110 protein-coding genes, 2 tRNA genes, 1 pseudogene and 1 riboswitch (1 of these 114 only partly in view) are annotated in these 112379 nt (G+C 67.9%); of the genes and pseudogenes, 54 read left to right on the top strand and 59 right to left on the bottom strand.

What is annotated here, in order from left to right:
* The 3 genes from EV653_RS02960 to EV653_RS02950 form a co-directional block, all read left to right on the top strand.
* Positions 1-850, top strand: the 3' portion of a protein-coding gene (locus EV653_RS02960) for a flavin-containing monooxygenase (protein ID WP_134097692.1). It extends 236 nt beyond the left edge of the window; the window shows 850 of its 1086 coding nt (coding positions 237-1086); its start codon lies off the left edge, out of view; its stop codon occupies positions 848-850.
* A 35-nt stretch (positions 851-885) separates the two neighbouring features.
* On the top strand, positions 886-2520 hold the full coding sequence (locus EV653_RS02955) for a LuxR family transcriptional regulator (RefSeq protein ID WP_134097690.1): 1635 nt from the start codon (positions 886-888) through the stop codon (positions 2518-2520).
* Between the two features lie 74 nt (positions 2521-2594).
* Complete coding sequence (locus EV653_RS02950; RefSeq protein WP_238159523.1) at positions 2595-3128, top strand: hypothetical protein; 534 nt, start codon at positions 2595-2597, stop codon at positions 3126-3128.
* Here the strand turns inward: EV653_RS02950 and EV653_RS02945 are convergent.
* Entirely contained in the window at positions 3094-4101 is a 1008-nt protein-coding gene (locus EV653_RS02945) for a pirin family protein (RefSeq protein WP_134097688.1), read from the bottom strand. The genes EV653_RS02950 and EV653_RS02945 overlap by 35 nt on opposite strands.
* Entirely contained in the window at positions 4101-5141 is a 1041-nt protein-coding gene (locus tag EV653_RS02940) for a PHP domain-containing protein (protein ID WP_134097686.1), read from the bottom strand. The genes EV653_RS02945 and EV653_RS02940 overlap by 1 nt, the downstream gene beginning before the upstream one ends.
* Positions 5142-5325: 184 nt before the next feature.
* Here EV653_RS02940 and EV653_RS02935 point away from each other — a divergent pair, with 184 nt between their 5' ends.
* From EV653_RS02935 to EV653_RS02910, 6 genes are all read left to right on the top strand, one after another.
* A complete protein-coding gene (locus EV653_RS02935; RefSeq protein ID WP_134103824.1) occupies positions 5326-6516 on the top strand; it encodes a PucR family transcriptional regulator in 1191 nt (396 codons plus the stop codon).
* Positions 6517-6594: 78 nt separating this feature from the next.
* The gene (locus EV653_RS02930) at positions 6595-7788 is read left to right on the top strand and encodes an acyltransferase domain-containing protein (protein WP_134097684.1); all 1194 of its coding nucleotides are present in this window, start codon (positions 6595-6597) and stop codon (positions 7786-7788) included.
* Positions 7785-8774 (top strand): beta-ketoacyl-ACP synthase III, encoded by a 990-nt coding sequence (locus tag EV653_RS02925; RefSeq protein ID WP_134097682.1) that lies wholly within the window; start codon positions 7785-7787, stop codon positions 8772-8774. Before EV653_RS02930 ends, EV653_RS02925 begins: the two co-directional genes overlap by 4 nt.
* 96 nt (positions 8775-8870) lie before the next feature.
* Positions 8871-9119, top strand: a complete 249-nt coding sequence (locus EV653_RS02920; protein ID WP_130446978.1) for an acyl carrier protein — start codon at positions 8871-8873, stop codon at positions 9117-9119.
* Positions 9120-9251: 132 nt separating this feature from the next.
* Positions 9252-10487, top strand: a complete 1236-nt coding sequence (fabF, locus tag EV653_RS02915; protein ID WP_134097680.1) for a beta-ketoacyl-ACP synthase II — start codon at positions 9252-9254, stop codon at positions 10485-10487.
* Between the two features lie 15 nt (positions 10488-10502).
* Positions 10503-11936, top strand: a complete 1434-nt coding sequence (locus tag EV653_RS02910) for a carboxyl transferase domain-containing protein (RefSeq protein ID WP_134097678.1) — start codon at positions 10503-10505, stop codon at positions 11934-11936.
* 261 nt (positions 11937-12197) lie between these two features.
* Here the strand turns inward: EV653_RS02910 and EV653_RS02905 are convergent, their stop codons facing one another.
* The 4 genes from EV653_RS02905 to EV653_RS02890 form a co-directional block, all read right to left on the bottom strand.
* Positions 12198-12695, bottom strand: coding sequence for a DUF3145 domain-containing protein (locus EV653_RS02905; RefSeq protein ID WP_130446981.1), 498 nt, complete (start codon positions 12693-12695; stop codon positions 12198-12200).
* A 234-nt stretch (positions 12696-12929) separates the two neighbouring features.
* The gene (locus tag EV653_RS02900) at positions 12930-13883 is read right to left on the bottom strand and encodes a VWA domain-containing protein (protein ID WP_134097676.1); all 954 of its coding nucleotides are present in this window, start codon (positions 13881-13883) and stop codon (positions 12930-12932) included.
* Positions 13883-14845, bottom strand: a complete 963-nt coding sequence (locus tag EV653_RS02895; RefSeq protein ID WP_130447314.1) for a DUF58 domain-containing protein — start codon at positions 14843-14845, stop codon at positions 13883-13885. The genes EV653_RS02900 and EV653_RS02895 overlap by 1 nt, the downstream gene beginning before the upstream one ends.
* Before the next feature lie 29 nt (positions 14846-14874).
* The gene (locus tag EV653_RS02890; protein WP_134097674.1) at positions 14875-15909 is read right to left on the bottom strand and encodes an AAA family ATPase; all 1035 of its coding nucleotides are present in this window, start codon (positions 15907-15909) and stop codon (positions 14875-14877) included.
* Positions 15910-16129: 220 nt separating this feature from the next.
* Between EV653_RS02890 and EV653_RS02885 the strand changes: the two genes are divergently transcribed.
* Positions 16130-16981: a hypothetical protein gene (locus EV653_RS02885; protein ID WP_134097672.1), complete on the top strand. Its 852-nt coding sequence runs from the start codon at positions 16130-16132 to the stop codon at positions 16979-16981.
* Here EV653_RS02885 and EV653_RS02880 read toward each other — a convergent pair.
* From EV653_RS02880 to EV653_RS02850, 7 genes are all read right to left on the bottom strand, one after another.
* Positions 16978-17226 carry a CBU_0592 family membrane protein gene (locus EV653_RS02880; protein WP_134097670.1) on the bottom strand — a complete coding sequence of 83 codons (249 nt, stop codon included), beginning with the start codon at positions 17224-17226 and terminating at the stop codon, positions 16978-16980. The genes EV653_RS02885 and EV653_RS02880 overlap by 4 nt on opposite strands.
* 24 nt (positions 17227-17250) lie before the next feature.
* A riboswitch (guanidine-III (ykkC-III) riboswitch) is annotated at positions 17251-17318 on the bottom strand.
* Positions 17319-17321: 3 nt separating this feature from the next.
* On the bottom strand, positions 17322-18122 hold the full coding sequence (locus tag EV653_RS02875) for an aldo/keto reductase (RefSeq protein WP_134097668.1): 801 nt from the start codon (positions 18120-18122) through the stop codon (positions 17322-17324).
* Between the two features lie 71 nt (positions 18123-18193).
* Positions 18194-20650: a LamG-like jellyroll fold domain-containing protein gene (locus EV653_RS02870; protein ID WP_134097666.1), complete on the bottom strand. Its 2457-nt coding sequence runs from the start codon at positions 20648-20650 to the stop codon at positions 18194-18196.
* 79 nt (positions 20651-20729) lie between these two features.
* Positions 20730-22364, bottom strand: coding sequence for a CocE/NonD family hydrolase (locus EV653_RS02865; protein WP_134097664.1), 1635 nt, complete (start codon positions 22362-22364; stop codon positions 20730-20732).
* Positions 22365-22422: 58 nt separating this feature from the next.
* Entirely contained in the window at positions 22423-23352 is a 930-nt protein-coding gene (locus EV653_RS02860; RefSeq protein ID WP_134097662.1) for an oxidoreductase, read from the bottom strand.
* Between the two features lie 37 nt (positions 23353-23389).
* On the bottom strand, positions 23390-24859 hold the full coding sequence (locus EV653_RS02855; protein WP_134097660.1) for a M4 family metallopeptidase: 1470 nt from the start codon (positions 24857-24859) through the stop codon (positions 23390-23392).
* Positions 24860-24991: 132 nt separating this feature from the next.
* Positions 24992-25447 carry an Lrp/AsnC family transcriptional regulator gene (locus tag EV653_RS02850; RefSeq protein WP_202871465.1) on the bottom strand — a complete coding sequence of 152 codons (456 nt, stop codon included), beginning with the start codon at positions 25445-25447 and terminating at the stop codon, positions 24992-24994.
* 82 nt (positions 25448-25529) lie between these two features.
* Between EV653_RS02850 and EV653_RS02845 the strand changes: the two genes are divergently transcribed.
* A complete protein-coding gene (locus tag EV653_RS02845; protein ID WP_134097658.1) occupies positions 25530-26093 on the top strand; it encodes an RBBP9/YdeN family alpha/beta hydrolase in 564 nt (187 codons plus the stop codon).
* 48 nt (positions 26094-26141) lie between these two features.
* Positions 26142-27236: a winged helix DNA-binding domain-containing protein gene (locus EV653_RS02840; RefSeq protein ID WP_134097657.1), complete on the top strand. Its 1095-nt coding sequence runs from the start codon at positions 26142-26144 to the stop codon at positions 27234-27236.
* 29 nt (positions 27237-27265) lie between these two features.
* Here EV653_RS02840 and EV653_RS02835 read toward each other — a convergent pair whose 3' ends face one another.
* From EV653_RS02835 to EV653_RS02800, 8 genes are all read right to left on the bottom strand, one after another.
* Positions 27266-28132 carry a M48 family metalloprotease gene (locus EV653_RS02835; protein WP_166679272.1) on the bottom strand — a complete coding sequence of 289 codons (867 nt, stop codon included), beginning with the start codon at positions 28130-28132 and terminating at the stop codon, positions 27266-27268.
* A 218-nt stretch (positions 28133-28350) separates the two neighbouring features.
* Positions 28351-29496, bottom strand: coding sequence for a hypothetical protein (locus tag EV653_RS02830; protein WP_134097653.1), 1146 nt, complete (start codon positions 29494-29496; stop codon positions 28351-28353).
* 15 nt (positions 29497-29511) lie between these two features.
* The gene (locus tag EV653_RS02825; protein ID WP_134097651.1) at positions 29512-30435 is read right to left on the bottom strand and encodes a hypothetical protein; all 924 of its coding nucleotides are present in this window, start codon (positions 30433-30435) and stop codon (positions 29512-29514) included.
* Positions 30436-30441: 6 nt separating this feature from the next.
* Positions 30442-32466 (bottom strand): hypothetical protein, encoded by a 2025-nt coding sequence (locus EV653_RS02820; RefSeq protein ID WP_134097649.1) that lies wholly within the window; start codon positions 32464-32466, stop codon positions 30442-30444.
* Complete coding sequence (locus EV653_RS02815; protein ID WP_134097647.1) at positions 32463-35765, bottom strand: ATP-binding protein; 3303 nt, start codon at positions 35763-35765, stop codon at positions 32463-32465. The genes EV653_RS02820 and EV653_RS02815 overlap by 4 nt, the downstream gene beginning before the upstream one ends.
* Positions 35762-36325 (bottom strand): hypothetical protein, encoded by a 564-nt coding sequence (locus EV653_RS02810; RefSeq protein ID WP_134097645.1) that lies wholly within the window; start codon positions 36323-36325, stop codon positions 35762-35764. Before EV653_RS02810 ends, EV653_RS02815 begins: the two co-directional genes overlap by 4 nt.
* The gene (locus EV653_RS02805) at positions 36325-36612 is read right to left on the bottom strand and encodes a hypothetical protein (RefSeq protein WP_130446998.1); all 288 of its coding nucleotides are present in this window, start codon (positions 36610-36612) and stop codon (positions 36325-36327) included. The genes EV653_RS02810 and EV653_RS02805 overlap by 1 nt, the downstream gene beginning before the upstream one ends.
* 49 nt (positions 36613-36661) lie before the next feature.
* Positions 36662-37624 (bottom strand): conjugal transfer protein, encoded by a 963-nt coding sequence (locus EV653_RS02800; protein WP_166679271.1) that lies wholly within the window; start codon positions 37622-37624, stop codon positions 36662-36664.
* A 766-nt stretch (positions 37625-38390) separates the two neighbouring features.
* Between EV653_RS02800 and EV653_RS02795 the strand changes: the two genes are divergently transcribed.
* Positions 38391-39266 carry an aldo/keto reductase gene (locus EV653_RS02795; RefSeq protein WP_134097641.1) on the top strand — a complete coding sequence of 292 codons (876 nt, stop codon included), beginning with the start codon at positions 38391-38393 and terminating at the stop codon, positions 39264-39266.
* Positions 39267-39417: 151 nt separating this feature from the next.
* Positions 39418-39807 carry a thioredoxin gene (trxA, locus tag EV653_RS02790; protein ID WP_134097639.1) on the top strand — a complete coding sequence of 130 codons (390 nt, stop codon included), beginning with the start codon at positions 39418-39420 and terminating at the stop codon, positions 39805-39807.
* 18 nt (positions 39808-39825) lie between these two features.
* On the opposite strand, the gene EV653_RS02785 is transcribed toward trxA, so the two are convergent.
* The 4 genes from EV653_RS02785 to EV653_RS02770 form a co-directional block, all read right to left on the bottom strand.
* Positions 39826-40563, bottom strand: coding sequence for a hypothetical protein (locus EV653_RS02785; RefSeq protein WP_134097637.1), 738 nt, complete (start codon positions 40561-40563; stop codon positions 39826-39828).
* Positions 40564-40767: 204 nt separating this feature from the next.
* Positions 40768-41202 (bottom strand): GNAT family N-acetyltransferase, encoded by a 435-nt coding sequence (locus EV653_RS02780; protein ID WP_134097635.1) that lies wholly within the window; start codon positions 41200-41202, stop codon positions 40768-40770.
* Positions 41203-41604 carry a VOC family protein gene (locus EV653_RS02775; protein WP_134097633.1) on the bottom strand — a complete coding sequence of 134 codons (402 nt, stop codon included), beginning with the start codon at positions 41602-41604 and terminating at the stop codon, positions 41203-41205.
* A gap of 223 nt (positions 41605-41827) precedes the next feature.
* Positions 41828-43099, bottom strand: a complete 1272-nt coding sequence (locus EV653_RS02770; protein WP_134097631.1) for an NAD(P)/FAD-dependent oxidoreductase — start codon at positions 43097-43099, stop codon at positions 41828-41830.
* A 90-nt stretch (positions 43100-43189) separates the two neighbouring features.
* Here EV653_RS02770 and EV653_RS02765 point away from each other — a divergent pair, with 90 nt between their 5' ends.
* Entirely contained in the window at positions 43190-44728 is a 1539-nt protein-coding gene (locus tag EV653_RS02765) for a PucR family transcriptional regulator (RefSeq protein ID WP_134097629.1), read from the top strand.
* 249 nt (positions 44729-44977) lie between these two features.
* Here the strand turns inward: EV653_RS02765 and EV653_RS02760 are convergent, their stop codons facing one another.
* From EV653_RS02760 to EV653_RS02750, 3 genes are read right to left on the bottom strand one after another with little or no spacing between them, the layout of a single operon-like run.
* The gene (locus tag EV653_RS02760) at positions 44978-45994 is read right to left on the bottom strand and encodes an NAD(P)/FAD-dependent oxidoreductase (protein ID WP_134097627.1); all 1017 of its coding nucleotides are present in this window, start codon (positions 45992-45994) and stop codon (positions 44978-44980) included.
* Positions 45991-46518, bottom strand: a complete 528-nt coding sequence (locus tag EV653_RS02755) for an isoprenylcysteine carboxyl methyltransferase family protein (RefSeq protein WP_202871464.1) — start codon at positions 46516-46518, stop codon at positions 45991-45993. Before EV653_RS02755 ends, EV653_RS02760 begins: the two co-directional genes overlap by 4 nt.
* Positions 46518-47564, bottom strand: coding sequence for a type III polyketide synthase (locus EV653_RS02750; protein WP_134097625.1), 1047 nt, complete (start codon positions 47562-47564; stop codon positions 46518-46520). The genes EV653_RS02755 and EV653_RS02750 overlap by 1 nt, the downstream gene beginning before the upstream one ends.
* Positions 47565-47582: 18 nt before the next feature.
* On the opposite strand from EV653_RS02750, the gene EV653_RS02745 reads away from it, so the two are divergent.
* Complete coding sequence (locus EV653_RS02745) at positions 47583-48386, top strand: UbiA family prenyltransferase (RefSeq protein ID WP_238159522.1); 804 nt, start codon at positions 47583-47585, stop codon at positions 48384-48386.
* On the opposite strand, the gene EV653_RS02740 is transcribed toward EV653_RS02745, so the two are convergent.
* Entirely contained in the window at positions 48352-49275 is a 924-nt protein-coding gene (locus EV653_RS02740; protein ID WP_134097623.1) for a LysR substrate-binding domain-containing protein, read from the bottom strand. The genes EV653_RS02745 and EV653_RS02740 overlap by 35 nt on opposite strands.
* A 125-nt stretch (positions 49276-49400) precedes the next feature.
* Here EV653_RS02740 and EV653_RS02735 point away from each other — a divergent pair, with 125 nt between their 5' ends.
* On the top strand, positions 49401-50930 hold the full coding sequence (locus EV653_RS02735) for an MFS transporter (RefSeq protein WP_134097622.1): 1530 nt from the start codon (positions 49401-49403) through the stop codon (positions 50928-50930).
* A 126-nt stretch (positions 50931-51056) separates the two neighbouring features.
* On the opposite strand, the gene EV653_RS02730 is transcribed toward EV653_RS02735, so the two are convergent.
* Positions 51057-52550 (bottom strand): lysyl oxidase family protein, encoded by a 1494-nt coding sequence (locus EV653_RS02730; protein ID WP_238159521.1) that lies wholly within the window; start codon positions 52548-52550, stop codon positions 51057-51059.
* 206 nt (positions 52551-52756) lie between these two features.
* On the opposite strand from EV653_RS02730, the gene EV653_RS02725 reads away from it, so the two are divergent.
* Together EV653_RS02725 and EV653_RS02720 are read left to right on the top strand one after the other, a co-directional pair.
* The gene (locus EV653_RS02725) at positions 52757-54802 is read left to right on the top strand and encodes a fibronectin type III domain-containing protein (RefSeq protein WP_134097620.1); all 2046 of its coding nucleotides are present in this window, start codon (positions 52757-52759) and stop codon (positions 54800-54802) included.
* A 70-nt stretch (positions 54803-54872) separates the two neighbouring features.
* Positions 54873-55634, top strand: coding sequence for a DUF427 domain-containing protein (locus tag EV653_RS02720; protein WP_134097619.1), 762 nt, complete (start codon positions 54873-54875; stop codon positions 55632-55634).
* Here the strand turns inward: EV653_RS02720 and EV653_RS02715 are convergent, their stop codons facing one another.
* On the bottom strand, positions 55635-56402 hold the full coding sequence (locus EV653_RS02715; RefSeq protein WP_134097617.1) for an SDR family NAD(P)-dependent oxidoreductase: 768 nt from the start codon (positions 56400-56402) through the stop codon (positions 55635-55637).
* 8 nt (positions 56403-56410) lie between these two features.
* On the bottom strand, positions 56411-56791 hold the full coding sequence (locus EV653_RS02710; RefSeq protein WP_134097615.1) for a winged helix-turn-helix transcriptional regulator: 381 nt from the start codon (positions 56789-56791) through the stop codon (positions 56411-56413).
* 94 nt (positions 56792-56885) lie between these two features.
* On the opposite strand from EV653_RS02710, the gene EV653_RS02705 reads away from it, so the two are divergent.
* Positions 56886-58217, top strand: coding sequence for a nuclear transport factor 2 family protein (locus EV653_RS02705; protein ID WP_134097613.1), 1332 nt, complete (start codon positions 56886-56888; stop codon positions 58215-58217).
* Between the two features lie 123 nt (positions 58218-58340).
* Positions 58341-60326 (top strand): SulP family inorganic anion transporter, encoded by a 1986-nt coding sequence (locus EV653_RS02700; RefSeq protein ID WP_202871463.1) that lies wholly within the window; start codon positions 58341-58343, stop codon positions 60324-60326.
* On the opposite strand, the gene EV653_RS02695 is transcribed toward EV653_RS02700, so the two are convergent.
* The gene (locus EV653_RS02695) at positions 60307-61137 is read right to left on the bottom strand and encodes a phosphatase PAP2 family protein (RefSeq protein WP_238159520.1); all 831 of its coding nucleotides are present in this window, start codon (positions 61135-61137) and stop codon (positions 60307-60309) included. The genes EV653_RS02700 and EV653_RS02695 overlap by 20 nt on opposite strands.
* Positions 61138-61304: 167 nt before the next feature.
* Here EV653_RS02695 and EV653_RS02690 point away from each other — a divergent pair, with 167 nt between their 5' ends.
* Positions 61305-62510: an MFS transporter gene (locus tag EV653_RS02690; RefSeq protein ID WP_134097611.1), complete on the top strand. Its 1206-nt coding sequence runs from the start codon at positions 61305-61307 to the stop codon at positions 62508-62510.
* Here EV653_RS02690 and EV653_RS02685 read toward each other — a convergent pair.
* From EV653_RS02685 to EV653_RS02675, 3 genes are read right to left on the bottom strand one after another with little or no spacing between them, the layout of a single operon-like run.
* Positions 62491-62904: an aconitase X swivel domain-containing protein gene (locus EV653_RS02685; protein WP_238159519.1), complete on the bottom strand. Its 414-nt coding sequence runs from the start codon at positions 62902-62904 to the stop codon at positions 62491-62493. The two genes, EV653_RS02690 and EV653_RS02685, sit on opposite strands and share 20 nt — an antisense overlap.
* Positions 62901-64115 carry an aconitase X gene (locus EV653_RS02680; protein WP_134097607.1) on the bottom strand — a complete coding sequence of 405 codons (1215 nt, stop codon included), beginning with the start codon at positions 64113-64115 and terminating at the stop codon, positions 62901-62903. The genes EV653_RS02685 and EV653_RS02680 overlap by 4 nt, the downstream gene beginning before the upstream one ends.
* A gap of 3 nt (positions 64116-64118) precedes the next feature.
* A complete protein-coding gene (locus EV653_RS02675) occupies positions 64119-66104 on the bottom strand; it encodes a S41 family peptidase (RefSeq protein WP_238159518.1) in 1986 nt (661 codons plus the stop codon).
* 147 nt (positions 66105-66251) lie between these two features.
* Here EV653_RS02675 and EV653_RS02670 point away from each other — a divergent pair, with 147 nt between their 5' ends.
* Positions 66252-67427, top strand: a complete 1176-nt coding sequence (locus tag EV653_RS02670; RefSeq protein ID WP_134097603.1) for a hypothetical protein — start codon at positions 66252-66254, stop codon at positions 67425-67427.
* Between the two features lie 31 nt (positions 67428-67458).
* Positions 67459-68163 carry a M50 family metallopeptidase gene (locus EV653_RS02665; RefSeq protein WP_134097601.1) on the top strand — a complete coding sequence of 235 codons (705 nt, stop codon included), beginning with the start codon at positions 67459-67461 and terminating at the stop codon, positions 68161-68163.
* Here the strand turns inward: EV653_RS02665 and EV653_RS02660 are convergent.
* Entirely contained in the window at positions 68160-68885 is a 726-nt protein-coding gene (locus EV653_RS02660; RefSeq protein WP_134097599.1) for a DUF5995 family protein, read from the bottom strand. The genes EV653_RS02665 and EV653_RS02660 overlap by 4 nt on opposite strands.
* Before the next feature lie 24 nt (positions 68886-68909).
* Here EV653_RS02660 and EV653_RS02655 point away from each other — a divergent pair, with 24 nt between their 5' ends.
* On the top strand, positions 68910-69497 hold the full coding sequence (locus EV653_RS02655) for a hypothetical protein (protein WP_134097597.1): 588 nt from the start codon (positions 68910-68912) through the stop codon (positions 69495-69497).
* Here the strand turns inward: EV653_RS02655 and EV653_RS02650 are convergent.
* Complete coding sequence (locus EV653_RS02650) at positions 69494-71011, bottom strand: phospholipase C (protein ID WP_134097595.1); 1518 nt, start codon at positions 71009-71011, stop codon at positions 69494-69496. The two genes, EV653_RS02655 and EV653_RS02650, sit on opposite strands and share 4 nt — an antisense overlap.
* Positions 71012-71177: 166 nt before the next feature.
* The gene (locus tag EV653_RS02645; RefSeq protein WP_134097593.1) at positions 71178-72209 is read right to left on the bottom strand and encodes an aldo/keto reductase; all 1032 of its coding nucleotides are present in this window, start codon (positions 72207-72209) and stop codon (positions 71178-71180) included.
* A gap of 50 nt (positions 72210-72259) precedes the next feature.
* On the opposite strand from EV653_RS02645, the gene EV653_RS02640 reads away from it, so the two are divergent.
* Entirely contained in the window at positions 72260-72760 is a 501-nt protein-coding gene (locus EV653_RS02640; RefSeq protein WP_134097591.1) for a mycothiol transferase, read from the top strand.
* Here EV653_RS02640 and EV653_RS02635 read toward each other — a convergent pair.
* The 3 genes from EV653_RS02635 to EV653_RS02625 are packed head-to-tail and all read right to left on the bottom strand — an operon-like array spanning position 72753 to position 75546.
* Entirely contained in the window at positions 72753-73868 is a 1116-nt protein-coding gene (locus EV653_RS02635; RefSeq protein ID WP_134097589.1) for a hypothetical protein, read from the bottom strand. The two genes, EV653_RS02640 and EV653_RS02635, sit on opposite strands and share 8 nt — an antisense overlap.
* A complete protein-coding gene (locus tag EV653_RS02630; RefSeq protein WP_134097587.1) occupies positions 73868-74737 on the bottom strand; it encodes an exodeoxyribonuclease III in 870 nt (289 codons plus the stop codon). The genes EV653_RS02635 and EV653_RS02630 overlap by 1 nt, the downstream gene beginning before the upstream one ends.
* A gap of 32 nt (positions 74738-74769) precedes the next feature.
* Positions 74770-75546 (bottom strand): uracil-DNA glycosylase family protein, encoded by a 777-nt coding sequence (locus EV653_RS02625; RefSeq protein ID WP_166679270.1) that lies wholly within the window; start codon positions 75544-75546, stop codon positions 74770-74772.
* 80 nt (positions 75547-75626) lie between these two features.
* On the opposite strand from EV653_RS02625, the gene EV653_RS02620 reads away from it, so the two are divergent.
* From EV653_RS02620 to EV653_RS02595, 6 genes are all read left to right on the top strand, one after another.
* Positions 75627-77165, top strand: a complete 1539-nt coding sequence (locus EV653_RS02620; RefSeq protein ID WP_134097583.1) for an amidohydrolase family protein — start codon at positions 75627-75629, stop codon at positions 77163-77165.
* Positions 77166-77272: 107 nt separating this feature from the next.
* Positions 77273-78157, top strand: a complete 885-nt coding sequence (locus tag EV653_RS02615) for a sigma-70 family RNA polymerase sigma factor (protein WP_134097581.1) — start codon at positions 77273-77275, stop codon at positions 78155-78157.
* Positions 78158-78199: 42 nt separating this feature from the next.
* Positions 78200-78739 carry a hypothetical protein gene (locus EV653_RS02610; protein ID WP_134097579.1) on the top strand — a complete coding sequence of 180 codons (540 nt, stop codon included), beginning with the start codon at positions 78200-78202 and terminating at the stop codon, positions 78737-78739.
* A 93-nt stretch (positions 78740-78832) separates the two neighbouring features.
* Positions 78833-78905: transfer RNA gene (locus tag EV653_RS02605), tRNA-Asn, on the top strand.
* A gap of 73 nt (positions 78906-78978) precedes the next feature.
* Entirely contained in the window at positions 78979-79578 is a 600-nt protein-coding gene (locus tag EV653_RS02600) for a DUF4232 domain-containing protein (RefSeq protein WP_134097577.1), read from the top strand.
* 94 nt (positions 79579-79672) lie between these two features.
* Positions 79673-80335, top strand: coding sequence for a hypothetical protein (locus EV653_RS02595; protein ID WP_134097575.1), 663 nt, complete (start codon positions 79673-79675; stop codon positions 80333-80335).
* 53 nt (positions 80336-80388) lie between these two features.
* On the opposite strand, the gene EV653_RS40935 is transcribed toward EV653_RS02595, so the two are convergent.
* Complete coding sequence (locus EV653_RS40935; protein WP_166679239.1) at positions 80389-80562, bottom strand: hypothetical protein; 174 nt, start codon at positions 80560-80562, stop codon at positions 80389-80391.
* An 82-nt stretch (positions 80563-80644) separates the two neighbouring features.
* Between EV653_RS40935 and EV653_RS02590 the strand changes: the two genes are divergently transcribed.
* Both EV653_RS02590 and EV653_RS42645 read left to right on the top strand, forming a co-directional pair.
* A tRNA-Ile gene (locus tag EV653_RS02590) sits at positions 80645-80718 on the top strand.
* A gap of 112 nt (positions 80719-80830) precedes the next feature.
* Complete coding sequence (locus EV653_RS42645) at positions 80831-81361, top strand: winged helix-turn-helix domain-containing protein (RefSeq protein WP_202871627.1); 531 nt, start codon at positions 80831-80833, stop codon at positions 81359-81361.
* Between the two features lie 241 nt (positions 81362-81602).
* Here EV653_RS42645 and EV653_RS02575 read toward each other — a convergent pair whose 3' ends face one another.
* Positions 81603-81953: a hypothetical protein gene (locus EV653_RS02575; RefSeq protein WP_134097573.1), complete on the bottom strand. Its 351-nt coding sequence runs from the start codon at positions 81951-81953 to the stop codon at positions 81603-81605.
* 558 nt (positions 81954-82511) lie between these two features.
* On the opposite strand from EV653_RS02575, the gene EV653_RS40930 reads away from it, so the two are divergent.
* Positions 82512-82664: a hypothetical protein gene (locus EV653_RS40930; protein ID WP_166679269.1), complete on the top strand. Its 153-nt coding sequence runs from the start codon at positions 82512-82514 to the stop codon at positions 82662-82664.
* A gap of 157 nt (positions 82665-82821) precedes the next feature.
* On the opposite strand, the gene EV653_RS02570 is transcribed toward EV653_RS40930, so the two are convergent.
* Both EV653_RS02570 and EV653_RS02565 read right to left on the bottom strand, forming a co-directional pair.
* Positions 82822-83223 carry a DUF1003 domain-containing protein gene (locus EV653_RS02570; protein ID WP_134097571.1) on the bottom strand — a complete coding sequence of 134 codons (402 nt, stop codon included), beginning with the start codon at positions 83221-83223 and terminating at the stop codon, positions 82822-82824.
* A 186-nt stretch (positions 83224-83409) separates the two neighbouring features.
* The gene (locus EV653_RS02565) at positions 83410-83841 is read right to left on the bottom strand and encodes a hypothetical protein (RefSeq protein WP_134097569.1); all 432 of its coding nucleotides are present in this window, start codon (positions 83839-83841) and stop codon (positions 83410-83412) included.
* Between EV653_RS02565 and EV653_RS42640 the strand changes: the two genes are divergently transcribed.
* Entirely contained in the window at positions 83826-84155 is a 330-nt protein-coding gene (locus EV653_RS42640; RefSeq protein ID WP_370357109.1) for a three-helix bundle dimerization domain-containing protein, read from the top strand. The genes EV653_RS02565 and EV653_RS42640 overlap by 16 nt on opposite strands.
* Before the next feature lie 320 nt (positions 84156-84475).
* Here the strand turns inward: EV653_RS42640 and EV653_RS02560 are convergent, their stop codons facing one another.
* Positions 84476-85465 (bottom strand): RNA polymerase subunit sigma-70, encoded by a 990-nt coding sequence (locus EV653_RS02560; RefSeq protein WP_134097567.1) that lies wholly within the window; start codon positions 85463-85465, stop codon positions 84476-84478.
* Between the two features lie 122 nt (positions 85466-85587).
* Between EV653_RS02560 and EV653_RS02555 the strand changes: the two genes are divergently transcribed.
* Genes EV653_RS02555 through EV653_RS02545 form a run of 3 tightly spaced genes read left to right on the top strand, consistent with a single transcriptional unit; the run spans position 85588 to position 88039 of the window.
* On the top strand, positions 85588-86160 hold the full coding sequence (locus EV653_RS02555; RefSeq protein ID WP_134097565.1) for a dihydrofolate reductase family protein: 573 nt from the start codon (positions 85588-85590) through the stop codon (positions 86158-86160).
* Positions 86157-87560, top strand: coding sequence for an MFS transporter (locus tag EV653_RS02550; protein ID WP_134097563.1), 1404 nt, complete (start codon positions 86157-86159; stop codon positions 87558-87560). Before EV653_RS02555 ends, EV653_RS02550 begins: the two co-directional genes overlap by 4 nt.
* On the top strand, positions 87560-88039 hold the full coding sequence (locus EV653_RS02545) for an SRPBCC domain-containing protein (RefSeq protein ID WP_134097561.1): 480 nt from the start codon (positions 87560-87562) through the stop codon (positions 88037-88039). Before EV653_RS02550 ends, EV653_RS02545 begins: the two co-directional genes overlap by 1 nt.
* A gap of 163 nt (positions 88040-88202) precedes the next feature.
* Here the strand turns inward: EV653_RS02545 and EV653_RS02540 are convergent, their stop codons facing one another.
* Together EV653_RS02540 and EV653_RS02535 are read right to left on the bottom strand one after the other, a co-directional pair.
* Entirely contained in the window at positions 88203-88877 is a 675-nt protein-coding gene (locus EV653_RS02540; RefSeq protein WP_134097559.1) for a response regulator transcription factor, read from the bottom strand.
* Entirely contained in the window at positions 88874-90037 is a 1164-nt protein-coding gene (locus EV653_RS02535) for a sensor histidine kinase (RefSeq protein WP_134097557.1), read from the bottom strand. The genes EV653_RS02540 and EV653_RS02535 overlap by 4 nt, the downstream gene beginning before the upstream one ends.
* 150 nt (positions 90038-90187) lie before the next feature.
* Between EV653_RS02535 and EV653_RS02530 the strand changes: the two genes are divergently transcribed.
* The 3 genes from EV653_RS02530 to EV653_RS02520 all read left to right on the top strand — a co-directional run bounded on the left by EV653_RS02530 (position 90188) and on the right by EV653_RS02520 (position 92919).
* Positions 90188-91087, top strand: a complete 900-nt coding sequence (locus EV653_RS02530; protein WP_134097555.1) for an ABC transporter ATP-binding protein — start codon at positions 90188-90190, stop codon at positions 91085-91087.
* Entirely contained in the window at positions 91084-91890 is an 807-nt protein-coding gene (locus EV653_RS02525; protein WP_134097553.1) for an ABC transporter permease subunit, read from the top strand. The genes EV653_RS02530 and EV653_RS02525 overlap by 4 nt, the downstream gene beginning before the upstream one ends.
* Before the next feature lie 393 nt (positions 91891-92283).
* Positions 92284-92919 (top strand): hypothetical protein, encoded by a 636-nt coding sequence (locus tag EV653_RS02520; protein WP_134097551.1) that lies wholly within the window; start codon positions 92284-92286, stop codon positions 92917-92919.
* A gap of 50 nt (positions 92920-92969) precedes the next feature.
* On the opposite strand, the gene EV653_RS02515 is transcribed toward EV653_RS02520, so the two are convergent.
* The 4 genes from EV653_RS02515 to EV653_RS02500 form a co-directional block, all read right to left on the bottom strand.
* Positions 92970-94790, bottom strand: coding sequence for a serine/threonine-protein kinase (locus EV653_RS02515; protein WP_134097549.1), 1821 nt, complete (start codon positions 94788-94790; stop codon positions 92970-92972).
* A gap of 282 nt (positions 94791-95072) precedes the next feature.
* Entirely contained in the window at positions 95073-95621 is a 549-nt protein-coding gene (locus tag EV653_RS02510; protein WP_134097547.1) for a hypothetical protein, read from the bottom strand.
* Positions 95622-95915: 294 nt separating this feature from the next.
* Positions 95916-96485 (bottom strand): DUF5994 family protein, encoded by a 570-nt coding sequence (locus tag EV653_RS02505; protein ID WP_134097545.1) that lies wholly within the window; start codon positions 96483-96485, stop codon positions 95916-95918.
* A 10-nt stretch (positions 96486-96495) separates the two neighbouring features.
* Positions 96496-96843, bottom strand: coding sequence for a lipopolysaccharide assembly protein LapA domain-containing protein (locus tag EV653_RS02500; RefSeq protein ID WP_134097543.1), 348 nt, complete (start codon positions 96841-96843; stop codon positions 96496-96498).
* Between EV653_RS02500 and EV653_RS42635 the strand changes: the two are divergent.
* The 3 genes and pseudogenes from EV653_RS42635 to EV653_RS02490 all read left to right on the top strand — a co-directional run.
* Positions 96829-97044, top strand: a pseudogene (locus EV653_RS42635) (hypothetical protein); the annotation flags it as partial. The gene EV653_RS02500 and the pseudogene EV653_RS42635 sit on opposite strands and share 15 nt — an antisense overlap.
* A gap of 296 nt (positions 97045-97340) precedes the next feature.
* Positions 97341-97475: a hypothetical protein gene (locus EV653_RS42450; RefSeq protein WP_255510608.1), complete on the top strand. Its 135-nt coding sequence runs from the start codon at positions 97341-97343 to the stop codon at positions 97473-97475.
* A gap of 71 nt (positions 97476-97546) precedes the next feature.
* Positions 97547-97819: a hypothetical protein gene (locus tag EV653_RS02490; protein WP_134097541.1), complete on the top strand. Its 273-nt coding sequence runs from the start codon at positions 97547-97549 to the stop codon at positions 97817-97819.
* A 398-nt stretch (positions 97820-98217) separates the two neighbouring features.
* Here the strand turns inward: EV653_RS02490 and EV653_RS02480 are convergent, their stop codons facing one another.
* Positions 98218-99936 (bottom strand): S8 family serine peptidase, encoded by a 1719-nt coding sequence (locus tag EV653_RS02480; RefSeq protein ID WP_134097539.1) that lies wholly within the window; start codon positions 99934-99936, stop codon positions 98218-98220.
* 279 nt (positions 99937-100215) lie between these two features.
* Positions 100216-100656, bottom strand: a complete 441-nt coding sequence (locus tag EV653_RS02475) for a MarR family winged helix-turn-helix transcriptional regulator (RefSeq protein ID WP_134097537.1) — start codon at positions 100654-100656, stop codon at positions 100216-100218.
* Positions 100657-100758: 102 nt separating this feature from the next.
* Between EV653_RS02475 and EV653_RS02470 the strand changes: the two genes are divergently transcribed.
* The 6 genes from EV653_RS02470 to EV653_RS02445 all read left to right on the top strand — a co-directional run bounded on the left by EV653_RS02470 (position 100759) and on the right by EV653_RS02445 (position 104020).
* A complete protein-coding gene (locus EV653_RS02470; protein WP_134097534.1) occupies positions 100759-101202 on the top strand; it encodes an OsmC family peroxiredoxin in 444 nt (147 codons plus the stop codon).
* Positions 101203-101341: 139 nt separating this feature from the next.
* Entirely contained in the window at positions 101342-101962 is a 621-nt protein-coding gene (locus EV653_RS02465) for a GNAT family N-acetyltransferase (RefSeq protein WP_134097532.1), read from the top strand.
* Between the two features lie 4 nt (positions 101963-101966).
* Positions 101967-102464 (top strand): hypothetical protein, encoded by a 498-nt coding sequence (locus EV653_RS02460; protein WP_134097530.1) that lies wholly within the window; start codon positions 101967-101969, stop codon positions 102462-102464.
* Positions 102465-102535: 71 nt separating this feature from the next.
* Positions 102536-103018, top strand: a complete 483-nt coding sequence (locus EV653_RS02455; RefSeq protein ID WP_238159516.1) for a mycothiol transferase — start codon at positions 102536-102538, stop codon at positions 103016-103018.
* Between the two features lie 22 nt (positions 103019-103040).
* Positions 103041-103262 carry a hypothetical protein gene (locus tag EV653_RS02450; protein ID WP_238159515.1) on the top strand — a complete coding sequence of 74 codons (222 nt, stop codon included), beginning with the start codon at positions 103041-103043 and terminating at the stop codon, positions 103260-103262.
* Positions 103263-103279: 17 nt separating this feature from the next.
* Entirely contained in the window at positions 103280-104020 is a 741-nt protein-coding gene (locus EV653_RS02445; protein WP_134097525.1) for a phosphotransferase, read from the top strand.
* 1 nt (position 104021) lies between these two features.
* Here the strand turns inward: EV653_RS02445 and EV653_RS02440 are convergent, their stop codons facing one another.
* On the bottom strand, positions 104022-104228 hold the full coding sequence (locus EV653_RS02440) for an FAD-dependent monooxygenase (protein WP_202871461.1): 207 nt from the start codon (positions 104226-104228) through the stop codon (positions 104022-104024).
* Between the two features lie 44 nt (positions 104229-104272).
* Between EV653_RS02440 and EV653_RS02435 the strand changes: the two genes are divergently transcribed.
* Positions 104273-104488: a hypothetical protein gene (locus EV653_RS02435; protein WP_134097523.1), complete on the top strand. Its 216-nt coding sequence runs from the start codon at positions 104273-104275 to the stop codon at positions 104486-104488.
* Here EV653_RS02435 and dnaG read toward each other — a convergent pair.
* A complete protein-coding gene (dnaG, locus tag EV653_RS02430) occupies positions 104485-106422 on the bottom strand; it encodes a DNA primase (protein WP_134097520.1) in 1938 nt (645 codons plus the stop codon). The two genes, EV653_RS02435 and dnaG, sit on opposite strands and share 4 nt — an antisense overlap.
* 52 nt (positions 106423-106474) lie before the next feature.
* Positions 106475-107572: an alpha/beta hydrolase gene (locus tag EV653_RS02425; RefSeq protein ID WP_166679266.1), complete on the bottom strand. Its 1098-nt coding sequence runs from the start codon at positions 107570-107572 to the stop codon at positions 106475-106477.
* Between the two features lie 214 nt (positions 107573-107786).
* Between EV653_RS02425 and EV653_RS02420 the strand changes: the two genes are divergently transcribed.
* Positions 107787-108641 (top strand): TolB family protein, encoded by an 855-nt coding sequence (locus EV653_RS02420; RefSeq protein ID WP_134097516.1) that lies wholly within the window; start codon positions 107787-107789, stop codon positions 108639-108641.
* Here the strand turns inward: EV653_RS02420 and EV653_RS02415 are convergent.
* A complete protein-coding gene (locus EV653_RS02415) occupies positions 108638-109894 on the bottom strand; it encodes an NAD(P)/FAD-dependent oxidoreductase (protein ID WP_134097513.1) in 1257 nt (418 codons plus the stop codon). The two genes, EV653_RS02420 and EV653_RS02415, sit on opposite strands and share 4 nt — an antisense overlap.
* Positions 109895-109991: 97 nt before the next feature.
* On the opposite strand from EV653_RS02415, the gene EV653_RS02410 reads away from it, so the two are divergent.
* The gene (locus EV653_RS02410) at positions 109992-111860 is read left to right on the top strand and encodes a sialidase family protein (protein ID WP_202871460.1); all 1869 of its coding nucleotides are present in this window, start codon (positions 109992-109994) and stop codon (positions 111858-111860) included.
* The last annotated feature ends 519 nt before the right edge of the window (positions 111861-112379 follow it).

Genomic DNA, 112379 nt, shown 5'->3' with positions numbered 1-112379 from the left:
CGCGTCGTACGCCGAGCGCTTCGACCTCCCGATCCGGCAGAACACGCGCGTCGACAAGCTCGAACGACTCGACGACCAGTGGATCGTCACCGTCGGGCGCGAGCAGCTCACCGCGGACAACGTCGTCGTCGCCACCGGCACCTTCGGCCGTACGCCGTACCTACCGGACTTCGCGGTCGACCTGGATCCGGCGATCCGGCAGCTGCATTCGTCGGAGTACCAGCGTCCGGAGCAACTCAAGGACGGACCGGTGCTGGTCGTCGGCGGGTCGCACTCCGGCACCGACATCGCGTACGAGGTCGCCCAGACGCACGACACGATCCTGTGCGGCCGCGATCCCGGACAGGTGCCGTTCACGCCGGGCCGGCCGAACCAGGTCTTCTTCTGGCCGCTCATCCTGTTCGCCTGGCGGCATGTGCTCACCCGCCGGACGCCGATGGGCAGGAAAGAGATGGACCACATCCGGCACCACGGCGGCCCGATGATCCGGGTCAAGCGCGCAGATCTGCTCGAGCGCGGGGTCGAGCGGTTGCCGGCCCGGGTCACGGGGACCCAGGACGGTCTGCCGATGCTCGCCGACGGGCGGGTGCTGGACGTCGCGAACGTCGTCTGGGCGACCGGCTTCCGGCAGGTGTTCGACTGGATCAAGATGCCGCTGGTCGGCGCGGACGGCTGGCCGCGCGAGTACCGCGGGGTCGCCGAGAACGCACCCGGTCTGTTCTTCTGCGGGCTGTCGTTCCAGTACGCCTTCAGTTCGATGGTGCTGCCGGGGGTCGGCCGGGACGCGGCGTACGTCGCCCGCCGGATCGCGGCGCGGGTCCGCACCGAGCGGAGTCTTGCCGCCGCGTGAGTCGGCAGGGCATGCTCGCCAGTGGGGGACATCTGATGGGGATTGTCGACGATCTGCAGCGAGCCCGGATCGCGTTCGAGCGACGCGACTGGGCCGCTGCGTATGACCGGCTGACCGCGGCCGACGGTGATCCCGGGACGGTCGGCCTCGGCGCGGACGATCTGATGACCCTGGCGATGGCCACGTTCCTGCTCGGCGACATCGACGCGTGCATCCGGGCGCTGCAGCGCGGCTACCGGCTGCGGATCGACAACGGCGAGGTGCTGGGCGCGGTGCGGTTCGCGTTCTGGCTGGCCCGCGTGCACAACGGCCGCGGCGAGGGCGCGGTCGGCAGCGGGTGGGCCGCACGAGCCGAACGGCTGCTCGCCGACTACCCCGCGGACGTGGTCGAGCGCGGGTACCTGTTGATCCACGACTTCTTCCGCTGTGTGGATCGCGGCGACTTCGCCGCCGCAATTTCGACGGGTGACGAGATCGTCAGCGTGGCGCGGCGGCACGGCGATCCGGATCTGCTCGCGCAGGGTCTGGTGTGCAAGGGCCGGCTGATGATGTACGCCGGGCACGTGCCGGAAGGACTTGCCACCTTGGACGAAGCGATGGTCGGCGTCGCGGCGGGCGAGCTGTCACCGGTCTTCGCGGGCACGGTCTACTGCGCGATGATCGAGGCGTGTCAGGAGGTCCTCGACTTCGCACGGGCGTCGGCGTGGACGACAGCACTCACCCGCTGGTGTGACACGCAGCCGGACCTGGTGCCGTTCACCGGGCAGTGCGCGGTCCATCGAGGGCAGATCCTGCGGCTGCATGCTGCGTACCCGGAGGCGTTGGCGGAGTTCGAGGACGCCTGCCAGCGGTACGCGGCGTTGGGGTACGACATGGCGGCGGGGCTGGCGATGAGCGAGCGCGGCGACGTACTGCGGATTCTCGGTGAGTACGTGGCGGCGGAGTCGGCGTACGACCAGGCCGCCAGCTACGGATACGAGGCGCAGCCGGGGCGTGCGCTGCTGATGATGGCGCGCGGACGGGTCTCCGGCGCGGTCGCCGCCGTACGGCGTCTGCTTGCGGAGACAGGTGATCCGGTGCACCGGTCGCGGCTGCTGGCGGCAGCGGTCGAGGTGCTGATCGCGGGCGATGAGCCGGCTGAGGCCGAGCAGGCGGCTGGTCAGTTGTCGACGATCGCCGAGGAGTTCGGGTGCGCGGGGTTGCGGGCGTCGGCGGCGTACTGCTCGGCTCTCGTGGCATTGGCCGCGGAGGATGCTGATCGGGCGTTGCCGCAGGCGCGAGCTGCTGTGCAGCTGTGGGGTGAGCTGCGGGCGCCGTACGAGGTGGCGCGGGCGAAGGTGCTCGTCGGGCGGGCGGTCCGGTTGCTCGGAGACGACGACTCGGCGACTGCCGAACTGACCGCGGCGTGCCGGACGTTCGCCGAGCTCGGGGCTGTGGGGGCGCGTCAGGAGGCCGAGAAACTGATCGGTCGCAGTACAAGCGGACTGACGGGACGGGAGCTGGACGTCCTGCGACTGGTTGCGGTGGGCAACAGTAACGCCGAGATCGCGGGACTGCTGGTGCTGAGCGACAAGACGGTTGCGCGGCATCTCACCAACATCTTCGCGAAGCTCGACGTACCGTCCCGGACGGCGGCTGCGGCGTACGCGCGCGACCACGACCTGCTGTGAAAGGTCCTCCCGAGGGAGCACGTTCCCTCGGGCGGGTGAGGTGCCGGTGGGGTGGTTGGACCGATGCTCGACGGGTGAGCACAACTGAGCGTCCCGTCCCCCGCTGGGCGTACCGCCTGGCGCATCTCATCCCGTTCATGGTCCTGCCGTCCGGCCTGTGGCGGCTCGGCCTCGTCTTCGGCTCGTCGATGGGCATGCTGGACGCCGACGGCAACGCCACCCGACTCGCAGGCGCCGGCGGCAAGGTGTACGTCGTCAGCCTGACCATCTTCTCCGAGCTGGTCGCGTTGACAGCCCTGGGCATGGTCAGCCGCTGGGGCGAGGTCGCCCCACGCTGGATCCCGCTCATCGGCGGCCGCCGCGTCCATCCGTACGCCGCGATCATCCCAGCCACTCTGGGCGGCCTGTCCCTGATCGCCCTCTGGACCTACGCCTTCCGCGACGCCTACACCGACCACTTCATCCCGTTCGCCAACGCGGGCTGGAAGGTTCTGATGCTCGCTTGCTACGCCCCGCTGAACCTCTGGGGTCCGGCCCTCCTCGTCCTGACCTGGGCCTACTACCGCCGCCGGGTCAGCGCGCCCGCGGTCGTGGTTTCAACGCGATAGCCGGCAGCGGTGGGGCGGGGAGGGGATCGCCGTCGTAGCCGGGGACCAGGTGGAAGCGGTCGTTGCCGCCGGCCCCGATGGCTTGCTGCCAGGACTCGCGAGCCGCGACGATCTCCTCGTGGGAGCGGCCGATGAAGTTCCACCACATGACGAGTTGTTCTTCGAAGGGTTCGCCGCCCAGCAGGAGGAAGCGGACACCGTTGTCGGAGGCAACTAGATCGATCGATGTGCGGTTGGCGCCCAGGTAGACCATCTCGCCGAAGCCGGGGTGTAGGTCGCCGACGGACAGCGAGCCGTCGACGACCAGTACGGCGTACTCGTTGGTCGTCGTCAACGGCAACTCGAGGGTCCGGCCGGGTTCGATGGTGATGTCGGCGCCTACGAGTGGGGTGTAGGCGGGTGCGGGCGAGGTGACGCCGGCAACCGTGCCGATCATGACGGTGGCCCGGGCGCCGTCGAGTTCGAGCTCGGGCAGATCGGCGTACGCGTTGAAGGCAGGCGGGGTCGTCGTACGCACCGAGTCGGGAAGGGCGACCCACAGTTGCGCTCCGTGCAGCATCGGCGGAGCGGTCGGCGTCGAGATCTCGGAGTGGGCGATCCCGTTGCCGGCGGTCATGATGTTGAGCTCGCCTGGCCGTACGAACGCATGCGATCCGACGCTGTCGCGGTGCTCGATCTCGCCTTCGAACAGCCAGCTCACCGTCTGCAGGCTCGTGTGCGGATGCGGCGGGACCTGCATGCCGCGCTCCCCCGGGACGTCGTACGAATCGACGCGCTGGGTCAGATCGTCCGGCCCGTAGTGGTCCACGAAGCACCACGCGCCGACCATGCGACGGTTCTTGTTGGGCAGCAGGCGCCGTACCGTGGTCGATCGTCCGAGCACGACCTCGCGCCCTTCGAGCAGCTCCAGGGCGGGTCCTTCGCAGTCCCCGGTGCCGATGACTTCGGCCGGATCCTTCTCGAGATCACTCATCATGCGGTCCATTCCAGGAGTTGCTGCTGGTCCCAGGTATTGATGACGCGGTCGGGGGTGACGCCGCAGTCCTCGGCGCGTTCGCAGCCGTAGACCTGCCAGTCGAGCTGGCCGGGCGCGTGCGCGTCGGTGTCGATCGAGAACATGCAGTCCATCTCGACAGCCATCGAGAGCAGGCGTTTGGGCGGGTCGAGTCGTTCGGGACGGGAATTGATCTCCACCGCCGTACCGAACTGGCGGCAGGCCTCGAAGACGACCTCGGGGTCGAACTCCGACTCGGGACGGGTGCCGCGGCCGCCGGTGATCAACCGGCCGGTGCAGTGGCCGAGGATGTCGACATGCGGGTTCGCGATCGCGCGGACCATCCGCTCGGTCATCGGCTCGGACGCCATCCGGAGCTTCGAATGCACGCTCGCGACCACCACATCCAGCCGCGCCAGGATCTCGGTGTCGCAGTCGAGCGTGCCGTCCTCGTTGATGTCGACCTCGATCCCGTTCAGGATCTGGAAGCCGTCGAGCTCGTCGGCCAGCTTCTTGTTGAGCTCGGCAACGACCTCGAGCTGCTGGAGCCGGCGTTCGCGGGACAGTCCGTTCGCGACGGTCAGCCGGGGCGAGTGGTCGGTCAGCGCCATGTACGAGTGACCGAGGCGATGCGCCGTCCGCGCCATCTCCTCGATCGGGCTGCCGCCGTCGGACCACTCGGAGTGCAGATGCAGGTCGGCCTTCAGGTCCGCCCGCAGCTGCTTGCCCGCGGTGGTCAGCTCCCCCGCCGCCTCCTCCAGCTTGACCAGGTACGACGGGGTCGCGCCGTCCATCGCCTCGACGATGACGGCCTCGGTCTTCGGGCCGATGCCGGCGAGCTCGGTCAGCGTCCCGGCCCGGCGGCGGGCCCGCACCTCGGCGGCCGGCAGCGCGGCGATCGTGTCGGCGGCCCGCCGGTACGCCTTCACCCGGTGCGTCGGCTGCCGGTCCCGCTCGAGGTAATACCCGATGGCGCGCAGTGCCGCGATCGCGTCCTCCACGCCCGCTTTGTCCGTCATACCCCCATCATTGCAGTGGATATCCACCCGGCTGGTGGGTTCTCCACCGGTATGCGGGTGGAGAACCCACAACTGCGATGGACATCCACTCGCCCGCGGGCGGGCCGGAGGCGGGTAGGCCGGACGAGAGTGGGTCGGGTGGGCGTGGGTCGGGTGGGGTGGGGGTTATGGTCGGGGCGTGGTGATGACGCGGCATCTAGCTAGGGCGGAGCGGTTGCAGGGCGCGACCGGGGCGCTCGCCACCGCGGCGATGGCGGCGATGGAGGAGAAGCTGCCCTGGTTCGGGGAGCTCTCGGCACAGGACCGGTCCTGGATCGGACTGGTCGCACAGTCCGGGATCTCGGCGTTCGTCGAGTGGTTCCGCGATCCCGAGGCGCACTCCTCGATGCCGACCCGGATCTTCGGGTCCGCGCCGCGCGAGTTCACCCGGGTCATCTCGCTGCACCAGACCGTCGACCTGGTCCGGACGACGATCGAGACCATCGAGACCACTATCGGCACGCTGCTCCCGCCCGACGACGTGCCGATCGTCCACGAGGCCATCCAGCGCTACGCCCGTGAGGTCGCCTTCGCGGCCGCCACGGTCTACGCGCAGGCCGCCGAGATGCGCGGCGCCTGGGACGCCCGCCTCGAAGCCCTCCTCGTCGACTCGGTCATCCGCGGCGAGGCCGACGAGTCGGTCCGGTCGCGCGCATCGGCCCTCGGCTGGACAGGAGCCGCCGGTACAACGGGGTCCGCGGAAGTCGCCGTGGTGGTCGGTCGGGCCGGCGACACCGAAACCACCTCGAACGTGGCCGACATGGTCCGCCAGGCCGCCCGTGAGGCCGGTGCCGACGCGCTGTGCGCGATCCAGGGCGACCGCCTGGTCGTGGTACTAGGCGGTACGAGCAAACCTGTGGAGATCGTACAAAAACTCGCCCAATGGTTTGGACCCGGCCCGATTGTCGTCGGCCCGGTCGTGAAGGACCTGATGTCCGCCGTCACCTCGGCTCGCGCCGCTGTTGCCGGCCTCCGCGCCGCAGCCGCCTGGCCCGCTGCGCCCCGGCCGGTGCAGGCCGACGAACTCCTCCCCGAGCGGTCACTCTCCGGAGACGGCCACGCCCGCCGTCAGCTCGCCAATGAGGTCTACGGCCCGCTCACCGTCGGCGATGGGGTGCTGCTCGACACGGTTTCGGCGTACCTGGACTCCGGCGGATCGATCGAGGCGACGGCCCGGGCGATGTTCATCCACGCCAATACCGTCCGGTACCGGCTCAAGCGTGTGGCCGACATCACGGCGTACAACCCGCTCGATCCCCGCGACGCTTTCACATTGCGTGTCGCACTGACCTTGGGTCGCCTGCTCAATCCGGAGCCGGGAACCACCGTTTTGTAGGATCCCTACAAACCGGCCTGGAAGAATTCGTGCTCGCGCTGGGGCACCCGACGGGCCCTGGTGAGGGAGAGTTGGCACGTGCTCGTCATCGTCGCACCCGGTCAGGGTGCCCAGACCCCAGGATTCCTCGAGCCGTGGCTGGCCGATCCCGTCTTCGAGAGCCGGCTGAACTGGCTCTCCGCGGTGGCCGGTCTCGACCTGGCCCACTACGGCACGGAGGCCGACGCCGACACGATCCGCGACACCGCGATCGCGCAGCCACTGCTGGTCGCGTCCGGCATGCTGGCCGCGCTGGCGGTGTTCCCGCACCCGGCCGACGCCTTCACCAAGGTCGGCGCGGTCGCCGGTCACAGCGTCGGTGAGCTCGCCGCCGCGGCCGGCACGGGTGTGCTGACCGCCGAGCAGGCGATGGTCCTGGTCCGCGAGCGCGGCAAGGCGATGGCCGCGGCGGCCGCGCAGACCGCGACCTCGATGACCGCGGTCCTGGGCGGTGACCGCGAGGAGGTCCTGGCCAAGCTCGCCGAGCACGGCCTGACCGCCGCGAACGACAACGGCCCGGGCCAGATCGTTGCCGCCGGCACCGTTGAGGAGCTGGCCGCGCTGGCCGCTGACCCGCCGGCCAAGACCCGGCTGATCCCGCTGTCGGTCGCCGGCGCGTTCCACACCAAGCACATGGAGCCGGCGGTGCAGACGCTGGCGAAGTACGCCACCGCGATCAGCACCCACGACCCGCGGACCCGCCTGATCTCGAACCGTGACGGCCACGTCGTCCACGACGGCCGGGATGTCCTGCAGCGGCTCGTCAACCAGGTGAACGCGCCGGTCCGCTGGGACCTGTGCATGCAGACCATGTCCGACCTCGACGTGACCGGCATCCTCGAGCTGCCGCCGGCGGGCACGCTGACCGGCATCGCCCGGCGTGCGTTGAAGGGTGTCGAGACGTTCGCGCTCAAGACCCCGGACCAGCTCGACGACGCCCGCGCATTCGTCGAGAAGCACGGCAGCCCGTCCGAGATCGACGCCTCCCCGACCTGGCGCCTGCTGGTTGCTCCGATCAAGGGCACGTTCACCCGCTCCGAGCAGACCCGCCGCGAGACCGGCGACAAGGTCGACGCCGGCGAGGTGGTCGCGACGGTCAAGAGCCTGCGTGACGAGGTCGAGGTGACCGCTCCGCACGGCGGCATCGTGGTCGAGTGGCTGGCCGAGGAAGGCGACCCGGTCGCTCCGGGCCAGCCGCTGGTCCGGCTGCACCCGGCCGGGAGCCCCGCATGATCACGGCGTCGACAGGTTCGACGTACGCCGGAGTCCTCGGCATCGGGTCCTACCGGCCGCGGCGCGTCGTGCCGAACTCCGAGATCCTCGAGCAGATCGACTCCAGCGACGAGTGGATCCAGACCCGCTCCGGGATCAAGGAGCGGCGCTGGGCGAGCGACGACGAGACCGTGCTGATGATGTCGGTGAACGCGGCCAAGGACGCGCTGGCCGACGCCGGCATCGACCCGGCCGAGATCGGCTGCGTGATCGTCTCGACGGTCACCCACCTGTACCAGACCCCGGCGATCGCGACCCAGATCGCGGTCGCGGTGGGCGCCCCGACCGCGGCGGCGTTCGACATCTCCGCCGCCTGCGCGGGCTTCTGCTACGGCATCGCGATGGCCAATGACCTGGTCCGCGGCGGCAGCGCGAAGTACGTGCTCGCGATCGGTGTCGAGCGGCTCAGCGACATCACCGACCGGACCGACCGCAGTACGGCGTTCATCTTCGCCGACGGCGCCGGTGCCGCGATCGTTGGACCGACCGACGAACCGGGGATCGGCCCGGTGGTGTGGGGTTCGGACGGCACGCAGCACAAGGTCATCAGCCAGAAGGAGTCCTGGCAGGAGGTGCACGGCAACCACAACTGGCCGCACCTCACGATGGACGGCAACCCGGTGTTCCGCTGGGCGTCGTTCGAGATGGCGAAGACCGCGCAGCAGGCGCTCGACGTGGCCGGCGTGAAGGCCGAGCAACTCGACCTCTTCGTCCCGCACCAGGCGAACATGCGGATCACCGACGCGATGCGTCGGGCGCTGAAGCTGCCCGAGCACGTCAAGGTCGCGCGCGACATCGAGCGCCAGGGCAACACCTCGGCGGCGTCGATCCCGCTCGCGATCACCGCGATGCGCGAGGCCGGCGAAGCCCGCAGCGGCGACCTCGCCCTGATCATCGGCTTCGGCGCGGGCCTCGTGTACGCCGCCCAGGTCATCCGACTGCCGTAGTTCATAGTTGTCCGGGGCGGCTCAGGTGGCCGCACCCGGTTGTAGCAGCCAGCGAAGCTGGGCAGCCAGAAGAAATCCGAAAGGGAACCAGAGAACATGGCCAGCACCGAAGAGATCCGTTCCAACCTCGCCGAGATCGTGAACGAGATCGCCGGCATCCCGGTGGAGGACGTCCAGCTGGACAAGTCCTTCACCGACGACCTCGACGTCGACTCGCTCTCCATGGTGGAGGTCGTGGTGGCCGCCGAGGAGAAGTTCGACGTGAAGATCCCCGACGACGAGGTCAAGAACCTGAAGACCGTCGGCGACGCGGTCGCGTTCATCGAGCGCGCCCAGAACGGCTGACATACGCCGTCACCCGTGCTGGCCCGGAGTGCTCATCGGGCTGTGGCCCGTGCCGCGGCTCGATGAGCACAACGCAGTGCACACACCCCTCGCTCCCAACCGCAGATCTGTCTTGTGAAGGATGAGGTAACCATGTCGAAGACCCGAGTCGTCATCACTGGGCTCGGAGCCACGACCCCGCTCGGGGGTGACGTGTCCAGCACCTGGGAAGGGCTGCTGGCCGGACGCTCCGGCGCGCGGCGGCTGACCGACGAGTGGGTGCAGAACCTGGCGGTGCAGATCGCCGCACCGGCCGCGGTCGACCCGACCGAGGTGATCGAGCGGGTCAAGGCCCGTCGCCTGGACCGGACGGCGCAGCTCGCCGTCGTCGCCGCCCGTGAGGCCTGGGCCGACTCCGGCCTGGAGGACTCCGGGATGGACAAGGAGCGGCTCGGTGTCGCGGTCGCGTCCGGTATCGGCGGCCTGCACACCACGCTCTCGAACTACGACGCCCTCCAGCAGAACCCGCGCCGCGTGTCACCGCTGGCGATCCCGATGCTGATGCCGAACTCGTCCGCGGCGTACGTGAGCCTGGAGTTCGGCGCCAAGGCCGGCGTGCACACCCCGGTCTCGGCCTGCGCCTCCGGCAACGAGGCGATCTGGCTGGGGCTGGACCAGATCCGGCTCGGCCGCGCGGACGTGGTCATCGCCGGTGGCGCCGAAGGCGCGATCATGGCGCTGCCGCTGGCCGCGTTCGGGATGATGCAGGCGCTGAGCAAGCGCAACGACGAGCCGGAGCGCGCCTCGCGTCCATGGGACGTGGACCGCGACGGCTTCCTGCTCGGCGAGGGCGCAGGCGTCCTGATCCTGGAGTCGTACGAGCACGCGAAGGCGCGCGGCGCGAAGATGTACGCCGAGCTCGCCGGCGCCGGCATCTCCGCCGACGGCCACGACATCGCGCAACCCGACCCGACCGGTTCCGGTGCGCGGCGGGCGATGGAGCGGGCGTTGTCCGAGGGCGACCTGACCCCGGCGGACATCTTCCACATCAACGCCCACGCCACATCGACGCCCCAGGGTGACATCGCCGAGTCGATCGCGATCCGGCAGGCGCTCGGCAAGGAGGCCGACCACGCGGTCGCCACCGCGCCGAAGTCGATGACCGGTCACCTGCTCGGCGGCGCCGGTGCGGTGGAGTCCGTCGCGACCGTTCTCGCGGTCCACAACCGGGTCTCGCCGCCGACCATCAACGTGGACAAGCTCGACGACCAGATCGACCTTGACGTCGCAACCGAGCAGCGCAAGCTGCCGGACGGGGACATCGCGGCGCTGAACAACTCGTTCGGCTTCGGCGGCCACAACGCCGCCATCGCCTTCAAATCCCTGTAACTCTTCGGAGGTCCGATGACCATCGCTCCGGCAAAACCCGCCAAACTGCCCCGTGAGCTGGACCCGCGCAACCCGCTTGCCCGGCTGACGAACCTGCTCGATCCGGGCAGTCTCGAGCTGATCACCCCCGACAACCTGTCGGGGATGATCGCGGCCCGCGGGCGGATTGCCGGGGCGAAGGTCGTCGCCTTCTGCTCCGACGCCACCGTGATGGGCGGCGCGATGGGTGACGAGGGCTGCGACGTCGTGGTCAAGGCGTACGAGGTGGCCCGCGAGGAGCAGGTGCCGATCATCGGCCTGTGGCACTCCGGCGGCGCGCGGCTGGCCGAGGGCGTGCTGAGCCTGCACGCGGTCGGCAAGATCTTCTACGCGATGACGCAGGCATCCGGGAAGATTCCGCAGATCTCGGTCGTGCTCGGCCCGGCAGCCGGCGGTGCGGCGTACGGTCCGGCGTTGACCGACATCGTCATCCTCGGTCCCGAGGGCCGGATCTTCGTGACCGGGCCGGACGTGGTCCGCTCGGTCACCGGCGAGGACGTCGACATGCTGCGGCTTGGCGGGCCCGAGCCGCACGGCCGGCGCTCGGGGGTCGTCCACATCACGACCGACTCCGAGGCGGACGCTCTGGAGCAGGCCCGCCGGCTGACCGATCTGCTCGCGAACCAGGGCTCGATGTCCACCGACATCCCGGATACGGACCTGTCCGGGTTCCTGCCGGAGTCGGCCAAGCGTGCGTACGACGTCCATCCGTTGGTCGGAGGGGTGCTCGACGAGTCTGCTGACCATCCTGTCGTCGAGCTCCACCAGCGCTGGGCGCCGAACATCGTCACCACGCTCGGCCGGCTCGGCGGGCGGACGGTCGGCGTGATCGCCAACAACCCGCTCCGCCTCGGTGGTTGCCTGGACGCGCTGTCGGCGGAGAAGGCGTCGCGGTTCGTGCGGATGTGCGACGCGTTCGGCGTACCCCTGGTCGTGCTGGTCGACGTACCGGGTTATCTGCCGGGTGTCGGGCAGGAGTGGGACGGCGTCGTACGACGGGGTGCGAAGCTGCTGCACGCCTTCGCCGAGGCCGTCGTACCGCGGGTGACGCTGGTGACGCGGAAGACGTACGGCGGGGCGTATATCGCGATGAATGCGCGATCGCTGGGGGCAACGCGCGTGTTCGCGTGGCCCCGGGCCGAGGTCGCCGTGATGGGCGCGGTCGCCGCCGTCCGCGTGTTGCACCGCCGCAAGCTGTCCGAGGTCGACCCGGAGCTCCGGCCGCAGGTCGAGGCCGAACTGGCCGCCGAACACGAAAAGATTGCCGGCGGCATCGACCGGGCCCGCGAGATCGGCGTCGTCGACGAGGTCGTCGAACCCACCCGCACCCGCACCGCCCTCGCATCAGCCATCGCGAAGGCCGAAGCCGACGGCCCCATCCGCGGCAACCACGGCAACATCCCGCTCTGAATCGGCTGACCGCCTTAGAACGGCTGACCGCCTCCAACGGCTGACCGCCTTGAACGGCTGGAAGGGCACGGATCCGGAGATCCGTGCCCTTCACGTGGTGCGGCCGCTGTTGTTCACAACCACCGGGGGTGTCCCGACACCCGGTGGCCCAGCGGCCACGGCCCCTCCCACCCTTGTAGAACGTCTGATGCTCAGTCTCATCGAAAAGTTCGCGAAAAGCGCCGCCGTCGACGGCTTTCTTCTGAAGTTCTCAGGAACCGCTTAGACCACCTGGTGCAGCCAGCGCACGGGGGCGCCGTCACCGGCGTAGCGGAAGGGTTCGAGTTCGTCGTCCCAGGGGCGACCGAGCAAACGCTCGACCTCCTCGGTCAGGTCGGCCTCGCCGCTGGCTGCCTTCAGCATGGCCGCCTTCAGCCGCTCCTCCGGCACCATGATGTCGCCGTGGACGCCGGTGGTCGCGTGAAAGACCCCGAGCTCGGGCGTGAACGAGTACCGCTCGCCCTCGACGCCGTTGCTCGGCTCCTCGGTGACCTCGAACCGCAGCTTCTGCCAGCCGCGCAGGGCGGATGCCAGCTTGGCCGCGGTGCCGGCCTCGGCCTGCCAGGACAGCTCGGCCCGGTACGTGCCCTGGGCCGCCGGCTGCGGTGTCCAATCCAGTTTCACGGGCACGCCAAGGATGCCGCCCGCGGCCCACTCGACATGAGGGCACAACGCTGACGGCACCGTGTGGACGTACAGAACGCCACGAGTCGTCGCCACCGGGACCTCCTGTGCTCGAGGGGCGCCTTCCCCAGCGTTCTCGACCACTTGCCTGTCAGTCCTGGCGTTACCTGTCCCTCAAAGGCATCACGAGATACCCCGCGGAACTCTGGTCCATCTTGCACCACCACCCCCTCGAACACCAGTAACCTCGCCGTGTCAACTACATCACCATCGTGTCGCGATTCAGCTCGACGCTCAGCGACCAGCCGGGTAGGCGCGAGGAGCGGGGATCTAGGGGAAGCGCGTTGCGAGCGCGATGCAGGCGCCTGCCGCGGCCAACGTGAAGAGCATGGCGATGCCGGCGTACCGGGCGGTGATTTCCTTGTCGACCTCGTCGTACCCGACCGAGGAACCGATGTCCTTGTAGACGTCCTTGAGCTCGCCCGCGGACTCCGCGGTGTACGCCTCGCCGCCGGTGGTCTCGGCGATGCTGCGGAGCTCGGTGCGGTCCGGTGGTACGCGCTGCCGGATGCCGTCCATCTCGATGAAGCCGGAGTCGGTGCCGAAGCAGATCGTGTACACCGGGGTGTTCTTCGCCTTCGCCGCCTGCGCGCCTTCCTGCGCCGTCCGGCCGACCGTTCGCTTGCCGTCCGACAGCATCACGATGCGGGCCGGGGCCGGGTCGTTCGGGTGCGCGGGATCCGGCGGGACCTGCGTGAGGGCCTGCAGCGACGTGAAGATGCCTTCACCGGTCGCGGTCGACTCGGCCAGCTCGAGCCCGTCGATCGAGCGGTCGATGGTCGCCCGGTCCGTGGTCGGCGGCACGATGATGGACGCCGTACCGGCGAAGTTGACCAGTGCCACGTTGAACTTCGTCGGCAGGTTGTTGACGAACTCCTTCGCCGACTCCTTCGCGGCCTCCAGCCGGTTCGGCTCGATGTCGGTCGCCATCATCGACAGCGAGACGTCGATCGCGACCACGATCGTGGCCCGCTCGCGCGGCACCTTGACCTTGTCCTTCGGCTGCGCGAACGCCAGGATGCAGGTCATCGCGGCCAGCAGCGCCAGCCCGACGGCGAGGTGCCGCCGCCACTGCGGCCGCCGCGGCGCGACCCGGTCCAGCAGCGCGATGTTGGTGAAGCGCAATGCGTACTGCGAGCGCCGGTGCTGAAGAAAGATGTACCCCGCGACGATCAGCGGGATCAGGAGCAGGAACCACAATCTGGCCGGAGACAGGAACTCCATCAGCGAGCCACTCCCTTCGGCGGTTGGTGCAGGCGGGGCGCCACTCGCCGGTACGCGAGCACGAACCGCACGGTGTCGGCAACCCAGTCGCGGTCGGTCCGCAGGACAAGATGCCCCGCACCTACCCTACGCAGGGCGGCCCTGGTTCGTTCCCGTTGCGCGAGAGCCGCGACCGCGAACGCCTCCCGGACCTTGCGCCGCCGGGTGTCGATCTCGCGCACTTCGCCGGTCTCCGGGTCACCGATCGTGACGACGCCGATGTTCGGCAGCTCGAGCTCGCGCGGGTCGACGATCTCGACCGCGAGCACCTGGTGCTGAGCGGTCAGCTTGCGCATCGCCCGTTCCCACGAGGGCTCGATCTGGCTCGCGACCTCACCGTCCTGCGGGGTGAGGAAGTCGGAGACGATCACGCGCAGTCCGCGTTTGCGCTGCGTCCGAGCCATCGACTCGAGCGCGGCGGCCAGATCGCTGCGGTGTGCCTCTTCGTCGCCGCTGAACTGCTCGGCGAGCAGCGCGCGCAGCAGACCGTAGAGCGCGAGGCGCCCGGATCGCGCCGGCCAACGTCGCAGTGCCGAGTCGCGCAGCATCAGCCCGCCGAACCGGTCACCGAGCCGGTGGGTCAGGAACCCGACGGTCGCGACAGCTGCCACCGCGAGCTCCCGCTTCTCGAGCGTCGACGTGCCGAAGTCCATCGAGCCGGACAGGTCGACCAGCGCCCACGTCTCCAGCTCGCGGTCCGCGATCAGGTCGCGGACGTGCGGGATCGTGGTCCGTGCGGTGACGGCCCAGTCCATCCGTCGTACGTCGTCGCCGACCTGATACTCACGCGCTTCGGCCAGCTCGGTGCCCGGACCCGGGAGGAGCCCCAGGTGTTCCCCGTGCAGGTAGCCCTCGAGCCGCCGTACGACGGTCAGCTCCAGCCGCCGCAACGCACGCTCGGGAGCGAGCTGCGAGATCGTCATCGCAGCCCGCGGGTCTCGTCGGTTGGGCACTACACGAACTCCGGGCGGCCGGTGCCGTCGGCGCCGTCGCGCCAGACCGGCTGCGGCGGCGGGACGGTGGCCAGGATCCGCTCGATCACGGCCCGCGGGTCGATGTTGTCGGCGACGGCGTCGAAGGTCAGGCCGAGACGATGGCCCATGACGTCGAGCGCGACGGTCTGGATGTCGCTCGGCAGCAGGTAGTCCCGGCCGTGGATCAACGAAAGCGCGCGCCCGGCCGCGATCAGGCCGAGCGTCGCGCGCGGGCTGACGCCCAGCTCGATGATCGGCTCCAGGTCGGGCAGATGGAAGTCGGTCGGCGTACGGGTCGCCATCACCAGACGTACGGCGTACTCCGCGACGAGGTTGTGGACGAACACCTGCTCGGCGGACCGCTGCAGCTCGAGGATCGTCTCCGGCTTGAGCACCTGACGCGGCTCCGGCGGGTCGACGCTCATCCGGCGGAGGATCTCGAACTCCTCGTGCCCGCGCGGGTGCGGCACGTCGATCTTGACCAGGAAGCGGTCGCGCTGCGCCTCCGGCAGCGGATAGACGCCCTCGGACTCGATCGGGTTCTGGGTGGCGATGACGATGAACGGCTTCGGCATCGGGAAGGTCTGGCCGCCGATCGACACCTGCCGCTCGGCCATCAGCTCGAGCATCGCCGACTGCACCTTGGCCGGCGCGCGGTTGACCTCGTCGGCCAGCACGAAGTTCACGAACGTCGGGCCGAGCTCGATGTCGAACGTCTCCCGGGTCTGCCGGTAGATCCGGGTGCCGACGATGTCGGACGGGACCAGGTCCGGGGTGAACTGGATCCGGGCGAACGTGCCGCCGACCACGCTGGCGAAGGTGCGAACCGCAAGCGTCTTGGCGACACCGGGGACGCCCTCGAGCAGACAGTGACCCTTCGCGAGCAGCGACACCATCAGTGTCTCGACCATGTGCTCCTGGCCGACGATCACCCGCTTGACCTCACCGAGGGCCTCGCCGATCAGCCTGGACTGCTGGGCCACCGCACCCGTGGGCACCGTCGTCTCGGTCATGCCTGTCCTTCCGGGGCCCGCGTCGACGGACCTTGTCATTCCCCACTTCGCAACACCGGTCATTCCATCAGATCGCCGGGGCCAGCGGACGCAGGGCCCACCGGGTCCTTCCCCATCCTGCCCCGCCGAGCCAAATCGCGCGCGCCGACTGTCACCGCGCCGCTGCCCGAGCGGCGGCCGTGGCGACAGCGCTACCAGGGATGTGGTGGGATTGGGGGTGATGACTGCGACCGAATCCCAGACCGAGGCGCAGCCGGCGGACCCGCCGGAGCAGCGCCCTGCGCTGGAGATTCCGGAGGCTCTGCCGTTGCAGCCGGAGGACCCGCCGCGGGTCGGCGAGTTCTGGCTCCGCGGCCGGCTCGGCGCGAACGCGGCCGGCTACCTCTACACCGCCAGCGACGAGGCCGGCCGGAACGTCGTCGTCGCGATGATGACCGAGGGCTCCGCCGACGACGCGGCCGCCCGCGACCGGTTCGTGTACGCCGTCGACGATCTGCCCGAGGAAGCCGTCCTGGGCCACAACGACGCCGATGACGACGACCTCGCGCTCTGGGTCGCGGTCGGGCCGATCCGGGAGGACGACGGGTCCAGCGCGGCGTCCGACGAGCGGTTGATCGCGGAGCGTCGCGGCGAGGAGATCCTGTCCGCAGTACTCATGGATCGCGTCCCGCAGATCGGCAAGTTGCGCGGGCCGGAGTTCCGTCACTACTGGGAGAGCCGGCGGCGTCCTGGTCTGTTCCGGATCTGGCCGCTGCCGTGGCCGAACGCTCTGCGCCCGGCATCGCGGTGGGCGCTCGCATTCGCGTTGCTGACGATGGCGCTGATCATGGTGCTGGCCGTCTTCCTGGCGTGGCTGCTGTTCCGCCACGCGCAGCCGCTCGAGCCCGAACCCGTCATCCCCACGCCGGCGAATACGGCCACCGTCACCGTCACGCCGACGACGCCGCCGCCGGGCACCGGCACGGGCTCACCGTCCATCTCGATCAGCCCGAGCCCGGTCCCGACCGGTATCCCCACCACACTCCCGACGGGCCCGTCCCCCACTGGGACGAACCCGGGTGACAAGTTCTAATCGGTTTGCCGTCGCCGCTTGAGGGTCAGCAGCCCGATCAGGCTGATGACGGCCCAACTGCCCTCCAGCAGCAGGAAGCCCCAGGACAGCTGGAGCGCGGCGATGCCGGCGAGGACTCCTGAGCCGAGCAGGTTCAGGAGCTGGTACGTGATGGTGCGCTGGCGCAACCGGCCCGCCTGCGCGGCGGCGAACGCGAGCAGAACGGTGACCGCGCCAACGATCTCGAGAACGTCGAGTACATGCATGAGGACGACCCCCTCCGTGAGGGTGAGGCGTCGTCTTGACAGACCGGGTACGGCGCCGCTCGTCCGGGGAGCCCGCTTGCGTCGAACTCCTGTTGTCAGGATAGCAAGCGCAGCAACTCCGGATCCCGCCAGAGCTTGTCCGGCACGGGCTGGCGGACCAGCGCCGCGTCGGCGCGGATCTCGGCCGGTGACGACGCGGCGATCAGCACAGACGTGACCGCGGAATGCCTGCTGGGAAAGGCGAGTGCGGCCTGCGGCAGGGAAACGCCGTACCGCTCGCAGACGGCTGCGATGCGTCGTGCCTCGACGGTGTCTGCGTGGAGGACCTGTGGGGTGAGTACGCCGGAGACGATGACGGAGACTCCGTGCGTCAGGCAACGATCCAGCAGCGGTCCGGCGGTGCGGTCGAGCAACGAATAGTGCGCCGTCAGCAGCACACAGTCGAGCTCGACGTCGCGCACCAGACGGTCGAGCTCCTGCCAGTCGTCCGACACTGCTCCTACTGCCTTGATGGTCCCTTCGCGCCGCAGCCGGTCGAGCGTCGGGTACGCCGACTCGTCGTGGGCGAAGGCGACATCGACCGCGAGTCCCAGCTGCGCGCTGCTCTGGTCGATCGAGGTCTTCGGGTCGGCTCCGATCACCTTCGTCGACACCAGGAACTCACCCCGCGGGCGCTTCTGCAGCGCCGTGCCGAGTCGTCGTTCCGAGTCGCCGTACGCCGGGGACGTGTCGAAGAACCTGATACCGGCCTGGTAGGCCGCGTCGACGGTGGCAACCGCGGTCGCGTCGGCGTCCGGGCCCGGCGGCTCGCCGAGATGCGAACCGCCGAGCCCGAACCGCGGAGGCCGGAACCGGATCGTCGAATGGGGTGCGAGCAGCTGGCTGGGTGCGGCCATCGCACTCACCTCCCCTGATCGGTACCTACAAGGATCGGGGTTGCGCTCTGACTTCGCATCCCGAACCCTTTCTAGCGGCCTGATTCGTAGAGAGTGCGCACCTCCGCATCGGTGAGGGCCCGGTCGTACAGGTGGACCTGATCGATCGTGCCGTCCAGGAAGTCCACTTGGTTGCCACCGAACTTCGCCCGGCCGATGACCGTGTTGCCGGTCGAGCTGGCGTCCAGGGCGCACGCGCTCTTGGTGGCGACGAGCTCGCCGTCCACGTAGAGCTTGAGCTCGCCCTTCACGACATCGCGTACGCCGGTGACGTGGTACCACTGCCCCGGGTTGGGCTTCGTCGGCGACAACGCCCGGATGCCGGGGAAGCTCATCGCGAAACGCTGGTCCTGGCCGGAGTACTGCAGGAAGAACGCGCTGTCGCGATCGCCGTCCTGGCTGACGAACGTCTGGAACGCGCCGTCCGCCTTGTTCAGCCTCACCCAGGCGCTCGCGGTGTAGTTCTTGCCGGTGTCGAGCAGAGCCGCGCCGGTGTCGACGTACTGACCCGATCCGTTGAGCGCGACCGCCTCGCCGTTCTTGCCCGGGGCAAAGGTCGCGCCGCCCTGGAGAGTTCCATCATTGTTGCCCACAGCATCTTCCGCGGTGCCGTCGAGCGGATAGAAGTGGATGCCGTCGGCACCCGGTGTACCGGGTCCCGGGTCTGGTATGCCAGTGCCCGACCCGTCCGCGTCGGCGATGATCTGCTGGTTGATCATCCGCACCTGGTCGAAGTCCATCTTCGGGACTCGCCGGTCGTAGGTGTAGAACCCGTTCAGCTCACCTTCGACATCGGTGATCTGGGTGTAGACCGATCCGCTGATCCCGCATTGCTCGGCCGATCTCAGCACGTCGGCCTGGTTCTCGACGTACCGCCGGGTGAGGGTCGCCGAGTCGGGCTCCATCTCGTACGCCGATCCGTCGCCGAACCACATGTGATCCGGCACCTTCAGGCCGAACCCGCCATGCTCGCCGTCAACCGCCGCTCGGGTGTCCGACGGCGCCGTCGTGGCCGGGCCGAGGTACGCGTGGTTGTCGATCAGGTCGCCGCGACCGGAGTCGCCGTGGGAGTTGCAGCAGTTCACGCCGCTGTGGGCGTTGACGAGGCGGGACGGGTCCTGCGCCTTGACGTCGTCCGCGATCCGGCCGGTCGCCGCCCGGTCCCACTCACCCCAGCCCTCGTTGAAGGGGACCCAGACGGTGATCGAGGTGAAGCTCTTGTGCTCGTCGACCATCTCGTGCAGCTCGGACTCGAACTGCGCCCGCCATGGGTCCGGCATGGCGTCGGTCTTCGTTGCCGGCATGTCCTGCCAGACCATCAGGCCGAGCTTGTCGGCCCAGTAGTACCAGCGATCCGGCTCGACCTTGATGTGCTTGCGCACGGTGTTGAACCCGAGCCGCTTGTGCTGCTCGAGATCGAACCGGAGCGCCGCGTCGGTCGGTGCGGTGTTGAGTCCGTCCGGCCAGAATCCCTGATCGAGGGTCGCCAGGTTGAACAGGATCTTCCCGTTGAGCGCAATCCGAAGCTTGCCGTCGGCACCTTTCTGCAGGCCGACCGAGCGCATCCCGGCGTACGAACCGACCTGGTCCACCATTTTGCCGCGATCGAGCAGGCGGACCTTGAGGTCGTACAGGAACGGGTGGTCCGGGGACCAGGTTTTGGGATTCCGGATCGGTAGCCGGAGTTCGGTGTCGGCCTTGCCGCGCACCTGCCCGACGGCGGTGCGGCCGTCGTACGCCGTGACCTCGACGTCGAGGCCCGTGGGACCGGAGGTCTGGGCGGTGACCTTGAGGGTCTGGCCGGGCAGGTCGGGCGTGAGTTGGAGACGGTCGATCGACGCAACGTTCACCGGCTCCATCCAGACGGTCCGCCAGATGCCGGAGCTGCCCTGGTAGAAGATGCCGTGGTCGCCGACCTCGCGCTGCTTGCCGATCGGCTGGTACGTCTCGTCGGTCAGGTCCTCGGCCCAGACGATCAGCTCCTGCGGGCCCTTGGTGCGCAGGGCATTGGTCACATCGACGTCGAAGCCGTCGTACCCGCCGCGATGCGTTGCGACCTGGCGGCCGTTGACCCAGACCTTGGCGTCGTAGTCGACCGCGCCGAAGTGCAGCAGGAGCCGCTTGCCCTTCCAGTTGTCCGGCACGGTGAACGTACGCCGGTACCACATCCGGTCCTCGTGCTTCTGGAGACCGGACAGCGCGGATTCGATCGGGTACGGGACGAGCACCTGCTCCTTGAGCGTGCGGCCGATCGGCGGCTGCTCACCGACCGCGGCCGGCGCCCATTCCCACAGGCCGTTGAGGTTGCGCCAGTCGGGTCGGGTCAGTTGCGGGCGCGGGTACTCCGGGAGCGCGTTCGTCGGCGAGACGTCGGCGGTCCAGGGGGTCGTGAGTGGTGGGGTGCCGACGTGCCATGCCGGTTGCGCCTGGGCTGTCGGGACGAGCGTCGTCGACAGCAGCACGAGGGCGGCTGCGAGCGGCTTGAACATGGGGTCTCTCCTTCCGGGGCGGGGAAAGGCGATCCCATGACAACGCTCTCACCACAAAACCGCAAGAGCTCGCGCATGATCAAACACTGACGCAGACTGGGCTGGGCGGCGCTCTCGCCGCCAGCGGAACGCTGATCCACGACGGATCAGCTGCAGGTGAACTGAACGTGACCGTCGACCCGATCACGCTCCGGCCGAGGTACCGCGGATCCACGGTGTCGACAACGAGCACGAGGTGGTGCCCGGCCGGCACCTCCCAACTCGTCGCCTCCAGTTGCACATCGAGTGGCACCGCCTTCCCCGGCGTAGCCCCGCGCAACGTGTACGGCTTGTGCGAGATCAACGATCCGACCCCCAGCGCGTCAACGTCGTACAGATAGGCGAAGAGCGACGTACTGGCCGCCGAGGGCTCTACGGTGACATGCAGCTTCGGCGTACCGTTCACGACCGTCGCGCTGCCAAACGTCGGGCCCGACCAAACCCCGGCAAACGACCTGTCGACCAATGGCGTCACAACACCGGTCGGAATTGCCAGCAGGCCTTGCAGAGCACCGGATACGAGCGCCACTCCGCTATCCGCGACCGTTGGTATACCAGCGCCGATCGACCGATTCCATCCAGTCGACGCACCACCCTGCAGCGCTCCTGCCTTGGTCAGGTACGACGTACGCGCCTGCCCGACCGCCGCCCAACTGGCATAACCGCGCCACGTCCCACGCTGCGACTTCAGCTGCACCGGCGCCTCGGCGTCCGCGCCGTTGTCCGCACCCGTCAGGTAATGCCGCAACCAGCCGACGAGCTCATCCCACGTCTCGTTCGGTAGACCGACCGCGCCCGTCACCTCAGGCGTCGCGTGATCGCCATGTGCGAGCAGCAGCCGCTTCGGCCCGGTCAGGCTCGTGAAGAAGTCCGTGTACTGCGAAGGCGGGAAGATCGAGTCCTCGAACGCGTTCGCCAGGAACACGGCCGGTTTCTTCGCGTTGATCTGGTCTACCACCGTCGCCGCGGACCGCGCCGGCGAGAGCTGACTGGCCTGGGCGATCGCGCCATCGAAGTCACCGGTGACGAACTTGGTCTGTAGCGAAGCCATCTCCGGACCCGGCCGCCCCGTGATGTTGCCCAGGGCAAGCAGACCGGCAACGGACTGGAGCGCGACCGTGTCGTTCGGGTCCAGCGACCGAATCAGATCGGCCCACCCGCTGAGCGCGCCGACCGCCTTGATCCGTGAGTCCTTCGCGGCGGCGAGCAGCGACGTACCCGCGCCGTACGAGATCCCGACCGCGGCGACCCGGCTGGTGTCCGCCGGCGTGTGCCTGCCGGCCCAGTCGATCACCTTGCTGACGTCGGCGACCGTCGGCGGGCCGGCGATGTCGACGCCGCCGCCGGAATCCCAGAAGCCTCGGCTCGAGTACGAGATGACCTGGAACCCGGCCGTGGCCAGCTTCGTACCCTGGCCGACGTACTCCGCGTTCGGCACACCCCAACTCGACGGCATCACCACGAGCGGGAACGGACCGTCCCCCTGCCCGGTCGGCGTGAGTACGACCGCGCCGATCTCGATCCCACCGGCGCCGGGGATGCGCTGGTACGCCGTGCTGAAGCCCGGGGCGGCGGTCTGGCTGGCGTCAGCACGCGGACCGATCGTGATCAGCGTCAGGGCGGCTGTCAGCGCGGCGGCAAGGGCGACTGCAAGCGCGGTGGCGATTCTGCGCACCAGGACCTCCGGCGGTTGGGAATTACCGGAGGGTAACCAGAAAGTTGCCGCTGTGTCACTACCTCGGCACGGTGAGTGCCGGATCGACCCCTGTCGCCTCCACAGACCAGTCCCACAGCTCCTTCGCCAGCCCCGCGTCCTGTGCGGTCCGGGTCGGCAGCACGACCTTCGGAGTACCGCGGTACTCGAAGAAGCCCGGTCCGACGAACGATCCGGGGCGCAGGTCCGGGTACGTCGCGGCGTACAGACTCGGCCAAGCACCGGCCGCGGCGGACTGCGCGACGAGGCGGGTCGTAGCGGCCGCGAGGCGCGCCTGACGGAGATTGCCCGCGAGTTCCGGCCCAGCAGCCTGCAGGTGGGTGGCGGCGTACCCGGGATGCGCACCGACGCTCAGCAGATCGGCGCCGGCAGCACGCGCCCGGCGATCGAGCTCGAGCATGAAGAGCAGGTTCGCGAGCTTCGACTTCCCGTACAACTCCCACTTCCGGTAGCTGCCCGCCGGCGGGCGAAGATCGGCCTTGCTGATACCGCGAACGGTCTTGTGCATGAACGAGCTGACGGTCACCACGCGGCTGCCGTTGACCAGCAACGGCATCAGCCGACCGGTCAGCGCGAAGTGACCGAGATGGTTGGTGCCGATCTGGAGCTCGAACCCGTCGACGGTCTCCCGGTACGGCGGCGCCATCACACCGGCGTTGTTGATCAGCAGATCCAGCCGGTCGTACGACGTGATGACCTCGTCAGCCGCCTTCTCGACACTCGCAAGATCAGCGAGGTCCAATTCGAGCACGGTCGGCGCTCTTCCGGCCTTCTGCGTCAACGTCTCCGCAGCCTGCGCCGCCTTGTCCGGATTGCGCGCCGCGACCAGCACGTCCGCACCATGTCTGAGCAGTTCCAGCGCGGTCTCGTACCCGAGTCCGCTCGTAGCGCCCGTGACAAGCGCCAGTTTTCCAGTCAGGTCAGGAATGTCCGCCGTACTCCAGGTCATGCGCCCACAGTAGTGGTGGGCGCACGACCTGCAGCCGCTACTTCAGGATCTTGCGGGCCTTGAAGGCGTCGGTCACCGTTTGCGCGGCGGCCTTGCCGTACAGCAGCCGGGCAGCCTGGACGGTGTCCTGGGCCGCGGCGGCGAACGAGGTGTCGGGGTCGTAGAAGAACGTCGCCTCGAGGATCAGCTTGTCGGCCTTGGTCAGGCCGAGTCCCTGCTGAATGTCCCAGAGCGCGTTCGACCAGATCTCGCCGTCGTCGTGCACCTCACCGTCGATGTCGTCGGTGGTCTTGCCGGTGTCGGTACGACGCAGGCAGTGCGGCTCGTCGGACGTGTACGACGTGGCGTCCCAGTCCATCACGCACGGCAGGTTGAAGCCCTTGCTGACCGGGACCGAGTTCGTCACGGCCCAGTAGTCGCCGAAGCCCTCGCCGATCGCTCCGGCTTCCTCGGTCTCACCGAAGCCCGGTACGACGTCGTCCTGGATCGCGTGACCGTACTCGTGCCAGATCACCTCGGCGTCCTCGGCATCGTCGACGCCGCCTTCACCGGTGGTGATCATGTCGGTCGACGGGTCGTACCACGAGTTGTCGTCGGGCACCGTGTCGACCGAGAAGTCCTGCGACTCGTTGTTCACGTCGGTGAACCCGAGCTTCTGGATGTACTCCTGCGTCTGGTTGATCTGGTAGTAGACCATCACCTGCTCGAACTTGTTGTTCGCGCGCTGGTAGACGAAGGAGTTGTTCTTGCTCTGCGCGATCCCGCCCTTGGCTTCCCTGATGTTGACGTAGGGGCCGTTGAGCTTCCCGGAGCCGTCCAGGTTGCGCAGGATCACGTTCTTCTGCGCCAGGAACAGAGCGTCCTGGTTCTTGTCGTTCATGTCGGTCAGCTTCTCGTTCTGCGTGCTGACCACAGGGTTCGGGTCGAAGACCGAGCCGCGGCCGTCGACGTTGTCGCTGATCACCTTCGACGCGACCACACTGCCGGTCTTCGCGTCGACGAGGGACTGGCTGACGCCCTCGGTCGAGCGGCTGGTGACATTCCAGACCAAGCGCGCATCGGGGCCGCCGACCACCGCGAGCTGTGCGGCGCCGCTGGTCGCTTCGGGCTGCTTGACGAAGCTCTTGTTCGGCCCCGCGGCTCGCGACCGGTTCGCCTGGGCTGTGACCGTTGCGTTCGCGGACTGCGTCGCGGAAGCGGGTGCGACCTTCGCGCTGACGTCGAGGTTCGCCGGTACGGCGTCGCGTCCGTCGGCGATCTCGACCGAGCCGTCCTTCGCCACGTGCTTGGCGTAGTACCCGTTGACGACAGGCAGCCCCTTGAAGGTCTGCTGGTACCAGTAGTGCTTGCCGAGCAACGACGTCTTCGTCTTGATCAGCTTGAGCCCGTTCGGATTGGCTGCCGTCGCCTGCGGCGCGGCCCCCGCGGCGCTGGTGAACGACAACCCGAGCGCGACGGTCGCCAGTCCTGCGGTGGCGGCCACAAGCGCCTTACGGCTTTTCGACATACGCTTCCCTCCCACGTTCCTGTTGCGTAACGCAACCACTACGGTCCGTCGAACCCTAGTTCGGCGTACCGCTCGCTGGGAAGCGGAACTTCGCGTGATTCTGCGGATTTCACGGCGGCAAGGGAAATCCTGTCATCCGAGAGCGAGCGGCTTCGGCGGGTACTCCCGCAGTACCAGCGAGGTGCTCACCGGTCCCAGCCGGCCGATCGCGTCGACCACCTGCTCGAGCCGGCCGGCGTCGGGCGCGTGAACGTCGAGCAGGAAACAGTCCTCGCCGGTCAGCCGGTACGTCGCGACGACCTCCCGCAAGGTCGCGAACAACTCGAGCGACTCGGGGATCCGGGCGTGCGTGGTCCGGACCCGTACGACGGCGTGGATGTTGAGCCCGACCTTCGCCGGGTCGACGACCGCGCGGTACCCGGTGATCACGCCGGAGCGTTCCAGGCGCTGGATCCGCGCCGATACCGCGGGCTGCGACAGGTTCACCTTGCGCCCGATGTCGGCCCCGCTCAGCCTGCCGTCGATTTGCAGGATCGCCAGGATCTCCCGGTCGATCGCGTCCAATGAACCAATCGTTGCCTCACTCATCGACCTTCGTTTCATCAGTTCACGGCGCCGGACGGCGATGACTCCTCCATGATGGCAGGCGTCCACGTGTAGAGGAGAGTCCATGACCTTCGTCATCATCCCCGGCCTCGACGGCTCCGACGTACACCACTGGCAGTCACGGTGGGAGAGCGAGTGGCTCGCTCCCGCCGTACGGATCCAGCCGTCGTCGTGGTCGGCACCCGACCTCACCGACTGGTCCGCCGCGATCACGCGGGCGGTTGAGAGTTCGGCTGACGACATCGTCTTCATCACCCACAGCCTCGGCTGCCATGCCATCGCCCATTGGCTGACCCAGTCCCCACCCCCGCCCCGCATCCGAGGCGCCTTCCTGGTCGCCCCTCCCGACCCCCAAGGCCCCACGTTCCCCGCAGATCTCCTACCAACCTTCACCTCGCTCCCCACCCGGCCCCTCCCCGTGCCCGCCCTCCTCATAACCAGCACCAACGACCCCTACTGCACCCCCACCGCCGCCATCCGCCTGGCCCAGTCCTGGTCCACCCCTCACATTCCCCTCCCCGACCAAGGCCATCTGAACACCGCCAGCAACCTCGACATGTGGCCCACCGGCCGCGACCTCCTCACCGCTTTCGCAGCCGGCATGGGTTTCGAAGCGGACAAGTTCTGACCGCTACCTCTCCTAGCGTGGTAGCAACACCCAGGAGAGGATCACGTCATGACGAGGCTGAGCCTGCAGGCACTGAACCGTGCCACGCTCGACCGCCAATGGTTGCTCGAACGCCACGACGCCACCGCCCTCGAAGCGATCGAGCACCTGGCCGGCATGCAGGCCCAGGCCCCGCTCGCGCCGTACGTCGGCCTATGGACCCGGCTGAAGGACTTCCAGCCGGCTGAGCTCGTCAAACTCCTGGAGGACCGCCAGGCAGTCCGCGGTTCGTTGATGCGGGCAACCATCCACCTGGTCTCGAGCCGCGACTTCCTCGCGTTCCGCCCCCTCGTCCAGCCCCGGCTGGACCGCGAGATCTACCAGAACATCACCTACGGCCGGCACCGCCTCGAGGGCCTCGACATGGACGCCGTACTCCAGGCCGGCATCGACCGCCTGACCCAGAGCCCCGCCACCGCCGTCCAACTCCGCGAGCACCTCGGCAAACTCTGGCCCGACCGCGAACCCGCCGCCCTGGCCCACGCCGTCCGCTGCCTGCTCCCCACTATCCAGATCCCACCCCGAGGTATCTGGAACAAAGGTGGCAACCCCACCATGACCAGCGCCGACCTCTGGCTCAACTCCCCCATCAGCGCCAAGCCCTCGCTAGAAAACCTCGTCCTCCGCTACCTGGCCGCCTACGGCCCCGCGACGGTAGCCGACGCCCAGACCTGGTCCGGCTTAACCCACCTGACCGAAATCTTCGACGGCCTGGACCTCCGCACCTACACATCCCCCGACTCCAACCGCCCCCTCTACGACCTCCCCAACCTCCCCCTCCCACCCGAAGACACCGAACCCCCCACCCGCTTCCTCCCCGAATACGACAACCTCCTCCTCTCCCACACCAACCGCACCCGCTTCACCCCCACCCCGAGTTCCGTCCCCCCACAAACCCTGTTAACGAGGGGCACAATCCTCCACAACGGCTACACCACAGCCCTCTGGACCAAATCCAACTCCAAAACCCAAACCACCCTACTAATAACCCCCACCACCAAACTCCCCCACAAAGCCTGGCAATCAATCGAATCAGAGGCCCACAACCTCCTAACCTTCACAAACCCCAACACCACCCACGAAATCAGGCGAATCGAGGAGTAGAGCAGGCGTTCAGCGTGGGGTCTCGGGTGTTATGGGCGCTGCTGTAGTTGCTCGAGTGCACGCACTCTCTCAGGGAGCGAAGGCGCACTCGCCATGAAGTGCGAACGGCGGCTGGCGTCACGCCCGAGAGCGTGCTGATGTTGGAACTGCCAGCCATACAGAACCTGAATCAGCGTGGCCCCGTAGCCCATGGTTGCGGCTCGGCGATCAGCCTGAAGGACCTCGCGCCGGCTGAGCCAAGCAAGGATCGGCGGCGCTACGAGTGGGGTCAAGAAGAGCAGCGGGAGCGTCAGGCTGTCATCGAACGTCAGCACCGCCAGTAGCACTCCTAGATACCCGAGCAGCACGAATCCGATGACAACGCATCCGACGGCAGGCACGGCGCGCATCAAGCGCCCCAGCGCACGAACACCGATCAAGGCACAGCGCGCAGGTATCGAGTACCAGAAGCTCAACAGGCTGAGCCAGTCACGGCCACCCAGATGGTGGCCGAGCTCATGAGCCAGCGTGGTCTCTAGGTGTGACGGCGGCAGCGTGTACAAAGCCCATCGGGTGGTGGCAATGATGTGCCCGGGCGTCGGAGTCGCGTTTGGATCGTCCGACTCCTGGATCCAGATCGCATATCGGTTCTCCGGTATACCGGCCCGGTCGGCCAACTGACGCCAGATGGGGCGCAACCGCTGCTCTTCGATCAGTGTCGGCTGTCGCAGACGGAAGAGATACCGCGCGAGCGCGTCCTCTACTGGTCGGATGAAGACAACTGCGCCCGATGCAAACCAAACGAGAACAAGCAACCAGCCCCAGCCGAACCCGATGATTCCGACGATCCACGAAACAACAGCAAAGCTCCAGAAGAACCAGGGCACGGCTGACAACAAGAGCGACGCAGTCGACACCTCGACTCGTCGCGCTTGATGCGCGCCGCCGGAACCCGACGGTCCGGCCGGGAGCTCCGCCCAAGATTGTGGTGGCGGTGCGGCACTCCCAAAACCGGCCGGCGGCTGCTGCTGCCTGGCATCGTGACCCCAAACGCTGTTCGGATCGTTGGGATCGCCAGAGCCTGCCATCCGGGGGTTCTCCTCATCGGGGTCGGGCGGGTTGGGTGCGTCCATTATTAGTACAGGGATACGTGGACGTGGTCGAAGTGGCCGCCGGTGGCGTCGGTTGGGTTGTAGACGCCGCCGCCGTTGTAGGGGATCCAGGTGCCTCGGCGGGCTGACCAGATCTTGCCGTACCAGATGACGTAGTGGACGCCGGTCTGGCCGGCGGTGGTCACGGCCCAGTTCGCGATCTGGTCGCCGCGGGCGCGAGCGGGCGCGGACTTTCTGGCGTCCGTGCCGACCATCACGTCACATGCCAGGCCGCGAGGATGATCGCTGGTCGGGTTCCATGCGTGCGCGTCCCAGCAGCTCATGCTCAGGTTGCCGAGATTCTTGCGCGCCGCCGCCACCCAGGCCGCCGTACGCGGCGTCACCAACCCGCCGGTACCAGTCGGGTCTGTGACGGTCGCCTTCTGCTCCGGCCAGACGCCGTTGACCGGTTTGCCTGCAGTCAATCCGCCCGACTGACCGCAGTTGTCGTCGCCTTGCATTCCATCGACGACTGACCCGCCGGCCGGCGCGCCGGTGCGGCCGGCGTACGGATTCCCAGCTCTGGTCAGATCGATGCCGGCTGCGGAGGCGATCTCGCGGGCCTCCTGCTCGCGTACGGCGTACCTGTCGGGGAACGCGGATACCTGGACTGCCTGAGCAGCATCACCGAGCGCCATCGAGGGCCAGCCGTTGATGTCCACGAGGCCGGGCGGATCCGGCGCCTGGGACCCGCCGAAGAAGGCGTTGGCGGCGTACCGCGGGTTCAAAATCTGACGCCGCGAGCCCCAGCCTGCCGCTGGCCGTTGCTGAAACAGACCGACCGAGTCAGCGTCACCATAGGTGAGGTTCTGGAGATCCGACTCCACCAATGCCGTCATCAAAGCGATCAGCGTCGCTTTGCCAGGTAGGCCTCGCCGCACCGCAACGCTGTCGATCAACTTGGCAAAAGCGATCTGCGTGCCTCGAAGGGACCCGCTGGGCTTCGGGTCGCCGGGCTGGCCGGGAATCCCAGCGGGGCAAGCAGCCTGGTTCGTCGTACCGCCACCGAAGGGAGCAAGCATCAGCAGGCTTGCGACTCCAATGACGGCAAGCGCGGCAGCGCCTTTGGCAAACCATCCTCGCGTCGCGACCGACAGGAGGCCACGACCGAGATCACGCTCGTCGAACATCGCAGTCCCCCGCCGTCACGGTCCAGTACCGCCCGACACGTCGCTGATGACCCACTGACCGTTCTGGTTCGCCAGCGTGATGAGGAGAGGTAGGTCGAACCGCTGGGCGTGTTTGCCGGTGACGTTGATGGTGACCTTGACGAAACGGGTGATGCGGCTGGGAGTGTCGACCGGAGCCTGCGCATTTGCCGGCGGAGCAGTCACCGGAGCTGCGAGGACCGTCGATTTACCGCCATCGCTCTTCAGCGCTTCGTACGTCGGATCGCCCGCAGCGGTGAAGCTCGACGCGACCTCTTCGGTCATGTACTTCGCGCATTTCGCGACGAGTTCGGAGTACGACTCGGTTGCCGGATCACGGGTATAGAAGGCTCGCGCCCAGGCGCCGACGACATCGGTTGCCAGCGCTGTCACCTCGGCTGCGGGTCGTTGAGTCTGGGGCGGCGGGGTTGTGAGGTCAGAGCTCGTGGGAGCGACGGGTTGGTTCGACTGGGTCGAAGGCGCCGTCGGGAGTACGACCGAGCGCCCGGGTGTCAGCAAGCTGATCGGGGATCCGTCGTCCTTGCTCTTGCCGCCGAGCAGGCGCGGCAATCCACCGCCCACACCGAGGATGATCACGGCCAGGACAACGACGAGGACCACGATCGCTGCGGGGCTGGTCGGCTCAGCCTGGCGTTGATTGCGCAGCCAGGCCATGCGCTGCGCATGATCGTCACGGCGCCAGTTCTTCTTCGCGCGACGTCGGTCGCGACCGTGGAGTTCGTCCAACTCTTCCGGGTAGTCGTAGTCGTTGCTGATCAGCGAACGCCAGCCCTCGGGGGCATCCGGACGCGGCCGACCGTCCCGTGGGTCCGTTTCGGAGCTGCTCGGGTCAGGTGCGCGATGCCGCGACTGACCCGCGCCCTCGCGGCGGTCGTGCGGCGATCGTGGTTTCCGGGCCATCCGGCATCACCTACGCGTCGGCACGTGCACCGTCACGCCATCCTTGGTGACAGCCGAGTACTCCCGGAACGTCCGCGGCTGCGACGTCGACGCCTTCCGTCGTACTCGTTGTCCCTTCGGCGGACCTTCGCGCAGGCTCGCGGAGTGCGTGTGGGCACGTGGCTCGTAGCGGACATCATTGGAAGGCACCGGAATAGGCCGCCGCGAATGACGAGCCTTCTGCGCGTCACCAGCTCGACGTGCTCCACCCGACGAGGAGTTGGACGGGGCTCCGACTCCCGCACTGGTGACGGTGATCGTCGGACGCCTGTCGGCGTCCTTCGATTGCGAACGCGCCCGAGCGAGGTTGAGACCCGAGCTTGTGCGCGTCGGGTTGGCCGCGGACGCGAGCCGACCAGCTGCGCCGGTAGCCGCACCCGCAGCCGCCACGTTCTGACCGCCGGGACCAGCCCCGCTCGGACTCGCTGCAGGACCATCCATCCGGCGTCCGCTCGCACCCGAGGTGAGCTCGTGCGCCGAACTGCCGCCCGAACCCCGCGCCAGAGAACCAACCACAGGAGCCTGTCGATACACGCGCACAGACGAGACTCGCTGCGCTCCACCATCTCCTGCTCGGAGAAGGTCGCGTCTCCGGTCCGTCATCGCAGGCGCAGCATTGCGACTTGTCATCGAGCCAACAATTCGTTTGAAGGCGCCCATCGCACCCCGTCGCGCAAGGCCGCCCAGCAGAATGCTTCCTGAACCTGGACGCATCATCGAGGTGAGGTTGTCCAGCAACCGACGCAATCTGAAACCTGCAATCAGAACTGCGATGGCCAGACCCGACACAGGAAGCCATCCCAGCACGCCGGTAAGGCTGAAGACTGCCGTCACCAGAGTAAGAGCGGTGCCGAACACCAACATTGCGAGGAAAGACTGGATAACGAGGCCCACCAAGGCTTCGAACCAGTTGAGCCCCCACTGTCGTGGCCTGCCCGGAATAATCCACAGGCAAGCGAAGAAGACCCCGACGACCAGCAGCAGCAGGCAACCAACAAACGCCATCAGCGCCGTGAAGGCCAAGGAAATGTTGAGGAAGGCAAACAAGGTCGCCGCGATGGCCGCGAGCATTACAACTGCGATTCGCCCGAACGCATTGTCGCCCTTGACCCATTTCACGGTCGGCGCATCATCGCCGCCTTCAGCGGGCGCGATAACGGAGTCAATGTACTTCGACCTCGCGTCTGCGTCCGTGCCGGCGTCCAGCATTCCCTTGCCGTACCGCCCGCACGCTTCCAGGGAGCCAAACTCGGCGATACACCAAGGCGTCACTGCGAACCCACGCCAACTGGCGTCCGCCGACTTCCTCAACAACGTATCCCTGGAGGTACCTGTGAACCCAGGTTCAGGCCAGGGCAACGGACTCTGCATGGTCGGGCCCATGGCGTCAGCAGAGGTCGACATGATGGCGTCGGCTCCCAGTTGACGTGCGCCGTCAACACCGCGCAGCCAGGTTCCTGGCGCCAGCGCAAAGCTGACGCTGAGCACGCCTGCGACGAACACCCAGACCAACTGGCCCATCGCGCTACCACTCGTCTTCCGCTGCGTGTACGCAGCCACCGCTCCGAACGCCAGTGCTGACGGCAGCAGCCAGCCGACCAACTGAGTGCTTGATGCTCCAATGGTGGTAGATGTCGCTTCTGTCAGCGGCTTGACATCGGTGAATGAGAACAACCACCAACCGACCGAGATCGCACCCCGCGTAATAGCGACGATGTACATCATCACCATGTGCGCGTACCCGTTGAAAACTGCCTCAATGGGGTCCCGAATGCTCTTCTCGAAGTCGAGCCCATAGACCATCGGTCCGTACTGTTCGAACAACGTCCGCGTGTCGCCATGCGTCAGGTCGGGAGTTGGCAGGAGGTCGCCAAAGCCGGTCGGTGTCGTAGGCGTCGGCTTCGGGTCGGCAGCCAGGGCGAACTGAGCTGTGATGACGAAAGAGATGGAGAGGACGGTGGCCGCGGTTCGGAGGCGGCGGGGCCACGTCATGCGACGTGCTCCTTGTTGCCGGTGGGGCGGTCTGGGTCGTCGGGGTGGGCGGGGTACATGGCTTCGTTGTAGGCGGCCTCGTCGGCTTCTTGGTCGTAGACCTCGTCGGGGCCGATCGGGGAGTCGTGGCGGAGGGTGCGGCGGTCGTAGCGCTGGGGGTGCTGGCCGTTGGGCTGGGTGTGGCTGTTCTCGGGATCTTGGCCCTGCCCGTTGGGGGTTGGTGGGTGGCCGTTTTGCTGGGCTACCGGGACCTGCGCGGATTCCTCTGCCTGCGAGGGGGTCGTGGGTGTGGAGGCGGGGGTTCCCGGCTGCGCTTGTGGTGACGGCGCTGATTGGGCAGGTGTGCCCGGCTGCGGCGGCTGGGCGGTTGGTTGCTGAGCTGGGGGCGCAGCCGGCTGAGTGGCCTGCTGCGGGGCCATGGTTTGGGCGCCGCCGTTCAGGGTCGCAGGTACGCCGTTCTGAGGCGTGCCAGGGGTGCCGCCGTAGGACCCGTTGCCGTTCGGCGCGGCCTGACTGCTGCCGTACGACGCATTCCCGTTAGGTGCAGCAGGAGCGCTGCTGTACGCATTGCCGTTGGGCGCAGCAGGAGCGCCGCTGTACGCATCGCCAGTCGGCGTGGCCGGACCACCGCCGTACGATCCATCGCCGTTAGGCGGTACCGGAGCGCCGCCGTACGGCCCATTGCCGTTAGGTGCGGCCGGAGGGCCGGCGTAGGTGGGTGTCTGGGTGTGGGCTTCGGATTGGGCGGCGGCGGTGGCGGCTGGTTCGTAGAGGTCTTCGTCGTCGGCGAACGGGTCTTCGGGGGGTGCGGTGGGAAGGGCGGGTTGGGCGGGGGTGTTGGCGTGTTCGGATTCGGGAGTGGTGCGGAGGAGGGCTGCTACGCGTTGGCTGGGGATGTCGATCTGGACGGTGGCTACCTCGTCCCAGCGGTCGCGCATGATGCAGTGGCCGTGGCGGATGGACTTGCCGTTGGCGGCGGTGTTGATGCCGCGGACCAGGGTTTGGTACGGCGCGGTCTGCGGACGGCCCAGCAGTTCCAGCAGTGAATCGACCTGCTCGCGGGAACGCAGGCTGAACGCGAACAGGGTCGTGATCTGCTCGACCAGACCAGGAAGCTTCAAGATGCTGGCCGGGTCCTGCGTGTCCAGGACCAGTGAGGCACCCAGCGCGCGGCCGACACGGGCGATGTAGTCCAGGAAGGACGCGCCGTCCGGGGTCTTCGTCAGCAGGTGGACCTCGGGAACGATGACGACCTTGGAGCGGCCGCGGAACTCGCGGCGGCCCGTCGTACGGACCATCCAGGCGAGGCAGCCACGGAGGCAGGCCATGCCGACACGTTCGATCGGGGACCAGGACTCGGGCGCCGACTCGGGCGACGGCAGCGTGAGGCCCGGCATCTGAACGACCCAGAGACCCGGGTTCGTGGTCAGCGACGAGAGGCCGGATGGCGGGCCGGCGACGACCGAGCCGAGGCCGGTCTCGACCAGGTCGCGCAACGCGAAGCCGACCGTACGCACGGTCTCCGAGTCGGAAGCGCACAGCCGCTGGATGACGCCCCACGACGACGGATCCGGCGACTGGATCTCGGCGCGGGTCGCTGCCATAACCGGAGCCTCGGCCGCACCACGCAGATGCGGCGGCAGGAGAAGCATGAGCTGCGACGGCGCCTGCAGCAGCGCATCGTCAACAGGCAGCACGCGCAGCAGGTCCGCGGCACCGGAGAACTGCGCGGTGATCTCAATGACAGCGGTCGGTACGCCGTACTCGGCGGCGACGGCGGATACACCCGCGGCATCGCCCTTCAGGTCCAGCAACGGCACCCAAGCGCCGGCGAAGGCGGAGTCCAGACCGCCCAGCATCGCTGCAGTCGTCTTGCCTCGACCAGACCGGCCCAGGAAGAGCGTCGTCGTCGCGTCACCAAGAGCTGAACCAGCAGCCGCGTCGAACCGAACCAGACCAGGCGTCGAGCCTGTCAGATAGCCAATGGCCGGACCGGTCGCGTCACCGATCGACGCACCGCCCCAAAACCAGGACCCGAAGAACGCGGTCGACTCCCGCACATGTCCCAGATCCGGCACCCGCAACTGGTCGCCTGGCAACGACTCCAGCCACAGGTCGCGCTGCTCGTCAGCACCGGCGGCCACAGTGATGCCACGGTCCGCATAGTGCGCGATAACCGCGTCTACATAGGCTTCCAAGTCCTCACGCGTGTCCGCGCTGACCAGCAACCGCGGGTGGTCCTCGACCAGCGTCAGACCACTCCGGTTGATGTCGCGCTTGACCTCACGCATGACACGCTCGGTCTCCACGATCTCGTCGGCGGTCTCCTCCGCCGTACCCTTCGCGGCCGAGCGGCGCTGCTCCTTCGCGCTCTTCCGGGTCTCGTCGACCAGGTGGCGCGCGGTCTTCTTCGTCAGCACCCGAAAGCGGACAGATGCCTCGACAGTGACGTCGATTTCCTCGCCGTCGTCGTCGATCGCCTTGATCTCCGACAGTGTCCGCAGCCACTCCCCCGCGCCCGGTGTCTCGAGCTCCTCAGGGAAGTCAGTCATCGCCAGAACAGTCGTGTACGCCGCGATCTGGCCACGTGTGTCGTAGATCCGCAGATGATCGGTGTACGGCACCACGCGCCCCGACGTCAGCCGAGCCAGCGAAGCACCCGTGATCAGACCACGCCGCGGCGCCGCGACCGCACCTCGATGCATCTCCCGGCTGATCAGCCAGGAGATCACTTCCGCGGGCGCGGTGTGTGCCCGCCAGACCGTCGAACCGAGCTGACGAGCGAGCTTGCGCACCCGCTCGTCCAGGTGCGCGAGCTCACGCGCACTGACGCGCCATGACGTCGTACCGAGAGCGTCGCTGATCGAACCTCGCACCTGCGCGGTTGCCCGCGGGTCGCGGTCACTGAGATGTACGCCGAGGGCGACGTACCGCTCGGGCATCCGCATCTCGTCGATCCGGTCCGCCCGGGTCTGTGCCCATGCCTCGTGATCGCCCAGCCGGTAATGGCCGGCCATCGAGTCGATGTAGTCCTGACCGGTCGATCGGCCCCACACCACCTTCAGGTGACTGAGCCTGTCGCCGAGGATCGTCGCCGCGGCGCTGACGGCCGCATCCAGAGCCGCGTCCTGCTCGGACTCGGTGGCCAGGTCCGTGTTCGCCACCGAAATCAGGAACCACGCCTCGGCACTTCGCTCGGTCACGAGCAGGCCGTCGGCGATGGCAACAAGACGAGGTGGCGGCAGGCCGCGCTCGCGGCCGACCCCCACCAGGTTCAGGAGCTTGTCAGCGATCTTCATTCGCGGCCCTTCCCTGACGACGTCCTGCGACTCACCCGTTGTACGTGATCCGAACCCAGCAGGCGGGCCCGCTGGCTCACGACGATGTCCGAACCCGCGCGGACCATCGGATCGAGCTCCACCACAACCTCGCGTTCCCACTCCGGCGTCACTCTGGCCTTCGCGAGGTCGGCAACCTTCCGGGTCGCGACGCGCTCACGCCAGGGCAGGTACTCCGTCTTGTCGGCGGCCCGCGCGCCGAGACCGATGATCGGGCGATGCGCACGTAACGCGTACCGCACGGCCAGCGCCCACTCGGTCACCCGGCGGCGGCGTTCGTGGAACTTGCCGGGCCGCCAGCCGAACGCGGTGATCACGAACGGCGGAACGACGTACAGGCTGACCGTGGGCTTCTTCGGCACCCCGATGAACGGGAACAGCAACGCGATCCAGAGCACGATGATCACCGCACCGAAGATGATCATCCGCCGGCGCGCGCCTTCTCCGAGGTCGATACCGAGCAGGTCGTACTGCCGGGTCTCGATCTCGAAGTGGTGAGTGAGGGTACGGCCGACGCGCATCAATTACCTCCGGACAGCAATCCCCAGAAGCCCTTGAGCACGTTGATCGTCTGGTTGTTGGCGTAGATGAGCCCGCCGACCAGTACCCCGGCCGCGATGTGGCCGAACAGCTCGCCCCACTCGCGCTTGAAGTAGTGGCCGATGGCACGCAACACGAGGATCGCGATGAAGATGTTCCCCGCGATGACCAGGACCCAGTCCTTGAAGTCCGCGCCCGTAGGGACGTTGGGGTCGGCCATGGGCACGGCAAGCTGAACCACGCTCGCAGCCAGTTCGTGCGTCATCATTGCGGTGTCTCCCTTGTTGCCTCGGTCATCCGATGGCCAGTCGCTGGATTCATCCGACGGCAGCCACTTGCCATCGTTGTGCTCCGTCGGTGGCGACAGTACGCCTCAACGTGAGCGTGTACGTCTGGTCCAGGGTGGTGTCCCCCGCCCCGTCCCAGGTGACGGCCGCGGTCGCCCGCCGCTCGTCGTCGTTGCCCGTGTAGACCTGCCAATCCTTGAGCTCCCCGAACCTGACCGCACCGTTCAGGCTGCGGATGGTCGAGCCGGGCGCGGTCACCGCCGAGACCTTGTTGTCGGACTCGGCATACGCGCCGAAGAACGCCTCGGCGTCCTTCTGGGTCGCCGCGGTCAGGTCGTCGTCCGGGACGCCTGCCTCCGGCATGTTGTCGGGCAGCGCAGCCCGGACGTCGGGGACGAAGGTCGGCGGCCCGCTGACGATGACTCGGGCCGCGGTCCGCACGACCGGCACCGAGATGCGCTCCCAGAGGACCGGTCCGGCCTTCCAGCCCCGGCCCTGCCGAGCGAAGGTATGCACGCGGACCCGGACATCCACGACGGCGGTCAGGCCGTTGGAGTCGGCGGTGACTTCTCCCGGGTACGCCACGTCAGCCGTTTGTTTGCCGCGACCGTTCCACCCCGCGCGACTGTCCAGTCCGGCCGCGAGGTCGAGACCGATCTGGGCCGGACGAGCGTCCGGGTTGTCCTCGTCCCAGGTCAGGTACGAAACGGCGTACCGCGTCGCGACTGCGCGCGCGTCGTCGGCCGGGAAGCTGCTCTGCCCGCTGACGACGGTCTGCGGTGCCCGGTTCGGGCTGATCCAGGAGCGGATGCCACTGATCGCGGCGAGCAGCAGCACGACGACCACGAGGCCGCGGAAGAATCGCCGTGCCCAGGTGGAGAACGATGACTCGGGCTCGGTCGACCACGGCGTCTGTCCAGGCTCCAGCACCTCGCGGGCCGGACCCGGCGCAGCATGCGCACCGTGAGTGCCGTGCGGGGAGCGCTGTTTCAAACGTTCGGGGGTGCGGTGCGCAGGGTCCTGATGCGGCACGTCCGCAGGACCCGAAGGACGCGGTGCCGGCCGACGAGGTGGCGCCATCACGCCACCGGGCGGAGGCGGTCCCTGGGGCTGCGGAGCCGAATACTGCGCCGCTACGCCCTGCGCCTGGCGAGGGGTCGGTGACACCGGGCCACTGGGGTGGTCCCACCACTCCGGCGCGGTGCTCTGCGGGCGTCCCTTGCCCGGCTTCTTGGTCCGGCGCTGGTCCGACCAATGCTCACCTTTTGGCGGCAGATTCAATGCAGTTCGCCACCAACTCATCCCTACCCGCCCCTCAGACAGCAGTTACGCGGACAGTAGCCGGGAGGATACGGCAAGCAACCGTCCTCCGGGAGACCTGAGCCCAGGATCCGGATGGTCCATCGCTCCCCGCAGCCATACTGTTACCCCGGTCGCGGGCAGTGTCATCCCTACCGTCACATTTACCGGCCAAGAGTGACACCTTCGGCACCGTCGTCATAGCTCCTCTCTCATGACCGTCGGGTCGACTGGGCAGCGCACACCCTGCCACAGGCCGTGGACAGGTTTCGAATATCCGTGCGAACAACTACATGGTAAAGAATGCACCAACTGATCACAGATAGTAACCGATCCGGCGATTCGCCTGTGGAAAACTCTCCCGTGGCGAGGGGGTCAAAATCGCCTGTGGACAACCGCGTGCCGGAGACGCATCCGGGCATAGGGTCGGAGTGACCCTGCTACCCCCTGGAGGACCAGGATGGAAACTCGCCGACTAGGCAGACTCGGACACCAGAGTTCGGTACTGATCTACGGCGCCGCGTCGCTCGGCGGAGTCGACCAGGACCGGGCCGATGCCTCGATCCAGGAAGCACTGGATGCCGGCATCAACCACTTCGACGTGGCCGCCGACTACGGCGACGCCGAGCTCCGGCTCGGGCCGCGGATGCCGGAGATCCGCGACCGCATCTTCCTCGCCACCAAGACCGGCCGCCGGACGGCCGAGGAGGCGTGGAGCGAGATCAACCGGTCTTTGGAGCGGCTGCAGACCGACCACGTGGATCTGATTCAGATGCACGCGGTCTGCGACCTCGAGAACCTCGATCTCGTCACCGGCAAGGGCGGATCGCTGGAAGCGGCGATCCGGGCCAAGGACGAAGGCATGGTCCGGGCGATCGGCATCACCGGGCATACCGAGCAGGCGCCGTCGGTGCACACCGAGGGTCTGCGCCGGTTCGATTTCGACAGCGTGCTCACCCCGTTGAACTACAAGCTCTCGACCGATCCGCAGTACGCCGCTGATTACGCCGCCCTGGTCGAGGCCGTGAAGGCGTCGGACGCGGCGCTGATGACGATCAAGATGATCGCCCGCCGCAACTGGCAGGACGGCGAGCAGAAGGCCTACGACACGTGGTACCGGCCGTTCGACGAGCAGCGTTACATCACCGCCGCGACCGCGTGGCTGCTCAACGGTCATCCGGAGATCACCGGCCTCGCTACTGCGGGTGAAACCCGGCTGCTGCAACAAATGATTGTTGCAGAGCGCGAGCGCGCCGACCTGACACCCGAGGCGGCCGCCTCGATTCTCGGCGAGGTGCAGGACTACGCGTCACCCTTCGTAGACTCCCCCATCTGAGGACGTGGCCCACGTCACATACGAGACTCCGCATTCCGGTCACTGTCGTACGGCGTACGGCAGTGACCGGCGTGCCCGGACCGGGGCAGGGAACAAGTCGGGGGCCGATCGGTGTTGAGAAAGCTGTACTCATCTACTTTCGGAGGTCGTAGTGGCAACGGTCGAGCTGACCCAGGACAACTTCAACGAGGTGGTCGGTGGCGACGGTCTCGTGCTGGTGGATTTCTGGGCCGAGTGGTGTGGCCCGTGCAAGATGTTCGGACCGGTCTATGAGAAGTCGTCCGAGCAGCACGCGGACATCACGTTCGGCAAGGTCGACACCGAGGCTCAGGGCGAGCTGGCGCAGGCCTTCCAGATCTCGTCGATCCCCACGCTGATGGCGGTCCGTGACGGCGTCGTCCTGTATTCGCAGGCCGGTGCGCTGCCGGCGGCGAGCCTGGAGGACCTGATCGGTCAGCTGCGCGCGGTGGACATGGACGAGGTCAAGGCGCAGATCGCGGCCCACGAGGCCGAGCACGGCAGCGAGCCGCACACGCACTGATCTGCCGCATCACATAATTCAACCGATCCGGGAGCTCCCAGCGAGCTCCCGGATTTGTTGTGCCACGGCCTTCCGGTCCGGGCCCGCTCCGATCTGACGGTCGGTCTCGATCGCGGTCAGCAGTCGGGTGCGTTCCTCAGGTCCGAGGCGGCCCCAGCCGTTCCGGACGATCTTCAAGGCGTGGTACTGCTCATTGCCGGTGAGCGATCTGCTGATCGCCTCGTGCAGTACTTCGCTGTCGAGGAGCGACAGGTCGCCCTCGGTCAGGCCGAGCGCGAGGACGCGGACGATCGGTGAGCCGGTGAAGAACAGGTCCCTGACCTCGTCCTTGTCGAACTTCTCCACAGCGGAAGCATTCGCGACGCGCTGGACAATCCGGTCGAGGATCTCGCCGCGGACAGCCTTCAGTTCGGGCCCGCGCAGCTCGGTGTAGATCGTCGCGTAGGCGTCGAGCTGTTTCTCCATGCCCAGCGCCCGCAGGGTGTCGGCGCTCCGTCGCGCGGTCGCTGCGATCTGCCGGACGAGGTGTACTTCGAACTCGCCGAGCTTCATCCGCCTGATCCGGTCGACGATCGACGGCATGATCACCAGCAGCAGCCCCGCGGCGAGGACGGTGATGAGCGGTCCTTGGCCGACGCCGGTGAACAGTCCGACGAGCCCGGCGACGAGCAACGCGCCGCCGATCACCAGGCAGAGGATCCGCGACGACACGTCCACCACTGGCCTGGCCTTCACCGTCCATGCCGGCGGGTCCACCGGGCGTCCGCGCGGCGCGACACGGGCGGGCGGAACCGGCGAGCCGGATGGCGCAGAGCGGCTCGGCGCCTCGCCGCGGCTGGACGGCGCGGGGTTGGGCGGTCCGGTGTGGCTGGGCGGTCTGGATGGGTTCACGTCCGACATCGGGCAGCGCCTCCGTACGTCGTTGGCGAGTCCTGGTGATCGTGCCTGTGTCGTCAGCTATCAGCAAGAGGTCAGGCGGGCATCGGTGGTACGACGCATGAGCGTGGAGCTGCCTACCTGGTCCGTGAATCCCCACCGTCGATAGAACGGGATGAGCTCGGGCTGGCAGACGAGTTCAAGGCTGCGCATCGCGGCGAGCTGGGGGTGGTTGACCACGGCATCCAGCAGTGCGGCGCCGAGACCGGAACCGCGGCGGGATTCGTCGACGATCACGTCCAGCACCAGGGCGATGTGCGTGTAGTCGGTGAGCACGCGCGCAAAGCCGACCAGGCGGTCCGCGAGGGTTAGCGCGGTGACGAGGTCGGAATGCTTGACGAGGCGTGCGACCTCGGCAGGAGTGCGGTCCGACATCCACCATGCCGTACGCATCAGGACTGTCAGCGCGGGGATGCGGGACGGCGGCACTTCGGCCTGGATCGTCAGATCAGCGGCCATCTAGAAGTCGCGTGAGCTGAGGACGCAGAACTCGTTGCCTTCGGGGTCGGCGAGGACGGTCCAGCCAGGGCCCTCGGGTTGGCCGACGTCCACCCGGCGCGCGCCGAGTGTCTCCAGGCGGGCGATCTCGGCGTCGCGGTCCTGGCTCGTGTGCGGCGCGAAATCCAGATGCAGCCGGTTCTTCACCGTCTTGCCCTCGGGCACCGGGACGAACACCATGCCGGGGCCGATCCGCTCCCACGGCATGCCGTGGACCGTCTCCGGCTCGACCCAGCCGGGGACGTTCACGCATTCGTCGTCGGTTTCGATGATCGTCTTCCAGCCGAACGCCTCGGCCCACCAGGCCGCCTGCTTCCGGACGTCGTGGCAGTCGATCACGACCGTGTACCACCTGAGCACCATGGCCGGAACCCTCGCACACCCCACCGACAGAAAACAGAAAAGAGCGGGCCCTGGGCAGGAGAATGACGCCAGGGCCCGCTCTCGGGGCTGACCGGAGCGGCGACGTGGTGGCCGAGGTCGTGCGGGCAGATGAGGTGCTGCCCGAGGAGGGTCACCGAACGAGCTGCTCGAGGAGACGGTCAGCGGGATGGCGGGACCACGTCCTTGGAGTCCCGCCGGTTCGTCAGCGGAGCGGGTTGAACGGCCGCAGTTCCTCCGGCGCACGGCCGGTGGTGATGGTCTCGGCCAGCAACTGGCCGGTGATCGGGCCGAGGGTGATACCCCACATGCCGTGCCCGCCGGCTGCGAAGACCCGCGGCGAGGCGGTGGCACCGATCAGCGGCAGGCCATCCGGAGTGCACGGCCGCGGACCGACCCACTCGAACGTCCGGGCGTCCAGATCCGCGTCCCGCAGCAGCGGCCGGGCGGCCTCGACGATCGCGTCGATCCGGCGCGGGTCGAGCTTCGCCTCGGGCTTGCGGAACTCCATCATCCCGGCGACGCGCAGCAGGTCGCCCAGCGGCGTACAGGCGATCCGCTGCGCCGGGAAGTACACCGGGCCGGCCGGCACATGCGCCATCGGCACGCTGAAGCTGTACCCACGGCCCGCCTGCACCACAGTGCGAACGCCGAACTGTCGCGCCAGGTCACCCAGCCACGCACCGGTCGCCATCACGACCGCGTCGAACGGGTCGGTCTCGCCGTCGCCCGTGATCAGCCGGACGCCGCGGATCTCGTCGACGATGTCCTTCACGACCACGCCGTTGATGATCTGCCCACCGCGGGCGATCACCGAGTCCGCGAGCAGCTGCACGTACTTGCCGGGGTTGATGAACCGCTGTCCGTGCAGGCGGATCGCGGCACCGATCTCGTCGGACAGCGAGGGCTCGATCGCGCGGGCGTCGTCACCGCTGATCGCCTCGAACTCGATGCCCTGGCCGGCGGCGTGGATGTGCTCGATCTCCTCGAGCAGCACGCTGCGCTCCTCGACGGTGCGGTACGCGGCCAGGAACGACTTGGCCTCGTACGTCTGGGCCTCGACGCCGGCCTTGGCCAGGAAGTCGAAGGCGTCCAGCGCCTGCCTGTTGATCGGGACCAGCGACTCCATCGCGGTCTTCCAGCGTCCGGCGGTGCTGTTGCGAGCGAAGCGGGTGAGGAACTTGAGGAGCCGCGGGCTCGCGGTCGGTGGGACATACACCGGTGAGGAGGGGCTCAGCACCGCACGGACGCCGTACTTGAGGACCGCCGGTTCCGGCAGCGGGGTGGCCAGGCCGGGCGTCAGCCAGCCTGCGTTGCCCCAGGACGCGCCCGCGGCGACACCTTCACGGTCGAGCACGGTCACCTCGACACCGGCCTCCTGGAGGAACCAGGCGGTGGCCAGGCCGACCATGCCCGCGCCGACGACGGCGACGCGGTCAGGAACGATGTGCGGTACTGCGGAACCAGCTGTGGTCATGTATCGATGGTGCGGCCACGGCGAGCGGCTGTCATGGTGCGATCACACCATTGAGGAGACAAATGACTGTGCTGAGAGCACAATAACCTGGTGATCACCGCGCCTGACCTGATTTCCGCCGTCGGACCCGCCCTCTTCGAGATGGTCGTGACCGGCAAGCGCGACGGCGAGGTCCGCGACGTGTTCCTGGCTGATCCGCAGGAGGCCGCGACGGGCCAGCCGGGCGATCTGGTGCTCGGACTCGGTCTGCGGGATGCAGAGGACGCTGTGGAGCTCGTAGAGCGCTGCGCGGCCAGCAACGCCTCCGGGGTCGTTCTGCGTACGCCGCTCGCGCACGAGCCGGCTGTGGTCGCCGCAGCGGAGAAGACGACGCTCACCCTCGTCGCACTGCAGCCGAGCGTCACCTGGGCGCACGTGGTCTGGCTGATGCGCGGCGTCATCGACCGCGCCGCCGCGCCGGACTCCCCTGCCGCTGGAGACGCTGGAGTACACCAGGAGCTCTTCGCACTGGCGGATGCGGCCGCGGCGATCGTCGACGCGCCAGTGACGATCGAGGACAACCAGTCGCGGGTCCTGGCTTACTCCTCCGGTCAAGACTTCACTGACCCGACCCGTGTGTCGACGATCGTCGGTCGTCGGGTGCCGGCCGAGGTGATTGCGCACTTCCGAGCCCGCGGCATCTTCCGGCGGCTGGCGCGGTCCAGCGAGCCGTTCCTGGTGCCGGACGGGCCGAATGGCATCCGCCCGCGTCTCGTCGTACCGGTCCGGGCTGGTGGTGAGTGGCTGGGGTCTATCTGGGCCGTTGTCGACGGTCCGGTGAGTGATGCGGTCACTGCGGAGCTCAGCAACGCTGCATCCGTGCTCGCGCTGCATCTGTTGCGACTGCGCGCTCAGGCCGACGTAGCGCGGCGGAGTGCGATCGATCGGCTGCGGACGATCCTGCGGCAGTTCTCGCCGGACAGTCCGGTCGACGTACGACTCCCGCGGCAGCCATGGCGGGTGGTGGCGCTCGGCTCGCCGGAGGGGTACGACGTACCGCAGCAACTGGACCTGTGGGAGTCAACCGGGCGCCGGCACGGGTGGAGTGAGCCACAGCTGGCTGACCTGGACGGGACGGTGCTGGCAGTCGTCACGGACACGGACGGGCCAGGGTCGTGGAACTGGTTGCAGAAGCTCGTGCAGGAGCAGGCACCGGGCACGTATGCGGCTGCTGGCGGTCCGGCGCGCGGTCCGGCCGATCTGCCCAGCTCACGGGCCGAGGCCGTCGAGTTGCTCGGTCTGGTACGGCGGGGTGTCGCGCCGGGGCCGGCGTTGCGGGTCGAAGAGGCGTGGCACGTGCTGACCGTTCATCGAGCGGTCACGTCGCTTGATACCACCAAGTTGGATGGTCCGCTCGCGACGTTGCTGCGGCACGACATCGAGCACGACACGGGATACGTGGAAACGTTGCAGGCCTGGCTCGACTACCCGGGGCAGCCGCAGCGGGCGGCGCGGGAGTTGCATCTGCACACGAACACCTTGCGGCACCGGATGAAGCGGATCGGGGAGATTGCGGAGCTTGATCTCTCGGATCCGCAGCAGCGACTGGCGTTGCAGCTGCAGATCGCCGCCGTACGCACCGAACACTGAGCTGACACTGAGCCGAGCGCTGAGCCGCGCACTGAGATGTACGCCACAGCCCCATGTAACAAGGCTTCACATTCCGGCAACTGTTGGGCAACATCCGGCTGACAGAGTCTTCCTTGTCAGCCGGTCCGGCCTTTCACCAGGAGGCCGGAACGGCTCGGGTCCGAGCTTTTCACCAGGAAGCTCGGGCCGTACGCAGGCCCGGCGATTGTCTGAGCGATCGCCGGGCCTGCGGTATTTTCCGGCCGTTGCCTAGGACAACCGGTTGACGATGGTGCGGTAGACGCCGGGCAGCGCGGCGGCGGCCGGGACGATACGCGGGGCGAGGACCGGGCGGTTGCGGGCCCAGAGCAACGATGCGGTGAGCAGCCGGCACTCCCAGGAGACGCGACGCCAGGCGGCCTCGTAGTCCTGCGGGCGATCGGCGCGGATGCAGTCGACCAGCTCCGCGGACGTGCGGAGGGCGACGGCGATACCTTCACCGGTCAGCGCGTCGACGTACCCGGCGGCGTCGCCTACCAGGAGCACTCGGCCGGCGGTGCGCGCACGCACACGCTGGCGGAGCGGGCCGGCTCCCATCACTGCACTCGCCGGCGTCGCACCACAAAGGCGATGCTTGAGCGCGGGAAAGGCGTCGAGGTGTGAGTCGAAGGTGCCGCGCGCGGAGGTGAGGATCGCGACGCCGACCAGGTCGTCGGCAACCGGAGTCACATAGGCCTCACCGAGACGAGACCAATAGACCTCGACAAGATCCGTCCAGGGTGAGACGCGGAAGTGCTGTCTCAGCCCACGACGGACGTCATCAGAGTTCCCACCAGAAAGATTCAGTTGGCGGCGGATGGGTGAGTGAAGGCCGTCGGCGGCGGCGAGATAGCGGGCGGTGTGGTTGGCGGCGGTTACGGAGGCGGGCGTTTGGGTTATTGGGCCGACGCGGTCCCGGATGACCGGGACGTTGAGGTCGGCCAGGCGTTTCAGCAACGCTGCCTGGAGCGTCGTGCGGCGTACGCCGAGGCCTGGGCCGGCGGTGAAGCGGGCGTCCACCTGGTGCGTGGCGTCGACGTAGCGGATTCCGTGGAACGGGCGACCAGAAAGTTCCACGCCCAGGCGGGTCAGGTAGTCGACAGCACTGTGGGCGATGCCTTCGCCGCACGCCTTGTCGATAGGGCCGGACCGCGGCTCGACGACAACTACCGACAGCCCTGCCAGCGCGGCCCGGATGGCGGTGGCCGCGCCGGCCGGTCCGGCGCCGGCGACGAGGAGATCGATCATCGAGTGAGCACGGTGGACAGCGCGGCTTCTTCGGTCCGGATCCGGATCGCCAGCAACGGAGCATTGAGCAGGGTGAACACGGTCGCCGTGATCCAGGCCGAATGCACCAGCGGCAGCGCGATCCCCTCGCCGATCACCGCGACGTAGTTCGGATGCCGCAAGAACCGGTAAGGCCCACGAGTGACCCGCGACAGACCTGGTACGACGATCACGCGGGTGTTCCACTGGTAGCCGAGCACCGAGATGCACCACCAGCGCAGTCCTTGCATGAGCACCACGATCAACAGCGCGGCCCACCCGACCTTCGGATCGAACGGCCGGCCCGACACGATCGCCTCGGCCACGCACCCGGCCAGCAGCCCGGTGTGCAGCGCGACCATGAACGGGTAATGCGCCTTCCCGAACTCCACGCCGTGGTGGGCGAAACTCCACTTCGCGTTCCGTAGCGACACCACCAGCTCGGCGACCCGCTCGAACCCGACGAGGACCACGAGAGCGACGTACCACCACAGGGATTGCGTCATCACCACTCCAGGAGGACGAGCTCGGAACAGAAACCCGGGCCCATCGCGAGGAGCAGACCCATACCTGAAGGATCCAGCTTGAGCGTGTCACCGAGCACGTGCAGCACCGAGGACGACGACAAGTTGCCGACCGCATCCAGCGACGTCCAGGTCAGATCCAGCGCTCCCGGTCGCAGTTCCAACGTCTCGGACACCGCCTCCAGCACCTTCGGCCCACCCGGATGACTCACCCACGTGCCGATGTCCGGCACGGTCAGTCCGTGATCGTCGAGGAAGCTCCGGACGTCGCCGCCCAGGTACTGCCTCACCACCTCCGGCACATCCGCCCCGAGCACGATCCGGAACCCGCCCGACCCGATGTCCCAGCCCATGACCCGCTCCGAGTCCGGGTAGAGCCGCGACCGCGTAGCCACCACCGAAGGCCCGGACGCGAGCGGATGCTCCGACCCCGTCAGCACGACCGCAGCCGCACCGTCCCCGAACAACGCCCCACCCACGAGGTTCGGCAGCGACGCGTCGTCCCGCTGCAACGTCAACGAGCACAACTCCACCGACAGCAGTACGGCGACATGCGTCGGCCAGGCCTTCAGGTAGTCGTGCAGCCTCGCGATCCCCGCCGCTCCCCCGACGCACCCGAGCCCGAACAACGGCAGCCGCTTCACGTCCTCCCGCAGCCCGAGCCGCATCGCCACCCGCGCATCGATCGATGGCGCCGCCACCCCGGTCACCGTCGTGAACATCAGCACGTCGACGTCGTCCAGCGCCAGGCCCGCGTCCTTCACCGCGCCGGCAACGGCCTCCGCACCGAGATCCACAGCCGCCGCGATCCATTCGTCGTTCGCCTCACCGAAGTCTTTCAATGCGGCGTACCGCTCCAGCGGCAGCGCGAGATGCCGATGCGACACCCCCGCATTCGCATGCAACCGCCGGAGCAGCGCCGAGCTCCGGCCGTCCGGCAGACAGATCGAGGCGAACGCCTCCGTCAGCTCGGACTGCGGATAGCGGTACGGCGGGAGCGCGGGCCGCACCGCTGCGATCCGCGTCATCGTGGCATCGTTACGTCGGTGAAGACCGTCAAAGGTCTGGCTCTTGCCTGCCACCCCGGGCCAACCATCGCCGTGACCGCTCTGGTCACGGCTGTCGCATGGTCGGCCGGGCGAAGCCCGGCCGGGTGTCTCCTCGTCGCAGCAACGATCCTCACCGGCCACCTCTCGATCGGCTGGAGCAATGACGCGATTGATGCCGCCCGCGACACCATTGTGAACCGCCGGGACAAGCCCGTGGTGCGTGGACTGGTGAGTCGCCGCACGCTCGCGATCGGTGCCGGCGTCATGCTGGTGATCACCGTCCCCGTCTCCCTGGCCAACGGACTCGCGGCCGGACTGGTTCATCTGCTGTTCGTCGCGTGCGCCTGGGCGTACAACCTCGGCCTCAAGTCGACCGTGATCTCCTGGCTCCCCTACGCCGTCGCGTTCGGCGCTTTGCCCTCGTTTGTGACGCTCGGGACCGCACAGGTCTGGGCGCCGTGGTGGGCCACCGCGGCGGGCGCCCTCTTGGGGATCGGTGCCCATCTGGCAAACGTCGTACCCGACCTGGCCGACGACCTCGCGACCGGCGTACGGGGCTGGCCGCAGCGGCTCGGGTCCTATGCCCGCCTGCTCGCGCCGCTCCCGCTCGCACTCGCGACCGGGCTTTTGGTGATAGCGCCCGCCGGGGCGATCGGCGTCGTCGGCTGGATCGCGCTCGCCGTCGTCGCGGCGCTGCTCGTCACGATCGTGCTCTGGCGCAACGCACCGTTCCTGGTCACGATCGCCATCGCCGCGGTCAGCATCATCACGCTGGTGTTGCGCGGTGACGCACTGATCTAGCCGGCGCCTGCGGATCGAGCACGGCGTCCGGCTTCAGCGGCGCGTTGCTGCCGAGGATCGCGGCCGTCAGCGCCTCGGCCGGCTCCTTCGCGGCGCGCGGGTTCGTGATCAGCACGAGGTCGATCGGCGGCAGTTCCGGCAGGCCCGCGCTCGGCGGCGGCTCGACCAGGTCCGCGGGCATCAGCGACCGCGCGAAGATCGCGATGCCGAGCCCGGCCCGGACAGCCGCGAGTACGCCGTTGACGCCGCGCACGATGCACGTGATCCGGCAGGTACGGCCGGCCTGTTCGAGCGACTGCACACCGAGCGAGCGGCTCAGCGACGGCGCCTGGTACGCGACCAGCGGCACCGGACCGTCCGGCGCGATCCGGGTCCCCGAGATACCGGCCCAGACGAGCGGATCCCGTCGTACCAGCCGGCCGTTCGGTTCGTAGCCGCCGCCGGCACCGTGCTTCACGTAGGCGAGGTCGAGGTGGCCGGACTCGACCCGGCGGAGCAGGTTCGGGCTCTGGGCAACGGTCAGCTCGAGGTCGATCCGCGGGTACAGCTGGCGGAAGTCGCGAAGGATCTTCGGCAGCGGGGTGAGCGCGAGGTCGTCGGTCACACCGAAGCGCAGCCGGCCGCGCAACTCCGAGCCGGTGAAGTACCCGGCGGCCTCTTCGTGCGCAGCCAGGATGGTCCGGGCAAAACCGGCCATCGCCTCGCCGTCCGCGGTGAGGGTGACCGTGCGGGTGTCACGCACGAAGAGCGGTCGCCCGACGGCCACCTCGAGTTTGCGGACATGTTGGCTCACCGTCGGTTGCCGGATACCCAGCCGCTCAGCCGCCTGCGTGAAGCTCAGCGACTGTGCCACCGCGAGGAACGTCCGCAGCTGGTCCGGGTCGTACATCGATTCACCCCTTCATTACGTGACGCTATAAGACTAATAGGAGTAATTCGCTGGGGGAATCCAGTACCGAACCGTGAGGATGGACGTGTCCTCCCCTGACCAGTCGACACGCGTAGGGATCGCTCTTGACCACCCGGGCCACTTCCGGTTCTGTCCCGTCCACCGATTTCCACCTCCACCGCACCACCGACCGAAACGAGTTCCGGGATTCGCAGCGCCGCCCGGGCTTCAAGGACACCTTCAGCGCGCTGCGGGTCCGCAACTTCCGTCTCCTGGTCAGCGGACTGCTGGTCGTCTCGACCGGCGGCTGGATCCAGCGCATCGCGCAGGACTGGCTGGTTCTCACGCTCACTGGCAGCGCGACCGCGGTCGGCATCACGACCGCGCTGCAGTTCACCCCCACCCTCCTGCTCGGCCTGTACGGCGGCGTCATCGCGGATCGCTTCCCGAAGCGGAAGGTCCTGCTCGCCACCCAGACCACCTTCGGATCCTGCGCCGCCATCCTCGCGACGGTCGCGTTCACCGGCCACGTCCAGGTGTGGCACGTGTACACGATGGCGTTCGTCCTGGGCCTCGCGACCGCGGTCGACAACCCGACCCGCCAGTCGTTCGTCACCGAGATCGTCCCCCGCGACACGGTGCGAAACGCGATCAGCATGGTGTCGTCGACGTTCCAGCTTGGCAGCATGGTCGGGCCGGCGCTCGGCGGTGTGCTGCTCGGCGTGCTCGGTACGCCGTGGGCGTTCGCGATCAACGCCTGCACGTTCTTCGCCTCGATCAGCGCGCTGCTGCGGATGCGGGAGAGCGAGATGCCCGGATACCACGCGGCCCGCAAGGCCAGCGCGGGGATCCGGATCCGGGACGGCTTGCGCGACGGCGTGCGGTACGCGTTCCACGAGCCGGCCGTGCGGTGGGCGATCGCGCTCGTCGGGATCTACGGCATGTTCACGATCAGCCTGGCGGTCACGCTGACCGCCTTCGCCGACCGGGTCTTCCAGATCGGCGCTTCGGGGTACGGCATCCTGAACTCGGTCGTCGCGTTCGGCGCACTGGCGGGTGCGCTGCTGTCGGCCCGCCGCGTGCGGCCGACCCGGCTGCGCAACCTGATCGGTATCGCGTGCCTGCTGACGGTCACCGAAGTACTCGCCGCCATCCAGCCGTCGCTGTGGACGTTCATCCCGGTGCTGGCGTCGATGGGTATGGCGACCCTGATGTTCCTGACCGCGGCCCAGTCGATGGTCCAGTTGACCACTCCGGACGGCCTGCGCGGCCGGGTCTCCGGGATCTACAACCTGGTCTTCATCGGGGGCGGCGCGATCGGCGGGCCGACGGTCGGGTTCCTCGCCCAGCACTTCGGGGCGCGGTCGGCTCTGCTGCTCGCCGGGCTGATCCCGGCGGTGGCGACGATCGCGATCGGTCTGCGGCTGCGGCGGGACGGCCAATTCCGGCTGGTCCTCGTCCGGACCAGGTCTCCGTGGCACCAGGTCCCGGTCCGGCTCAACCTGCAGCAGGCGGAGATCATGCTGTCCGCCCCGTCGGCCACTCCGATCACCCGCACCTCGCGCCCGTTCGTCCTGGGCCGTCGTCAGCACGCGCGGACGGACTCGCATCTGCGTCCGACACGCTCACGCCGCCGCCCGCAACACCACCAGTAACACCACCAACAGCTCCGAGGCGGGGGGCGAGCACGCTGCCTTCACTCACCCCTGCCCCGGGCCACCTTGAGCACCCACCAACCACATTCGGCTGCGGCTCGTGGTTGGTGGGTGCTCAAAGACGGGTTACGGCGTGGTGATGACACCGACAGGCGGGACCTGGACGGTGCGGTCGTGCTTGGTGCCGCCCAGGATCACCTTGCGCAGGGCAACGTTGTTCTTCGTGTTCGACTCGTACAGGCGGTTCTCCGGGTTGGCGCTCACCTGGACGTAGTACGTGCCGTTGGCGAGGTTCGTGATGTCGAAGGACTGCCCGGGCAACGACTGCTCGTAGGTGTCACCGTTGCCGACGTCAAGGACCTCACGCACCGACAGCGAGCTGTGATCGCCGCAGGCTGTGTGCAGGTCGGTGTTGTACGGGTGCCAGTTGGCGTTCTTCACCGTGTAGTCGATGGCATCCGTCGCGGCCAGGCAGAACGCCTCCTTCTGGCTCCGGACCACCTCGGTCTGCTTCGAGTTCAGCAGGCTGTAGCGGGCGAAGTCGGTGAAGTGCCAGTGGTTGTGTCCGGGCCGGCCGTCCCACTCGAGCGTTCCGGTGTTCTGGTACCCGACCTCCTTGCCGTGCGTGTCGTAGAAGTACTGGTACGCGTCCATCAGGTCCTTGCCCTGCTGCCGGAAGCCGTCCAGCACCAGCGGCGACGGGCCGGCGTTCCACACAGTTGCCGAGAACTGCAGAAAGTCCTTGGCCGCGTCCGGCGTACCCTCGTCGCCCGGCGCGGCGACGATTCCCCAGGCCGGGACCGGTCGCAGGTCAGGCTTCGGGCCCTTCGGCACGCTCGCCTTCCCGGTCGGACGGGCCGTGTGAGGCTTCAGCGCCACCGAGCTTGCTGCCGCCTTCTTCCCGCCGAAGCAACCGCGTACGCACGTCTCGCCCTTCTGGATCGTCACGTTCAGCTTCACCGATGCGTCCGCCGCCGGGATCTTGAAGAAGTCCCGGTAGCCCTTGTTGACTGTGACGGTTGCCTTGTACTTGCCGTTGGCAAGCTGCACCGGATCGCCGCCGTCGTAGGTCCGCGAGGACCATCCGGTCTGCACGCCCCACACCGCGCCCTGCGTGAACGGGTTCGCAGTACAACCGTCCGGGTACGGCGACGTCGCGGGTGCGTCCGGCCGGGTCCGGGACCCTTCGCCGTTCAGGCACAGCGCCTGATCCTTGTCGAGCACCTTCTTGCCCGACGCATCGGTGAGCGTGATGTGCAGGAACTTCCCCAGGCCTGAGAAGTCCGTGACCAGGCCCTTCGGCAACTGACGGGTCGCCTTCCCGTTGACGTACTGCGTCGCGACGACGGGCGAGCTGTACGACGCCCGCGTCGCACGCACCTCGATCGGTGCGTTGCCGGCCACCACATGCGTACCGAAGTCGAGGTCGACGCCGTAGCCCTCGACGTTCTCCAATGTCACATCGGTGCTACCGGCAACCAATTTCAAAGCCGGTCTGGCGGTGCTGGCCGGACTGGACGACGCTGCCGACGCACCGGTGGCCGCGAGCGCGACCAGACCGGCCGCACCGGCCACGGCGATCCCGGTGACCACAGTCCGGCCGAGTTTCCTTGCCTTCACGATGATGTAACCCCCTCTTGCATCCGGCCGGCGTCCTCACGAAGCCGGCCTGTTGCTGGTACGACGACGAGGCGGTGCGGCGAAGTTGATCAAGGTTCCATGGCAGTCGTGTCACAGGAAGTCACGAGCGCTGAATACTTGACTGGGTAAATTAAGCCGACCTAGGCTCGGCCGCGTCCGCTCACTCCTCCCCGGAGGAACATCGCATGTTCTTGAGACGCCCCACTCTGACCGTGCTGGCTGCCGTCGCCCTGGTGTCGACAGCAGCCGCAACCGCCCCGGCCGACGCCGCCCAGCTCCAAGGCCAGGTCCAGGCCAAGAAGCCAACCCCCGCCACGTATCCGCAGGTCGCCGCCAAGCCCTACATGGGCTGGAGCAGCTGGAGCCTGCAGTCGACCAATTACCCGGGCGTCAATCCCGACGGCCCCGGCAGCTTCATCAGCGAGAAGAACATCCTGACCCAGGCGAACGCCCTGGCCACCAAGCTCAAGCCGTACGGCTACGAGTACGTCAACGTCGACGCCGGCTGGCAGGACGGTGGTGACGAGTACGGCCGCCCGGTCGCGATGGCGAAGCGCTTCCCGCGCGGGATGAAGGCGGTCGGCGACGACATCCACAAGCTCGGCCTGAAGTTCGGCATCTACACCACCGTCGGCCTGGGCACGGACGTCTACCGCGACGGCAACACGCCGATCTACGACGCGCCCGGCTGCTTCACCCGCGACATCGTGTACCCCGACCTGCGCAAGACCAACGGCTGGGACGCGGCGTACAAGATCAATTACGCGAGCCCGTGCGCACAGAAGTACGCCGACTCGATCGCCAAGCTGTTCGCGTCCTGGGGTGTCGACTTCATCAAGATGGACGGTGTCGGCCCGGGCTCGTGGAAGGGCGCGCCCGACGACCCGAACCACAACAACATCGAGGACATCGAGGCCTGGTGGCGCGCGGTACAGAACGCCGGCCGACCGATGCAGTACACGCTGTCCTGGTCGCTCAGCCACCGGTACGCCGACGTGTGGAAGCAGAACTCGAACGGCTGGCGGATCGACACCGACGTCGAGTGCTACTGCGACACGATCGTCAAGTGGGACAGCTCGGTGAAGGCACGCTGGTGGGATCTGCCGCAGTGGATCGACGACGCCGGTCCTGGGCACTGGAACAACCTGGACGCCCTCAACGTCGGCGTCGGCGCGATGGACGGGCTGACCGATGCCGAACGACAGAGCTACCTGACGTTCTGGGCGATCAACTCGGCGCCGCTGTTCGCCGGTGACGACCTGACCAAGCTGGACGCATACGGCCTGAAGCTCCTCACGAACCGTGAGGTCATCGCGATCGACCAGTCCGGCAACCCGGCCCGCCCGCTGAACCAGGACCAGCTGCAGCAGGTCTGGTACGCGCACAACAAGGACGGCAGTACGACGGTCGCCCTGTTCAACCTGGCCGACTCCCCCGCCACCGTGACCGGCAACTTCGACCAGCTCGGCATCGACGGGAAGGCGACTGTCCGCGACATCTGGGCGAACCAGAACACGCGCAACGTCAGCGGCGCGGTCAGCGCTCAGCTGCCGGCACACGGGTCGAAGCTGTACAAGATCAGCCCGAGTCGCGTCCCGGTTGCCACCCCGGCCGATCTGACCGCGACCGACGTCAGCCGTTCGACGACCACGCTGACGTGGCGGCCTGCCGCCGGAGCCACGTCGTACAAGGTGTTTGCCAATGGCAAGCAGGTTGCGACCGCCTCGGGCACCAGCACGATGGTCAGCGGTCTGTTGCCGCAGACGCAGTACTCGTTCACAGTGCGAGGTGTCAGCGGCGGCAGCACGTCCGGAGCCAGTGCGCCGGTGACGATGTTCACCTCGGCCGGACCGGTTCGGTACGAGGCGGAGGCGTCGAGCAGCACGTTGACCGGCGATGCGAGTGTCTCCGGATGCAGTCTGTGCTCGGGTGGTGCGAAGATCGGCAACATCGGCTACGGGTCGACGGTGACGCTCAACAACATCACCGTGCCGACGACCGGAACCTACCTGGTGAAGATCGCCTACACCGACGGTGACACCAGCCGGCAGAGCATGCTGACGGTCAACGGCACCGACACGTACTGGGCGAACTACAGCGGTCTCGGCGACAACGACTGGGGTACGCCGCAGGTGACGTACCTGCCGATGAAGCTGACCGCCGGGGCGAACTCGATCAAGGTCAGCAACCCGAACGGCTACATCGCCGATATCGACTGGATCACCGTCTGATCCGGTCCTCGGGTCCTTTCGGGCCGCGGGGCCGGCACCACCAGGGCCGGCCCCGCGCTTTACTGGACCAATGAGCGCCTATCCCGAACCTCTGATCCCGCCCGGCGGTACCGCACCGGTCCCGCGGCGGATCCGCGCGATGCTCGACGACCGCGTCGTCCTCGACACGACGGACGCGATCTACCTGTGGGAGTTCCCGCCGTACCCGCAGTACTACATCCCGGTCGGGGACGTCGCCGACGGCGTACTGACCGACACCGGCGAGACGAAGACCTTCGAGCACGGCGTCGCCCGCGTGCACAACGCCGGATCGGGCCATGCCTGGATGTACGACGACGGCGTCGCAAAGGACCGCGTCCGGTTCCAATGGGACGCGCTGGACCGCTGGTTCGAAGAGGACGAGGAAGTCTTCGTCCACCCGCGCAACCCGTACTCCCGGGTCGACGCGATCATTTCCACCCGCCGGGTCGAGGTGGCGGTGGACGGGATCACGCTCGCTGACTCCAGTTCGACCGTCATCGTCTTCGAGACCGGGCTACCTCCGCGGTACTACTTCCCGAAGACGTCGGTTCACCTGGAGCACCTCACGCCGTCCGAGACCGTCACCGCCTGCCCGTACAAGGGCCGCACCTCGGAGTACTGGTCGATCCCCTCGGTCCCGGACGTCGCCTGGTCCTACGACTTCCCGACCGCACCCCTGCTGCCGGTCGCGGGCCATGTCGCGTTCTTCAACGAGAACGTCGACATCACGATCGACGGAGTGCTCCAGGAGCGCCCGATCACCCCGTTCTCGAACCCGGTCGCCCGTCCGACCGACGGCACCGTGCGGTGATCAGATGGCTGCGGTGGTGGCGCCGTCCATCGTGACGATCGAAGCGGTGACGTAGCTCGCCAGCGGGGAGGCGAGGAAGACAGCGACGTTCGCGACCTCTTCGGGTTCGCCGAAGCGGCCCATCGGTACTTCGCGGACCATCTCGGCGAGGAGCTCGTCCTTCGGCTTACCGGTCGAGCGGACCGCGGCCTCGAGCCCCTCGTCGACGCGGTTGGTGCGGGTCGTCCCCGGGTTGATCACGTTCACCCGCACGCCGCTGCCGGCGTACGCCTTGGCATAGCCGACCGACGCGAGCATCAGCGCAGCGTTGGCCGCACCACCGCCGATGTGCAGCGGGTTCGCCGCGCGACCGCCCTGGCCGACGACGTTCACGACCGCACCGCTGCCGCGCTCCGCCATGCCGCGGATGACAGCCTCGGTCGCGTGCATGTACGTGAAGTACTTCGCCTCCATCGCCGCATGCAGAGCCTTGCTGTCCAGCTCGTCGACCGGAGTACGCCGGGCCGCCCCCGCGCAGTTGATCAGGATGTCCGGTACGCCGATCCGCTCGAAGACGGCCTTCGTCGCGTCAGGATCGGTCAGGTCGACCGCTTCCACCGCGAACGTCAGGTCCGGGAGCTGCTCCTGCGCCTTGGCCAGATTGGCGGGATCACGGGAGATGCCTGTCACCGTCGCGCCTTCACGCGCGAGCACCTCGACGCAGGCAAGCCCGATGCCCTTGCTGGCTCCGGTGACGACGGCGGTCTTCCCGGTCAGTTGCAGATCCACGTGACTCCTCAGAGGTTGGCGTCGTACTCCGTGCGGGCGGCGGCGATCTCGTCCATGTGGTCGTAGGCCCAGGTGCGCATCGTCGCGACGGCCGCGGCCAGGCTTCGGCCGAGCGGCGTCAGCGTATAGGTCACCGTCACCGGAACAGTAGGAACTACCTCACGCCGTACGACGCCGTCGCGCTCGAGGTGGCGGAGCGTCTGGGTGAGCATCTTCTGGGTGATGCCTTCGATGATCGACTTGAGCTGCCCGGAGCGGAGCGTGCCGCCCTTCTCGAGCGTGCTGATCACGAGCATCGTCCAGGTGTCGCCGATCCGGCCCAGCACCTGACGTGTCGGGCAGGCGCCTTTGGTGGCGTCCCACTTGCCTCTGACCTGGTCGGTATCCATTGGGTGCCTATAGCAGTAGTAAGTGCTGTCTTCCGGGCCGCCGCGACCCGCTCGTAGCGTCGTTGGCGAGTCTAGTTGAAGGAGCGGAAGGTCAATGAGGGCAGTGCTTGCGGTGGACAGCGGACAGGTCGGGCTCGCCGACATCGACGAGGTCCGGCCAGGTGAGGGCGAGATGGTGATCGAGGTCGCGGCGTTCTCGATCAACCGCGGCGAGACGTTCCAGTTGGAGCGGCCGCGGGACGGTTGGCGCCCCGGCAAGGACATCGCGGGCCGGGTGCTCGAGGCGGCGCCGGACGGTCCGCCGGCCGGCACTCGGGTGGTCGCCCATCTGCCGCACTCCGGCTGGGCCGAGCGCGTGGCCGCGCCGGCCACGCAGGTCGCAGTACTGCCGGACGACATCTCGTTCGAGCAGGCTGCAGCGCTTCCGCTCGCGGGGCTGACGGCGCTGCGGCTGCTCCGTACGGCGGGCAGCGTGATCGGGCGACGGATCCTGCTGACCGGCGCATCCGGCGGAGTCGGGCATTACTTCACCGAGCTCGCAGCCGGCGCGGGCGCTGTCGTCACGGCGGTTGTCTCGAGCCCGGCTCGAGGCGCGCGGCTGCTCGAGCTCGGCGCCGACGACCTCGTGTACGACGTCGCCGACGCGCGCGGGCCCTTCGAGCTCGTCCTCGAGTCGGTCGGCGGTGAGAGCCTCCCGGTCGCGTTGTCGAAGCTGGCCCCGGGCGGTGACTTGATCTGGTTCGGCCAGGCTAGCCGACAACCGGTCACGCTCGACTTCTTCGACTTCTTCACTGCTGCCGAGGCCGCGCGGGTCCGGCACTTCCACTACGTCCACGGCCCCGACGACCAGGACCTCGCGACGCTCGTCCGGCTGGTGTCGGCCGGTCGCCTCCATCCGGAGCTCGGCCGCGTCGAGGACTGGTCCCGGACCGACGCCGTACTCGACGACCTGCGCAACCGCCGCATCCGCGGCAACGCCGTACTCACACTGCACAAGGAGGCACCACTGATGAACGACCCGAAGACCGTCGTCACCCGGTACGTCGAGGCTGTGGCGGCCGGTGATCTGCCGACGATCCGGGCGAGCTTCGCCCCGGACGTGGTCTGGTCCTACCCGGGCGATCTGCCGCTGTCCGGTGACTGGAAGGGACGCGACATGGTCGTCGACGAGTTCCTCGGAGCAGCGGCCGGAAACCTCTTCGCTCCCGGTACGCCGGTTCAGATCGAACTGGTGAACGTGATCGCAGACGGCCAGCAGGTGTTCGCCGAATGGACCGCCCGGGCGACGGCGCGCACAGGTGGTGCCTATGACAACAAATGCGGCGCAGTCTTCACGGTCCGGAACGGCGAGATCGTCGCGGTCCGGGAGTACCTCGACACCGACCACGCGCGGCGCGTGCTCTTCCCGGAAGAACCGATGCTCTGAGCAATGATCTGCCCTGGTGCGGGCTTGATCGGGTCAGTACAGTGGGTAACCAGATCGACACTCTTTGTTTCGACGCCTGATGCCCGAGCAGTTGCCCTGAGCACCGACGCCGGAGGACCACCCGTGCCGACCTCTCCACCTTCCAAGCTCTGGAAGACCATCCTGCACCACGACCTCCCTGCGTCGTTGGTGGTCTTCCTCATCGCCATCCCCCTCTCCCTCGGGATCGCCGCCGCATCCGGCGCACCGCTGATCGCCGGCCTGGTGGCCGCTGTGATCGGCGGCGTAGTCGCCGGTGCGCTCGGCGGATCCCCCTTGCAGGTCAGCGGTCCGGCCGCCGGCCTGACCGTGGTCGTCGCCGGCCTCGTCACCCAGTTCGGCTGGGCCGCGACCGCTGCGATCACCTGCGCCGCCGGCGTCCTGCAGATCCTGCTGGGCATCACCCGCATCGGGCGGTTGGCGCTCTCACTGTCGCCCGCCGTCGTCCACGGCATGCTCGCCGGGATCGGCATGACGATCGCCGTCCAGCAGCTGCATGTCGTGCTCGGCGGCAAGGCCCAGAGCTCGCTGATCGACAACGTGATCGCGCTCCCCGCGCAACTCGTCACGCACCACGGTCATTCCGTTGTCGTCGGCATCTTGACGGTCGCGGTCGTGCTCGCCTGGCCCAGAATCCCTAAGCTCAAGGTGGTTCCGGCACCGCTCGTCGCCGTGGTTGCGGTGACTGCTCTGGCCGCGGTCTGGATGCCCGACGTGACACGGGTCGATCTGCCGGACCATCCGCTGCAGAGTTTGATCCTGCCGACGATGCCCGAAGGTACGCCGATCGAGATCGTGACTGCCGTCCTGACCGTTGCGCTGGTCGCCAGCGTCGAGTCATTGCTGTCGGCCGTTGCCGTCGACAAACTTCATCGCGGCAACCGGACCAACCTCGATCGCGAGCTGATCGGCCAGGGCGCAGCGAACGCGCTGTCCGGCGTCCTCGGCGGTATGCCGGTCACGGGCGTCATCGTCCGCTCGTCGACCAACGTCGCGGCCGGCGCGCGGACCCGGGCGTCCGCGATCATGCACGGCCTGTGGATCGCGGCGTTCGTTCTCGCCGCCGGAGCGATGCTCGAGCTGATCCCGATGGCCGCGTTGGCCGGCGTACTCCTCGTCACGGGGTTGCGATTGGTGCAACTCGCACACATCCGCACGTTGCGCAGGCACGACGAATTGCTCGTGTACGTCGTGACAGCGCTCGGCGTCGCCGGCCTCGGACTCGCTGAAGGCGTGCTCCTCGGCCTGGTGCTCGCGGTCGTGCGCGTGCTGTACCGGCTCGCCCGCGCGACCGTCACCGCGACCGAGTCCGACGGCGTGTGGATCGTGCGGATCCGCGGCACGCTGGTGTTCCTCGGGGTCGCGTCACTCGTGCGGACGCTGCGCTCGATCCCGGCCGGCGCCACGGTCCGGGTCGAGCTCACCGTGGATCATCTCGACCACGCGGCATACGAGGCGATCGAGGACTGGCGGCGGGGGCACGTCGCCCGCGGCGGCATCGTCGAGCTGAATCCTGATCGGTCCGGTCGGCAGATGCTCGACGGCGTCCGCGAGTTCGAGGCCTCGGCCGACGAGATCCGGCCGCTGCTCGCGAGACTCGCGGCAGAGGGACAACGGCCCGAGCATTTGTTCATCACCTGTGCGGACTCGCGGATCGTGCCGACGATGATCACCACGAGCGGTCCCGGCGACCAGTTCTGCGTGCGGAACATCGGGAATCTCGTGCCACCGAAGGGATCGAACAGCAGCTCCGTCGACGCCGCGATCGAGTACGCGGTCGACGTCCTCGGCGTGAAGTCGATCGTGGTCTGCGGCCATTCCTCCTGCGGCGCCGCCGCGGCCGCGCTCGCTGCCGACGTACCCGAGGGTTCCGGCCTGGAGAGCTGGCTGCGGCATCTGGAGCCGTCGGTACGGCGTGCGGTCGCGCTGCCCGACATCATTGATCCGGCAACCGGCGTGAAACTCTCGCCCGCGGACAAGCTGTCCGTCGCGAACGTCGCCGACAGCTCGAGAACCTGCGGAGTTTCGCGTGCGTCCGCGAGGCCGAGGCTCAGGGCCGGCTCGAACTGATCGGGCTCTGGTTCGACATCGGTGCCGCCGCGGCCAGGCTGGTGCTCGAACGCGAACCCTTCCTGGTCCGCGCCGACGACGAACTGTCGAAGATCAGGAGCAGCGGTGCCGCGAGCGCGATCGCGACCAGACCGTCCAGCCAGTAGTGGTTCGCGGTAACCACCACAACCGTGAAGGTGAGCAGCGGATGTGCGATCCACAGCCAACGCCACCGTGACCGCGTCGCGCGGATCAGGAACACCGCGACCATCAGCGCCCAGCCGACGTGCAGGCTCGGCATCGCGGCGAACTGGTTCGCCACCCCGGAGTGCGTGCTCGGCCCGTAGACCGACTGGCCGAGCAGCACTCCCGTGTCCACCCAACCCGGCATCATCCGGGGCGGTGCGAGCGGGAACACCATGTGCCCGATCAGCGCGAGCCCGGTCAGTGACGCGAGCGCCCAGCGCGCCTTCCCGTACTCGGCCGGGCGGCGGATCATCAACCACAGCAGGACCATCGCGGTCAGGGGAAAATGCACTGTTGCGTAGAACAGGTTCGCGACCCGGGCGAGCCCGTCGACCTGGAGCGCGTGATGCTGGAGCGTCGCCTCGCTCGGCAGCCCGAGCCTGGCCTCCCAGCGGATCAACTCATGGGCGTGTGCGAACGCGGACCCCGAATGCTCTGCCGACAGGAACCGTCCGAGGTTGTAGACCCCGAACAGCACCGCCAGCAGCGCCACCTCGCGGACGATCCTCCAGATCCCACCACCACGACTCCGCCCCAGCTCCGGAAGTACGGGTTGCCCCACCCGGTCCAGAGTCATCTGCGCCATGCCCGACCCCCAGCTCAAAACCGAACGCTCGTTCTCTGAAATTCCACCCTGCTCCTTATAGACCGGCGAGATCAAGAACGGTCATTCGTTTTCCGTTGTGATCCTCGCCTCACAGCGCTGCGATATTGGCTGGCGCCGCTCCGTGGTCCCCGGAAGGATCGGCCGGCATGGAGAAGGTCTTCATCCGCTGGACCTGGCTGCGCGCGGTCCTGCACAACGGGTGGTGGCTAGTCACGAGCGTCTACCTGGTGGTCGACGCCGGCCTCTCCCCTGCCGAGCTCGTGCTGATCGGGTCGGTGCAGAGTGCGTTCGCGCTCGTGTTCGAAGTACCGGCCGGTGTCATCGCGGACACGATCAGCCGCAAGTGGTCGCTCGTCGTCTCCCAGGTCCTGATGGGTACGGCGATGCTGGCGACGGGACTGTTCGAGTCGTTCCCGGCGCTCCTCGCGACCCAGGTGGTCTGGGGTATCTCGTGGACGTTCGCGAGCGGATCGGACGTCGCGCTGATCACCGACGAGCTCGATCGGCCCGACCGGATCAACCTCGTCCTGACGCGGGCCGCCCGCGCCCAGCTGACCGGCGCCGCGACCGGTCTGATCGCGCTCGGTCTGCTCGCCTGGGCGACCCGGCACGACGTCACGATCATCGTCGCCGGCGTCGCGATGATGTCGCTCGCGCTCTACGTGGCGTTCCGTTTCACCGAGCACAAGTTCGAACAGACAACAGCCCGCCTCGCTCCGCTCGGCGGGGTGGTGGGGGTCCCGACCCGCGCAGCCCGCTGGTCGACGTCGTGGACCACCTTCGTCCGCGGCGTCACGCTCGTACGCCGGAGCCGCGCGATCCTGCTGATCTTCGCCGCGACGTTCCTCGTCAACGGCGCCTCGGACGCTGCCGGACGACTCACCCAGAAGCAGCTGATCGACCTCGGCCTGCCGACCTCGATCCTCTGGTTCACGGCTCTCGGCGTGGTCGGGCTGGTCGTCGGTGCGCTCGTACTTCGACTCGTCACCAACCGCATCAACGGCCGCCATGCCGCGACCGACTATGCGTTGGCAGCCCTCGTCGGCGTACTCAGCATGCTCCTGCTCGCCTTCGCGCGCGATCCGGTTCTCGGCGCGATCGCCGTCGTACTCCTGAACGGAATCGTCAACCCGCTGACCCGCGTGATCAGCACGATCTGGGTCAACACCCGCACAACCGCAGACATCCGCGCGACAACGCACTCGTTCCTCGCACAACTCGAGTACCTCGGCGAGATCGTGTGCGGCCTCACGATCTCCACACTCGCCGACCTCACCACCCTGCCTGTTGCTCTCACCGGCTGTGCAGTCCTGTTCGCCGCAACCGCCGTACTTATGCGGTCGTCCAGGTGATGGTGGCGTGGGCCGGCGTCGCGTTGACGTCCAGCAGTGCGTGGTCCGGGATGGCCTCGTACGACGCGACAACAACCGGGAGGTTGAGGTTGTAGAGCTCGGCGGCGACCAGGGCGCCTAGCGGGATGATTGGGTCGGGGCGGGTCAGGATGATGGCGGCGGGTGCCGTGTGGGCGCGGATCTGTTCGGCCAGGACGCTGGACGTGGAGCTGGAACCGCGGCCGGATTCCATCAGAAGGATGCGGCCGGTCAGGACGGCGCCGCATTGCGGGTGATGGGCGTCGACGATGCGGCCGTGCTCGTCGGTGCCGCCCCAGAACGAGAGCGGCGCGGTGAGGCGGATCGGTTCGCCGGTCGCGGTGCCGGGGTGGAGCGTGCGGCCTTGGATGATCACTCGAGCACGACCTGACCGGCGCGGGCCGAGGCGACGCATTCGGCCAGCGAGCCGAGAACCGCGTTGACGTTGATGTTTCCGGGTGCGTAGTGCGCCCACTTGCCGGAGTTCGTCATCACGTTCTTCCAGTCGGGCGAGAGGATCGCGGTGACGTACGTGCAGGTGTCGACGACCACGGTCACTCCGGCGTTCTCCAACAAGTCCAGCTCGGAACCCTTCAGCCGTTCACGCGTGTGGCGGTTGGTCGACAGGTAGAACGGGACCTTCAACGGCGGCCCGTCCTTCAACAACTCCGCGAGTCGCACACATTCGGCGTACGACGCGTGCGGCGTGCCGACGCTCACCGCGTCGAGCTTCCCGGTCGTCGACAACTCCCGCCTGACGCGGTGCAGGGTGTCGAGATCGACCTCGTGCACCGGAAGATCGGCGAACTCGCGCGGCGCCTCCGGCGTGACGCCGACGGCGTGGAACAACGCGACTCCGCCAGCCGACGCGGCCGCCGCACCAAACGCCTTGAGGTCGTCCTCGCTCACCTGTGCCGGAATCCCAACTAACACAGGGATTCCGGCACCCACAACCGACCCGATGTGATGCCCGAGCAACGGATACGCCAGCTCTGAATGCAGGAAGTCACCCAGCGGCCGGCAATCGAACACCACGGTCCCCCGCCGCGCCTCGGTCGTCTGCAGGCCGGCGTACGGCGCTCGTCCGGTGATCGCAGCGCAGACGTCGAGGAAGTCGCCGTACCGATCCGTCCGGGCGCCGAGGACCGAGTTCGCGAACACGATCGCGTTCGACTCCGCCCATGCGACGTGCTCGCCCAGGCCGGGCCGGTTGGGGAGCTGGTACGGCGCGCAGGTGAACGTCGGCGTACATCCGAGTTCGACGTACGCCGACATCAGCTCTCGCCCCGCGGCAGCCAGTTCCTGATCGCGGACGAGGATCGGATGGATCAGGTCCGTCGAGCCGACGTTGAGCGTCGTCGGGACGCGTACGCGGGCACCCAGCTCGACGAGGCGGTGGGCAAAGTCGAGGCTGACCTGCCCGTGGTAGAGGCAGGAGTCGACGTGTGCGGACGTGATCTCGACGAGCCGCGGCGCATCGGAGATCCGCGCCTGACCGATGATCACGCGCATCGCGAGCGCGACGCCGTCCCCGTCCCGACCGCCGAGCATTGCCTCTTCCTCGGCGGTCAGGTGAAGGGTCTGCATACCTCAGACGGTAACCCGACGGCTCGCGACCAGGGTTCCCGACGCGTAGCCGTCGGCCCGCAGCAGGGCGCCGGCAGTCACCTCGAGGATGTCGATGCTCAGCGGACCGGTCAGATCCTCGGAGCTGATCGGGCGCTCGTCGAGATAGATGTCGACCCGATCGATGCTCTGGGCATCGATTCCCACCGTGAGCGTGGTACCGCTGAGCGACGTCTTCAGGTCGAGCCGGCGGACCGGTTGCGCCGCGAGCAGCGCACCGGCTCGGTTCAGCAGGTCCACGTTGCCGTCGAGCAGGTCGGCCTTGGTCATCCGGTGTGTCTCGTGCGGTTTCACGCCGAGATCCTCGACCGGCGTACCGGCCAGCTTGCCGACGCGCAGGGTGCGGCGGATCGCGACCCTCAGGTTCGCACCGTTCGGCAAGGCGATGTACGGCGAGGTCTCGTCGGGTGGAGGTGGTTCGTTCAGCAGCGACGCGAGCAGGCCGTGGGTCCAGACGTTCGCGCCGCCCGCCCCGGTGTTGTCGTCGACGCCGAGGATCGTGCCGATCTCGTGATCGGCGAACCCGGCCGTGAAGATGTCGGTGGCCGAGTAGACCCGCGCGTCGGTGATCAGCACGACCGGCCCGTGGTACGTCTGCCCGATGTCGTTCGCGCCGTCCTCCGGGGTGATCGGCTTCGCCGCGGAGTACTGCGCACCGGTCTCGATCGCCAGGTCCAGCGAGTCGAACCACGGACCGAGGTCGATCCCGGACGGGTTGTCCTTGTGCCGGCGGCAGATCTTCAGGTTGAGCGGCGTACTGATGAACTGCACGGGCTCCGGCGAGATCCGCCGCGGCGTCATCGTCTGCAGCGTGAACTCGCCGGCATAGATGTGTCCGCCGCCGTTGTCGCGTACGTCGACGATCAGGCCGTTCTGCGGCAGCATCGCGGCCAGCCGGACGAACTCGTCCCGGAACGCGACCGGGTCCTGCACGCTGAACGTGAAGATCCGCAGGTGACCGAAGGTGCCCGACGACGTGACGACCTCACGGGCCCGGAAGACGCCGGGCATGGTGGTCGGCACATCGGCGCCCGCGACGGCAGCCGGCGCGGCGAGTTCGGCCGAGCTCTGACCGCGTTCGAGTTCGACGACGTCGCGCACGTACAAAGCCTTCTTCGCGCGTGACTTCTCGTCCGAGTCGAGATCGAGACCCATCAACGCCGAGGACTCGCTGACCGCGTCCAGGTCCGTCATCGGCGGGAGGTTGGTGGCGACCTTCCATTGCTCGCGGAGCTCCTGGTTCGAGCCGTCGAGACCGACGTACGTCAGCGTCACCCAGTCCTCGTCGGGCGGGGACTGGATCACGAGCGGGCGGAGCGTGAGCGATTCGAGCCCGCGGGCGAGGTTCGCGGCGTCGTTGCTGCCGGCGAACAGTGCTCCGTTCAGGGCGACCGCGCGGGCGATCGGCGTACCGTTCCAGTGCGTCACCTCGGCGCCCGGACCGAACTGCGGCGCCTGGTAGCCGGTGATCGTGCGGGTGATGAGGTAGTGCTCGGTGTCTCCAGCGCCTCCAGCGCCTTCGGGGTCGTAGCACTTCTCGATCATGAACGGCAGGAACGCGATCTTCCCTGCGAACGGCACCGGCAGCAGATAGTTCGTGTGCAGATCGCGGACCGAGTGGAAGATGCTCGACATCTCGCGATGGAACATCCACTCTTCCTGCATCGTGTCGTCCGTCTGGCGCTCCATCCGGGCGCGCAACACCCTCAGGCGCTGCAGCGGGTTGACCGCGTGCATCGCGACCTTGAGCGGCAGGTGCACGTAGTTCTCACCGAGTAGCAGCAGCGCTTGGTCCACCAGCAGTCTGCGCTGGTCGAGCGTCAGCGTCCCTGCGGCCTCGAGGAAATCCGGCAGCGGGACGGCCGCTGCTTCGTCGACGGCTGCCGAGGTCCGCCGCCTGGCGGCGGTCTTCTTGGCAGCGGCTGCGGTCTTCTTCCCCGTGCGTGTCATCGTGCGTGGTTGAGACATGTTCCCCCCAAGCAAAGCGGCCCCTCCCCCGCGATCTCTCCACGGTCGTTCGCGCACCGGACGATGTCAACGGCGCGCCACGCCGTTCTGCCACGACAGACCACGACGTCGTCAATCACTATCAGAAGCATGCGGATCAGTCGTTTGTTATTAACGGCCGCCCTCCTGATCGGCGTCCTGCCCGCCCAGACCGCTCAGGCCGCTGCCGCGTTCCCGCGCATCGATGCGACCGGCTTCCAGCTGGTCTCCGGCGACACGTTCGCGACGTACGGCGATCGCGTCGCCCAGCTGGAGACCAAGCCGCAGCTGGCGCCGGTCGGAGTCACCGAGGTGCTCGCCGCGTCCAACCGGACCGGCCGGCCACTGTGCCATCCGACGTACCTGACCGCATCTCTGGACCCGCAAGGCTTCTGCTGGCAGGACGGCGAGGACGACGACGAGAACGTCTGGATTCCACAGGGCGTGAGCGGGTCCGGGGACGCGCAGCCGGCCGGCGGCGCCCGGCGCGTCGCGGTCGCGAGCTGGCACAACGGCGACGACACCGCGATCCGGGTGTCGTTCCTCGATCTGGCGACGAACAAGTACCGGCACGTGTTGCTGGTCGAGCCGACCGCGGACGGGAACTTCCAGGCGATCCCCGGGCACGGCCACGGGCTGTTCTGGTCCGGGAACATGCTGGTGGTGGCGACCGGCGGGTCGGTGCTGCGGGTGTTCGACCTGCGACACATCTGGCGGACCGACACCAGCACCGGAGAGGTCGGACTAGGTGCCGACGGCAAGTATCACGCGCTGTGGCACGCCTTCGCCCTGCCCCAGGTCGGCGCCTACTGGTACGCCGGCGGCGGCTGCGCGAACACGACCGGCGACAAGCCCTGCTTCGCATCGCTCGGGATCGATCACGGCGGCACCGGCTCGTTCGTCGCGGTCGAGCACACCGAGCGCGGCGGTGGGCGGATCGTGCGCTGGCCGCTCGACGAGTCGACCGGTCTGCCCCGGACCGGCGCCGACGGAGTGGTGCACGCGGTCGAGGCGTTCGACTCGCCGGTGTGGGGGATGCAGGGCGCGGTCTCGTACAACAACGAGTTCGTGATCACGGGCGTGTGCCCGGAGTACGCCGGCAACATCGGCGACGGGGTCGACTACCCAAGTTGTCTGCACCGCGGGACCGGCGAGATGTCGACAACTGTCTGGACGAAAGCGCCGAAGAACACCGAGAACCTGTCGTACTGGCCGGCGACCGGTGAACTGTGGCTGATCAGCGAGCAACTCCGCGAACGGGTCACCGTGCACATCCCCTTTCCCTGAGGGTTGACCACCCGCCTGTCAGGATGTGCGGGTGAGTGAGTTCTGGAACAGCATCACATCGGTCCAGCCCGAGCCGTCCCTGCGGCTGGTGATCGGGACCGGTGTGGCCGCGCTGCTGCTGATCGCCTGGCGACCGTTGTGGCAGTACACGCGACAGGTCGTCACGATCGCCCACGAGGGCGCGCACGGTCTGATCGCCGCACTGGTCGGACGGAAGTTGGCGGGGATCAGGCTGCACTCCGACACGTCCGGCGTCACCGTTTCGCGTGGCAAGCCGACCGGTGCGGGCATGATCGCCGTACTACTCGCCGGCTACCCGGGTCCTGCGCTGTTCGGCCTGGCTGCGGCTTTCGTGCTGAGTCGTGGGTACGCCGTGGCGCTCTTGTGGGGGCTGTTGCTTGCCCTGGTGATTCTGCTGCTCCAGATTCGCAATCTCTTCGGACTGTGGTCCGTGCTGGTGTTTGGCGCGTTGGTGTTCGGAGTGTCGTGGTGGGGGTCGGCAGAGGTACAGACCGCGTTTGCTCATCTGCTGACGTGGTTCTTGTTGCTGGCCGCGCCGCGGGCGGTTATCGAGCTGCAGCACTCCCGTCGGCGTGGCCAAGGGCGTAGCTCCGATGCTGACCAGCTGCGGCGCCTGACTGGTGTGCCCGCCTTGCTGTGGGTCGGAGTGTTTGGTTTGCTCACGCTTGGGTGTCTGCTGGTCGGCGTTATGTGGTCCGGCGTACTCCCGAGCTAAAGCGGCGGCAGGGTGACACCGAAGCCCGTCACAGCGAGCCTCAGCAGCACCTGACCGGGCCGCAGCAGGTCCGCGACCTTGGCGGCGCTCAGCACTTCCAGCTCGGCCAGCCGCTTCTCGTAGCTGCCGGCGACGCGCGCCCTCTGCAGCTCCGTGGTGTTGTGCCACACCTTCTGCCGGGACTCGCGCAGGAACCGTTGTGACGACAGCCGGTTGAGCGGAGTGAGCACGCGGTCCAGCAAGCTACGCACTCCGGTCGCCGCCAACTCCTCGTCCTCTGCCGCCACCCGCGCCGACAGCACCCCGTCGATCCGCTCATGATCCCGCCGCCGCTGATTCATCAACGCCGGATCCAGGAAGTCCTCATCACTGATCACTTCGAGCAACGCCTGCGGCAGGTCGTAGTTGACGTGCGCATTGATCCCCAGCAACACATGCCCCAACGCCGGCAGCTCCGGCGAAGCCTCGAACGCCAAGCGCCAAGGCCGCGGCGCGAGGTCTGCGTCGTGGGCTTGCAGATAGAGCTCGGCGAATTTCACGTCCCAGAGCTCAACCCAGTCCGGGTCCTCGAAGCGGGCGTCGTCGATCGCCTTGCCCACGGCCTGCGTCGTCCGCAGATACGTGCTCAGGAAGTATCTCCGGTGCGCGACCTCTTCCGGCAGCTCATCGAGGCGCTGCTGCATGCGCCCCACCACGTCGGCGATCGGACTACCATCGTTCATCGGATCTCCTCAGGGGGAGGGACCATGCGGATCAGAACAGGACCACTGTCCTTCGACCCGGTGGTCGTCGGCAACCGCGAGACGGACGCCTGGGCTGCCTATTACCGGCACGAGTGGCGCGAGTTCCTCGTTGCGGCGGTCGGCATGGTGGCCGGCGGCTTCGGCATGCCACCGCACCGGACACTCAGCGGAGCCTGGTATGTACTCCGTGCCAACCAGGTGTGGGCGCCGTACCCGGACAATCAGCCCGACGTGGCGCGCGCGTACATGCGTCGCTTCTACGAGCTCGTCGCCGCCTCGAGCGGCCTCCTCTTCAACCCCGCCCGCGCGGCCGCCCTCGAGGTCGAGTGGTGGCGGGTCCACCGCGAAAACCAACACTCCGACGAGGTCACCGAGGAGCAGCTCGAGAGCGCACTCATCGACCTCTACTCCTACGTTTACGACGCCGACCGCGACGCGGTACGCCAGGCAGCACGCAAGCGGGTCGAGGCGATGGACCTGTCGGACCGCTGGGTCCGAGCCGGCTGCCATCGCGACGACCCGCTGCTGGCGGAGGAACGGCGTGCGCTGGTTGCCTCGTACTCCGCCCTCCGCCTTGCCCTCGCGCCTTAGCGCTTCACCGGCTGACCCGAGACCGGGTCCAGGTAGAGCGCCTTGGCCTTGTGGTGGAAGTCGAACAGGCTGCCGAGGGAGCCCGCCTTCTCGTCGAACGAGTAGTTGCCGATCGGGCCGGTCTTCCAGTTGTCCTCGACGAACTTCAGGATCGAGGTCTGGTCCGTGACGCTGTGGTCGACGAAATTCTGCCTCGCGTACGGCGAGACCACGAGCAGCGGGAGCCGGGGACCGTACCCGCACCGGTCCTGGTATCCACCGGCGATCCTGGCCGGGTTGGTGCCGCAGTTCGCACCGGTCAGTGCGTCGTGCGCCGGGTCATTGGACTGATTCACCACCGGACCGACCTGGTGGTCGTACCACCCGTCGCTGTCGTCGTAGGCGATGACGACCGCCGTGCTCTTCCAGTCCTTCGACTTCTGCAGCCGGTTGATCGTGTCGACCACGAAGTGCTGCTCGTCCAGCGGAGTCGAGTACCCGGCGTGCCCGTCCTGATACGCGGCCGCTTTCAGGTAGCTGACGGCCGGCGTGCTGCCGTTGTTCACGGCTGCCCAGAAGTCCTTCAGGTCGTACTGATGATTCGCCGGGCCGTTGTGACCGATCTCGTCGACGGACGCCGGCGGCGTGTGCTGCAGGTTCTGGGTGCTCTTGTAGTACTGGAACGGCTCGTGGTGCGGGATGTAGTCGGCGCTGCTGACCCCGCCGATGTCCGTGTGCGTCGCCGCACAGTCGGCGAAGCCGCCCTCGAACCATCCCCAACTGACGTTCTTGGCGTTCAGGAGGTCGCCGACGTTCTTGTTCTTCGAGTCGGTGACCGTCGAGCTGTCGCGGGTGTTGCACTTGTCGCCGGCCGGCTGCGGGTCGCCGATCATGGTTCCGGTGGCGGCCGGCACGGCGTCGCCATCGGCGCTGAATCCATGGGTCTGTCCCGAGACCAGGTTGATGGCGCCGACCGACGACGGACCGTACGTCGTGCCGTAGGAGTTGTCGCTCATCGCGAAATGCTGGGCGTAGTTCCACAGGCCGGTGACGGTGTTGCCGTCGTAGTAGCCCATCACCAGACCCTTGCCGTGTCCGTAGTCCGCACAGGTGCCGGCGCCGCGGCCGACGGTCTCGACGAACTTGTCCATCAGGCCCGCATCCACCGCCTTCTGCTCGTCGGTGTAGTTGTGGTCCTGGTCGCAGGTCTGCGCCTGGCTCCGGCCGAGCCGGAAGGGCTGGGCCGAGTTCGGGTTGTTCGGTGCGGCGAGCGGGGTGTTGAGGCCGTTCACAGTCGGCGTCCCCGGGGCTGCGGTGAAGGCCGGTTCGCCGGCCGGATTGGCGGCCTGCGGATAGGTCGCGAAGTAGTGGTCGAACGCAACGTTCTCCTGGAAGATCACCACCAGATGCTTGATCGGGGTGGTCGTCGGCGCACCCTGATCGTGGCCTAGGGCAACGGCCGGGACGGCGACGGCGGCGACCAGTGCGGCGCCGAGGCCGGCGGCCAGGGGAAGTCTGCGATTGTGGCGGATCATCGTTGCTGACTCTCCTTCGGGCTGTGCGGACCGGGAGCCACCGGGCGTGATGGCTCGTCGGCCCCCTCAGCCTCCCCCAAACCGCCGCGCGCCGAAACCGCCACACGCGAACCTGTGGATATCCGGCGCCTCCCGCTGAGAACTCCTCAGCTACCTGAGAATTTTCTCAGGCACGCCCGCCGCTGATGGGCCGGCTGCGCTGCGCCACACCAGGACCGCCGTACGGGTAGTCCGCCGCGCCCGGATCGCTCGCCTCGTCGAGCTTGGTCGTCTCCTCCTCGGTCAGGTGCAGATCCGCCGCGGCGAGGTTGTCGTCGAGCTGCTCGAGCGTCCGGGCGCCGAGGATCACCGAGGTGACCGTCGGCCGGTCGACCAGCCAGGCGAGCGCGACCTGCGCCATCGAGATCCCGCGGGCCTCGGCGATCTCCCGGACCGCGTCGACCACGTCACGGACCCGCTGGTTGCGGCTGCGCCGGTACCAGGATTCGACGCCGCGGTCCGGGTTCTCGCCCAGCCGGGTCGCACCGGTCGGCTCCTCGTCGAACGAGTACTTCCCGGTCAGCCAGCCGCCGCCGAGCGGCGACCACGGCAGCAGCCCCAGCCCGTTCTCCTGCGCGGCCGGCACGATCTCCCACTCGATCTCGCGGACGAGCAGGTTGTACTGCGGCTGCAGCGTGACGAGCTTCGACCAGCCGCGGTACCCGATCAGGTCGCACGCCTTCTGCAGCTGCCACCCGGTGAAGTTCGACAAACCGCCGTACGCGATCTTGCCGGCGCGTACGGCGTCCTCGAGGAAGCTCAGCGTCTCCTCGAGCGGCGTGACCGGGTCCCACGCGTGCAGCTGGTACAGGTCGATGTGGTCGACCCCGAGCCGCTCCAGCGAGGCGTCCAGCGCCTTGCGCAGGTGAATACGCGACGTACCCACGTCGTTCGGCCCGTCGCCCATCGGGAACCGGCCCTTGGTGGCCAGTACGACGTTGTCGCGGACGGAGCTCTTCGCCAGCCAGCGCCCGATGATCTGCTCGGACACACCGCCGGAGTACACGTCCGCGGTGTCGATCAGATTGCCGCCGGCCTCGATGTATCGATCCAGCTGCTCGTGCGAGCCGGCCTCGTCGGTCTCACTGCCGAACGTCATGGTGCCGAGCGTGTAGGTCGAGACCACAGCGCCGCTCGTGCCCAACGTGCGATATTCCACGATTGCTCCCTCTCTCAGAACTGTCCCAGTCGAAGACTACGGTGGCCGGTATGAAGACAAGTGAGCTGCTGCTGGACGCACACAGCCGGGTCCAGGAGGTCCTGCACGATGTCGTGACGGGGCTCGACGACAAGACTCTCGCGACGCGGCCGGGCGATTCGGCCAACTCGATCGCTTGGCTCGTCTGGCACCTGACCCGGGTTCAGGACGACCATCTCGCGGATGCGGGTGGCTATGACCAGGTTTACACGGCGGACGGGTGGCACGAGCGGCTCGGTCTGCCGTTGCCGGCGGCCGACACCGGATACGCACATACGTCGGACCAGGTAGCGCTGGTGCAGCTGTCGGCGGAGCAGCTGCTGGGGTACTACGACGCCGTGCACGCGCGCACTGCGCAGTTCCTCGAGACGGTGACCGACGACGGGCTGGACCGCATCGTGGACAAGCGGTGGAACCCGCCGGTCACGCTCGGGGTGCGCCTCGTCAGCGTCATCGACGATTGCGCGCAGCACGCCGGCCAGGCGGCGTACGTGAAGGGGCTGGTCAGCTGAGGGTGGTCTGCCAGAGCGAGGTGCCGGCGATCAGGTAGAGCTTGTGATCCGGCATCAGCGCGGCGTCGGTCACCTGGCCGTCCGGACCTTGGGAGTCCTGGACGGTCCAGTGACCGTCCTGGTACGTGAGCACCTCGACCTTGTTGTCCTGGGCAACGATCTGGATGATCTTGCCGCCGTCCACCACCGGCGGCGGCAACTTGTCCTTGTCGCCGACCGGGATGGACGGGACGCCTTGGAGCCGCTTCGCCGTACCCGACGCGTCCAGCTGCCAGATCGCGAGCCGGCCGTCGACGTACCCGGAGATCACGCAGTCGTTGGCGCAGGTGGCGGTGTTCGCCTGACTGCGCTTCCCGGGCTCCGGCAGGACGATCCTCGTCCAGCCCGAGTTGAGCTTCGTCGATCGCCAGACGGCTGCTTCCTGAGCGACCACGCCGGGCGCGAGGCGCACCTGCGAGCCGACGATGACGATGCTCTCGCCGAGCGTCGTACCGAAGCCGGGGCCGACGAGGAGGTTCGGCGTGCTCTGCAGGGGCGTCTTCGTCGGATCCTGCCGGGTCCATTTGGTGCCCTGGGGCAGCCAGACCATGGCGTCGTTGCCGGTCACCACGCCGCCCCATGAGCCGAGCAGCGCGCGGCCGCTCGGCGTGATGACTGCGCTGTAGAGGTCGCCCGCGGTCTGGCCGCCGAACGTGAAGAAGTCCTGCGGCTGTTCGATCAGTCCGGTTTGGGGCGTGCCGGACCAGACCGTCCAGCGGGTGTTGGAGTGCGCGCCGCCGGCGGCGCCGCCAAGCGCGAGGAGCTGCTTGCCGTCGTACGCGATCGAGTACCAGATGGCTTCGAACGCGTACGGGCTGGCCGGGTTGGGTTTGACGGTGATCGGTGTGCGCTTCCCGGTGCTGTCCTGCATGAGGAGTTCCGGGACGACCTTGGCGCCGCGGTGGCGCAGGCCGATCAGCAGCTGATCGCCATGTGCGGTCAGAGTGACCGGCTCTGCTGGGGTGTCGACCTTCGTCCACGCGACAGGGCTTGGCGTCTGCGGCTTGTCGTCACTGCAGGCGGTGAGCGTCGCGAGTACAAGAATCGCGACTGCAACGAGGCGGCGCATCAGCGGCTCTGCGGAAGCTTGGTCGTCTTCTTCCGACCGGTCCGCGGCGCGGACGGCGGCGGCACGACCGGACCGATATCGCCGTCCGGCGCGGTGTCGAGGTCGATGATCACCGGGGCGTGGTCGCTCGGACCGGTGCCCTTACGGGCCTTGCGATCGATCCACGCAGCCTTGACCCGCTCCGCCACCGGATCGGTGGCGAGCATCAGGTCGATCCGCATGCCGAGGTCCTGGTGGAACATGCCGGCGCGGTAGTCCCAGTAGCTGAAGATGCGATCACTGGGCCAGCGGTCGCGGACGACGTCGTGCAGGTCCTTCGCGGCCATCAGCTCCGCGAGCGCCTGCCGCTCGGGCGGAGTCACATGCGTCTGACCGACGTACGCCGCGGGGTCGAAGACGTCGGCGTCGGTCGGCGCGATGTTCATGTCACCGCAGACGATCTGGTCGGCCGGACCGTTCGCGATGACCTCGGTGAGGGCGGCGAGCCAGGCGAGCTTGTAGTGGTAGTGGTCGGAGTCCGGAACGCGCCCGTTCGGCACGTACAGCGAGTGGATCCGGATGCCGCCACAGGTCGCGGCGACGGCCCGCGCCTCCGGATTCGGGAAGCCGGGCGCTCCCGCGACACCGGTGACGACGTCCTCGAGCCCGACCTTGGACAGGAGGGCAACGCCGTTCCACTGCAGTTCGCCGTGCAGGCCGATCTCGTAGCCGCGGCCGGTCAGCTCCGCACCGAGCAGAGCTGTGAAGGCGTCGTCCGCGAGCTTGGTCTCCTGCAGGCACACGACGTCCGGCTGCCGCTCGTCGAGCCAGTCGAGCAACCGCGGCATCCGCTGCTTGACCGAGTTCACATTCCACGTTGCCACTCGCATCCGACCAAGGTAGCGGCAGCAGGGGACAACTTTCAGCCGAGCTTGGGTGCGTGCCAGACGAGAGTGTTCAGAAGGTCGGTCGCCGGACGTTCGACGCTGTCGTTGTGACGCGGTTTGTCGTGACGTCCCCAGGCGTCGTCGCCGAGCCACGGCGGTACGCCGAACGGCAGGTCCCGCGCTGGGATCGCCGCGTAGTCCGACTCCCCGAACTTCGGCCCGTAGTTCGGTAGGGTGTTGTCGCCGTCGGGATCCGGCGTCACGATCGCGCGCAGGTCGGTGACCGCTTGACGCCAACTGTCGAGGAGTGCGGACGGATTGCGGCTCGACGGATGCGGCACCTCGAACACCGGCACGTCCGGCCTGCCGTCCCACATCTGCAGCGCTGCGCGCGCCTGGACGCCGAACGCGACGATCGCCTGCAACTGCGGGCCGGTGATCAACTCGAGCAGGGTGTTGCGCCAGCTCAGCTGATCGGGACGAGCCAGCAGCGGCGCTGCCTTCTGCGCGCGCGACGGTCTCAGCGCGTACACATAGGCATTGACCAGTGCGTAGCTTTGGGTCAGGCCGAGCTTGGTCAGGAACCCTTGGACGCGTTGGCCCGCGTCGCCTACCAACGTGCGTCCCGCGATCCGTTCGGTCGGCCCGGGATCGGACGCGATCGCCAGCAGGCGCGCGGTGCGGTTGAGCCGGCCGCGGTAGAAGACCGGCCCCCAGTCGTACCAGAACAATTCCTGGAAATCCGCATAACTCGGGACTTTTGCGAAGTGCCGTGCCACCGTAACCGGCGGGCCCGCATCGAAATCGGCCATCGCCATACCTCCCCCTAGAGGATCCGTGACCTTACAGTCAAGATCAGGGCGGCACGGAGAATCCTACGGGAGGGCGAGCCATGTTTGTACTGCGAGGAACCGTGGTCACAATGCGGCCGGACGGGCAGGTTCTTCCCGGTGGCGCGGTGTACGTCGGCGACGACGGGCTGATTGCGGCAGTCACTCCCATCGACGCGGTGCCGGCCGGTTTCGAGAACGCAGTACAACTCGCCGCCGGCGGGCTGATCTATCCGGGTCTGATCGATCTGCACAATCACCTGATGTACAACAGCCTGCCGTTGTGGACGGAGCCCGCGCGGAAGAAGCCGTGGACGTCGCACAACCAGTGGGGCAGCGCGCCGACGTACAGCGCCCAGATCAGCCAGCCCGCGCGACTGCTCGGCGCGGCCGCCGGGCGAGCCCTGCTCAGGTACGTCGAGACGCGGGCGATCATCGGCGGTACGACGTCGATCCAGGGGAACCCGCGCGGCGCCGTACCGCCGGACAACGACCTGATCCGCAACGTCGACTCGGAGAAACTCGGCACCCACGACGATTTCATCCGGGTCAGCACACTTGTTGCCGACAGCAAGGAAGCGCTGGCGCCGTACGCTGCGGCGGTGGCGGCCGGGCGTGGATTCATCGCGCATTCGGCCGAGGGATCGGATCCGAAACTGCGGTCCGAGTTCCAGTTGCTCGAAGCGGTCGACGTGGTGAAACCGCAGTTGGTGGCGATTCACGGCGGCGCGCTGAACGCCGATGATTTCGCCGCGATGCACGCCGGGAATTCCACCCTGGTCTGGTCGCCGTTCTCCAACCTGTGGCTCTACGGCGCGACAGCGGATGTGAAAACCGCGCACGCCGCCGGAGTGCGGTTGTGCCTCGGATCGGACTGGGGCCCGTCGGGGACGCGGAACGTCTTGTGGGAGTTGAAGGTCGCGGACCTGTGGAACAAGACCCAGCCGGTCTTCACCGACGAGGAACTGGTCCGGATGGTGACGTCGAACCCCGGTGACGTGCTGTCCGGGGTGTGGCCGCGGCCGCTCGGCCGGCTGGAACGCGGCGCGCTGGCTGACCTGATTGTCATCCGCCGCTCGGACCCCGATTTCTACCGCTCGCTGATCCTCGCTCGCGAAGCGGATATCCGCCTTGTGGTCGTGGGCGGGCGCGCTCGCTACGGCGTACCGTCGCTGATGAGGCCCCTGGCTCCTGCCGCCACCCGCATCAGGACCGGCAAACTCTCACGCTTCATCGACTACGGGGATTCGTCGGTCACCTTCGCCACCATTCTCGCCGACCTCGAGAAGGTTCGCCAGGACCCGGCCGGAGCCGCCGCCCGCGCCGCGACCACCTTCGCCGCCCTCGCAGCCGACGCTCCCGACGCCTTCTCCCCCAACGCAACCACGTCCCTCCCCACCGACACCTTCGTGCTCCTCCCCGACATGCCGGCCCCCGAACTCGAAGCTCAGTTCCGTCGGCGCGGCCCGGTCGGCGCCACACCGGAGCCGGTCGTCGTCCCACCACTGGAGCCACTGACCACCGGAGAAGCCTGGTTCGACACCGTCGATGCCAACCCGTTCCACCAGGGCCTTCTGAGCGGACTGCGGGCGTACGCCTGACTTGCACTGACTTGTGGTAGTTATCCACATACTTAAAGTCACCGCGTCCTGTCCGGTCGAATCGCGGCACTCTCTTGGTAAGGAGATTCGGCGGCGAGAGGGACGGGATGGCAGATCTGGACTGTGATCCGGCGGACGTGACCGCGCTGGTGGCATACCTGCGCGACATCGGGCAGCACGAGCTACTGACTTTGGAGGAGGTGAGCGAGCACTCGTACTGGATCGAGGCCGGGCTGCTGGCGGCGGAGCAGCTGAGTGGCGATCCAGGGCGGCCGGACGCGGGCGACCTACGGCGGGTGGTCGCGCTCGGACGGGACTCGTGGCACCGGATGATCGAGGGCAACCTCCGGCTCGTCGTGTCGTTGGCCCGGAGGTACGCCGGGAAGGGCATCTCGCTGCTCGATCTGATCCAGGAGGGCAACATCGGGCTGATGCGGGCGGTCGAGCGGTTCGATCATCGGCTCGGGCACCGGTTCTCGACGTACGCGATCTGGTGGATCCGCCAGTCGATCGGACGCGCGATCTCGGACCGTTCGCGGCTGGTCCGGATGCCCGCCCAGGCGTACGCCGACGCGTCACGGGTAGCAACGAGCCGCAACGACCTGACGCAGCAGCTGGGGCGCGAGCCGACCAATCCAGAGCTGGCCCACGCGTCCGGCCTGACCGTCGCGCGGGTCGAGCGCGCCCAGGCGTGGCGGATGCAACCCGAGAGCCTGGACCTCGAGGAGTCCGATTCGGTGATCGACGACGACCCGATCGTTCTGCGTGCCGCCCTTCGCCGTGACCTCGCTCACCATCTCCAGTTCCTCGACGACCTGCACCAGTCCGTCCTGCTGCACCGCTACGGCCTGCAGGGCCGAATCCCTTGCACTCCTGAAGAAACCGCCGCCCGCCTCGACCTGACCACCGAAAGAGTCCGCACCTTGGAACGCGAAGCCCTCCGCCACCTGCGCCGCCGAGCCCTGCCCCAGCTCCGCGACTACGTCGCCTGACCCTCGATCCACCGACTTTGCTCAGACTGGGATGATGAACATGTGAGACTTCTCCGCACCGCCTGGCCGCGTGAGCTGGCTGACGCCGTCTCGGCGACGGCCCGCGAAGCGACCGGGAGCAAGGAAGACATCCTGGCCGCCGTACAACTCGCCGACGGCCGCTGGGCCGCTGGCACGCGGGCAGCCGTCTACCTCCCGTCGGACTCCGAAGACGCCGACCGCCGGATCGGCTGGGAGCGGATCGAGCGGGCCAACTGGGACTCCGAAGCATCGGTGCTGCACATCTACGAGACGACCGACTTCGGCACCCCGCTGCGCGCGACCGAGCTCAAGGTCGAGGACCCCGGGCGCTTCGGCCAGCTCCTGCGCGAGCGCGTCGACGCGAGCATCATCGTCCAGCGCCACGTCCCGCTGGCCGGCAAACGCGGCGTACGCATCGTCGGCCGCCGGAATCCGTCGGTCACCGATGCCCCGGTCACCTGGAACCTCGTTCTGGACAAGGGATTGGAGCCTGACCAGCCGGGTGTCGTGGACGCCGCCGAGGACGCGCTCCGGCAGGTCCGCGACGAGTTCGGAATCTGACCCCGCAGGCAGCCGAATCCCGTTTTTGTAGTTCGGTGCGCGCCTGCTAACCTACTCAGGTCCTCAGGGTTTCGGGGTCATGCACCACCACGATCCCGCGTAGCTCAATTGGCAGAGCAGCCGGCTGTTAACCGGCAGGTTACTGGTTCGAGTCCAGTCGCGGGAGCAACAATCCAGCCGGTCTCCTCTCTCAGGAGCCCGGCTTTTTCGTTGTCCATGGGCGCAGGTAGGTTCGACGAATGCATCGTCCTGCCCGGGTGGGGCTCCTCGCCGGACTGCTGCTCCTCACCGCTTGCGGCACCCAGAGCGCAGCAGTGACGACCGACAGGCCGTCCCTCACGCAGTTGACGCCCCGGCCATTAGGCCCGACCCCTTTCACGACTGTTCACCCCGATCCGACGCCCGCGCCGCCGCGGCCTACGTGCCCAGCGTCCGGCGCCTCGATCACCGTCGGTCCCATCGACGCAGCCCTCGGCCACCGCGCGGTGGTCGTGAAGCTGACCAACTGCCGCTCCACACCGATCACGGTCAACGGGTACCCCGACGTCGCGGTGCTGGACGCAGACCGCCGAGCAATGAACCTGACGATCACCCGCGGTACGTCGTACATGGCGATCGACCCGGGTCCGAAGAAACTGATCCTCGGTAAGGGTGAAACGGCCCTGGCCGCGATCTCCTGGTCGAACACGGTCGAAGCCGGCGAGGACAAGGCATCCGGCACCTACCTGGCCGTTGCGCGAGGCAAGGGCGAGCACGCAGTCGTCTGGCCGGTGGACACCGACCTGGGTACGACCGCGAAAGTCACCTTGACCGCCTGGTGCCGAAAATTCCCCACCTGATTCAAGGGTTTGATAGTGGCCTAGACCACCACTTTGCCGCTACGTTCCTCTGCAGATCCCGAGGGGGCCTCGGGGATGAAGGGGAAGGAAACCTGTGAACGTCAAGAAGTTCCTGAACACCAAGAGCGGACGGCTGCTGGTCGCGGCCGTGCTCGGGGCCGGTGTGCTGGTCGGCGTCACGGTTGCCGCGAACGGCGCCGTGAAGCCGGACTGCAAGAGCCTCTCGTACCCGCTCTGCGCGCGCTCGGTAGCTGCCTCGCAGGTCGTGGACAACAGCCTGCCCGCGAGCAAGATCGTGCCGGCCGACCGGAACGCATTCCTGAAGGACACCGATGTGTACGGCAAGTCCGGTGTCGCGAAGGACTTCGATCCGGTGGCGATCGCGAAGATCGGCGGGTCGTTCAAGACCAACAAGACCAAGGTGGGCGAGTTCACCCTGCAGCCCGGCACCTGGCTGCTGAACTCGACCGCTTTCTTCGCCCGCACCACCGCGGGCGCACCCGGCACGCGGCCCCAGCTCGCGCTCCGGGTCGGCGCCACCGACACGGCGTTCGGCACCGATTACGGCACCATCCTCGGCGCCGAGATCTCGCCCGCGAAGGACCGCGAGCTGACCGGCGCGACCGTGAAGATCGTGACGGTCCCCAAGGCGACCACCGTCGAGGTCTTCGCCTTCGGCTACAACGACGACGGCAGCGCCAACGGCGGCGGCGAGATCACCGCATCCGCCTCGGTCGCAGCCGTCCGCGTCGGCTGATCGTTCGACCACAGGGGCCCCGACCGCTCCGAGCGGTCGGGCCCCTCAACGTCTTACTTGCCCTTCTTCCGGTCGATCGCCCGCTGGATACGGTCTTGAGGCTGACCGAGGACCTTCGCGAGCAGCGGCACGCGGTACTTGTACGCCGCGATCGCGCCAACCACGATCACCAGAAATATGAACCAGCCCATGGCAGTGTTCCCTTCGTCCGGACCTGCCTCAATCATGCCCGCTCCCCGGCCACCACCCCTCAGTCAAACCCCTGACCCCACCCTGGTTTCCCACGACCCGCTACGATCACCCGCACACGGGGCGGTAGCTCAGCTGGTTAGAGCAGGGGACTCATAATCCCTGGGTCACGGGTTCGAGTCCCGTCCGCCCTACCGTGCATAACCGCAGGTCACGGCCATATTTGGCCGTGACCTGCGAACCTCCAACCTCACCGGTGACATGCCGCGTGACATGAACTCGTGCTAAACGTCCAGACATGGCTGCATCGGGGAAGCCGCGGAAGCGGCAGCGTGGCAACATCACGCCGCTCCCATCCGGGGCGCTGCGAGTGCGGGTCTACGCCAGCCAAGACCCGGTGATGAAGAAGGACTTCTACCTCCAAGAGAGCGTGCCGCCTGGGCCGCGACAGGCCCAGGAAGCCGAGAAGCTCACGACACGCTTCCCAAACCAGGTGGACGAAGGTCGGAGCCCTGGCTGGCGCCGCGCGACACCACGGCCTCTAAGCTTGTCGTCCCTCATGTCACGGACGAAGACCTGACGCCATACGAGCGCATCGCTGCCGATCCCCGCGGCGCCATTGAGGCCGGCATTCTTACTCAGGGCGAACCGCTGCCGCCGGAGAAGACCCTGGCCGCCAGGTACGGCGTCGCCGCCAGCACGGCCCACCGCGCGGTAGCAATGCTAGTGGCGGCGGGCCTTGTCACCGCCTCCTGCGGGAAGCGTGCGACTGTTGCCACGAGGGGCGAGCCGGAAGTTGCCTCCGTCACCGAACTCAGGTTGTCCAAGTCGCCATAGCGATCGATCGTCGGAACAGCTTAGGCGCGGTCTTCGTCGATGGTTTGTTTGCGACGTCCCGGTTAACGAGAGAATTGCCAGCGGAGCTGGTTCGTTGTCGGCGAGGACGGTGGCGGTGCGGCGCGAAGTTTCACGTCGGAAAGCTTTGCACTCTCGGCTGTCTCCATTGTCGGATCTGCCCCCAGATGACTGGGCTTCATGACAGAGCCATTGACAGCCGAGTCGCTGTTGGAGTCGCCGGTCAGGTCAGCCTGGGATGAGCCGATCCGCTGCTTGGCGAACAGGACATTTCAGCGTCGCGGCGTTCACCTCGCGCGGACGTGCTGTCGGCCTTCGCCCGGGCCAGTACGGCGTTGACCGTCACCGGGATCTGCGCCGGATCCGTCATCAAGATCATGCCTCCGCTGGCGTTGACGAAGGTCAGCGCGTGGGCTGCCAGTGACCAGGCCCGCAGCTGCTTGGCCGCGAGGGAGTCGCTGATCACGACACCACAGAACCGGAGTTCGGACTGGAGCATGCCGCCGATGGTCTTGGCAGAGAACGCCGCAGGCACGTGGAGCGCGATCTTGTTGGCCACTCCGGCACCGAGCATGCCCGAGACGCAAACCTTGGCTGGCAGTGGCCGGGCTCGGCGCGGGCCGTGAAACCTGGCGGGCAGGGCACCGGTGCCGCACACTCGAACCAACCGCAACCGGGCTGTGCCATTGATTCGTGGTCTATCCAGGTATGGCGTTCTGTCCCGGCATGGCAGCGCGGCCGCTTGATGGAACTGGACAAAGGAGATCCACATGGTGACCGGAGAGCGGATGATCGTGAAGGAGGCGACACGCTACTGGTGGGTCTTCCTCGTCTCGGGGATCCTGTGGCTGCTAATCGCCTGGCTGGTGCTACGCCTGAACAGCACCTCGATCACGACCGTCGGGGTCCTGTTGGGGGTGGTGTTCCTCCTGGCCGGGATCAACGAGGCCGGGGTGGCGACCCTGACCCCCGGCGGCTGGAAGGTCTGGCACTACATCCTGGCCGTCATCTCCTTCCTGGGTGCGCTGTATGGCTTCATCCGGCCGGTCAACACCTTCTTCGCCCTCGCCTCGGTGCTGGGGCTCATCCTGTTCCTGTACGGCGCCTTCGACATCGTCCGGGCTCGGACCGGGTGTACAACCTGGGCCGGCGGACCTATCTGCTCTTGTTCTGGGTCGGGTTCCTGGCGCTGTTCCGGGGCATCTCCCAGATCTTCATGGCCTTCACCGTCCGCCACGCAGGACACGAGGCCGAGACCGCACTCGAGGACGCGAACCCCGGCTAACCAGCGACCCATCGAGCTCCGGCGGCGCGGCGCCATGGCCGCGCCGATGATCGATCGCCCGCGTGCCCCTTGGCAGCCCGACTCTCGGAGCAGCCCTATCACCTCTCTGCGGGGCGTAGTGCCTGACCGGCACCGATGCTCGGATGCCGCTGGTGGGCTACGAGGGCGATTCCATGAAGCGTCGGTGCAACTCCTTGGTGAGCACGTAGATCTGCCTGGTGATCTCGGTATTGGTCTTCAGTTCGAGTTCCTGCTCGTTGAAGTCATGGTCGGCCTTCGCCTGCTGGAAGGCGGCCTGCCGGTTCTGCCCGATCATGACGAACGTGGACAAGAAGATTGCCTCGAGCGATACGACCAAAGTGAGCATGGGCCAGGGGCGGGACTCGAGCAATAGCATCCAGACCGCGAACACGGCGATGTGGACGTACACGAACGGCATGGAGCCGGCGTACGCGGTGATCGCGTCGGCGATGCGTACCTGGAGGTCCTTGGCACGCTGAGCCTCTTGTTCGAGCACAGCGGGGTGATGCGGTCGGCTGTCCGTCCGAGAGGTGTCCATCTGACCTCCTACCTCCAGCTCCTTCACACCTGCGCCTTGCAGCAGGAATCCCGGCCGCTTCAGTCAACGATCGTCGACGGGACAGGGACGCAGATCAGCCGACACAGCAGGCGTCAAGAGTCAGATGTCACCACTCGCCGGACCGTGTCTCCTGCCGGCCGCGGAGCGTTGGCCTCTCAGAGCCGATCAATCGGCCGCCGCACCGGCGCGCTCGTTCGCGTACGCCCGCGCATCCAAGGCGTCGAGCACGGCGAGCCGCGCATTCTGGACCGTCCACTCGGCGTAGTCGATCGCGTCGGCGGCATCGGCCTCAGCCCACTCCGCGTCACCCTCCGCCACCTTCGCGTCGATCTGCGCGTTGCGTTTGTCGACCTTGGCCTTGATGTCATCCATCCTGGTCTTCGCATCGGCCTTCATCTGCGCCCACTTGCTCTGCGCGCGCTCTGCGGCCTCACCGGCCTCCTGCTTCGCATCTTTACTCGCGAGATCGAGGTCGACTTGAGCCTGATCAATCCGCCCACGGAGCTGGTCGCGCGATTCCGTGGCTGCATCCCGCACCGTCGCCAGCGCATCAGACGTACGCTTCTCGAGTTCTTCGAACTGTGCCGAAAAGTCCATCTCGTCCCTCCCCTTGGACATCGCCTGCACAGTCCAGCGAACGCCTCCTGAAGCCCGAGCGCAACCCCCAGCCAGATCCGCACACCGGTGCCTGTTTCGGTCGCCCGACGCCCTCTGGACCTGCCGGCAGATCCGCGTTGCGATGCTCGATCCTCCGTCGTCAGAAGCCGGCGTCAGCGAAGGTCATCGGGGTATCAGCAACAGTTCGGTGGCGCACCGAATTCGCCGATGCTCCGATACGCGCCTTCGTACCGTTGTTCGTCGAACGCAGCGCGAAACACAAACTGAACGGACGCCTGGCCACATCACGTTAGTTTCAACGGTCATTCTCGTCGAACACGCGGCGGGGCGTGCACTGCGACGCGGTGTACGAAGTCGGGGCGCTGTCGGCGCAGCCGCGCGGAGGCCGATGAACTGTCTGCGTTGCGGGTCAGTCTGGTTGGGCGTCCTGCCAGGCGTCGGCGGTTGTCTGGATCGCGTCGTGCAACGGCCATCGTTGAGTTCGCACCACGGCAACATGTCCCGCGCCCCTGTCCCGCGCCGAGTGGGCAGGCCAGAGTTGACCAGCTCGGTGGCGAACAGCCTGCGGAAGCGTCTGCCCACCCGAGGGCGTCGCCGGACCAGCCTCGGGGGCTTACGGCTCAGGTCTCGCGGAGGGGCCGGCGGGTAGCCATCGTGGCAGGCCGAACGCGGCCAGGTGGGAGGACTCGAAGCGGGTCAGCGCACTGACCCGGTCGCCGCGGATAGCGAGGACGAACAGGCCCGTCGCGTGGAAGTTCCCGTCCGGGGCGAGCACGTAGACGCCGAAGGCCGGTTGGCCGTTCGCCTCGGTCCCGACGAGACGATAGCGACGGCCGGTCGCGAAGAACAGCTGGGTGAACTGGCCGACGAGGTCGCGGCCGACGTACTCCAGCGGCATCGGGGGCATCGAGAGGAACACGTCGTCGGTGAGCAGGGCCAGCAAGCCGTCGAGATCGGAGGCCTCGTACGCGCGGGCGAACGAGGCCGCGGCCCGCCGGGCGTCGGCCGACAGATCCCCGTCGTGTGTCGGCAGGTCCCGACCCACGCGCGCCATGCCGGCTCGCGCGCGCTTGAGGGCGCTGTGCACGGCCTGCTCGGTCGAGGCGAGCATGTCGGCGACCTCGGCGGCGGAGAAGCCGAGCAGGTCCCGCAGCAGCAACGCCGCGACCTGGCGGCGCGGGAGGTGCTGCAGCGCGGTCAGGAACGTGAGCGAGATCGTCTCGGCCTGCTCGACGTGCTGATCCGGGCCGGGCGCGGCCGCGCCGGTGGGCATCGGCTCGAGCCACACGACCTCGCCGAGTTTCGTGGGTTCTGGCGGCAGGAAGTCGGGCACGTTCCACTCCATCTCGCGCCGGCGCAGCATCGATCGGCGGACGTTGAGGCATCGGTTGGTGGTAACGCGGTAGAGCCAGGTCCGCAGTGAGGAGCGGCCCTCGAACTCGGGCAGCCCGCGCCAGGCGGCGACAAGGGCCTCCTGCAGTGCATCCTCGGCGTCCTGCATCGACCCGAGCATGCGATAGCAGTGCACCAGGAGCTCGCGCCGGTACGGCTGCACCAGTGTCGCGAATGCCGCGGCGTCCACGGGGACTGATTGATCGGTCATGTCTCGCCTCCACTGATGACGACAACTCGGGGCCTCGAAACTGGGCGCTCGTTCCGCGCCCAATCGGACCGGTCCGTGGTGCCAGTACCTGCGACCACATCACGACCGGCAGGAGTCAGGCCATGGGCAGGATCGTCATCAGTACCAATGTCACCCTCGACGGGGTTTCGCAGGACCCGACCGGTGAGGAGGGCTCGAGTGTCGGCGGCTGGTTCCTCGAGATCAGCGAGGGCGACCGCGCCGCCTGGGCTGCTCTCGAGCACGAGGAGGCCAAGAACACCGCCGCGTACCTTGTCGGCGGGCGCAGCTACGAGTGGTTCGCAACGCGCTGGGTGGGTCGCGAGGGCGAGTGGGCCGCGGTCCTGAACGGCACGCCGAAGTACGTCGTCCGCTCGCACGCCGGGCGGTCGGACTGGGGGCCGACGACCGTGCTCGACGGCGACCTCGAGGCCGCGGTGAAGGACTTGAAGTCCCGCACCGCCGGCGACATCGTCGTCTACGCCAGCTATCAGCTGGTCGAGTCGCTGCTCGCCTATGGTCTCGTCGACGAGATCCGTCTGGTCGTGTTCCCCAGCGTCAACGGGGGCGGCGGTCGGCTCTTCGACAGCGCACGCGCCCGCCTGTCGCTGCGTGAAACCCGGCCTCTGGGTACGTCGCTGGTCTACCTGAACTACGACGTCGAGGTGGCGGCATGAGCACGGCCACGACCGCCCCGTCGACCGGGGTCCGCAGCGGTGCCGTCCTGGCACTCGCCTGCGCTGCACAGTTCGTCGTCGTGCTGGACGTGGCCGTGGTGAACGTCGCGCTCCCGTCGATCCGCGCCGATCTCGGGTTCGGCACCGGCACGCTGCACTGGGTGATCGTCGCCTACGCACTGATCCTCGGCAGCTTCCTGCTGCTCGGTGGGCGGATCTGCGACGTCTTCGGCCGTCGTACGGCGCTCTCCATCGGGCTGGCGCTCTTCACGTTGTCGTCCGCCGCGGCGGGTCTGGCAACGAACGCGGGGATGCTGCTCGGCGCGCGCGCCGCGCAGGGGCTCGGCGCCGCGTTGATCCCGCCCGCCGCGCTCGCCACGATCGCGATCACCTTCCCCGACCCGGGCGCGCGGGGGCGCGCTCTCGGTCTGTACGGTGCCGTGACCGGTATGTCCGCCTCGGTCGGCGTCATCGCCGGCGGCGTGATCACCGAGACACTGGGCTGGCGCTGGGTCTTCTTGGTGAACCTTCCGATCGGGCTGGTGCTGGCAGTCGCAGCGCTCGCGCTGCTGCCGCGCCAGCGCCAGCGAGCCGGGCGGCTGTCCAGGGGAGTCGCCTCCAGCGTGACCGCTTCGGCCGGCATCTTCGCGCTGGTCCTCGGACTCTCCGAGGGCAGCACCCGTTCCTGGTCCGGGGCGGCGAGCATCGGTCCGCTGGCGGCCGCCATCGTCCTGCTGGCCACGTTCTTCGGACTCGAGCGTCGTGATCCGACGCCCTTGGTCCCGCGCGAGATCCGGAGCCGGCCGGTCCTGAGTGCGGCGGCGACGGCGTTCTTCCTGTTCGGTGCCCTGCTGGCCTTCATCTTCCTCGGCTCGCTGCTGATGCAGCAATTGCTGGCGTATTCGTCCGCGACCACGGGGCTCGCCTGGCTAGCAATGACGGTGACGTCCTTCGTGGCCGCAGTACTCACCGGGACGAAGCTGCTTCCGATCCTCGGCGTCGGAAGGCTCATCGTCGGCGGGCTGGTGCTCCTGGCGGCGGCCGCCGTCCTCGCAAGCCTGGTGGGACCGGACGCCCACTATGCCAGCGGCCTGCTGCCCGCACTCCTCGTTGCCGGCGCCGCAGGCGGCTTTGCTGCCCCGGCTCTGCAGATCGGGGCTCTGACCGGAGTGCCGGAGCACGCGGCCGGCGTGGCCGCCGGGTTGTTGGAGACGATGCGCGACGTCGGCGGCTCGGTGGGCATCGCCTTCGTCGCCACTGCGCTCGCGACCGCGGCCGGCTCCGGTTCGGACCTGGCCGATGGCTTCCACCACGCCTATTGGATCGTCGCCGGCCTCGCCGTCCTGGGCGCCGCGACGGCGCTCGCAACCATCCGACCCAACCACCCCAAGGCCACCTGATGACGAACTCCTACAGCCTCGAACTCCATCTCCCCGTCGGACCTGATCAAGTACTCGCGGCGATCCACAGTCCCACGACATGGTGGTCCGAAGGCATCACGGGGCCGACGGCCGACGTCGGCGACGAGTTCGACTATCGCTACGGCACCGTCCACCACAGCCGGATCCGCATCTCGGAGTCCAGCTCGGAGCGGGTGGTGTGGCTGGTCCTCGAGAACGAGTTCGGTTTCCTCGAGGGCGAGGACGAATGGATCGGCACCCGCTGCGTCTTCGATGTCGCCCCGACCGAGTCCGGCACTGTACTGCGGTTCACGCACGACGGACTGTTCCCGCACTTCGCCTGCTACGACGTGTGCAGCCAGGGCTGGGATCACTACGTCGGCTCCAGCCTGGTCGCGGCAATCACCGACGGCCGCGGAACGCCCAACGCCAAGGGCACGGCCCGGACGTCGTACGAGGCCTCGCTCCCGTCCGACTAGCGGCTCCGGCTCGCAGAGCGGCCCCTGACACCCACAAACGCCGGAAGACGTTTGCGCGGGTCAGGGGCCGCTTCCAGGCACTCACTCGGTGGGAATCCCCCACGCATGACTAGTGAATGGTGAGGACTGCTGTCGCCACACCTCAGCGGACCGTTGATGGACCTCAGTGCAGGCCTGCGTCGTGGATCCGGTTCGCGATCTGGACGCGGTTGCTGGCCTGGAGCTTGACCATGATGCGTGAGACGTGCGCTTTGACGGTGGCCATGCTCAGGTAGAGCTCGTCGGCGATCTGCGCGTTGACCTTGCCTTCGCCGACCGCGATGGCCACTTCACGTTCGCGGTCGGTGAGGGTCTGGGCCAGCGCCTGCGCGTCGAGGACCCGCTGGGGTTCGGGATTGTCGTGACCGAGCCGGGCGATCAGTTGGGCGGTCACGCTGGGAGAGAGCATGTGGTCGCCGGCGGCGACTTTGTGTACTGCCTCGACGATCTGCGCCGGTGGGGTGTGTTTGAGGAGGAAGCCGCTGGCTCCGTCGCGCAGTGCTCGAAGCACGTAGTCGTCGGCGTCGAACGTTGTCAGCACGATCACTTTGGGCGGCGTGGGCTGGCTCATCAGCCAGGCGAGAGCCTCGAGGCCGTCCAGTCGTGGCATTCGGATGTCCATCAACACCACGTCGGGCGCGGCCCGCGCGATGAGGTCGAGCCCGGTCTGGCCGTCGTCGGCTTCGCCGGCCAGTTCGATGGTGGCGTCGTCGCGCAGGATCATCGCGAGTGCCGTGCGAACCAACGCGTCGTCGTCGATGATCACCACCCGGATCGGGGGTCCGGCAGGGTCGTTCATGCCGGCCACGGCAACCAGGCGCGGACCACGAAGTCTCCGTTCAACTTCATGTGCTCGAGGCGGCCACCGATCAGGTCGGCGCGCTCGGTCAATCCGAGCAAGCCGAGACCAGAGCCGGGTGTCGCGCTCGCCGTGGCGCCGAGCCGCAGCGGGTTGCGTACCTCGAGCATCAGCTGCCCGCCGGGGCGACCGCTGAGCGTTACGTCGACTGCGGTGTCCGGTGCGTGTTTGCGAGCATTTGTCAGGCTCTCCTGGATCATCCGGTACGCGCCGCGTCCGATCGCTTCGGGCGGACCCGCCAGGTTGTCGACCTGGTTGTGCAAGCGGACTCGCGTGCCGGACCCGATCGCTTCCTGGACCAGCGCCGGAAGGTCGGCCAGCGTCGGTTGCGGCCGCTCCGGTGGTGCATCGGTTTCGAGTGTTCGCAGTACTCCGAGGATCGCGTGCAGGTCCTGTAGCGCGAGGTAGGCGCTCTTGCGGGTGATGGCGGCCGCTTTGGACACCTCGGCGTCGCTCAGACTTCGGCAGTACTCCAGTGCACCCGCATGCAACGCCACCAGCGAGAGTCGATGGGCCAGTGCGTCGTGCATTTCACGGGCGATCCGTGCCCGCTCGGTGGCCTGCGCCTGTCCGACCCGCAAGCCCTCCTCGCGTTCGGCGCGGTCCGCTCGTTCCCGCAGTGTGGCCACGAGGTCGCGGCGTGCCCCGACGTACATGCCGGCGGCAATGACCGCGCTCACGAAGACGACCGTGAACAGCACCGAGATCGGTAACGCCGCCTGACCGGGCTGGGTCTCGAAGTAGACGACGGACGCAACGACTCCCACCACCGCCAGCGGCACGATCTCTCGCCACCGCCGACGGGTTGCCAACGACATGGCGGTAACTACCACAGCCCCCGATGCGGCGGAGGAAACACCTCCGATGGCGCTGACGAGAAGGGCGATCGCGAGCGGACGGCGCCGTCGCCACCGCATCAGTACGACGCTGAGGATGCCGAGGACGAGATCCAGGGCCAGGTACGGAGCGAAGTTCCATCCGTAGGCGTTGTAGAACGTCGCTATCCAGAAGCCGGCGCCGGTGATGCTGGCGAAGAGGTAGCGCCACGTCGACTGCCAGTGGCTCAGCGGAGGTGGTGGCGCGACTTGGATGGCGTCCACCTTCCCCACCGTACGGGAGGCGCGCGGTTCGGGGCAGGGACCGCGGACCAGGCCCACCCCCTACCGCGGGCTACACAGGTCTGTCCCGTGGTTTCCGGACCTGGCTGCGCGGCTGATGTGCCGGGCCCGCGCCGGGGCCAGGCTCGACACATGATCACAGTCGAAGAACTCAGCAAACGCTACGGCGCACACCAATCCGTCGACCGGGTGTCCTTCCGGGCCCAGCCCGGATCCGTCACCGGCTTCCTCGGTCCCAACGGGGCAGGCAAGTCGACCACCATGCGGATGATGACCGGCCTGACCCCGCCATCCGCAGGTCGCAGCACCATCCTCGGCGTCCCGTACGCCAAGCTCCCCAATCCCGGACGGCACGTTGGGGTCCTTCTCGACGCCTCGGCCCAGCACAGCGGACGCACCGGACGCGAGGTCCTTCGCCTCGGCGCCACCGTCATGGGACTTCGCCGCCAGCGGGTGAACGAGATGCTCGAGATCGTCGGCCTGTCCGGCGACGAGGGCGACCGTCGGGTCGGCAACTACTCCCTCGGCATGCGGCAACGGCTCGGCATCGCACACGCCCTGCTCGGCGACCCGCAGGTCCTGATCCTGGACGAACCGGCCAACGGACTCGACCCGGCCGGCATCCACTGGATGCGTGGGCTCCTCAAGAGCTTCGCGGATCGCGGCGGGACGGTCCTGCTGTCCTCGCACCTCCTGCACGAGATCGAGGTCGTCGCCGACCATCTGGTCGTCATCGGCCGCGGTGCCATCGTCGCCGACGGCAGCAAGGCAGAACTGCTGAACGCCGCCGGCACCCTGGTCCGCGGCGCCGACCCGGACGCCTTGGCGCGCTGCCTCGACAACGCCGGCTACGTCTACCAGATCGAACCCGACGGCGCGTACGTCGTGGATGCCACCCGCGAGCAGATCGCGACGGCCACCGCCCGGCACGGCGTAGTCGTCACCGAGTTGCGTGGCGCCGACGGTGCCGGACTCGAGGACATGTTCCTGCAGCTCACCGCTGACGACGCACGAGAGAAGGTCACCGCATGAGTACCGCGACCCACCAAGCACCGCTCCACCTCGACGCGTCCCCGGACCCGAGCGTGACGCCAGTCCCGTTCACTCGCCTACTGCGAGTCGAGCTACGCAAGCTTGTCGACACCCGGGCCGGGTTCTGGTTGCTCACCGCCATCGGCCTCATCACGGTTGCCGTCATTGTCGTGTTCCTGTTCGTCGCCGATCCGGACCAGTTGACGTTCGTGAACTTCGTCGGTGCGACCGCAACCCCACAGAGCATCCTGCTCCCGGTGCTCGGCATCCTCGCCGTCACTGCCGAGTGGAGCCAGCGCACCGGCCTGGTCACCTTCACCCTCGAACCAAGCCGGATCCGTATCGCCGTCGCCAAGCTGGTCGCCGTCACCCTGGTCGGCCTGCTTGCCGTCGTCGTGGCACTCGGCATCGCAGCCCTGAGCAACCTGGCCGGGATGGCCTTCATGGACGGCGCCGGCAGCTGGAACGTCGGAGCCGCCAACGTTCGCGACTTCTTCGCCGTGCAACTGATCGGCATCGTCCAGGGCTTCGCCTTCGGCATGCTGCTGATGAACACCGCCGCCGCGATCGTGCTGTACTACGTGGTCCCGATCGCGTGGACTGTGCTCTTCTCGATGGTAGGTGCACTCGAGAACGCCGCTCCCTGGCTCGACGTCAACACCGCCATGGCACCCGCCTTCGATCAGCAGACGTTCCGGGGCGGCGACTGGGCGCACATCGCGGTCGCCGGGACCATCTGGGTAGTCGTGCCACTCGCCCTCGGCCTCGTACGGCTGCTCCGCCGCGAGGTGAAATCCGCCTAACCCGCGCAGCCCGCAGTGTCACCGTGTGGTGCAGCTACGACGCCACCACACGGTGACATCTCGTACGTCGCTAGTGGCCACCACCGCCGTGACCGCCACCGTCCGAGCCGTGGCCTGCGTGGCAATTCACACCGTTTGTTAGCAACTCCGTCAGCAACGCAAGCCGTTAGCAGTCCGGGCACAGTGCGGCCCTTGACTGCGGTTTGTGCGGCCGCTTGGTCGGATGAACTGGATTGCCATGGTGTAACGGGGAGGGGCTTGCGGCATCACAAAGACTGGGAGCACGGCGCATTCTGGAGACAAACGGGAGCGAGCGGTAGCCAGGCGGTATGGGCGTATCACGCAGCGGATTACGGATAGCGAGTGGGCCGAGAGTGTCATGATCGGAGGGCGATGACGGCGTCACGGCGAGACAGCCCGCCCGCCGAGGGAGTCCGCAGCCTGGAGGTGCGGTGGATCTTCCCAGGGTTGTTGGCGGCCGCGATGACCGGATGGTTCGAGCGTTTTCCGGCCGAGGTGAGATGGGTGGAAGACGCCTACCTGCTCGATCCGTACCTGCCCGGGCTGTCGGTGAAAGTGCGCGGCGACCGGGCGCTGGAGGTGAAGCTGTACGGCGGCAGCCCTGGGCTACTCCATCTCGCGGGGCGTGCCTTGGGACGCCTGCAGTACTGGGAGAAGTCGTCCTTTCCGCATGGCCCGGCCAGCTACGTCAGCGGCAGTCGGACTACCTGGCGGCCGGTGAACAAGAAGCGCCGTATCACCTGGTTCTCACGGACCGCCGGGGCGCGCGTCCCGGGACTGAGCCACGACCGAGGACGCGCGGTGGAACTCACCGAGGTCAGCGTTCGTGGCGAGCTCTGGTGGACCCTAGGCTTCGAGGCAACCGGCCCGACTGTTGCGCTGCGCACCGAACTCGATGCCGCCGTCGCAGCCGTGTTCGCCCGGCCTTTGCCGGTTGATGTGGATCTGGGCATGGACAACTGTCAGTCGTACGCGCACTGGCTGCGCCTACGAGCCAGTGCCGGGTGACTTAAGCCTGATGGCAGCGGACCATCTGGCCGTGGTCGAGGGCGGGTGCGTTATGAGGCGGGTTGGAAGGTTTTGAGGATGGTTCGTAGGGCCGGGAGGTTCTGCTGCCACTGGGCGTCGGGTGTGGACCAGTAGATTCCGTAGGCCTGGTTTGGGCTGGTGACCACGCCACGGATTAGGACGTGTTGTCGCCCGGATCGTGCGGCGTAGGTGAATTCCCAGTCGGCGGCCTTGTCGAAGTAGTTGACTGCTTCGATTCGGATCCGGTGGTAGTCGGTGTAGCCGCTGCGGCGCGCTGCCTCCTGTTGGCGCCAGTCGGCGACGGGATCGGCCTTTGGTCGGTCGGTTTGGTCGATGATCAGCAGGCCTGATCCGGAGGGTTCGCGGAAGTACACCGGGCCGCTGCCTCGTTCGGATGTCCACCCGTTCGGTACCGCGACGGAAAACCCGGTCGGGTCGCGGTGACGTTCGAACCCGGCAGGCACGGCCGCGACGGGCGTGGACGGCTGTGCCGAAGGCGACGGAGTGATGGACGGCGAAGGAGTTGCCGTCGGAGCCCGTGTGGTCCTTGTCGGCGTCGCGGTTCGGGTGGTGTTCGCGGTCGGTGAGGCGCTCGGTGGGCGTTGGGCGGTCGACGTACTGCGCGACGCCTGGCCGGCCTGAGTCGACTGCGCTGCAGGCTTGTCGCCCGAAGAGTCACCGGACTGCCGCATCATCGCCCAGCCCGCCACGGCCGTTAGCACCAAGAGGCATGCGACAGCAGCAGGGAGGACTGTTCGCACGATCCGATTTGGCGGTCCAGCGACAGGCGCGGCCTCAGGAGGTGACCCGTGGCCGTCGTTGTCGCCTGTGCTGGAATCGTTCCCGGCGGCGGGTGGAACACGAACCGGCTGCGCCGGCGGATCGGACTCCGGCGTGAACGAGGCGATGGGCAGCAGGCGGGTCCGCTGACCGCTGTCCCGGTTGGAGTCTTCCCACGGCCGCTGAGCCACTGACGGCGCGGGCTCGCGAGTTGGTGCAGCTGATCGATCGGTTGCGGATGTTGCGACGTCCGGCGTCCACATTGCCAGGCGCAGCAGACGGGTCGCCTCGGCGGCCTTCATCCGCGAGGCCGGATCCTTGGTCAACAGGCCTTCGATGACCGGCCACAGCGGTCCCGCGTGGGGAGCTGGGTCGGGCGGCTCGGCGACGGCAGCGGCCAGCGTCGGGAACGCGGAGCCCCGGTCGAACGGTGACCGTCCTTCCACGGCGGTGTACAAAGTGGCACCCAACGACCACAGGTCCGACTCCGGTACTGCGCCGCGCGCTTGAACCCGTTCAGGAGCGATGAAGGCGGGCGAACCGACCAGCGCGCCGGACCGAGTCAGCGATGCGTCACCTTCGAGGCTGGCAATGCCGAAATCGGTGAGCACCACCCGACCGTCGTCGGCAAGAAGCACATTGCTCGGCTTCACGTCTCGGTGAAGCACGCCGGCCGAGTGCGCGGCCTGCAGAGCCGCCAGCACCTCGAGGCCGATGCCGGCGACCTCCCGCCATGGCAGCCGCCCGCGCTCGTGGATCAGTTCCCCGAGTGTGCGTGACGCCACCAGCTCCATCACGAGCCATGGCCGGCCGTCGTCCTCGACCACGTCGTACATCATGACAACGTTCGGATGGGCCAACCGGGCCGCCGACCGGGCCTCGCGCAACGTCCGCCGACGAAGTACGTCCCGCTCTTCTTCGGGCAGCTCCGGCGGAACAAGAACTTCTTTAACCGCAACCGGCCGACCCAGGAGCTCATCCCGCGCGCGCCAGACGATCCCCATGCCACCGCGCCCAAGCCGATCAAGCAAGCGGTAACGCCCAGCCAACAGCGGGTACTCCGGGGCCATCGTCAGCCCCCGACCGCTGCGCCGGCACCGGGCGTGCAGGCGAGGCAGAACATCACGGGCTACTCCGATCCGACGGCGTCGACCTCTTTCCCGCCCCCGGTTCCCATCCAGCCCCACCCAACACTGCGCAATTCGAGCCGTCACCGCGCCAACACAGCCGCGGCGGCCCAGGAGGCCCCTCGAAGCCTGCCTTCGCGTGCGGACGACGGTGTGCCCGGCGGCCGAAAGCGTGTCCGCGTGGCGTCGATCAGCGGTCGCTTTGAAGCGGTGTCGCTGCCGAACTCAGCGATCGCGTCGGAACGCATTCCTTGGTTGTCGAGTCATGCCGAACGGCACCACGGCGATCACCATGGCGAGGACGGCCACTGGGTCGATCCACGGAGGGTGTCTCGGCCAGGCCAGGAGTACGGCCGGAATGGTGAAGGCGATAGCGAGCCCGATCGCGGCCCCGATGTCGCCAACTCGCCGACTGCTCCCTTCTTCCGGCGTCCCCGCGTGCAGGCTCTCGGGGACCTCGCCTGGATCGCTCGGCCGCAGGGTCTGCGCCCAGTAGTTGATCAGGCCAACCGCGCGGTCCGTGCCCTCGTCCACGGCAAGCTGGTGCAAGGCCCAGGCGATGCAACGGCGACCATCTCGCCGACGGATCACGGCTCCGAATGCACCGGGCTTCGCCGAGACGACGTTCTCTCTGGCGATCCGGTGAGTCCACAGCGGATTGCGCACAACCAGTTCGTCAGGTGAGAGCCACACCGCGGGCCGTACGAGACCGAACCACCAGAGGGCCACGTACATCACGATCGCCGTCAGCGGGTCACTGATCGGATGGTCCACTTGCATCGCGGTCGAAATCAGAGCGATCGGGGCTGTAGCGAGGATCCCCAGTCCAACCTCGATCCGAACGGCCAGACTCACCCGCCAACAGCGACTGACTGCACCATCGGTCAATCGGTGCCCCGCGCGACGGCCTGTGCTCACTCAGGAATCATGGCACGCATCTGCCGGCGGAAGTCGAGCGGCTGCGGTGGGCGTGTGAGTTCGCCTCGGTACCGATCGTGCATGCCTGGCGGCGGCGTTACGTGGACATGCCTGCGCTCCTTTGACCAGGCCTTCCCGCAGCGTTGGCCGTCAGGTCGTCACGTTGGCGCGGACTGCAGGGGTCACGGCTGCGATGTGACCGCCGTCGGTCTCCCAGGCGTCTTCAGGAGATCGCCCGGCTGTTGGTGACTCACTCAAGGGCCCGGCGCCGGAACCGGACGCAGCCGGCACCAGGTCTTGCGCATGGATCCGGTTGCCGTCCTCGGCGGAAAGCGTCATCGCAGCAGCGGCCACAGCTGCTGCGGTGCCTGGTGGGATAACAGCCAGGTCCACGCGGTCACCGGCTCTGCCCGCCAGGGCAATCAGCAGTCCGGGAGGCTGGCTGGCAAAGAAGCCCAGATGCACGACTCGCCCGTCGACGGCCAGACGGCGCGGATGGCTGTCCCAGTCACCGCGGTAGAGCATCATGCGGGTGATCGGCCCGCGCAGCTTGTCGATGGCCAGGACGAGGCCGGGGATCTCGGCGACCGGATCTGTCGACCGCGGCCACCAGCTCCCGTCCAGAAGACCTTTCGATCCGCCGGAGCGCAGCCGCAGTCGGGGCGTCGACGGTGCCGACTCGGACATGACTGTTCTGCCGTCGCGGGCAATGAGCGTCATCGCGACAACCTCAATCCTTGCCGCGGCGGACCAGGCGGCGCAGCTGGGTCATCCGGGCGGCGCCGATCGATGTGGCCAGCACGGCAGCGGCGACGGCGGCGATGAACAACGCGAGCGCGAGCGGCACGGAGCCGTTCAGCCACAAGAAGTTGATCGCGACACTACCGGTGTTCTGCAGCATGAAGACGATCAGGACCACGAAGCTGATCACGGTGACGCAGATCCCGAGCCAGGCACCGCTGATCCGGGTGCGCGGCACCCGAGTCGGCAACGGTGTGACGAGCTCGTCGACCGCCGAGGACGGCGTATCGGCTGCAGGGGTTTTGGGCGCGTTGCGAGTGCGGTGAAGTACCGACATGACATCTCCCACGAAGGGCCGGTGTGGGCGGGCAGCCTCAAGGCGGGATGTCGTCGATTTCCGGAGCTACACCCCACAGTACGCCGGTTACCACCAGAAAGCCCTCGCGGCCACCTCGAAGCCGCAATCCAGAGCCGCACCAGGATCGCGACAGCGATCGGCATCCTTATCGAGCGCGGCCAAGTGGATCGTCCACGGGTCTTCGCCGTCCTCACGCGATTCAGCCAGCACTCCAACCGCAAACGGCACATCCTCGCCGAGAAGAAGGTCCTCGAAACCGAATCTGGTCAACGAGGCCGACTCCAGCCCGCGAATCGAACCCACACCTGGCGTGGCTTATCCGTCGATCACAGCGCAACAGCGCGTGGTCCCTTGCGGACAACTCCCCCACGGCTCAGAGCTACTGCCCCGGTGGATGAACAAACGTCGTCAGCATTCGCCGCCGGCACCGCTCAGCGAGGTTGGTGCAGAGAAGGACCTTGGCTTCGGTCCAGATCGTGGGTCTTCCGAGCGCCGCGCTCTACGTCGCGGCGTTGGTCGCCTGGGGCGGGGTGTGCGGTCGCGACGCTGCAGCCGAAGGCACGTGGCCGAAACCACGATCCACGCTGTCGCGAGCCGAGCAGGTAGACTGACAAGGACTCCGGAGCGATGGCATTCCAGGTGGCATGTCGGGAACCCCCGCAGCCTCACGAGGCGATGCCCGATGTCCATCCGACCCCTCTCAGTCCCCGGCGGTGCATCTCGCCGCTTTGCCACGGATCATGCTCTCCTCGACCTGTTCGCCGACATCATGTCCGCCCGCGCGGCCGATCGGCAGGCGCGTGGACTGCGACGTACGGACGCCCCCTCCCGCAGCGACGCCAATCGCCTCTCCTTGTCACTCGATGCCTACGCCAACGCGCTGGAGCAGTACCGGCTCCCCGTGCCCCCGGTGATTCGCGACGAACTCCGGCTGCGCAGAGGGTTGCCGTCATGAACGGCATGGAACAAGTCCCGACCCTGCACGCCCACGTGGACTGGAGGCTGCGCAGCTTCTCGCTCCCCGGACACGTGATGGTTCTGACGGCAGCAGGTTGGCGCCGAGGCTGGCTGGTCGCTCGCGAAAACGGCCAAGCCGGCTGGAGAGGGCTAGTGCAGTACGAGCTCGATGACGTGGAGATCACCGAGTACCTAGCGGCTGACCACATTGCCTCACCGGATCTCTGGCTCACGAGTGAGCCGACATCAGATGACCAACGAGATCTGCCTCATGGCACCCGCAGTTGACCTCGGACAGGTCTCGACTACTAACGGCTGCAGCGATGCCCGAGGCGGATCATCCGGCCTGCTTGAAAGCCGGCGCCGGAACCTGCGTTCCGGCGCCGGCCTGGTGAGTTAGTGGCCTCGGGCTACCTTTGTGGCGTTGATGATGCCGTCGCCGAAGAAGCCGTTGTTCGTCGGCGTGCCTTCGCAGGTCTGGGTGGACGTCACGGTCACGAAGGAGCCGTCGGGTTGCTGGACCTGGCGGGTGTAGGTGAAGGCCGCGGGTGTCGGGCATGGGGTGTCGGTTGCCGTGCTGCGGAGTGCCTGCTCTACGGCGGCCGGGGAAGCCATCTTGCCGCCGTTCACGAGATCTGAGACGCCAAGCCGGCTGACGGCCAGCGCAGCGACGCCGGCGGCGTGTGGTGACGCCATCGACGTGCCCTGCAGGTACTGGTAGTAGCCGCAGACTTGCTTGTCGCAGCTCCTGACGACGCTGGGCGTGTTCGGCGTTCCGTCGGGATTGAGCTGACCGCGCTCCTCGGCGAGGTGCTTCGGGTACGCGGCGAGTATGGCCTTCGTGATGTCGCGCTTGTTGTCGGCGGTGTCGTACACGTCCCCGCCAGGTGCGGACAGATCGGCGTACCCGTTGCCGTAGTCCGAGTAGTAGGCCTTGCGCTTGGTGATGCCGGTGCTGGTCACCGAGAGGACGTGGTTTCCCTCTGACGGCATCGAGGTACACGAGGCCGGGATTGTCCGCGAGTACGGCGCTTCACCGGGGACGCCGGCGAAGTCCGGGCTCGAGCTGTCGACGATCGTCTTGGTGTAGTCAGTCGCGCCGTTGCCCGCCGCTGCGACCAGCGTGACGCCATGGTTGTAGGCGTAGTCGAGCGCCCGCTGCATCGCCGTCACGACAGTTCGCTGCTCGGCCTGGGCCTCGGGCGAATCAGCCGGATTGTCGGCGCAGTTGAACAGCCACGGATCGACGTAGAAGCTCATGTTCACGACGTCGATGCCGTGATCGCCCGCGTAGGTCAAGGCATCGACCGTGGGCTGCAGGAAGAAGTAGCCCGAGTCCTGGCCGGCTCGCAGATTGACGATCGTCGCCTTGGGCGCAATGCCCGCGATCCCGAGCTTGTTGACCGGCGACGCGATCTCGGACGCGACGTGCGTACCGTGACCGTTGTCGTCCTCGTCGACAGGGTCGACGCAGCTCGGGTGCTCGCACGGTCCGTCGACCGTCGCGCCGTTCGCGTCGACCGGGATGTCTGTCGTGAAGTTGCGGCTCAGCGCCTTGTCGAAGTTGTGGGCGATGTCGGGATGGGTGCCGTCGACGCCGGTGTCGATGATGCCGACCCGTACGCCGGTGCCCTGCTGGTAGCGCTGGGAGCCGTCGGCGGTGGCGCCGATCTGCTGCATGTCCCACTGCAGCCCGGCCAGCGGCTCTTGCTTCTTGTCCGCCTTCTCATTGCCCGCGCTTGCACCCTGAAGGTCGGCCTGCGCGGGGTCGAGCTTCACGCTCACCTTCCCAATGGCCGCGACGTCCTGAGGCGCCCGGCCGATGACCGTGCTTCGCGCGACGCCCTGGATCGCGGCCGAAGCGCCGGCGGCAGCCTGGAAACTGTCGCTCTTGGTCGTGACGGTGGCGACTCCGATCGCCGCGTTCTCGCTGATCACCGTGCCGCCGGCCGCGGCGATCGCGGCATGCGCGGCTTCAGCGGAACCGCCCTGCGCGTAGAGGACGACAAACTGTCGCTCTTGGCCGCTGGTCGCCGTACCGGGACTGGCTGCGACCCACAGCAGCCCGGCGACGCTCCCTGCCACGACGGCTGCGCGCGTGACGTACCTGAACATTGGACCCCTCCCTCGGATTTCCAACTACAGCGAGCAAAACCTGCTGACTGATCGTCGGAACTGCGCGAGCGCGACATACCCGGAGCCGGGGCACGGCCAGTTGAACTGGACCATCGAAAAACTGCTCACCATTCCCCCTTGTCCCGGCCAACAGCCGGAAAACAACCCCCGGCGCCATCACAGCGCCCCACAACCCCACCTGCCCTCATACCACCCAACAGACAATGTCAAACCGCCCGTACACGGTCTCTGTGGCCGTATCTCCGAACGCTCTGCGCACTAGTCGGCGCTGCGGTTGTCCAAGTGGTCGGCTAGTTGGTGGAGGGTGGATTGAAGGCGGCGGACCTGGGGTTCCGTTAGGCCTAGGGCGTTGCCTAGGTGGCATTGAGCCTCGTGGAGGACCGGCTTGAGGGACTCGCCTTCGGGGGTCAGGGCGACGGTCACTGAGCGGGCGTCGGTTGCGGAGCGGTCGAGGGTTAGTAGGCCGCGGTCGGCCAGGCGGCGGAGTAGTGGGGTGAGGGTGCCGTGGTCCAGGCGGGTGGCTCGGGCGATGTCGCCGATGGAGCAGGGGCCCAGGCGGGTCAGCGTGACCAGGACGAGGTACTGCGGGTAGGTCAGGCCGTGCGGGTCGAGGACCGGGCGGTAAAGGGCGGTGACCATCCGGGACAGCGAGTACAGGTCGAAGCAGAGCAGGTCGTCGAGGACCCGGGTCTCGGTCATGGCGTGCTCCTGTGGTCGGCGTCTCACCCGGCAGGGACTTGACGAAAGGATATCTTGTGCACAAGTATCTTGTACACAAGACAACTTCTGAAGGAGATCGCAATGCCGACTCGTACCGCGCGGACCGCTTGGAACGGCACTCTGGAGCAGGGCTCGGGGCAGGTCGAGCTCAGCAGCTCGAAGGCCGGGACGTATGACGTTTCGTTCCCGAAGCGCGCTGCTGAGGACGCGGGCGGCACGACCAGCCCGGAGGAGCTCATCGCGGCTGCCCACACCGCCTGCTACGCGATGTCGCTCAGTGCGGAGATCGCCCAGCGCGGCGGTACGCCGCAGGCGCACGAGGTCCGGGCCGACGTGACCCTGGGCCCGGACCAGGCGAACGGTGGCTTCAAGCTCACCGGTATCAAGCTGACGGTTCGCGCCGAGGTCGACGGTCTGGACGAGGCCGGGTTCGCGGAGGCAGCGCAGGCCGCCAAGGCGAACTGCCCGATCAGCAAGGCGCTGGCCAGCGTCGACATCACGCTCGACGCGGCACTCGAGAGCTGACCTGCGCTCGCCGCGGCCGCCGTCGCGGAGTTGACCGCTACCTCTCGCCTGCCCGGAGACCAACTGGTCTTCGGGCAGTCGTCTTGCCGGGCATTGACAACTCCGCGGGCGCGCTGCTTGCTTGAGTCGGGGGTGGGGGATGACAGAACTTGAATCGCTGGCGCATGCCGACTCGGCCAGGGTCGCAGCCGCCGGCCGGATCTACGCGGACAGCTTCCCGTTGCGGCAGCGAGAACCGTTCGACGCGTTGACCGAGTCGATCCGCGACGGCGAGGTCCTCGCCTGGCTGCAGCTCGACAACGGTGCACCGATCGGAATTGCCGTCGTACTTCCGTTCAGCTCGGTGCCGTGGGATTTCCTGGAGTACTTCGCGATCGACGGAACCGTGCGGAGCAAGGGTCATGGGTCGGCGCTGTGGACCGCGTTGCTCGATCAGCCGGAGATCCGGCGGCTGATCTTCGAGGTCGAGGATCCGGACGACGCCGACAATCCGGACGAGCGAACGATCCGGCAGCGACGCATCGCGTTCTACCAACGGCTAGGTGCGAAGCTCGTCGAGAACGTCGAGTACGTCGTACCGGATGTCCAGGGAACGAATCGCGAACAGCTTCTGCTGATGTGGTACGACGCCGACCGCGCTGAGCTCGACACGCAAACGCTGGCCGGGCTGCTCGAGGCGCTGTACCGCGAGGGCTACGGGCTGCCGCCTGACCACAAGCTCATCACCGCAGCCGTGCACAGTCTCGGCGAGCGGGGATGACGTCATGTCGCTGGCACAGTCTCTCTCGATCGTCGCTCTGCTGGTGTCGGTGATCTCCGCCATGATCGCGTGGCGGATCGGTATGCGGAGCTTGCGCATCACGACGTACCGGAGCGCGACCGACCTGATGCTCGAGGTGGATCGGGTGTTCGTCGCACATCCGGAACTACGTCCGTACTTCTACGACGACAAGGCCTGCCCGCCGGGACACGCCGACTACAACCTCGTCGAAGCGGTCGCCGAACTGGAGCTCGATGTCCTCGAGTGCATCTGGGACGGGCGCCACAACTACTCGGACGATGATCGCGAGTCCTGGGCGAAGTACATCAAGGACACGTTGGGCAAGAGCCCTGCACTCCGGACGATGCACGGGGACCCGGCCAAGGCGGACTGGTACCCGACGCTCGACGAGCTCCTCACGGCCGGGGCGCACGCGGTGGCACCGCAGCACGGGTGGCTGAGTCGTGCTCGTCAACGCACCACACGCCTGCTGGGCTCCTGACGTGATCTCCTTTCCTCATGGATTGGAGAGCTCTACCGATCGTCGAGTGTCCGCGCGGGAATGAAGTGGAGATGCTGCAGTTCGCGCTCGACAGAGTGCGGAAGCAGTTCGCCTGGAAGACCGGCGGGCTTGATGCGGAGCAGTTGCGTCGGCGGCATGCGCCGTCGGCGATGACGCTGGCTGGACTGGTGAAGCACATGGCGTTCGTCGACGACGGCTTCACGGCGCGGGCCGCCGGGCAGCCGCTCGGGGCGCCGTGGGACGGGAGGAGCTGGGGCGAGAACGACCGGTGGGGTTGGGAATCGGCGGTCACGGACGAGTCGGAGGAGCTCTACGGCCTTTGGTACGGCGCCGCCGCGCGGTCTCGCGCCGCTTGGGAGGAGCTGAGTGCGGACGGTGGACTCGATGTGGTGATTGCGGACCCGGATCCGAGGTGGTCGTCGAACCGGCGGCGGATTCTGATCGACCTGCTCGAGGAGTATCTGAAGCACACCGGGCATGCGGATGTCCTGCGTGAAGCGGTCGATGGCGTGACGGGCAACGATCCTGAGTGAGTCGGAGAGGGTCGCAGACGCCTTGGCGCGCTCGTACGGCGTACGCGCTGTCGAGGTGACGGAGATCCGTGCGGGGACGGTGACGATCAACTTCCGTGTCGTCGACGACAGCGGATGTCGATGGTTCGCGAAGGTGTACCGCGGGGAGCTCGAGCGCGAACGTGCGGCGATCGAGCTGGCGGAGTTTGCCAGGCAAGGCGGCGTACCGGTGCCTGAGGTACGGCGGACGCTCGACGGGAGCTGATCGACGAGCGGGCGCCGATGTCGTTGTGGGAATTCGTCGACGGCGAGACCGCCGAGGGCGGGCTGATCGGCGCCAGGTGGCCGGCGGTTGGACAGGTGCTGGGGAGGTTGCATCGGCGGTTGGCCGAACATCCTGCGGCGGCGCCGACGTTGCGTGCGGCGGTCGGAGTACGAGATGTGGGACGCGCATGGCAATCCTTCGATCGGATTATCGAGGGGTATGGGAATCGGGCGACCTTGAGCCGGTTCGAGCAGTGGGCATGGGAGGCGGCCAAGGAGCGCCGAGGGCTGCTCGATCGGGCCGGCGCCGTCCTGGCCGGCCTGCCCGGGCTGACGGTTCAGGTTGTGCATGGCGACTTGGCATCGCCGAATCTGATGCTGTGCGGGGACGAGGTGGCCGCGGTGATCGACTTCCAGCCACCTGCTCCGCGCTTCACCGCCTGGGAGATCGCGAGGATCGGCTGCGACCCGAGGACCGTGATGCTTGGCGACGAGTGGATCAGCGGCCTCGCGGAACTGCTGGTCGCCTACCGGGAGGAACATCCAGCAGCACGGGTTGATGACCTCGTTTCTACGGTTGCGGCCGGCCGCGCCTACACGCTGGCGTCGACATACCCACTGGCCGAGCCGTTTGACGATCCAAGTGCAGTGACGCCTTCACTCGAGCTCTACGCGCGGGCACGACACGACGCAGCACTGCTGATGCTCGAACGTCTCACCGAAGTACAGGACAGCTTGTGCGACCGGCTCGAGCGGTGAGCTAGACCGGGATCGACACTCGGAACAGGCGTTCGGCGTTGTGGAGGGACTCGGTCACGATCGCCTGGCCGTTGGTGATCAAGTCCTGCTGGTACGACGCTAGGTCTTCGCCGGAGGTCAACGCCTTAGTGAGGCGCGCGGCGTCCCAGAGGGCGGTGTTGGCGCCCGCGCCCGCGGCCGGTGTCATCGGATGTACTGCGTCGGACACCAGCGCGCTCGATCCGGAAGGGCAGCGAGCCCGGTTGCAGAGCAATGCTCGACGACTTCCGCCAACGGCAGACCGACGGCGAGCTCGCCGCCAACCTGGACGCGGCGTACACCGGCCTCGCCCTCTTCGGCCTGGCCGCGGCGCCGGTGGTGTTCCCTCAGATCGCGAGGGCACTCGGCCTCGATCCGGACAGCGAGGAGTTCGCGACCAGGTACGCCGAGGAGACGACGCGCTTGGTCGAACACCTCAAAGAGGACTAGATCGCGCCGGAGATCGCACGGTTGCGGAGCTCGGCCTTGTAGGCCTCGAGGGCGATCAGCTCGCCGAACATCCGGTTGTACTCGTCAGCGCGCTCGATCGGATTCGTCCGCTGCAGCTTCGACTTCAGGTCCTGGATGCGGCGCGCGCAGGTCAGCTCCTGCAGCCGGGCCAGCAACGCCTGCGCGTACTGCTCGTCCGGCTCGCGGCCTAGCCGCAACGGATCCACTGCCAGCGCGCCGACGACTGCGGCCGCCGGATCGTTGCCGATGGCATCGCGTACGGCGACCACCCACGCCTCCGCCGCGGGCGCCGCGGCCGGGCCGCCGGCCTTCGCCATCGCGGTCCGGATCGCGGCCAGCCAGGGGTGGGTGAAGTCGTGGTCGTCGAGCTCGTCGAAGGCGACGCCGACCAGCGCCGGGTGCTGCATCGCGACCTTCAGCACGTCCCATTCGATCACGTACCGCTGGTCCCGCGGCGAGGGCACATCGGCGCGCCGGGGCTGCTGCGCAGCATCACCAGGCGGCGCAGGCGGCCCAGGCGGGCCGGGCTGCCCGACAGCCGGGCGTCCAGCCTGTCCGGACGCCGCCGGCGTGCCCTGCCTCGACGCAGCGCGGTACACCTCGGAGCGGACCTGGTCCTCGTCCATCCCCAGGTGCCCCGCGAGCTCCCGGGTGAACGCGTCCACCTTCGACCGGTCGCGGATGCTGATCACCAGCCGCGCCGCATCGCGCAGCGCATCGATCCGCGTGTCCGCGCGATCCAGGTCGTACTTCGACAACACGTTCCCGAGCACGAACCGGTACAGCGGGACGCGGCGCCCGATCAGCTCACGGACCGCCGCATCACCCTTCTCCAGCCGCAGATCACACGGGTCGAGGCCGTCCGGCTCGACCGCGACGTACGTCTGCGCGGCGAACGCCTGGTCCCCCGCGAACGCCTTCAACGCCGCTCGCTGACCGGCCTCGTCACCGTCGAAGGTGAAGATCACCTCGCCGCGGAACTGGTCGTGGTCCAGCAGCAGCTGCCGCAGCACCCGCGCGTGGTCCTCGCCGAACGCCGTACCGCAGGTGGCGACCGCGGTCTGCACTCCGGCCAGGTGGCACGCCATCACATCGGTGTAGCCCTCGACGACCACGGCCTGTCGGCCCTTCGCGATCTCGCGCCGCGCGAGATCCACGCCGTACAGGACCTTGGACTTCTTGTAGATCGGCGTCTCGGGGGTGTTCAGGTACTTCGCTTCGATCCGGTCGTCGTCGAACAGGCGTCGGGCGCCGAAGCCGATCACGTCGGACGACGCGTCCCGGATCGGCCACATGAGCCGGCCGCGGAACCGGTCGTACAGCCCGCGCTGCCCGTCGGCCGACAGACCCGACGCGATCAGCTCGGCGTTGGTGAAACCGCGACCTCGCAGGTGGTTCGTCAGTACGTCCCCACCACGCGGTGAGAACCCCACACCGAAGTGAACGGCGGCGTCCCTGTCGAAGCCACGCTTGTCCAGGAACTGCCGCCCCGGCGCCGCCTCGGCCGCACCGAACAACTGGTCGACGTAGAACTCGGCCGCGACCTTGTGCGCCTCGACGAGCCGCGGCCGCTGATTGCCCGGACCACGCTGCACCGGCGCGCCGGAGTCCTCGTACCGCAGCTGGATGCCGACCTTCGACGCCAGCGTCTCGACCGCTTCACTGAAGGTGATCTGGTCGATCTTCTGGATGAAGTCGATGACGTCGCCGCCCTCTTGGCAGCCGAAGCAGTAGAAGAACCCGCGGGCCGGGGTCACGTTGAACGACGGCGACTTCTCGTCGTGGAACGGGCACAGCCCCTTGAGGTTGCCACCGCCGGCGTTCTTCAAGGTCACATACGAACCCACGACGTCGTCGATCCGGGCCCGCTCGCGCACCAGCGCGATGTCCTCTTCCTTGATCCGGCCTGCCACCCCGCGAGTCTACGACCCCGCCGGCAGCCGGCTCTCCACGACCGGCCCGCCGTCAGCCGAGAGCGGTGTCGAAGAACGCAGTGACCCGCTGCTCCCATTGACCAGGGTCCGTCCTGAGCCCAGCCGTGTGAGCCGCGCCCGGGACGACCCAAAGCTGGACGGTGCCGGGCGAGCCGGCCTGGATGTAGAGGTCCGCGTACGCCTCGTCAGGCTTCGCGCCGGCGGCGATGAGCAGCACCGGGCGAGGCGCGATCGCGGCGACCGCAGCACGCAAGGCGATCGGCTCGTCGGCTTTTGTCAGCAGAGTGGTGGCCTTGTAGGTCAGCCACTCGACGCCTTCCTGCGCGGTCCCCCGCCAGCCGTACTCGTGCGACAGCCACGCCCGGTCCGCGGTCGTCCGGTTGGTCGCGCCCTCGCCGACCACTGCGCGGATCCGTGCATCCGCGGCGGCGGCGCCGATCGCCTCCTCACCGCCCATCGACAGGCCGAGCGCGCCGATCCTGGCGTCCTCGACGTCCGGCCGGCTCTGCAGATAGGTCACGGCCGCGCTGAGGTCCTGGTCGCCGTACCAGCCGAAATCCATCGCGCGGCCCGCGCTCCGACCATGTCCACGGGCATCGAAGAGCAGGACGCCGTACCCGTGCCGCGCCAGCACGACGGCCTGGTCGAGCACATCCGACCGCGTCGAACCGGCGCCGTGCAGCAACGCGACCGCGGCACGGTTGGCGGACGGGATGTACCACCCCGACAGCGAGACGCCGTCCGCGGTGGCGAACTCCACCTCGGTGAACTCCAGGCCATGACTGCCTGGCGTCCGCGATCCTACGGATGTGTCCGGAACATTCGTCGCCGCGACCGCCTGGCCGAGGGCCATCACGGTGACGAGGACAATCGCCAGGAGCGCCGGTACGGCGAGCACCCGCCACCAACCCGGCACGAGCCGCACCAGGGCAACGCCGCCGGCTCCGAGCAGCAGCAAGCCGGCCACGAGGCACCCGAGCCCGGCAACGCCGGCCAAGTCTGCGCCCACCTTCATCAGATGCGGCAGGCCGAGCCCGACTCCGACCGCGGTCGCGACACAACCGATCGCGAAGGCGAAGACGCTGTCAGCAACCCGCGGCTTGGTCCGGCGCGGCGCCGTCTTCGTCATGACCGACATCACCAGCCGGCGCTCGATGCATGCGGTTGCTCCGCGCGCGGCCGGGAGATCGTCGACTGCGAATGAGTTGTGCTCATGACCGCTCCCTCCGAACACGTTCCTTCACGGTCAACGCTAGGAACTGTCTGCCGGACCGCTCAGGGCCAGAGGTCCTGTCGTGGACAGCCGTCCGGCGGCAACGTCCGATGCCGTAGGTTTGGGTGCCATGCCACGTACCCTTCGCCCTGGTCAGCGAGCCGAGTTGTACGTCGTCGACGTGACGTCCGGCGATCGGCGACTCGTCCACAGCTCGTCCAGTCTGTTGTTCGAGGCGCCCAACTGGGTCGGGGACGAGCTGGTGGTAAACGGCGACGGGCGGTTGTTCTCAGTGCCGGTCGCGGGCGGCGAGCCGCGGGAGATCGAGCTCGGTGGAGTGCCCGACATCAACAACGACCACGTGGTCAGCCCGGACGGGCGGACGGTCTATGTGTCCGCGGAGGACGGCCACCTGTATGCCGTGCCGATCGAGGGCGGACCCGGCCGCCGGGTGACGAACGATCGCGGCCCGGACTTCCACCACTACTTGCACGGAGTCTCGCCGGATGGTGAGACGTTGGCGTACATCGGGCTCGAGAACCGCGACGGCCGGCGGATCACCAACGTCTGGACGATCCCCAGCGCCGGCGGCGCAGACGCCCAGGTGACGGACAACGAGTTCGCCGACGACGGGTCGGAGTACGGCCCGGACGGCAAGTGGATCTATTTCAACTCCGAGCGGGCGGGACAGGCCCAGCTGTTCCGGATCGCGGTCGGCAGCGGTGAGGTCGAGCAGCTGACGAACGACGAGCGCGTCAACTGGTTCCCGCACCCGGCGCCGGACGGCTCGGCGATCGCCTACGTGAGCTTCCCGCCCGGCACCGAGGGACATCCGGCCGACATCGACGACGTGCGGCTCCGCCTGCTCACGAACGATGGCGAAGTACGCGAACTCACGCAGCTGTTCGGCGGCCAGGGCACGATGAACGTTCCGAGCTGGTCGCCGGACAGCACGCAGTTCGCGTACGTCACCTACCCGATCTAGACGTCGGAGAGCTCGACCGACGTGTCGGCGAGGCGAGCCGGGTCGACCTGCTTGCCGGAGCGAATGAGCTCGCGGACCGCGTCGAGTCCGGTGTCCCACAGGTTGACGTGCATGCCGGCCAGCACCCGATGGTCGTCGTCGAGCCAGAAGACCATGTAGGCGCCGGACTTCGGGTCACCGCGGAACACGACCTGGTACGACGCGCCGCGCGGGATGTCGCCGGCGTACTCCATGCCGAGGTCGAACTGGTCGGTGAAGAAGTACGGGATCGAGTCGTACGCCACGTCCTCGCCGAGCATCGCCTTCGCGACCGTCTTGCCGCTGTCCTTCGCGTTCTGCCAGTGCTCGACACGGACCGGGCGGCCGTACTGCGGGTGGTCCCAGCGGGCGACGTCACCGGCGGCGTACACGTCCTCGGCCGAGGTCTGCAGGTCGGCGCCTGTCACGATGCCGGCGCCGTTGTCCGGGGTCGCGATCTCGATCCCGGCCTCCTCGGCGAGCTCGGTGTTCGGCCGCACGCCGACACCGACGACCACCAGGTCCGCCGGCAACACCTCGCCGCCGGACAAGCGGACACCGGTCACCTTGTCGGTACCTTCGAATCCCTCGACCCCGGTGCCGAAGCGGAACTGCACGCCGTGCTGCCGCTGGAAGTCGGCGAACACCTCGCCGACCTCTTCACCCATCACCGACGCCAGCGCGGTGGACTGCGGCTCGACGACCGTGACCTCACTGCCCCGCTCGCGCGCGGCCGACGCCGCCTCCAGGCCGATCCACCCCGCACCGACCACGACAACGCGCGGCTTCGCGGCGTACGCGTCGGTCAGCGCCTGGGACTCCTCCGCCGTCCGCAGGTAGCGCACGCCGGGCAGATCGGCGCCGGGCACGTCGAGCTTGCGGACCCGGCTGCCGGTGGCGATCAGAAGCTTGCTGTAGGACACCTGCGAGCCGTCGTCGAGCGTCACCGAGTGCGCGGCCGGGTCGATCGCGGTGACCGTCGTCCCGAGTCGCAGGTCGATCTTGTTGTCGTCGTACCACTGCTGGTCGTGCAGCTGAGCGGACTCCGTCCCCTTCTTCGCGAGCAGCACGTCCTTCGACAAGGGCGGTCGCTCGTACGGCAGGGACTGCTCGCTGCCGATCAGGAGGACACCACCGGTCCAGCCTTCCGCCCGAAGGGCCTCGGCCGCGGTCGCTCCCGCGAGACTCGCACCGACGATCACAATCTGCGCAGAACCAGAAGCAGTATCAGCCATAGGAAGACCCTAGTACCCGCCGACCTCTTGTAAAAGCAGGACCGGTTGGCTAATTTGTCGAGGACATCAGACGTCCTATGTCCTCCCCGGGAGAGTCATGCGCGTACTCACACCGGCCCGCCTCGTGGCCACCGCCCTACTGATGTTCGGCACTCTCACAGCTCCACCCGCACAGGCCTCCGGCGATGCGCCTTTCGTCGACGACAGCGTGCTGTTCCAGCAGAAGACCGAGGGGTATTCCTGCTTCCGGATCCCCGCCGTGGTGCACGCGACCGACGGTGAAGTGCTTGCGTTCGCCGAAGGACGAGTCGCGGACTGCGGCGACGACGGCGACATCGACATCGTGCTCAAGCGATCCTCGGACGGCGGTAAGACGTGGGGTCCGCTGCAGGTGGTCTCCGAAGGCAACGGGAGCACCCACGGCAACCCGGTGCCGATCGTCGACCGGAAGACCGGCCGGATCGTCCTCGTCACCACGCACAACGGTCCGGAGCCGTGCACGAACGGCTGCGACCGCGACCCGTACGCGCAGACCAGCGACGACTTCGGCGCGACCTGGACGGCCCCGCGTGAGCTGACCGACGCGAAGCTGCCGAGCTGGAACTTCTGGTACGCGACCGGCCCGATGCACGGGATCCAGCTCGAGCACGGACCGCACGCCGGCCGGCTGATCGTTGGCGCCACCTACGAGACGTACGACGGCGTCGGCAAGCACGTCTACGGCGGCCATCTCATCTACAGCGACGACTCCGGTGAGACCTGGCACATCGGCGCGACGATGGCTCGCGACGACGGCAAGGTGATCGTCGGAGAGATCACCGTGGTCGAGCTGACCGACGGCCGGATCTACGCACTGGCGCGCGAACGCGGTACCGATCCGGGCAACCGGGCGTATGCGATCAGCAGCGACGGCGGTGCGACGTTCGACGCGCCGTTCAAGACCATCCCGCAACTGGTGATGCCCGACGTACAAGGCTCACTGCTCCGGTTCAGTGCGCGGAACGAGGGCGATCAGCGGAACCGGATCCTGTTCTCGGCCCCGGCCCATCCGGCCGCGCGCGAGGTGATGACGGTGCGATCGTCGTACGACGAGGCGCGGTCGTTCGGCACGTGGCAACAGGGCAAGGTCTTCTACTGGGGCCCGTCGGCGTACTCCGACATGGTGCGGCTGGACGGGGATCAGGCCGGGCTGTTGTACGAGGCGGGTGTCGCGAACCCGTACGAGACGATCCGCTGGGCACGGTTCAACGAGGCGTACCTGTCGACGCCGAACGGTACGCCGCCGGGCATTCCCGGTCCGCCCGCGCCCGGGCCGACGACGGCCGATCTCGGGCCGGCGCACAATCCGGCGTACGTCCGCGGCGGGGCGACTGTTGCCGCAGGCAAGTTCGGGAACGGGTTGGCGATGGACGGGGTGGACGACTACGTCGAGGTGCCGTTCGACCGGTCGATCGATCTCGGGGCGGACGACTTCACGATGATGACGTGGATCAAGTACAGCGCGACGACCGGGTCGCACGCGATCCTGTGGGCCTATCGCACCGGTTCCGGAACGACACCACAGGTCTGGTTGCGGGCCGAGCCGGAGAGCCATCGCATCCGCGCACTGCTCGCGGTGGACCGGTACAACGTCACGGTGCAGTCCACGTCGGCGTACAACGACGACCAGTGGCATCACGTCGTTCTCCAACGGGTGACGGGGAAGCTGCGGTTGCTGGTCGACGGGGTTGAGGTCGGCTCCGCGACGGCGCCCGCGGGTTCGGTGACAGCGGGCAAGGAGTTCGGCGTACAGGGCATTCACGTCGGGCAGCGGGTCGACGGCGCCAACCGCTTCCAGGGCACGCTCGACGAACTGCGCGTCTATCGGCGTGCACTGTCGGATGCGGAACTGCAGCAGATCCGCGAGACCAACAAGCCGATCACGAACCGCCTCGGTCTCGATCTCCCCTTCACTGCGATCCACTGATCCGCAGGTCGACAGGACATAGCCACTGTTTGCGCCGCGCGCGGAGTGAATCTACGCGGGGGTCCGGCGTCAGTGGACCTATACGTAATGTCGAGCTGCAGATAAGCGGGCCCCCAAGCCGCCGTCGATCCCGACTCGCCGTCGCCCCCGTCGTAGACCCGCGGACCCGGACGTCTGAGGGGTCAACCCCGCAGGTGGTCGGTTGCGTAGGCAGAATCCGGCTCCGCAACCGACCAGGCGAGGGGTTGACCCCTCAGACGGACCACAGCGGGCGGCAGCGCAGCCAGGCGATCGCGGCCGGCCGATCTCAGCGCGGCGGGTGCGACGCGGCGGGTGCGACGCGGCGGGTGCGACGCGGCGAGGAGCGCGACGGGGCGGCGGGGCCGACCCACCCTCACCCGGATGTCTGAGGGGTCAACCCCGGAGGTGGTCGGTTGCGTAGGCACAATCCGGTTCCGCAACCGACCAGGCGAGGGGTTGACCCCTCAGACGGACCACAGCGGGGCGCGGGCGAGTGGG

Origin of the sequence: Kribbella pratensis, assembly GCF_004365355.1 — a bacterium.
Taxonomy (GTDB): Bacteria; Actinomycetota; Actinomycetes; order Propionibacteriales; family Kribbellaceae; genus Kribbella.
Note: the sequence above shows the minus strand (reverse complement) of the source record. Positions and strands in the feature narration are given on the sequence as shown.

Bases quoted from the DNA above. Each gene is read 5' to 3' on its own strand.
- EV653_RS02955 (WP_134097690.1), top strand. From the start codon at position 886: ATGGGGATTGTCGACGATCTGCAGCGAGCCCGGATCGCGTTCGAGCGA.
- EV653_RS02945 (WP_134097688.1), bottom strand. From the start codon at position 4,101: ATGAGTGATCTCGAGAAGGATCCGGCCGAAGTCATCGGCACCGGGGAC.
- EV653_RS02940 (WP_134097686.1), bottom strand. From the start codon at position 5,141: ATGACGGACAAAGCGGGCGTGGAGGACGCGATCGCGGCACTGCGCGCC.
- EV653_RS02935 (WP_134103824.1), top strand. From the start codon at position 5,326: ATGACGCGGCATCTAGCTAGGGCGGAGCGGTTGCAGGGCGCGACCGGG.
- EV653_RS02925 (WP_134097682.1), top strand. From the start codon at position 7,785: ATGATCACGGCGTCGACAGGTTCGACGTACGCCGGAGTCCTCGGCATC.
- EV653_RS02920 (WP_130446978.1), top strand. From the start codon at position 8,871: ATGGCCAGCACCGAAGAGATCCGTTCCAACCTCGCCGAGATCGTGAAC.
- fabF (WP_134097680.1), top strand. From the start codon at position 9,252: ATGTCGAAGACCCGAGTCGTCATCACTGGGCTCGGAGCCACGACCCCG.
- EV653_RS02910 (WP_134097678.1), top strand. From the start codon at position 10,503: ATGACCATCGCTCCGGCAAAACCCGCCAAACTGCCCCGTGAGCTGGAC.
- EV653_RS02900 (WP_134097676.1), bottom strand. From the start codon at position 13,883: ATGGAGTTCCTGTCTCCGGCCAGATTGTGGTTCCTGCTCCTGATCCCG.
- EV653_RS02895 (WP_130447314.1), bottom strand. From the start codon at position 14,845: ATGACGATCTCGCAGCTCGCTCCCGAGCGTGCGTTGCGGCGGCTGGAG.
- EV653_RS02890 (WP_134097674.1), bottom strand. From the start codon at position 15,909: ATGACCGAGACGACGGTGCCCACGGGTGCGGTGGCCCAGCAGTCCAGG.
- EV653_RS02885 (WP_134097672.1), top strand. From the start codon at position 16,130: ATGACTGCGACCGAATCCCAGACCGAGGCGCAGCCGGCGGACCCGCCG.
- EV653_RS02880 (WP_134097670.1), bottom strand. From the start codon at position 17,226: ATGCATGTACTCGACGTTCTCGAGATCGTTGGCGCGGTCACCGTTCTG.
- EV653_RS02875 (WP_134097668.1), bottom strand. From the start codon at position 18,122: ATGGCCGCACCCAGCCAGCTGCTCGCACCCCATTCGACGATCCGGTTC.
- EV653_RS02870 (WP_134097666.1), bottom strand. From the start codon at position 20,650: ATGTTCAAGCCGCTCGCAGCCGCCCTCGTGCTGCTGTCGACGACGCTC.
- EV653_RS02860 (WP_134097662.1), bottom strand. From the start codon at position 23,352: ATGACCTGGAGTACGGCGGACATTCCTGACCTGACTGGAAAACTGGCG.
- EV653_RS02855 (WP_134097660.1), bottom strand. From the start codon at position 24,859: ATGTCGAAAAGCCGTAAGGCGCTTGTGGCCGCCACCGCAGGACTGGCG.
- EV653_RS02850 (WP_202871465.1), bottom strand. From the start codon at position 25,447: ATGAGTGAGGCAACGATTGGTTCATTGGACGCGATCGACCGGGAGATC.
- EV653_RS02845 (WP_134097658.1), top strand. From the start codon at position 25,530: ATGACCTTCGTCATCATCCCCGGCCTCGACGGCTCCGACGTACACCAC.
- EV653_RS02840 (WP_134097657.1), top strand. From the start codon at position 26,142: ATGACGAGGCTGAGCCTGCAGGCACTGAACCGTGCCACGCTCGACCGC.
- EV653_RS02830 (WP_134097653.1), bottom strand. From the start codon at position 29,496: ATGTTCGACGAGCGTGATCTCGGTCGTGGCCTCCTGTCGGTCGCGACG.
- EV653_RS02825 (WP_134097651.1), bottom strand. From the start codon at position 30,435: ATGGCCCGGAAACCACGATCGCCGCACGACCGCCGCGAGGGCGCGGGT.
- EV653_RS02820 (WP_134097649.1), bottom strand. From the start codon at position 32,466: ATGACGTGGCCCCGCCGCCTCCGAACCGCGGCCACCGTCCTCTCCATC.
- EV653_RS02815 (WP_134097647.1), bottom strand. From the start codon at position 35,765: ATGAAGATCGCTGACAAGCTCCTGAACCTGGTGGGGGTCGGCCGCGAG.
- EV653_RS02810 (WP_134097645.1), bottom strand. From the start codon at position 36,325: ATGCGCGTCGGCCGTACCCTCACTCACCACTTCGAGATCGAGACCCGG.
- EV653_RS02805 (WP_130446998.1), bottom strand. From the start codon at position 36,612: ATGATGACGCACGAACTGGCTGCGAGCGTGGTTCAGCTTGCCGTGCCC.
- EV653_RS02795 (WP_134097641.1), top strand. From the start codon at position 38,391: ATGGAAACTCGCCGACTAGGCAGACTCGGACACCAGAGTTCGGTACTG.
- EV653_RS02780 (WP_134097635.1), bottom strand. From the start codon at position 41,202: ATGGCCGCTGATCTGACGATCCAGGCCGAAGTGCCGCCGTCCCGCATC.
- EV653_RS02775 (WP_134097633.1), bottom strand. From the start codon at position 41,604: ATGGTGCTCAGGTGGTACACGGTCGTGATCGACTGCCACGACGTCCGG.
- EV653_RS02770 (WP_134097631.1), bottom strand. From the start codon at position 43,099: ATGACCACAGCTGGTTCCGCAGTACCGCACATCGTTCCTGACCGCGTC.
- EV653_RS02760 (WP_134097627.1), bottom strand. From the start codon at position 45,994: ATGATCGATCTCCTCGTCGCCGGCGCCGGACCGGCCGGCGCGGCCACC.
- EV653_RS02755 (WP_202871464.1), bottom strand. From the start codon at position 46,518: ATGACGCAATCCCTGTGGTGGTACGTCGCTCTCGTGGTCCTCGTCGGG.
- EV653_RS02750 (WP_134097625.1), bottom strand. From the start codon at position 47,564: ATGACGCGGATCGCAGCGGTGCGGCCCGCGCTCCCGCCGTACCGCTAT.
- EV653_RS02740 (WP_134097623.1), bottom strand. From the start codon at position 49,275: ATGTACGACCCGGACCAGCTGCGGACGTTCCTCGCGGTGGCACAGTCG.
- EV653_RS02725 (WP_134097620.1), top strand. From the start codon at position 52,757: ATGTTCTTGAGACGCCCCACTCTGACCGTGCTGGCTGCCGTCGCCCTG.
- EV653_RS02720 (WP_134097619.1), top strand. From the start codon at position 54,873: ATGAGCGCCTATCCCGAACCTCTGATCCCGCCCGGCGGTACCGCACCG.
- EV653_RS02710 (WP_134097615.1), bottom strand. From the start codon at position 56,791: ATGGATACCGACCAGGTCAGAGGCAAGTGGGACGCCACCAAAGGCGCC.
- EV653_RS02705 (WP_134097613.1), top strand. From the start codon at position 56,886: ATGAGGGCAGTGCTTGCGGTGGACAGCGGACAGGTCGGGCTCGCCGAC.
- EV653_RS02695 (WP_238159520.1), bottom strand. From the start codon at position 61,137: ATGGCGCAGATGACTCTGGACCGGGTGGGGCAACCCGTACTTCCGGAG.
- EV653_RS02690 (WP_134097611.1), top strand. From the start codon at position 61,305: ATGGAGAAGGTCTTCATCCGCTGGACCTGGCTGCGCGCGGTCCTGCAC.
- EV653_RS02680 (WP_134097607.1), bottom strand. From the start codon at position 64,115: ATGCAGACCCTTCACCTGACCGCCGAGGAAGAGGCAATGCTCGGCGGT.
- EV653_RS02675 (WP_238159518.1), bottom strand. From the start codon at position 66,104: ATGACACGCACGGGGAAGAAGACCGCAGCCGCTGCCAAGAAGACCGCC.
- EV653_RS02670 (WP_134097603.1), top strand. From the start codon at position 66,252: ATGCGGATCAGTCGTTTGTTATTAACGGCCGCCCTCCTGATCGGCGTC.
- EV653_RS02660 (WP_134097599.1), bottom strand. From the start codon at position 68,885: ATGAACGATGGTAGTCCGATCGCCGACGTGGTGGGGCGCATGCAGCAG.
- EV653_RS02655 (WP_134097597.1), top strand. From the start codon at position 68,910: ATGCGGATCAGAACAGGACCACTGTCCTTCGACCCGGTGGTCGTCGGC.
- EV653_RS02650 (WP_134097595.1), bottom strand. From the start codon at position 71,011: ATGATCCGCCACAATCGCAGACTTCCCCTGGCCGCCGGCCTCGGCGCC.
- EV653_RS02640 (WP_134097591.1), top strand. From the start codon at position 72,260: ATGAAGACAAGTGAGCTGCTGCTGGACGCACACAGCCGGGTCCAGGAG.
- EV653_RS02635 (WP_134097589.1), bottom strand. From the start codon at position 73,868: ATGCGCCGCCTCGTTGCAGTCGCGATTCTTGTACTCGCGACGCTCACC.
- EV653_RS02630 (WP_134097587.1), bottom strand. From the start codon at position 74,737: ATGCGAGTGGCAACGTGGAATGTGAACTCGGTCAAGCAGCGGATGCCG.
- EV653_RS02625 (WP_166679270.1), bottom strand. From the start codon at position 75,546: ATGGCCGATTTCGATGCGGGCCCGCCGGTTACGGTGGCACGGCACTTC.
- EV653_RS02620 (WP_134097583.1), top strand. From the start codon at position 75,627: ATGTTTGTACTGCGAGGAACCGTGGTCACAATGCGGCCGGACGGGCAG.
- EV653_RS02615 (WP_134097581.1), top strand. From the start codon at position 77,273: ATGGCAGATCTGGACTGTGATCCGGCGGACGTGACCGCGCTGGTGGCA.
- EV653_RS02600 (WP_134097577.1), top strand. From the start codon at position 78,979: ATGCATCGTCCTGCCCGGGTGGGGCTCCTCGCCGGACTGCTGCTCCTC.
- EV653_RS40935 (WP_166679239.1), bottom strand. From the start codon at position 80,562: ATGATTGAGGCAGGTCCGGACGAAGGGAACACTGCCATGGGCTGGTTC.
- EV653_RS02575 (WP_134097573.1), bottom strand. From the start codon at position 81,953: ATGCTCGGTGCCGGAGTGGCCAACAAGATCGCGCTCCACGTGCCTGCG.
- EV653_RS02570 (WP_134097571.1), bottom strand. From the start codon at position 83,223: ATGGACACCTCTCGGACGGACAGCCGACCGCATCACCCCGCTGTGCTC.
- EV653_RS02565 (WP_134097569.1), bottom strand. From the start codon at position 83,841: ATGGACTTTTCGGCACAGTTCGAAGAACTCGAGAAGCGTACGTCTGAT.
- EV653_RS02560 (WP_134097567.1), bottom strand. From the start codon at position 85,465: ATGACCGATCAATCAGTCCCCGTGGACGCCGCGGCATTCGCGACACTG.
- EV653_RS02555 (WP_134097565.1), top strand. From the start codon at position 85,588: ATGGGCAGGATCGTCATCAGTACCAATGTCACCCTCGACGGGGTTTCG.
- EV653_RS02550 (WP_134097563.1), top strand. From the start codon at position 86,157: ATGAGCACGGCCACGACCGCCCCGTCGACCGGGGTCCGCAGCGGTGCC.
- EV653_RS02545 (WP_134097561.1), top strand. From the start codon at position 87,560: ATGACGAACTCCTACAGCCTCGAACTCCATCTCCCCGTCGGACCTGAT.
- EV653_RS02540 (WP_134097559.1), bottom strand. From the start codon at position 88,877: ATGAACGACCCTGCCGGACCCCCGATCCGGGTGGTGATCATCGACGAC.
- EV653_RS02530 (WP_134097555.1), top strand. From the start codon at position 90,188: ATGATCACAGTCGAAGAACTCAGCAAACGCTACGGCGCACACCAATCC.
- EV653_RS02525 (WP_134097553.1), top strand. From the start codon at position 91,084: ATGAGTACCGCGACCCACCAAGCACCGCTCCACCTCGACGCGTCCCCG.
- EV653_RS02520 (WP_134097551.1), top strand. From the start codon at position 92,284: ATGACGGCGTCACGGCGAGACAGCCCGCCCGCCGAGGGAGTCCGCAGC.
- EV653_RS02515 (WP_134097549.1), bottom strand. From the start codon at position 94,790: ATGGCCCCGGAGTACCCGCTGTTGGCTGGGCGTTACCGCTTGCTTGAT.
- EV653_RS02505 (WP_134097545.1), bottom strand. From the start codon at position 96,485: ATGACGCTCATTGCCCGCGACGGCAGAACAGTCATGTCCGAGTCGGCA.
- EV653_RS02500 (WP_134097543.1), bottom strand. From the start codon at position 96,843: ATGTCGGTACTTCACCGCACTCGCAACGCGCCCAAAACCCCTGCAGCC.
- EV653_RS02490 (WP_134097541.1), top strand. From the start codon at position 97,547: ATGTCCATCCGACCCCTCTCAGTCCCCGGCGGTGCATCTCGCCGCTTT.
- EV653_RS02480 (WP_134097539.1), bottom strand. From the start codon at position 99,936: ATGTTCAGGTACGTCACGCGCGCAGCCGTCGTGGCAGGGAGCGTCGCC.
- EV653_RS02475 (WP_134097537.1), bottom strand. From the start codon at position 100,656: ATGACCGAGACCCGGGTCCTCGACGACCTGCTCTGCTTCGACCTGTAC.
- EV653_RS02470 (WP_134097534.1), top strand. From the start codon at position 100,759: ATGCCGACTCGTACCGCGCGGACCGCTTGGAACGGCACTCTGGAGCAG.
- EV653_RS02465 (WP_134097532.1), top strand. From the start codon at position 101,342: ATGACAGAACTTGAATCGCTGGCGCATGCCGACTCGGCCAGGGTCGCA.
- EV653_RS02460 (WP_134097530.1), top strand. From the start codon at position 101,967: ATGTCGCTGGCACAGTCTCTCTCGATCGTCGCTCTGCTGGTGTCGGTG.
- EV653_RS02455 (WP_238159516.1), top strand. From the start codon at position 102,536: ATGCTGCAGTTCGCGCTCGACAGAGTGCGGAAGCAGTTCGCCTGGAAG.
- EV653_RS02445 (WP_134097525.1), top strand. From the start codon at position 103,280: ATGTCGTTGTGGGAATTCGTCGACGGCGAGACCGCCGAGGGCGGGCTG.
- EV653_RS02435 (WP_134097523.1), top strand. From the start codon at position 104,273: ATGCTCGACGACTTCCGCCAACGGCAGACCGACGGCGAGCTCGCCGCC.
- EV653_RS02425 (WP_166679266.1), bottom strand. From the start codon at position 107,572: ATGACGAAGACGGCGCCGCGCCGGACCAAGCCGCGGGTTGCTGACAGC.
- EV653_RS02420 (WP_134097516.1), top strand. From the start codon at position 107,787: ATGCCACGTACCCTTCGCCCTGGTCAGCGAGCCGAGTTGTACGTCGTC.
- EV653_RS02415 (WP_134097513.1), bottom strand. From the start codon at position 109,894: ATGGCTGATACTGCTTCTGGTTCTGCGCAGATTGTGATCGTCGGTGCG.
- EV653_RS02410 (WP_202871460.1), top strand. From the start codon at position 109,992: ATGCGCGTACTCACACCGGCCCGCCTCGTGGCCACCGCCCTACTGATG.